General features: G+C 65.2%; 99 protein-coding genes (2 of these 99 only partly in view). 31 read left to right on the top strand and 68 right to left on the bottom strand.

Translation table 11 applies throughout. From position 1 onward, the window contains the following. The 14 genes from ACOOFO_RS06890 to ACOOFO_RS06825 all read right to left on the bottom strand — a co-directional run. A protein-coding gene (locus tag ACOOFO_RS06890; RefSeq protein WP_420429276.1) for an amidohydrolase family protein crosses the window boundary here: on the bottom strand, positions 1-190 show its 5' end (the start). The gene continues 1,229 nt to the left of window position 1, outside the view; the window shows 190 of its 1,419 coding nt (coding positions 1-190); its start codon is at positions 188-190; its stop codon lies beyond the left edge, outside the window. Beyond that, positions 184-1,569, bottom strand: coding sequence for a CoA transferase (locus ACOOFO_RS06885; RefSeq protein WP_420429274.1), 1,386 nt, complete (start codon positions 1,567-1,569; stop codon positions 184-186). Before ACOOFO_RS06885 ends, ACOOFO_RS06890 begins: the two co-directional genes overlap by 7 nt. Next, entirely contained in the window at positions 1,542-1,970 is a 429-nt protein-coding gene (locus ACOOFO_RS06880; RefSeq protein ID WP_420429272.1) for an SRPBCC family protein, read from the bottom strand. The genes ACOOFO_RS06885 and ACOOFO_RS06880 overlap by 28 nt, the downstream gene beginning before the upstream one ends. A 26-nt stretch (positions 1,971-1,996) precedes the next feature. After that, positions 1,997-3,505 carry a class I adenylate-forming enzyme family protein gene (locus ACOOFO_RS06875; RefSeq protein WP_420429270.1) on the bottom strand — a complete coding sequence of 503 codons (1,509 nt, stop codon included), beginning with the start codon at positions 3,503-3,505 and terminating at the stop codon, positions 1,997-1,999. A 5-nt stretch (positions 3,506-3,510) separates the two neighbouring features. Further along, positions 3,511-3,822, bottom strand: coding sequence for a hypothetical protein (locus tag ACOOFO_RS06870; protein WP_420429268.1), 312 nt, complete (start codon positions 3,820-3,822; stop codon positions 3,511-3,513). Then, positions 3,819-4,790 carry an alpha/beta fold hydrolase gene (locus ACOOFO_RS06865; protein WP_420429266.1) on the bottom strand — a complete coding sequence of 324 codons (972 nt, stop codon included), beginning with the start codon at positions 4,788-4,790 and terminating at the stop codon, positions 3,819-3,821. Before ACOOFO_RS06865 ends, ACOOFO_RS06870 begins: the two co-directional genes overlap by 4 nt. Before the next feature lie 50 nt (positions 4,791-4,840). Further along, on the bottom strand, positions 4,841-5,995 hold the full coding sequence (locus ACOOFO_RS06860) for a thiolase C-terminal domain-containing protein (RefSeq protein WP_420429264.1): 1,155 nt from the start codon (positions 5,993-5,995) through the stop codon (positions 4,841-4,843). A 3-nt stretch (positions 5,996-5,998) separates the two neighbouring features. Beyond that, complete coding sequence (locus tag ACOOFO_RS06855; RefSeq protein ID WP_223057437.1) at positions 5,999-6,418, bottom strand: Zn-ribbon domain-containing OB-fold protein; 420 nt, start codon at positions 6,416-6,418, stop codon at positions 5,999-6,001. A 75-nt stretch (positions 6,419-6,493) separates the two neighbouring features. Continuing rightward, entirely contained in the window at positions 6,494-8,965 is a 2,472-nt protein-coding gene (locus ACOOFO_RS06850; RefSeq protein ID WP_420429262.1) for a CaiB/BaiF CoA transferase family protein, read from the bottom strand. Between the two features lie 182 nt (positions 8,966-9,147). Then, positions 9,148-10,089, bottom strand: coding sequence for an oxidoreductase (locus tag ACOOFO_RS06845; RefSeq protein ID WP_420429260.1), 942 nt, complete (start codon positions 10,087-10,089; stop codon positions 9,148-9,150). A 91-nt stretch (positions 10,090-10,180) separates the two neighbouring features. Further along, complete coding sequence (locus ACOOFO_RS06840) at positions 10,181-11,224, bottom strand: NAD-dependent epimerase/dehydratase family protein (RefSeq protein WP_420429258.1); 1,044 nt, start codon at positions 11,222-11,224, stop codon at positions 10,181-10,183. 8 nt (positions 11,225-11,232) lie between these two features. Continuing rightward, the gene (locus tag ACOOFO_RS06835; protein WP_420429256.1) at positions 11,233-11,907 is read right to left on the bottom strand and encodes a sterol desaturase family protein; all 675 of its coding nucleotides are present in this window, start codon (positions 11,905-11,907) and stop codon (positions 11,233-11,235) included. A gap of 3 nt (positions 11,908-11,910) precedes the next feature. Further along, positions 11,911-13,521 carry an aldehyde dehydrogenase family protein gene (locus tag ACOOFO_RS06830; RefSeq protein WP_420429254.1) on the bottom strand — a complete coding sequence of 537 codons (1,611 nt, stop codon included), beginning with the start codon at positions 13,519-13,521 and terminating at the stop codon, positions 11,911-11,913. Continuing rightward, a complete protein-coding gene (locus ACOOFO_RS06825; RefSeq protein WP_420429252.1) occupies positions 13,506-15,179 on the bottom strand; it encodes a GMC family oxidoreductase in 1,674 nt (557 codons plus the stop codon). The genes ACOOFO_RS06830 and ACOOFO_RS06825 overlap by 16 nt, the downstream gene beginning before the upstream one ends. Before the next feature lie 151 nt (positions 15,180-15,330). On the opposite strand from ACOOFO_RS06825, the gene ACOOFO_RS06820 reads away from it, so the two are divergent. Then, positions 15,331-16,122 (top strand): TetR/AcrR family transcriptional regulator, encoded by a 792-nt coding sequence (locus tag ACOOFO_RS06820; RefSeq protein WP_420429250.1) that lies wholly within the window; start codon positions 15,331-15,333, stop codon positions 16,120-16,122. Here the strand turns inward: ACOOFO_RS06820 and ACOOFO_RS06815 are convergent. From ACOOFO_RS06815 to ACOOFO_RS06705, 23 genes are all read right to left on the bottom strand, one after another. Beyond that, positions 16,119-17,471 (bottom strand): DUF1329 domain-containing protein, encoded by a 1,353-nt coding sequence (locus ACOOFO_RS06815; protein ID WP_420429248.1) that lies wholly within the window; start codon positions 17,469-17,471, stop codon positions 16,119-16,121. The genes ACOOFO_RS06820 and ACOOFO_RS06815 overlap by 4 nt on opposite strands. An 11-nt stretch (positions 17,472-17,482) precedes the next feature. Then, complete coding sequence (locus ACOOFO_RS06810) at positions 17,483-19,048, bottom strand: DUF1302 domain-containing protein (RefSeq protein ID WP_420429246.1); 1,566 nt, start codon at positions 19,046-19,048, stop codon at positions 17,483-17,485. Positions 19,049-19,171: 123 nt separating this feature from the next. Continuing rightward, positions 19,172-20,023, bottom strand: coding sequence for an SDR family NAD(P)-dependent oxidoreductase (locus ACOOFO_RS06805; protein WP_420429244.1), 852 nt, complete (start codon positions 20,021-20,023; stop codon positions 19,172-19,174). A gap of 16 nt (positions 20,024-20,039) precedes the next feature. After that, positions 20,040-21,323, bottom strand: coding sequence for an MFS transporter (locus tag ACOOFO_RS06800; protein WP_420429242.1), 1,284 nt, complete (start codon positions 21,321-21,323; stop codon positions 20,040-20,042). 9 nt (positions 21,324-21,332) lie between these two features. Beyond that, the gene (locus ACOOFO_RS06795) at positions 21,333-22,424 is read right to left on the bottom strand and encodes an amidohydrolase family protein (RefSeq protein ID WP_420429240.1); all 1,092 of its coding nucleotides are present in this window, start codon (positions 22,422-22,424) and stop codon (positions 21,333-21,335) included. Positions 22,425-22,498: 74 nt separating this feature from the next. Next, a complete protein-coding gene (locus ACOOFO_RS06790; protein ID WP_420429238.1) occupies positions 22,499-24,853 on the bottom strand; it encodes an efflux RND transporter permease subunit in 2,355 nt (784 codons plus the stop codon). Continuing rightward, the gene (locus tag ACOOFO_RS06785; RefSeq protein ID WP_420429236.1) at positions 24,853-25,890 is read right to left on the bottom strand and encodes a WD40/YVTN/BNR-like repeat-containing protein; all 1,038 of its coding nucleotides are present in this window, start codon (positions 25,888-25,890) and stop codon (positions 24,853-24,855) included. The genes ACOOFO_RS06790 and ACOOFO_RS06785 overlap by 1 nt, the downstream gene beginning before the upstream one ends. 83 nt (positions 25,891-25,973) lie before the next feature. Further along, positions 25,974-27,179, bottom strand: coding sequence for an acetyl-CoA C-acyltransferase (locus tag ACOOFO_RS06780; RefSeq protein ID WP_420429234.1), 1,206 nt, complete (start codon positions 27,177-27,179; stop codon positions 25,974-25,976). A gap of 12 nt (positions 27,180-27,191) precedes the next feature. Next, positions 27,192-27,650 carry a MaoC family dehydratase gene (locus ACOOFO_RS06775; protein WP_420429232.1) on the bottom strand — a complete coding sequence of 153 codons (459 nt, stop codon included), beginning with the start codon at positions 27,648-27,650 and terminating at the stop codon, positions 27,192-27,194. Positions 27,651-27,662: 12 nt separating this feature from the next. Further along, a complete protein-coding gene (locus ACOOFO_RS06770; RefSeq protein ID WP_420429230.1) occupies positions 27,663-28,448 on the bottom strand; it encodes an SDR family oxidoreductase in 786 nt (261 codons plus the stop codon). Between the two features lie 48 nt (positions 28,449-28,496). Further along, entirely contained in the window at positions 28,497-29,690 is a 1,194-nt protein-coding gene (locus ACOOFO_RS06765; RefSeq protein ID WP_420429228.1) for an acyl-CoA dehydrogenase family protein, read from the bottom strand. Continuing rightward, on the bottom strand, positions 29,690-30,823 hold the full coding sequence (locus tag ACOOFO_RS06760) for an acyl-CoA dehydrogenase family protein (protein WP_420429226.1): 1,134 nt from the start codon (positions 30,821-30,823) through the stop codon (positions 29,690-29,692). The genes ACOOFO_RS06765 and ACOOFO_RS06760 overlap by 1 nt, the downstream gene beginning before the upstream one ends. Before the next feature lie 97 nt (positions 30,824-30,920). Beyond that, positions 30,921-31,799 (bottom strand): SDR family oxidoreductase, encoded by an 879-nt coding sequence (locus tag ACOOFO_RS06755; RefSeq protein WP_420429224.1) that lies wholly within the window; start codon positions 31,797-31,799, stop codon positions 30,921-30,923. A gap of 74 nt (positions 31,800-31,873) precedes the next feature. Then, positions 31,874-33,025 carry an acetyl-CoA C-acetyltransferase gene (locus ACOOFO_RS06750; RefSeq protein ID WP_420429222.1) on the bottom strand — a complete coding sequence of 384 codons (1,152 nt, stop codon included), beginning with the start codon at positions 33,023-33,025 and terminating at the stop codon, positions 31,874-31,876. A 14-nt stretch (positions 33,026-33,039) separates the two neighbouring features. Further along, entirely contained in the window at positions 33,040-34,143 is a 1,104-nt protein-coding gene (locus tag ACOOFO_RS06745; RefSeq protein ID WP_420429219.1) for an acyl-CoA dehydrogenase family protein, read from the bottom strand. A gap of 11 nt (positions 34,144-34,154) precedes the next feature. Next, the gene (locus ACOOFO_RS06740) at positions 34,155-35,321 is read right to left on the bottom strand and encodes an acyl-CoA dehydrogenase family protein (protein WP_420429217.1); all 1,167 of its coding nucleotides are present in this window, start codon (positions 35,319-35,321) and stop codon (positions 34,155-34,157) included. Continuing rightward, positions 35,318-36,109 (bottom strand): enoyl-CoA hydratase family protein, encoded by a 792-nt coding sequence (locus ACOOFO_RS06735; RefSeq protein ID WP_420429215.1) that lies wholly within the window; start codon positions 36,107-36,109, stop codon positions 35,318-35,320. The genes ACOOFO_RS06740 and ACOOFO_RS06735 overlap by 4 nt, the downstream gene beginning before the upstream one ends. Further along, positions 36,106-37,206, bottom strand: coding sequence for an NAD(P)H-dependent flavin oxidoreductase (locus ACOOFO_RS06730; RefSeq protein WP_420429213.1), 1,101 nt, complete (start codon positions 37,204-37,206; stop codon positions 36,106-36,108). The genes ACOOFO_RS06735 and ACOOFO_RS06730 overlap by 4 nt, the downstream gene beginning before the upstream one ends. A gap of 3 nt (positions 37,207-37,209) precedes the next feature. Next, the gene (locus tag ACOOFO_RS06725) at positions 37,210-38,391 is read right to left on the bottom strand and encodes a lipid-transfer protein (protein ID WP_420429211.1); all 1,182 of its coding nucleotides are present in this window, start codon (positions 38,389-38,391) and stop codon (positions 37,210-37,212) included. Next, the gene (locus ACOOFO_RS06720; RefSeq protein ID WP_420429209.1) at positions 38,388-38,840 is read right to left on the bottom strand and encodes a Zn-ribbon domain-containing OB-fold protein; all 453 of its coding nucleotides are present in this window, start codon (positions 38,838-38,840) and stop codon (positions 38,388-38,390) included. The genes ACOOFO_RS06725 and ACOOFO_RS06720 overlap by 4 nt, the downstream gene beginning before the upstream one ends. Beyond that, positions 38,837-39,634, bottom strand: a complete 798-nt coding sequence (locus tag ACOOFO_RS06715; RefSeq protein ID WP_420429207.1) for a CoA-transferase subunit beta — start codon at positions 39,632-39,634, stop codon at positions 38,837-38,839. Before ACOOFO_RS06715 ends, ACOOFO_RS06720 begins: the two co-directional genes overlap by 4 nt. Positions 39,635-39,662: 28 nt before the next feature. Then, positions 39,663-40,544, bottom strand: coding sequence for a CoA transferase subunit A (locus ACOOFO_RS06710; protein WP_420429205.1), 882 nt, complete (start codon positions 40,542-40,544; stop codon positions 39,663-39,665). 8 nt (positions 40,545-40,552) lie between these two features. After that, positions 40,553-41,443 (bottom strand): VOC family protein, encoded by an 891-nt coding sequence (locus ACOOFO_RS06705; RefSeq protein ID WP_420429203.1) that lies wholly within the window; start codon positions 41,441-41,443, stop codon positions 40,553-40,555. Positions 41,444-41,974: 531 nt separating this feature from the next. Between ACOOFO_RS06705 and ACOOFO_RS06700 the strand changes: the two genes are divergently transcribed. Beyond that, positions 41,975-43,276 (top strand): DUF3089 domain-containing protein, encoded by a 1,302-nt coding sequence (locus ACOOFO_RS06700; protein ID WP_420429201.1) that lies wholly within the window; start codon positions 41,975-41,977, stop codon positions 43,274-43,276. Positions 43,277-43,409: 133 nt separating this feature from the next. Here ACOOFO_RS06700 and ACOOFO_RS06695 read toward each other — a convergent pair whose 3' ends face one another. Then, positions 43,410-44,597, bottom strand: coding sequence for a lipid-transfer protein (locus ACOOFO_RS06695; RefSeq protein WP_420429199.1), 1,188 nt, complete (start codon positions 44,595-44,597; stop codon positions 43,410-43,412). Positions 44,598-44,924: 327 nt separating this feature from the next. Here ACOOFO_RS06695 and ACOOFO_RS06690 point away from each other — a divergent pair, with 327 nt between their 5' ends. From ACOOFO_RS06690 to ACOOFO_RS06650, 9 genes are all read left to right on the top strand, one after another. After that, entirely contained in the window at positions 44,925-45,950 is a 1,026-nt protein-coding gene (locus ACOOFO_RS06690) for an NADP-dependent oxidoreductase (protein ID WP_420429197.1), read from the top strand. A 91-nt stretch (positions 45,951-46,041) separates the two neighbouring features. Next, a complete protein-coding gene (locus tag ACOOFO_RS06685; RefSeq protein ID WP_420429195.1) occupies positions 46,042-48,753 on the top strand; it encodes a LuxR C-terminal-related transcriptional regulator in 2,712 nt (903 codons plus the stop codon). A 93-nt stretch (positions 48,754-48,846) separates the two neighbouring features. Continuing rightward, positions 48,847-50,757 carry a hydantoinase/oxoprolinase family protein gene (locus tag ACOOFO_RS06680; protein ID WP_420429193.1) on the top strand — a complete coding sequence of 637 codons (1,911 nt, stop codon included), beginning with the start codon at positions 48,847-48,849 and terminating at the stop codon, positions 50,755-50,757. 21 nt (positions 50,758-50,778) lie between these two features. Further along, the gene (locus ACOOFO_RS06675; protein WP_420429191.1) at positions 50,779-51,216 is read left to right on the top strand and encodes an acetone carboxylase subunit gamma; all 438 of its coding nucleotides are present in this window, start codon (positions 50,779-50,781) and stop codon (positions 51,214-51,216) included. Continuing rightward, entirely contained in the window at positions 51,213-53,375 is a 2,163-nt protein-coding gene (locus ACOOFO_RS06670) for a hydantoinase/oxoprolinase family protein (RefSeq protein WP_350215047.1), read from the top strand. Before ACOOFO_RS06675 ends, ACOOFO_RS06670 begins: the two co-directional genes overlap by 4 nt. Then, positions 53,372-55,618 carry a hydantoinase B/oxoprolinase family protein gene (locus ACOOFO_RS06665; protein ID WP_420429189.1) on the top strand — a complete coding sequence of 749 codons (2,247 nt, stop codon included), beginning with the start codon at positions 53,372-53,374 and terminating at the stop codon, positions 55,616-55,618. The genes ACOOFO_RS06670 and ACOOFO_RS06665 overlap by 4 nt, the downstream gene beginning before the upstream one ends. Then, complete coding sequence (locus ACOOFO_RS06660; protein ID WP_420429187.1) at positions 55,615-56,463, top strand: hypothetical protein; 849 nt, start codon at positions 55,615-55,617, stop codon at positions 56,461-56,463. Before ACOOFO_RS06665 ends, ACOOFO_RS06660 begins: the two co-directional genes overlap by 4 nt. Before the next feature lie 15 nt (positions 56,464-56,478). Continuing rightward, entirely contained in the window at positions 56,479-58,494 is a 2,016-nt protein-coding gene (locus ACOOFO_RS06655; RefSeq protein ID WP_420429185.1) for an acetoacetate--CoA ligase, read from the top strand. Beyond that, complete coding sequence (locus tag ACOOFO_RS06650) at positions 58,491-59,489, top strand: CobW family GTP-binding protein (protein ID WP_420429183.1); 999 nt, start codon at positions 58,491-58,493, stop codon at positions 59,487-59,489. The genes ACOOFO_RS06655 and ACOOFO_RS06650 overlap by 4 nt, the downstream gene beginning before the upstream one ends. 87 nt (positions 59,490-59,576) lie before the next feature. On the opposite strand, the gene ACOOFO_RS06645 is transcribed toward ACOOFO_RS06650, so the two are convergent. The 9 genes from ACOOFO_RS06645 to ACOOFO_RS06605 all read right to left on the bottom strand — a co-directional run bounded on the left by ACOOFO_RS06645 (position 59,577) and on the right by ACOOFO_RS06605 (position 67,969). Further along, on the bottom strand, positions 59,577-60,626 hold the full coding sequence (locus ACOOFO_RS06645) for an NAD-dependent epimerase/dehydratase family protein (RefSeq protein ID WP_420429181.1): 1,050 nt from the start codon (positions 60,624-60,626) through the stop codon (positions 59,577-59,579). A gap of 317 nt (positions 60,627-60,943) precedes the next feature. Then, positions 60,944-62,113, bottom strand: coding sequence for a tetratricopeptide repeat protein (locus tag ACOOFO_RS06640; RefSeq protein WP_420429179.1), 1,170 nt, complete (start codon positions 62,111-62,113; stop codon positions 60,944-60,946). A 115-nt stretch (positions 62,114-62,228) separates the two neighbouring features. Continuing rightward, positions 62,229-62,882 (bottom strand): energy transducer TonB, encoded by a 654-nt coding sequence (locus ACOOFO_RS06635; protein ID WP_420429177.1) that lies wholly within the window; start codon positions 62,880-62,882, stop codon positions 62,229-62,231. Positions 62,883-62,890: 8 nt separating this feature from the next. Next, positions 62,891-63,298 (bottom strand): ExbD/TolR family protein, encoded by a 408-nt coding sequence (locus ACOOFO_RS06630; protein ID WP_420429175.1) that lies wholly within the window; start codon positions 63,296-63,298, stop codon positions 62,891-62,893. Beyond that, the gene (locus ACOOFO_RS06625; protein ID WP_420429173.1) at positions 63,295-63,855 is read right to left on the bottom strand and encodes a MotA/TolQ/ExbB proton channel family protein; all 561 of its coding nucleotides are present in this window, start codon (positions 63,853-63,855) and stop codon (positions 63,295-63,297) included. Before ACOOFO_RS06625 ends, ACOOFO_RS06630 begins: the two co-directional genes overlap by 4 nt. A 3-nt stretch (positions 63,856-63,858) precedes the next feature. Next, the gene (locus ACOOFO_RS06620) at positions 63,859-65,220 is read right to left on the bottom strand and encodes a MotA/TolQ/ExbB proton channel family protein (RefSeq protein WP_420429171.1); all 1,362 of its coding nucleotides are present in this window, start codon (positions 65,218-65,220) and stop codon (positions 63,859-63,861) included. After that, on the bottom strand, positions 65,217-66,035 hold the full coding sequence (locus tag ACOOFO_RS06615) for a DUF3450 domain-containing protein (RefSeq protein WP_420429169.1): 819 nt from the start codon (positions 66,033-66,035) through the stop codon (positions 65,217-65,219). The genes ACOOFO_RS06620 and ACOOFO_RS06615 overlap by 4 nt, the downstream gene beginning before the upstream one ends. 56 nt (positions 66,036-66,091) lie before the next feature. Further along, the gene (locus tag ACOOFO_RS06610) at positions 66,092-66,505 is read right to left on the bottom strand and encodes an ExbD/TolR family protein (protein ID WP_420429167.1); all 414 of its coding nucleotides are present in this window, start codon (positions 66,503-66,505) and stop codon (positions 66,092-66,094) included. A 9-nt stretch (positions 66,506-66,514) separates the two neighbouring features. Beyond that, positions 66,515-67,969 (bottom strand): MotA/TolQ/ExbB proton channel family protein, encoded by a 1,455-nt coding sequence (locus tag ACOOFO_RS06605; protein ID WP_420429165.1) that lies wholly within the window; start codon positions 67,967-67,969, stop codon positions 66,515-66,517. A 270-nt stretch (positions 67,970-68,239) separates the two neighbouring features. Between ACOOFO_RS06605 and ACOOFO_RS06600 the strand changes: the two genes are divergently transcribed. Continuing rightward, positions 68,240-69,031, top strand: a complete 792-nt coding sequence (locus ACOOFO_RS06600; protein WP_420429163.1) for a YtfJ family protein — start codon at positions 68,240-68,242, stop codon at positions 69,029-69,031. A gap of 63 nt (positions 69,032-69,094) precedes the next feature. Here the strand turns inward: ACOOFO_RS06600 and ACOOFO_RS06595 are convergent, their stop codons facing one another. The 4 genes from ACOOFO_RS06595 to xylB all read right to left on the bottom strand — a co-directional run bounded on the left by ACOOFO_RS06595 (position 69,095) and on the right by xylB (position 77,146). Next, the gene (locus tag ACOOFO_RS06595; protein WP_420429161.1) at positions 69,095-71,647 is read right to left on the bottom strand and encodes a TIM-barrel domain-containing protein; all 2,553 of its coding nucleotides are present in this window, start codon (positions 71,645-71,647) and stop codon (positions 69,095-69,097) included. 45 nt (positions 71,648-71,692) lie between these two features. Beyond that, the gene (locus ACOOFO_RS06590; RefSeq protein ID WP_420429670.1) at positions 71,693-74,005 is read right to left on the bottom strand and encodes a TonB-dependent receptor; all 2,313 of its coding nucleotides are present in this window, start codon (positions 74,003-74,005) and stop codon (positions 71,693-71,695) included. Positions 74,006-74,276: 271 nt separating this feature from the next. After that, a complete protein-coding gene (gene xylA, locus ACOOFO_RS06585; protein WP_420429668.1) occupies positions 74,277-75,635 on the bottom strand; it encodes a xylose isomerase in 1,359 nt (452 codons plus the stop codon). Positions 75,636-75,649: 14 nt separating this feature from the next. Then, positions 75,650-77,146, bottom strand: a complete 1,497-nt coding sequence (xylB, locus tag ACOOFO_RS06580; protein WP_420429159.1) for a xylulokinase — start codon at positions 77,144-77,146, stop codon at positions 75,650-75,652. A gap of 172 nt (positions 77,147-77,318) precedes the next feature. Here xylB and ACOOFO_RS06575 point away from each other — a divergent pair, with 172 nt between their 5' ends. After that, positions 77,319-78,344, top strand: coding sequence for a LacI family DNA-binding transcriptional regulator (locus tag ACOOFO_RS06575; RefSeq protein WP_420429157.1), 1,026 nt, complete (start codon positions 77,319-77,321; stop codon positions 78,342-78,344). A gap of 66 nt (positions 78,345-78,410) precedes the next feature. On the opposite strand, the gene ACOOFO_RS06570 is transcribed toward ACOOFO_RS06575, so the two are convergent. The 3 genes from ACOOFO_RS06570 to ACOOFO_RS06560 form a co-directional block, all read right to left on the bottom strand. Next, complete coding sequence (locus tag ACOOFO_RS06570; protein WP_420429155.1) at positions 78,411-79,865, bottom strand: DUF1302 family protein; 1,455 nt, start codon at positions 79,863-79,865, stop codon at positions 78,411-78,413. Positions 79,866-80,012: 147 nt separating this feature from the next. After that, complete coding sequence (locus ACOOFO_RS06565) at positions 80,013-80,822, bottom strand: outer membrane lipoprotein-sorting protein (protein ID WP_420429153.1); 810 nt, start codon at positions 80,820-80,822, stop codon at positions 80,013-80,015. Beyond that, complete coding sequence (locus ACOOFO_RS06560) at positions 80,819-83,317, bottom strand: efflux RND transporter permease subunit (RefSeq protein WP_420429151.1); 2,499 nt, start codon at positions 83,315-83,317, stop codon at positions 80,819-80,821. The genes ACOOFO_RS06565 and ACOOFO_RS06560 overlap by 4 nt, the downstream gene beginning before the upstream one ends. Before the next feature lie 271 nt (positions 83,318-83,588). On the opposite strand from ACOOFO_RS06560, the gene ACOOFO_RS06555 reads away from it, so the two are divergent. The 8 genes from ACOOFO_RS06555 (at position 83,589) to ACOOFO_RS06520 (ending at position 91,830) form a co-directional block, all read left to right on the top strand. Further along, entirely contained in the window at positions 83,589-84,041 is a 453-nt protein-coding gene (locus ACOOFO_RS06555) for a nuclear transport factor 2 family protein (RefSeq protein ID WP_420429149.1), read from the top strand. 82 nt (positions 84,042-84,123) lie between these two features. Then, a complete protein-coding gene (locus tag ACOOFO_RS06550) occupies positions 84,124-85,839 on the top strand; it encodes an FAD-binding protein (RefSeq protein WP_420429147.1) in 1,716 nt (571 codons plus the stop codon). A gap of 38 nt (positions 85,840-85,877) precedes the next feature. Next, positions 85,878-86,642, top strand: coding sequence for an SDR family oxidoreductase (locus tag ACOOFO_RS06545; protein ID WP_420429145.1), 765 nt, complete (start codon positions 85,878-85,880; stop codon positions 86,640-86,642). Between the two features lie 147 nt (positions 86,643-86,789). Then, a complete protein-coding gene (locus ACOOFO_RS06540) occupies positions 86,790-88,382 on the top strand; it encodes a FadD3 family acyl-CoA ligase (protein ID WP_420429143.1) in 1,593 nt (530 codons plus the stop codon). After that, positions 88,379-89,248 carry an SDR family NAD(P)-dependent oxidoreductase gene (locus ACOOFO_RS06535; protein WP_420429141.1) on the top strand — a complete coding sequence of 290 codons (870 nt, stop codon included), beginning with the start codon at positions 88,379-88,381 and terminating at the stop codon, positions 89,246-89,248. The genes ACOOFO_RS06540 and ACOOFO_RS06535 overlap by 4 nt, the downstream gene beginning before the upstream one ends. Positions 89,249-89,374: 126 nt before the next feature. Further along, a complete protein-coding gene (locus tag ACOOFO_RS06530; protein ID WP_420429139.1) occupies positions 89,375-90,160 on the top strand; it encodes an SDR family NAD(P)-dependent oxidoreductase in 786 nt (261 codons plus the stop codon). A 91-nt stretch (positions 90,161-90,251) separates the two neighbouring features. Then, positions 90,252-91,043, top strand: coding sequence for a 3-oxo-5-alpha-steroid 4-dehydrogenase (locus ACOOFO_RS06525; protein WP_420429137.1), 792 nt, complete (start codon positions 90,252-90,254; stop codon positions 91,041-91,043). Continuing rightward, entirely contained in the window at positions 91,033-91,830 is a 798-nt protein-coding gene (locus ACOOFO_RS06520) for a nuclear transport factor 2 family protein (protein WP_420429135.1), read from the top strand. The genes ACOOFO_RS06525 and ACOOFO_RS06520 overlap by 11 nt, the downstream gene beginning before the upstream one ends. 49 nt (positions 91,831-91,879) lie before the next feature. Here the strand turns inward: ACOOFO_RS06520 and ACOOFO_RS06515 are convergent, their stop codons facing one another. From ACOOFO_RS06515 to ACOOFO_RS06485, 7 genes are read right to left on the bottom strand one after another with little or no spacing between them, the layout of a single operon-like run. Then, positions 91,880-92,932, bottom strand: coding sequence for a Rieske 2Fe-2S domain-containing protein (locus tag ACOOFO_RS06515; protein WP_420429133.1), 1,053 nt, complete (start codon positions 92,930-92,932; stop codon positions 91,880-91,882). Positions 92,933-92,937: 5 nt separating this feature from the next. Beyond that, complete coding sequence (locus ACOOFO_RS06510; protein ID WP_420429131.1) at positions 92,938-93,804, bottom strand: DUF1295 domain-containing protein; 867 nt, start codon at positions 93,802-93,804, stop codon at positions 92,938-92,940. Further along, a complete protein-coding gene (locus tag ACOOFO_RS06505) occupies positions 93,801-94,793 on the bottom strand; it encodes an SDR family NAD(P)-dependent oxidoreductase (protein WP_420429129.1) in 993 nt (330 codons plus the stop codon). The genes ACOOFO_RS06510 and ACOOFO_RS06505 overlap by 4 nt, the downstream gene beginning before the upstream one ends. Next, positions 94,790-96,043 carry an NADH:flavin oxidoreductase gene (locus ACOOFO_RS06500; protein ID WP_420429127.1) on the bottom strand — a complete coding sequence of 418 codons (1,254 nt, stop codon included), beginning with the start codon at positions 96,041-96,043 and terminating at the stop codon, positions 94,790-94,792. Before ACOOFO_RS06500 ends, ACOOFO_RS06505 begins: the two co-directional genes overlap by 4 nt. Next, positions 96,018-96,773 carry an SDR family NAD(P)-dependent oxidoreductase gene (locus tag ACOOFO_RS06495; protein WP_420429125.1) on the bottom strand — a complete coding sequence of 252 codons (756 nt, stop codon included), beginning with the start codon at positions 96,771-96,773 and terminating at the stop codon, positions 96,018-96,020. The genes ACOOFO_RS06500 and ACOOFO_RS06495 overlap by 26 nt, the downstream gene beginning before the upstream one ends. A 42-nt stretch (positions 96,774-96,815) precedes the next feature. Beyond that, positions 96,816-98,546, bottom strand: a complete 1,731-nt coding sequence (locus ACOOFO_RS06490; RefSeq protein WP_420429123.1) for an FAD-dependent oxidoreductase — start codon at positions 98,544-98,546, stop codon at positions 96,816-96,818. A gap of 10 nt (positions 98,547-98,556) precedes the next feature. After that, positions 98,557-99,750 (bottom strand): acyl-CoA dehydrogenase family protein, encoded by a 1,194-nt coding sequence (locus ACOOFO_RS06485; protein ID WP_420429121.1) that lies wholly within the window; start codon positions 99,748-99,750, stop codon positions 98,557-98,559. Between the two features lie 225 nt (positions 99,751-99,975). On the opposite strand from ACOOFO_RS06485, the gene ACOOFO_RS06480 reads away from it, so the two are divergent. Then, positions 99,976-101,085, top strand: coding sequence for a Rieske 2Fe-2S domain-containing protein (locus tag ACOOFO_RS06480; protein WP_420429119.1), 1,110 nt, complete (start codon positions 99,976-99,978; stop codon positions 101,083-101,085). Positions 101,086-101,133: 48 nt separating this feature from the next. Here the strand turns inward: ACOOFO_RS06480 and ACOOFO_RS06475 are convergent, their stop codons facing one another. Then, positions 101,134-101,517, bottom strand: coding sequence for a steroid Delta-isomerase (locus ACOOFO_RS06475; protein ID WP_420429117.1), 384 nt, complete (start codon positions 101,515-101,517; stop codon positions 101,134-101,136). A gap of 186 nt (positions 101,518-101,703) precedes the next feature. Here ACOOFO_RS06475 and ACOOFO_RS06470 point away from each other — a divergent pair, with 186 nt between their 5' ends. From ACOOFO_RS06470 to ACOOFO_RS06455, 4 genes are all read left to right on the top strand, one after another. Continuing rightward, a complete protein-coding gene (locus tag ACOOFO_RS06470) occupies positions 101,704-102,915 on the top strand; it encodes a helix-turn-helix transcriptional regulator (protein WP_420429115.1) in 1,212 nt (403 codons plus the stop codon). 96 nt (positions 102,916-103,011) lie between these two features. Next, positions 103,012-103,749: a hypothetical protein gene (locus ACOOFO_RS06465; protein ID WP_420429113.1), complete on the top strand. Its 738-nt coding sequence runs from the start codon at positions 103,012-103,014 to the stop codon at positions 103,747-103,749. Positions 103,750-103,855: 106 nt separating this feature from the next. Then, on the top strand, positions 103,856-104,872 hold the full coding sequence (locus tag ACOOFO_RS06460) for a carbon-nitrogen hydrolase family protein (RefSeq protein ID WP_420429111.1): 1,017 nt from the start codon (positions 103,856-103,858) through the stop codon (positions 104,870-104,872). A gap of 40 nt (positions 104,873-104,912) precedes the next feature. After that, on the top strand, positions 104,913-105,332 hold the full coding sequence (locus ACOOFO_RS06455; RefSeq protein WP_420429109.1) for a VOC family protein: 420 nt from the start codon (positions 104,913-104,915) through the stop codon (positions 105,330-105,332). Between the two features lie 20 nt (positions 105,333-105,352). Here ACOOFO_RS06455 and ACOOFO_RS06450 read toward each other — a convergent pair whose 3' ends face one another. Both ACOOFO_RS06450 and ACOOFO_RS06445 read right to left on the bottom strand, forming a co-directional pair. After that, entirely contained in the window at positions 105,353-105,763 is a 411-nt protein-coding gene (locus ACOOFO_RS06450; RefSeq protein WP_420429107.1) for a hypothetical protein, read from the bottom strand. Positions 105,764-105,795: 32 nt separating this feature from the next. Then, positions 105,796-106,323, bottom strand: coding sequence for a helix-turn-helix transcriptional regulator (locus tag ACOOFO_RS06445; RefSeq protein WP_420429105.1), 528 nt, complete (start codon positions 106,321-106,323; stop codon positions 105,796-105,798). A 535-nt stretch (positions 106,324-106,858) separates the two neighbouring features. On the opposite strand from ACOOFO_RS06445, the gene ACOOFO_RS06440 reads away from it, so the two are divergent. Then, a complete protein-coding gene (locus tag ACOOFO_RS06440) occupies positions 106,859-108,133 on the top strand; it encodes an EAL domain-containing response regulator (protein WP_420429103.1) in 1,275 nt (424 codons plus the stop codon). 51 nt (positions 108,134-108,184) lie between these two features. Here the strand turns inward: ACOOFO_RS06440 and ACOOFO_RS06435 are convergent, their stop codons facing one another. After that, entirely contained in the window at positions 108,185-109,072 is an 888-nt protein-coding gene (locus tag ACOOFO_RS06435; RefSeq protein WP_420429101.1) for a LysR family transcriptional regulator, read from the bottom strand. 98 nt (positions 109,073-109,170) lie between these two features. Here ACOOFO_RS06435 and ACOOFO_RS06430 point away from each other — a divergent pair, with 98 nt between their 5' ends. The 3 genes from ACOOFO_RS06430 (at position 109,171) to ACOOFO_RS06420 (ending at position 110,954) form a co-directional block, all read left to right on the top strand. Next, positions 109,171-110,178: a sodium-dependent bicarbonate transport family permease gene (locus ACOOFO_RS06430; protein ID WP_420429099.1), complete on the top strand. Its 1,008-nt coding sequence runs from the start codon at positions 109,171-109,173 to the stop codon at positions 110,176-110,178. Between the two features lie 21 nt (positions 110,179-110,199). After that, positions 110,200-110,523: a DUF3240 family protein gene (locus ACOOFO_RS06425; protein ID WP_420429097.1), complete on the top strand. Its 324-nt coding sequence runs from the start codon at positions 110,200-110,202 to the stop codon at positions 110,521-110,523. 83 nt (positions 110,524-110,606) lie between these two features. After that, complete coding sequence (locus ACOOFO_RS06420; RefSeq protein ID WP_420429095.1) at positions 110,607-110,954, top strand: hypothetical protein; 348 nt, start codon at positions 110,607-110,609, stop codon at positions 110,952-110,954. A gap of 15 nt (positions 110,955-110,969) precedes the next feature. On the opposite strand, the gene ACOOFO_RS06415 is transcribed toward ACOOFO_RS06420, so the two are convergent. Both ACOOFO_RS06415 and ACOOFO_RS06410 read right to left on the bottom strand, forming a co-directional pair. Further along, complete coding sequence (locus tag ACOOFO_RS06415; RefSeq protein WP_420429093.1) at positions 110,970-112,142, bottom strand: MFS transporter; 1,173 nt, start codon at positions 112,140-112,142, stop codon at positions 110,970-110,972. A gap of 12 nt (positions 112,143-112,154) precedes the next feature. Beyond that, positions 112,155-112,376, bottom strand: a complete 222-nt coding sequence (locus ACOOFO_RS06410) for a hypothetical protein (RefSeq protein WP_420429091.1) — start codon at positions 112,374-112,376, stop codon at positions 112,155-112,157. Positions 112,377-112,538: 162 nt separating this feature from the next. On the opposite strand from ACOOFO_RS06410, the gene ACOOFO_RS06405 reads away from it, so the two are divergent. Continuing rightward, positions 112,539-112,676, top strand: a complete 138-nt coding sequence (locus tag ACOOFO_RS06405) for a DUF3096 domain-containing protein (protein ID WP_420429089.1) — start codon at positions 112,539-112,541, stop codon at positions 112,674-112,676. On the opposite strand, the gene ACOOFO_RS06400 is transcribed toward ACOOFO_RS06405, so the two are convergent. Continuing rightward, positions 112,673-114,058: the 3' portion of an adenylate/guanylate cyclase domain-containing protein gene (locus ACOOFO_RS06400; protein ID WP_420429087.1), read on the bottom strand. Its footprint extends 15 nt past the window's final position; only the last 1,386 of its 1,401 coding nucleotides appear in the window; the start codon falls outside the window, past its right edge; its stop codon occupies positions 112,673-112,675. The genes ACOOFO_RS06405 and ACOOFO_RS06400 overlap by 4 nt on opposite strands.

The raw sequence follows: 114,058 nt of genomic DNA, 5'->3' as shown, positions 1-114,058 counted from the left end.
CTGCTGCCGTGCCCAGCAAGTGAATGTGGTGATCACACAGGCTCGGCAGCAGGGCGCGACCTTGCGCGGTCGTCTCCTCCTCGCCACGCGCTCGCTGCAATCGCGGTGCGATGGCCGTGATGAGCCCATCCTCGATTCGGACATCGGCCCTTCGCTGGCCGAAGTCCAGCTCGGCATCGCGGATCAGCACGGCATGGCTCGCGGCGGCAACAGTCGCGCATTGTCTGCGCCCAAGGCTGCCGCGGACCCCGGTGGGTCGTGCCAGACGGGCGGCTGCGGCATCAGACCGCGCGCTTGCAGCGCGCGCTGCCATTGCTGGGCGCGTGCACGCCAGGGCGTATCCACGCCTGCGGAGGTGATCACATGCCCGACGACATCGCGCAGTGCCAGCGCGCGCAGGCCACCGCCTCCGCGCAGCCATCCCTCCCAGGCCGCCAGCGCGGCATGCAGGCCCGTCAGCGGATCGGCCAGGGCGTCACCAACGAAGCAGGCGCGGCCGTACGCCTCCGCCATGATCCACCCCAGGCCGGCGGCCATCGCGGCATCATCACCAAAGGCCACACGCTCGGCATTGTCGCCTTCGCGGCCGTAGCCAGTGATGGCAATCCACGTGAGGCCCGGCCGCTCGGCGAGCAGGGCTTCGGCATGAATGCCAAGTTGGCGCAGACCGCGCGGCCGCGCCGCCTCGATGACGATGTCCGCCTCGCGCAGCAGTGTCAGCAGTTGGCTGCGACCCTCGGCCGTCTCCAGCGCCAGCGCCACACTGGCCTTGCCCGCGTGCAGTCGATCAAAAAAGGCCGGATGCCCCTGGCGCGCACCGTCGGGACGCTGCCGGGTCTCCACCTTGATGACCTCCGCGCCCATGCGCTGCAGCAGATGGCTGCACAGCGGTCCGGCCCACAGACTGGAAAGATCGACGACGCGCGGCCTGCGGTCAGGCACCGTCGCAGGCGCCATCGCAAGGCGGGCGTCCGGCTGCATCCAGGGAGCGTACCGACGCGGTGGACCCACTGCCGTCACGGGCAGGCCGAGCCATCGCGCACGTTCGAGCAGCGGCGCCTGCAGGCTGCCACGCAGGTGCTGCTCCAGATGCCCCCAATCCGTCACCGCCTCGCGCTCAAGCCACGCCGGTAGCAACGCCCAGTCGCTGTCACGCGCCAGATGCACGGCCAGCATTCCGTCACGGCAGGTCAGCAGACGACAGGCGCCCGCCGCGGAGCGATCGCCCTGGCGATGCAATCCAAGCAGCGCTGCACGCTCGGTGAGCAAGGCAGCGCCGTCGATGCCGTCGAGGGCGGCGCCGCCCGGCAGGCTTCGCAGCGCGGCCAGGGTGCCGTCGGCAGCCGCAGCCAGCGGCACCGGACAGACTTGCGCGGGCGTATCCGCGGCCCCGGTCAGCCAGTGCAGGCCACTGATGGCAGCGCGGACCGCCGGGTGTTCGCGTGGAGGCGCGGGAGTGGTCTGGCGCCCGAGATCGCGGAGCAGGCCATCGGCATATCGCCGCGCGAAGCAGCGATCCTCTGAGGGCGCGGGTGGCGCGATCAGCCCTGGCGCTGCGCCCACAGCCATTCGGCGCGGCGCTTCACCGCAGCATTCATGCCGGCGAAACCCGACCGAAGTCGTGCGCCGAGCAGCCCCCGGACCACAGGCATCATCCAGCCGCGCAGCTCGAAGTGGGACTGATACTGACAGCGGTCTTCACCGTCGGCGCGAATGTCATGCCAACGCGCACTGGACAGCGCCCCCATGGGCACCGGCTTCATGCGGTAGGCAAAACGCCGGCCGGCCTCGTACTCGGTGATCCACTCGCGTTGCTGCTGCGGGCGCGCCATCAGGTGCACCGTCATGTCGATCGGGTCGCCCGGTTGCAGGGTGGAATCGCAGGCACTGACAAAGGGGTTCCACTCGCCGTAGCGCGGCAGGTCGGTAATGACCTCCCAGACCACGGCAGCGGGGGCTTCGATAGGCAAATTCTGCTCAAAGACAAAGGTGGCCATCAGGCGGGTACCGGTTCGGCAAGATCGTCGCGGATCACGCGGCGCAGCACCTTGCCCATCTCATTGTAGGGAAGGCTGTCGTAGAAACGCACCACCTGCGGCACCCGCGAGGAACGCAACTGGCCGCGCACCAGATCCTGCAGCGCCTCGGCCGAGACCTGCTGCCCGGGTGCCAGCACCACGGCCGCACCCACGCCTTCTCCCCACTGATCATCGGGTACGGCCACCACCGCGGCATCGGCCACGGCCGGGTGCGCCATCAGCACATCCTCGACCTCGCCCGGCGAGATGTTTTCACCGCCGCGCACGATGACATCGTCCGCGCGACCATCAAGATAGAGATAACCCTCGGCATCGAGGAAGCCGCGATCCCGGGTCGGGAACCAGCCCTCGGCATCGAGCTGGCTGCCCAGAGAGAGATACTCGCCGGACACCTGCGGCCCGCGCACGAAGACAAGACCGGCCTCCTCGGGCCCGAGCACGCGCTGGTCCTCGTCGCGGATCTGGATCTCCACCGCGCCGGTGGGCTGCCCCGCGGAGGAAAGCCGGCGGCGGATCTTGGGATCATCGCTGGCAATGGCCAGGCGATGGTCATCCGGGCCGAGCACGGCCACCGTGGAACTGGTCTCGGTCAGGCCGTAGGCATTGGTGAAGTCGACCTGCGGCAGCAGCTGCATGGCGCGCTCGATGGTGGCCTGCGGCATGCGGCCGCCGCCGTAGGCGATGGCGCGAAGGCTGGGCAGTCCCGCCCCGCCCTCGCCGTCGAGTACGTCGATGATGCGGCTGAGCATGGTCGGCACCACGAAGGCGTTGCTCGCCGATTCCTCGCGGCAGGCCCGCACCCAGGCCTGCGGTTCGAAGGCGCCAATGGTGGCCATGCGCCGCGCGGCATAGGTGGAACTGAGAATCGCCGAAATCCCGGCGATGTGATACGGCGGCACACTGACCAGATTGGCGTCGGTCTCCTCGGCGGCGCCGAATTCGACAGTGCCGATGATGTAGGCGCTCAGATTCTCGTGGCGCAGCACGGCGGCCTTGGGCGCTCCGGTGGTGCCGCTGGTGAACAATTGCACGGCAATGGTGGCGGGATCCTCCGCCGCGGTGGAGGCGGCACCGGCCGCCGCCTGGGCTGCGGCCAGGAAATCCGCGCGCTTCATCAGCGTCAGTCCCTCGCGCGGCTGGATGCGCCCCTCGGCCTCCGGCCCCACCACCAGCAATGCAGGTGCCACCCGGCCGAGCAAGGCTTCGAGTTCGTCGTCGGTCAGGCGATAGTTCAGCGGCACATAGGGAACGGCCGCGTGCGCCGCGCCAAACAGGGCCACGGCGGTCGCCTGACTGTTGACGTCCAGAAAGGCCAGATGCGAGGCACCGGATTCGCGCACCACCTGGGCCGCGCCCAGTGCCAGCGCCTGCAACTGCGCAAAACTGATGCGGGTGCCGTCGTGCGAGATGGCGACACGGTCGCCGAAGGCCTCGGCGCTCATGTCGAGCAGCATGGTGATGTTCATGGCGATCAGTCCGAAGACGGCAGCTGCTTCGCCTGCTTCACTTCCAGCGGCTCGCCGTTCAGCACCATGCTGCCCTCGCCGCCCTTGGTGCAGAGCAGTTCGATGGACTCATCGGCATTGACATAGCGCTTGCCCATCAAGGTGCCGCCCGCGAAATTGGCATCCAGGCTGGCACCATCGGCACTGCCGTCGGGACCCAGCATGGGATGACCGCCGCACTGCAGGTCATAGTCACCTGCCGGCGCCTTGATCACCATCGCCTGGGTATCGCATACCGCGCTCTTCACGCGGGCACCTGCTTTGAGGGTAATGCTCATGGTCTGCTCTCGTTCGGTGTGGAAGTCGGCGCCGCCGAAGCGGCGATGCCGGAAGCCCAGTGCGTGAGCTGCTGGAACAATCCGGCACGCGACGGAAACAGGAAGTGACTGTGCCCGGTTTCCGGAAGAATGTGGAGCACGATGTCGCGGCTCGCGCGAAATGCTGCCGGCGCCTCGTGCGGAGGGCCGGCCATATCGGCGCTGCCCAGGCCGATGAATACCGGGACATCGATGGTGGCCGCCTCGGGCCCGACATTCTCCGGCAGCATCGAGGTAAAGGCCGGCACCGGCAGCAGCGGGGCGCGGCATTGCGCCAGGGCGCGCACGCCATCGACCTCGGCGCCGCGGCGGCCATACAGATCATTGTCGCCGCCGCCTGTCTGCATCTCGCCCATGTGCGCGAACATGGCGCGGGCCATGGCCTCGCGCTGGGCGTGCAGCGTCGGGCGGTCGGCCAGCACGGGCTTGACCGACTCGGGCAGATATTCGGGCAGGCCGCGGGTGCTGAAGCCGAGCAAGGCGATGCCGGCATGACTGTGCGCACGGTGCTGCTGCATGACCGTGAACATCGCGCCCATGGAATGCCCCAGCCCCAGGCTGTGCGCAATCGGCAACGCCGGCACGCCCTCGATCAGATCGCCCTGACGCAGTCCCGCCATCAGCTGGGCACAGGCCTCGGCCGCAGCGTCGGCCACCGATTCCGGCGTGTGGCAATAGCGGTCACCGCCATCGTCGCTGCTGCCGATACCCGGCGGATCCATCGCCGCCACCGCAAAGCCGCGCGCCGTCATGGCGTAGGCCAGGCTGTGGCTGTCGTTGCCCGGCACACGCAGGTCGAAGTACTCGCGCGACATATAGCCGCCGGGCAGGCAGAACCAGAGCTGGGTCGGCGTGGTCTCGGCCGGCAGCCAGAGCCGCACGCCCACCTGCTGTGCCCCCACCGCGAAGTGCAGATCCAAGGAGCGCACGGCCTGCGCTCCTTCGCTCCGAGCTTCGCGCGCCAGCGGCGTCTGCATTGCTAGGCCTTGCCCAGCACCGCGCCGGCCATGCCGGAGGTCACCAGAATGTTCTCGGCGCCATCGATCTGGTTGACCGCGCTGCCACGAATCTGGCGGATGCCCTCGGCCATGCTGTTCATGCCGTGGATATAGGCCTCGCCCAGCAGGCCGCCGTGGGTATTCACGGGCAGCCGACCCTTCGGTCCGGTCTGGCCCTCCTTGACGAAGGCGGCAGCCTCACCCCGGCCGCAGAAGCCGAAGGCTTCCAGCTGCATGAACACCTGCGGCGTGAAGGCGTCGTAGATCATCGCTGCCTGCATGTCGGAAGGCTGCAGGCCGGTCTGCTTCCACAGACGACGAGCGGTACCTTCGGCCTCGGGCATGACGGTGAGATCGTCGTGGTAGTAGTTGGAGATCACCTCGACGTTGTACGGAATCGACTGCGTCGCCCCGAGGATGCGCACCGGCGGCTGGCGCAGGTCGCGGGCGCGCTCCAGCGAGGTCACCAGAATGGCCACACCGCCGTCCGACTCCTGACAGCAGTCGAGCAGGCGCAGCACCGGTTCGACGATCCAGCGCGACTGCTGGTGATCCGCGTGCGTGATCGGCCGCTCGTAGAACCAGGCATTCGGATTGGTGGCGGCATAGGCGCGCTGCTGCACCGACAGATGCCCGAAATCGGCATTGGTCAGACCATAAGCCTCCATATAGGGGCGCGCCGCCAGCGCGGCCCAGGAGCCGGGCGTCATGGCGCCGAAGGGCACGCACCACATCAGCGAGCCGGTGCTGTTGCCGGCCTGTACCTGCTGCTGCTGGTTCTGGCCGAAGCGGTACTGCGAGCGCTCATTCATCGCGCGCCAGATCAGCACGTTCTCGCTGACACCGGCGTCGATCAACGACATGGCGTGATAGAGCGTCGCGGCGGCGGCCGCGCCACCGCCCGGGATGCGCCCGGAATAGGCCAGATCCTTCACCCCGAGCGAGCGCGCGAGATTGATTTCGTCGCTGTTGTCGATGGTGAAGGTGATCATGCCGTCGATATCGTGCGGCGAGACGCCGGCGTCCTGGCAGGCAGCCAGGGCGCACTCGGCGGCCAGCTGCAGTTCACTGCGGCCGGACTCCTTCGAGAATTCGGTAGCGCCGATGCCGGCGATGGCGGCGTGTCGCTGTGCCATGGATTACTTGCCTTCTGCCGGACGGAAGACCGGCACCTTGTGGTTGTTCATGGTGGGCACGAAGCACACCTCGACGGGCATGTCCTTGGTGATGTCTTCAAAGGCAATGTCGATGACATTGGTCACGAAGCGCACGCCTTCTTCCAGCTCGATGACCGCCACCGTCGGCGGCTCCTTGAAGCCGAAGGCCGGCGGATGCACCGGCTTGACCCAGCTCACCACCTTGCCGCGGCCGGACAGCGGCGCGACTTCGATGTCGAGACTGTGCGTCTCCGGGCACATCGGCCGCGGCGGAAACAGGAATTTGCCCGTCGCCCGGCTGCGTTGGCAGACCAGTTCCTCGCGGTCCGCGGCTTCCCAAAAGAACTTGGCGTCCGGTGTGACGATGGGTGCCAACCGGGTCGGTTTTTCTTCGTTGCTCATGAACGCCTATGGTGGTGGTGTGCGTACAGCGGTGGACCGGGCCGCGCGCGTGGCGCGGCCCGGTTGCGAGGCCAACTAGGCCGCAGGGCGGGTCGGCATGCGCGGCATGCCGGCATAGCCGATGGCGAACTGCTCTTCCAGCTCGTCCATCTGCGCTTCGGTGTAGCCCATCCCGGCCAGGATTTCCTTGGTGTGCTCACCGACGATCAGCGGCCGGCTCCCGATGCGTCCTGGCGTATCGGAGAGATCGACCAGCAGGCCGATCTGGTCGAGCTTGCCGACGTGCGGATGATCGAAGGAAGTCACCCACTGCCGCTTCTTGAACTCAGGGTTGTCATGCACACCGAGCGAGAAGGTCTCGGAGACGATCTCGACCGGTACGCCGGCGACATCCAGGCGCTGGAACCACTGCTCGGCGGTATCGGCTGCCAGGCGCTCGCCGATCAGACGCGCCAGTTCGGCGTCGTTGGCGGCGCGCGCCTCGGCATCGGCAAAGCGGCTATCAGCGGCCAGCTCGGCCAGACCCAGGGTGGTAAACAGCGCATCCCAGTGGCTCTCGTTGGCCAGCACCATGCAGAGCCAGCCCTGCTTGGTGGCGTAGACGCGATGACCGGCCGAATACCCGAACTGTTGGCCGTCGATCTTGGGACGATCAAAGCCGGTGCCGTCCGGCTTGGCCACGGCGTAGGAGGTATTGAGCAGACCGGCATTGACGATGGAGGTATCCACGAACTGGCCCTCGCCCGTGCGGTCGCGGTGGTACAGCGCCTGGATGACTGCCACCGCCGACAGGAAGCCGTTACCCGTATCGCCGAAGGAGGTGAAGCTCCACAGCGGCCTGCCACCGTTGTGCATGCCGCCGTCCTCGTACTGGATGCCGGTCAGGCAGGCGCCGGTCTGATCGTTGCCGGGCAGCGGCTGACGCGGGCCGGTCTCGAAGCCGCGCGTATGGCAGTAGATGAGCTTCGGATTGACCTGCTTGAGGCTCTCGTAGTCGATCTTCAGGCGCTCGGCGGCGTCGTAGCGCATGTTGTGATGCACGACGTCGGCTTCCTGCACCAGCTTGTGCAGCACCTCCATCGAGCGCGGATCCTTGACGTTGAGCGTGATGCTCTTCTTGCCGCGGTTCGACATGTAGGCGATATGCACCCGGTGCCAGAACATGTCGTAGAGACCGTTGACCTTGATGACCTCGGCCCCCAGATCCGACAGCAGCTGACAGCCGAAGGGACCGGCAATGGCCATGCCCAGGTCGAGCACCTTCACGCCTTCCAGCGGGGCGCTCAGACTGCCACCGGCCTTCTGCTCGGCCGGCGCCGGCGCACCGCCGCTCTTGGCAAGGCGCTTGATCTCGTCGGTATGTTCGCCGACCTTGGCCACCCGGTGATTGATCGTCGCCGGGTTCTTGCTCATCTTGTAGGTGGCGCCGACGCTGCGGATGGTGCCCAGTTCGGGGTCTTCGAACTCGGCCACGCAGCCGTCCTTGAGGAACAGCGGGTCGGCCAGTGATTGTTCCACCGAGCGCACGTCCTGCATCGTCATGCCGCCCTTGGCAGCGGCCTCGACCCACTCATCGGCGGTGAACTTGGAGACCGCCTCCTGCAGGATCGGATGGTAGTGCGCCATCACCAGCAGCTCTTCCGGCCCGGTGCCGAAGCGGTCCGGGTCGTTCTGCACGGACAGGTCCGGATTGGACTCCAGCGTGTCGCCCTTGGAGGCTTCGAGAATGAAGCGCGGGTTGGGCACCCAGTTGTGAATCCAGCGCTCGTCGCGGCACTGGAAGTGCCCCTTCGGCGAGCGGCTGCACAGAATCCAGGAATCGAAGCCGTCGACGTCGATATTCTCGGCGCGCTGCCAGACACCGGCACAGCCGGCGAAGACGCCCTGCAGCAGCGAGGTCTCGACATGCTGGCCGCGACCGGTGTGCTCGCGCGCGCGCAGCGCCGCGCTGATGCCCAGCGAGGCGTTGAAGAAAGCGCCCAGGCTCGGCCAGTGCGAGGCTGGGAACAGCGGCCCTTCGCGGTCGGCGCCCTGCGTCCACTCGGTGGGAATCTCGGCATCCTCAAAGGGATCCGGCCGTCCGGCGAGATGGTTGAGCGCGCCTTCGGGCCAGCCGCGCTGCTCCCACATCATGCCGGTGCGCGCCATGACAAGCGCGTCATAGGCGGGACGGTCGCTGTGCTCGGTCTCACGGCCGTAGCCGGTGATGGAGCAGTAGACGAGGCGCGGATTGCGCGCCTTGAGGGTGTCGTAGTCGATGCCCAGGCGCTGCGTCACGCCGGGGGCATAGCTCTCCACCAGGACATCGGCCTGATCGACCAGCGCCAGGAAGACGTCGCGGTCCTCCGCGTTCTTGAGGTCCAGCTCGGCGCGCTTCTTCCCGCGCTGCCAGACCTTGTAGCCCATCTGATTGCGATAGGGATCGCCACCGGGGGGCTCGATCTTGGTCACGTCGGCGCCGTGATCGGCCATGAGCATGGTCGTCATGGGTCCGGCAATACCCCATGTGAGGTCAAGCACCTTGAGGTTTTCGAGGACAGCTGCCATCTATGTCTCCACCGTGCTGTGCGGTTGTGGGTTGCCGCCGCGACACCGGCGGGGCGCCATCAAAGGTACCCCCCTTCCCGGAGTTGCGACACGGTAGGAAAACTAGCGGCCCTACCCGCTCCATCGCATGCTGCAAATGGGTGAGGGCTTCCGCGCCCGGGCCTGGGCGCTTTCCCGGGTCGCTAGGCGAAAGCCCATGTCACGCCGGTCAGCGCCTCGGATTGGGTCCACAGCGCGCGACCCAGCGCATCGTCGCAGGCGCGCGCAGAAGGCTGCACCGGCTTGGGGTAGCCACGAATCTGGAACCAGCCGTCCGGGCCGTAGAGCGCGCCACCCTCCACCGTCTCATCCGTGGCTGCGAACAGCGTTGGCAGCACCCCCATCGCAGCGGGCTGCGCCAGAGTGCGATTGTTGATCGCGATGACGTACTTCCAGAGAGGCTGCAATGCCTTGGGCAGCAGGGCGCCCATGTTGTCCGCAATCTCGGTGGCGGCGATGCCGGGATGCGCGGCCACGCTGCGAACGGGCAAGCCCGCCACCTGCAAGCGGCGATGCAGTTCGCGCATGAACAGCAGATTGGCCAGCTTGGACTGACCGTAGGCGGCGGCCTTGCGATACGGCCGCGCCACCCAGTTCAGATCGTCCATGGGCAGGCGGGCGCGGCGGTGCGTGATACTCGAGACCGTGACCACCCGCGCTGCCGCCGCCTGACGCAGTGCCGGCAGCAGGTGTGCCGTGAAAGCGAAATGACCGAGATGGTTTACGCCGAAAAGCATCTCGAAACCATCCCTGGTGTGGCGCAGCGGCAAGCCCAGGACGCCCGCGTTGTTACACAGGATATCGAGCGCGTCATGCTGCGCGCGGAAGCGTTCCGCCGCGCGCTGGACCGAGCCCAGGTCAGCCAGATCGAGGTCGAGGAGTTCGAGCCGCGCGTCGGGCTGCGCCTGAAGGACGCCGTCGCGCGCCCGCTCCGCCTTGCCGCGATCGCGGCAGGCCATCACCACCGTGGCGCGGCGCGCAGCGAAGGCCTGGACCGTCGCCAGGCCGAGGCCGGCGTTGGCGCCGGTGACAAGCACGGTCTTGCCGTGCAGATCCGGCATATCCGACGCGGTCCATCGACTCATCGTTGCTCTCCTTCAGGGCCAGGCGACGCCATCGACATCGCGCTTCGGCAAGGGGGTGGCGCGCGCAGCACCACCCCCCTCGTGTGCCGCATCAACGCATCGCCAATGCGGGCTTGGCCTGCGCTGCCTTATGGGACCAGGCCGCTGCCGTGCGCCGAATCCCCTCTTCGAGTGAGATCCGGGGTTCCCAGTCCAGCTCGCGGCGCGCGCGTCCGATATCGAAGTAGTGGTGCGTCATCATGTAGCGCACGGCAAAGCGGCTCAGGCCATTTTCGCCATTGAGGGTGCCGCCGCGCAGGGTATCCACCGTTTCGGCAATGGCGGCCACGCTGTAGGCCAACCAGTACGGCACCTTGCTGCGGATGGGCGGATAGCCGAGTTCGACGATGAGCTTCTCGATGAAGTCGAAGAAGGCCATCGGCTCACCGTTGGTCACGAAATAGGCCTTGCCGCCCAGATCGTTTTCCGGGGTCAGGCGTGCCTCGGCCGCCACAACGGCCTCCACCAGGTTGTCGATATAGGTGAAATCGGACAACTTGTCACGGTCGCCAACGGCGCGTTTGAGCTTGCCCGCCGCGGCCTTCTCCAACACCGCCGGGATGAAGCGGTTATCACCGGGCCCGAAGACCACATGTGGACGAATGGCGCAGATCAAGGGCCCCTGCCCCCCCGAGGCCGCCAGCAACTCCTTTTCCGCCTGGATTTTGCTGTCGGCATAGGGCGCCTGCGAGATGCGGGAATACGGCAGCATTTCATCCCCGTTCTCGATATCTTCGCCCTCGTAGACCGTACTGGCGGAGCTCATGTACAGCAGCCGCTGCACGCCGTGGGCGCGGCAGCCTTCCAGTACGTTGAGGCTGCCGGTGTGGTTCACGGCCCAGATATCCGCCACGCGGCTGTTGCGCGTGTGCACCATGGAGGCATTGTGGATGACGCTATCGATGCCTTCGCAGGCGGCGGACACCGCTGCTGCGTCGCGCAGATCGCACTGGATGAAGCGCGCGCCCGGCGCGAGGTTGCTGTCAACGGTGTCCAGTACGGTCACCGCATGCCCTTGGGCCAAAAAGGCTTCCGTCAGCGCGCGTCCCACGAAGCCGTTGCCGCCGGTGATGAGAATATTGCGATGCGTGCTCATGATCCTTCCTATTGGTAGGTACCGAAGGCCTGATCCCAGAACGGAAAGATCGAGGCGTAGTTGTAGCGGAACTTGTCGTGATGGATGTCGTGCTTGTGCACCCAGAAATTGAACAGCCGGAAGGCCGGGTGCGGAAAGGCGACATTGGCGTGCACGATGATGTTGGCGGTCGAATAAACGAAGAAGATCGCCAGGAAAGAGGCCGTGCTGATCGGCCCCAGCACCCACATCGAGGCCAGCAGCAGCCCCAGAGCCCCCATCTGTTCCAGCGGATGCAGGTAGATGCTTTCGCTGGCGGTGGGATAGCGCACCTTGTGATGCACGCCGTGGATGTAGCGCATCAGCTTCGGATGATGCAGGCCGCGGTGATAGAAGTAGTAGGCAAAGTCGTAGAGCAGCAGTACACCCAGGGTCTCGCCCAGGAAGTGGGCTGCTCCCGGCCATTGCGCATACAAGACGGTGTCGCCCAGGTGGTAGAGAAAGGCGATGAAGATGAGCAGCGCGAGGAGATTGTTGAGATGGGTATTGATCAGCTTCTTGGCCTTCGAGAAGCTGTTCACGCCCGGCGTGCGCACGCGGTATTGATTCAGCGGGGGGGAGGTCGCGGCCCAGTTCAGACCTGCCATCAGCAGGCCATCGAAGGCCAGAATCGCCACCCAGGCAGCAATGAAGACACTATCCATGGTTCAGGCCTCCTTCTTCCCAGTACCTAATCCCATCAGTGCGAACAGGCTGCGCACCCGGTCACGCCAGCGGCGGCGAAACAGCAGCCGCAGCGTCTCGCGGGCCTTGTCGTAATCCTTTGTCCCTACGGGGTAGAGCCGTGCCGGAATCGCCAGCGGCCAGCGGTCGGTAAGCACCGCCTTGGGGTTGGTATAGGCGCGTAGCCCATCGCGCCCATTCATGCGGCCGAAACCCGAGTACTTGACCCCACCGAAGGGCAGGTCCTGATTGAGGTAGCACAGGCCGAAATCATTGATGCAGCTGGCCCCTGCCTCAAGGGCCGCGGCGATGGTCTCCGCACGGGTGCGATCCCGGCTGAACACCGAGGACTGCAGGCCAAAGTCGGTACCGTTGGCGATGGCGATGGCCTCTGCATCGTCCTCGGCACGGAAGATCAGCATGACCGGCCCGAAGACCTCCTCCTGCGCGATACGCATGGCAGGGGTGACATCCACCAGCACGGTCGGTGGGTAGTAGTTACCGGGCGTGTCGGTCGGGCGGCAACCGCCCACCACGGCGCGCGCGCCCTGCGCGATGGCGTCCTGCACCAGTGCATCGACGATGGCGACCTGCTGCGCGGTCGTCATGGCGCCGACGTCGAGCGTGCCGGGCACCGTCGGTACACCCTGGCGTAGCGGCTCCGCGCGCGCGCGCACAGCGGCCACGAAGGCATCGTAGATGCCGCGGTGGACGATGATGCGCTCCGAGGCCACGCAGTTCTGCCCCAGGTTGATGAAGCACCCCCCCAGGGCGGCATGCACCGCCTGTTCCAGATGCGCGTCGTCACAGATGATCATCGGGTCCTTGCCGCCCAGCTCCATGACCACCGGCGTCAGATGCTCGGCACTGCCCTCGATGATGCGACGACCATTGGCCACCGAGCCGATGAACAGGATCTTCTGCACGCGGCTGCGCACCAGCGCGGCGCCGGTGTCGCCATAGCCATTGAGGATCTGCACGGTATCGGCGGAAAAGCCCTCCGCGGTGAGCGCATCCTCGATCACGCGGGCAAAGCGCTGCGTCGACCAGGCCACTGCCTCGGAGGCCTTGATGACCACCGCGTTGCCGGCCATGAGCGGCGCAACCAGCGAGCCGAAGATGTTCTGGAAGGGATAGTTCCAGGGCACGATGCAGGCCACCACGCCCAGCGGCCGGTATTCGATGCGGCCCTTCTTGTGCAGCAGCAGACCCGAGGGCACCTTCTCGCTGCGCAGGTGTTTCTCGCCGTTGCGGATGACCCAGCGGATCTTGTTGCACACCGGCATGATCTCGCCGAGCAGTGCGTTCTCCCAGGTCTTGCCGGCATCCTGCACGATGGCCTCGCACAGGCTGTCGGTCTCGTCCAGGATGGTTTGCAGCATGCGCTGAAGCACCGCGCGGCGCTGCCGGAAGCCGCTCTTCGCCCATTGCTGCTGGGCCTTGCGGGCGCGTTCCACCGCAGCCGTCACTGCCTTCGAGTCGGCCACCGGCATCTGCCCCAATGGCGCTCCGGTGGCGGGATTGATGCAGTCGATCACCGCGGGTGGGTGCAGGGTCGCCACATCGGGCGGATGAGGATTCACACTGAGTGACATGCAGGCACTCCTTCAAGGATGAATGCCGCCACCCGATAGCCGATGGCCATGCTGGGGGCGTTGATGGCGGAAACAGGGATCTGGGGCATGACCGAGGCATCGGCGATGCGCACATTGGCCAGCCCCTTGACGCGCAGCGCGGGGTCGACGGGACTGTCCGCGTCCTCGCCCATACGGCAGGTCCCGCAGTAGTGGAAGGTGGTCATCGTGGCGCGCTGCATCCAGCGGCGCCGTGTCGCGGGTCGATGCGATGCCGCCGCCTTCGATAACAGGCGCACCTTCTGGCTGCTCAAGGGCGCCTGCTGCGCGATGTGTACGGCGCGCGCGATGCCGGCTTCCATGGTGGCGGCGTCGGCAGGATCGGCGTAATAGTTCGGATCGATGATCGCTTCGGCCTCGGGGTCGGCACTGCGGATGCGCAACTGCCCGCGCGAGACCGGCTTGCCCAGAATGACAACGATGCCGAACAGTTGGGCCACAAAGCGCTGCAACAGCGGCAGAGCGAAGGCGGCCGACACCATGCCGCGCAGCAGGCGCCGCAACCAGCCCAGCCGGTAGAGCGCGCCTGGCAAGGCGAGGATCGGCAGCATGCGCTGCATGGACTCCTTCAAGGAGGCCGGCGCCGCATAGCAGACGAAGCAGGTATCCGGTGCAGCATCCGGCGCAGGGCCTTCGGCACGGCCAAAGGCATAGACCTGCGGATAGTGGAAATCGACCGGCGCCCTGCCCCGGAAGAACACACAGACGTTGGGGTGATCCTGCAGATGGGCGCCGACCGAGGGGGCATCCACGCGCACCGGGATCTTCAGGGCGTCCAGCAGCGCACGCGGCCCCACACCCGACAACTGCAACAGCTTCGGGCTTTCCAGCGCGCCGCCGCACAGGATGACCTCGCGGCGCACGGCCACGGATTCCACGACGCCGTCGCGCTTCAGCTCCACGCCCTGGGCGCGGCCGTGCGCGTCCATCAGCAGCCGCAGCGCGCGGGTATTCGTCTGGACCGTCAATGCCTGCGGCGGATTTTCGTGCAGCCAGGCGCGGTAGGCGCTGCGCCGCGTATCGCCGTCCGTATTCATCGCATTGCAGCCGACCACCTCGGACAAGGTGCCGTCGTTCATGCCGTCCTTGCGCGCAAACCCTGCCGCCTGCGCCGCTTCGAGGAAGCCCTCCAGAAAAGGGGTCGGCGGCCGCGTCCGGATACCCAGACGTGCCTCCACCGCCTCGAAGGTCGGCTGAAGGTCCTGCCATCTCCAGCCTTCGGGCCAGGCGTCGAAATCGCGCCGATCCCCGCGCGTGTACACCATGCCGTTGACCGCCCCGCTGCCCCCCAGCACCCAACCGCTGCCCATGTAAAGCGAACGCTTGCCGCAATACGACTGCGGCGCACTCATGCGATGGCGCATGAGCCGATCGTTGGCGAAACAGTCCTTGAAGCCGTCGGCGGAGAGCGTCTTCGGATGCATCTGCGCCGCGTCGCCCGCTTCGACCAACAGCACCTGCCCCGCTCCGGACTCGGCCAGACGCGCCGCCGCGATGCAACCGGCGGAGCCCCCGCCGATGACCACGTAGTCATAGGACGGCGCATCGCCCAGCGACGGCATGCCCTCCGGCTGCCAACCGCTGTGTACGGTGTCTGTCTCCTGTGTCGTTGTCCGCATGCTTGGCAATCACCGGCCGTAACAAGGCATACTTTTTAAGTAATTGTTGTTATCCAAAATAGTCGACGCCTTGGACCCTGTCAACGCAATGTCCAGTAGCCGCAGCACGGAACGACCGTGCGCGCTCGGCGGCTCTGACTACAATGGCGTCATGAGCGAACGCCGGCTGGGTCAAAAGGAATCGGAGGCGACCAAGGCCCGGGGCGCCCCGCGTGGTCGCAAACCCCAATCCAAAGCGCTGCGCGCCGCCAAGGAAGCCGCCTATCGCAGCCATATCCTGGCGGTGGCCGAACAGGTCTTTGCGGCACAGGGCTTTGCGCACACCAAGATGCAGGACATTGCCCGTGAGGCGGGCATGTCACTGGGCACGCTGTATCAGTCCTACCCGAGCAAGCAGGACCTCTACCGCGGCGTGCTCATTGCCCGCGACGGTGCAATGCTGGAGTCGGTCATGCGCCACGGGCAGGCGGTATTGCAGGCGCCACAGTCGATCGAGCATCTGCTCTGGCTGCAAGGCGTGCATCTGCAGTTCCTGCTGGAACACCCGGACTACCTGCGCATGCAGTTGCAGGAGGGCTACGCCTGGTACCACGATGCGGCGCGCCCCAGCTCCGAGGAGCAGCAGATGTGGACGCGCGGCATGGGGGTGATCGAGCACGTCTTCCGCTGGGGCATGGACCGCGGCTGGCTGGTCCCCGGACAGCCCCCCGACGAGGCGCGGATGCTGATGGCGGTGCAGCAGACGCGGCTGGCCAACTGGGTCAGCGACGGCATGCAGGCCGCGCAATCCACGGTCATCGCCCGCATCCGGGCCGATTTCGTACGTCTGTTCTGCCAGCCCGGCGTGGCCGCCGACCTGCTGGAAGCCGACGGCAGCGCCTTGAATGCGGCCACCGTCCAGCGCCTCGCAGCCATCGATCAGGGCACCGCGCCGCCGCCCTAACCCCCGGCGCGGCGGAGACCAGCTGGCGAGAATTCGCCGGACCGCGGTTCACGCCGGTTGAGCTGCGTGCCGATGGCCGCCTCGTTGTTGAGCTTCTCGATGCTGTAGGCGCGCGAGGTCAGGTCCTGATAGATCGAGACGTTGTTGTAGTAGCCCTGGGCGTCGTAGGCGTAGATCATGCCGTCGAAGGAGACGCGCCACAGCTCGCCACGCGTGTCGTACATTTCGCCCATGACCTTGTGCCAGCTGTCTTCCTCGATATAGAAGCGGCGCTTCCCGTAAACGTGGCGCACATCCTCCTTGAGGGTGCCCTCGACGATCCAGACCCGGCGCAGTTCATGCCGGATGTACTGCGGATCGAGGTGACCGGTGGTAGTAATGAAGTCGTCGTAGGAGCGCTCGCGCGACTCCAATGCGTAGTTGTGAAAGGGCACCACCATTTCGCGGCGGCCGATCAGCGTCCAGTTGAAGCGCTCGGGCGAGCCGTTGAAGCCGTTCTGCTCGTCCACCACCCGCGGCCCCTGGGGTACCGGATAGTCGAACTGCACATCCGGCGTCTTGCGCACCCGGCGCGTCCCCGGATCGTACTGCCAGGCATCACGCGCCATCTCGCTGTGGTCCAGGGTATTCGAGGACAGCGTCAGCCGGCCCGCATTGCGCGGCGGCGCGCGCTCTTCGCTCAGACTGTAGGCATAGACATCGCCATCGCTCCAGCCGGCGCGGTCGTCGGCCTTGGCGTAGGGGTTGTAGACCTTGAGGAAGACTTCCGATGGGGTGACGCTGCCGTTGGCGTGCTTGAAGCGCGATACCTGCGGTGCCTCGATGAACCAGGGCGCGGTCGAGGTCAGGATGTTGTAGATCAGCTCGATGCCCTGTTTCGGGATCGGGAAGGCGACCCCGCCATAGGCGCCCTTCAGGGTCAGCCCGTCGTTGGTGAGATGCGCCTGTTCCGCGTTCAGCCGCACATTCTCCCGAATCTTGTCAGGACGGCGAAAATCGCGACGCGTGGGATAGACATGAATCCGGTAGCTGTCCGGATAGGCGCGCAGCAGCGCCTCCTGCCCCGGCCCGATGACCTCGGCGTAGTCCGCCATGTTCTGGGCCGTGATGGTGTAGAGAACCTCGTCATCCGGATAGGGGTCCGGGTTGTAGCTGCCGTCGTAATCCACATGCGGGGGCGCCCCCAGCCACTTGCCCGACCATGCCGGGATGCTGCCATCGGCATTGCCCGCGGAAATAGCGCCGGTGGGGGTCAGCGCCTTGCCGAGATCGTCCGGGCCGTAGTTCTCGGCAGCGGCCGGCAGGGCCCATGCAAAGGCAATGGAAACGGTGATCACAGTACGCAACATGGCGTGACCTCTCAGAAGCTGTAGGTGGCACTGAAGGCGGTAAAGCTGCGATCCGCCAGCCCGCGTCGGGTGGGATCGGGGCCGCCATCGAAATGGTCATAGGCCAGTTCGGCGCGCAGATTGGCGAGATAGATGCCCGCCAACGCGATGCGGTAACGCCGATCCCCCTGCCCGGTCAGGCTGCCCAGGGAACCGGCGACAGCGGTCTGCCCCTCGAAGGCATTGGCGTGCGCGAGCGTGATCTCAACATCCCATCCAGGGATCACCTGCTGGTAGGTCACTGCCATGAGGCCCTGCGCTGCGGCCGCATTGCGGGTATTGGTCAGGCGAGCGAATTCCGCGCCGTCGATGCGCAGCGGATCCACATCGGAGACGTGCACACCCGAGATTTCCCCCACCAGCACCACGCGGTCCCAGAATGCGGAGGGAAGCAGGATCTGGAAGGCCCCCAGATTGGCCTGCCAGACATCGGCGCGGGTTGGCGTGGGCGCATTCTCCCCGGCGATCACGGGCGCATCCACATTCACACCGGCGCCCCAGCGGTGACTGACCTCCGCCGTGATGGCTGTGCTGCCGATGTTGGTGCTGATACTGGCCGAGGCCAGATCGATCGCATCGAAATAGCGCGTGCGGTAGGTGCTGTTGCCGAGCAGCACATTCAGCGTGCCCGCGTTCTGGAATTCCACGCCGGTGGGGTTCTTGTCGTGATAGCGCAGATACTGCACCGCCACTTCGGTACCGGTGCCGAAGAGATAGTTGGCCGACACGCCCCACTCCGGCCCATCCGTGGGACGGATATCCGCCAGGCGACGAATCTGCTGATTGCCGACCAGCGGCAGATCCTCGACGATCAGGAAATCCGCACCGGGCCCGACGATATCGGTGGTGCTGAAGTAGGCGCCGATCGGGTTGAGTTCGGTGTAATCCGCCTCGTACTGGTAATAGGCCGACAGGCCCAGGCGATAGCCGATGCCCCACTGCACCAGCACCTGCCCCATGGGCAGCAGGATGTCCTTGACCTCACGCCCCGGGACATTGGAACGGCTGGCATCCGCCGGGCTCTGCGCGCCGCTGGTGTTGGGGAAAAACAGGCTCTCGCCCCAGGACACCACCTGCTCTCCGGCGCGGATGTTCAGGCTGGTGCCGAACAGGTCCCAGCCGCCGTAGACATAGGCGTCCAGCATGCGGGCGCGCTCGCCGAGGCGGTCGCGCATCTCGTCGCTGAAGCGATTCGGGTCGCCGTCGCGATTGCGCCGGGCCGGGGCGTCGTGGCTCGGGTCCTCATCCATGATGGCGGCGTCGTAGAAGGCGTTGCCACGCGCAAAGAATCCGTAGCGCCCCCACTCGTAGCCGATTTCGCCGAGCGCGGACACGCGATTGTTGATCAGCTGCCCGACCTCGAAATTCCGGTTGCCGTCGTCGCCATTGATATTGGCTTCGAGCACGCCCGCAGGATCGTCCACGCGCATCGCCGCGCTGTAGGTGAGATTGAGCAGATATTCCATTCGGCTGCCACTGGCGAAATCGAGCGTCCCCGCCTGTGCGGCAGCGGGCAGCAATACAGCCAGCCCTGCCAACGTGCTCCACCATCCGGACCGGCGATGCCGCTCCGCTCCCCACCCGTCTCCTCGTCTCACCTGACCCCTCCTCCTCACACATTGCGCCCACGCCCGTGTATCCAGGCTTGCGGGCTGAACGAACTAGGCCACGCCCGGTGTCATGCAATCTCCCAGCACGGTATGCCCATCGAGTGCGCGCAGCGGCGCCTGCCACTGCTGCAACAGTGCGCGGCTGCTGATGCACAGCCCGGTGCTCGGGCCGGCAATCAGCTGATACGCGGCCTCGGCCATGGTTTCCACTGATTCCACCCATTCGGGGTGCGTCTTCGCCATCTCTGTGGCGATGCGTTCAGCGCTCTCGGTGCGGGCGATCCGGCTGGGCGCGAGGGCGTTGACCTGCACCCCGCTGCCATGCAGCTCGGCAGCCAGCCCTTGCGTGACCCGCTCGAGCGCAGCTTTGGAGGCACCGTAGACCGCCAGCGCATGCACCATATCGGCAGACGCCGGATAGGGAACCGGCGGCTGACGCACCGTGTCACTGCTGATGTTCAGGATGCGTCCCCAGCCATTACTGCGCATCGCTGGCAGCGCCTGCTGGCAGAGATCGAGCGGCGCATCCAGATTGATGGCGAACAGCTGCTGCCGCCCCGCAAGCGACATGCGGCTGGGCGGTGCGAATTCGGGCATGGCCGCCGCATTGTTGACCAGGATATCGACGGCACCAAAATACGAGGACGCGCGGGCCACCAGATCAGCACGCGCCTCGGCATCGGCCAGATCCGCGATCACCGTGGCCGCCTGCCCACCCTGGGCAGCGATTTCCGCGCAGACGCCTTCGAGCGCTTCCGCGGACCGCGCCGAACTGGTCGCCACGAGGGATGCGCCATGCGCCGCAAGACGCACGGCGATGGCGCGTCCGATGCCGCGGCTGGCGCCCGTGACCAATGCCACGCGCCCGGACAGGCTCTGCCTCGCCGTTGATGGCGCTGTCATGCGCTACGTCTCTCGCCTAGGCCATGGCGGTTGCAGGCTGTGCCGGCGCCATCGGCCGCTTGCCCACCGCGGCAATCAGCAGAGCGGAGACCACGGCGAAGCCGATGAAGGTCCAGAAGGCCAGGTCATAGCTGCCCGTGCGATCAAAGACCTCACCGATATAGCGCACCGAGAAGATCGACAGCGGCATGACCAGCAAACTCATGGTGCCCATCACCGAGCCAAACGACGCCGGCCCGAAGGCATCGGCCAGCAGCGTCATCCACAGTGGATAGGCGCCTCCCACGGCGAGGCCCACCGTGGCGCAGGCCACGATCAGCCCGGCATAGCCCGGCTCGATGAGCAGCACGGCGAGAAAGACCAGATGGCAGGCCGCCACCAGCGCGAACAGCCAGCGCTTGTCGACGCGGTCGGCCAGCGCACCGATGACGAGCTTGCCGGCGATGGCCGATATCGTCAGACAGGACACCAGCAATGCGGCCTGCTGGGTCGACAGGCCGGCGTCCTCGCCATAGGGAACGATCGAGGACAGCAAGGCCTGGTCGGCACCGAACAACAGCCCCACACCCACGCCGATCAACCAGAAATTGCGATTGCCGAGCAGTTCCTTAAGCGTCCAGCGACGCGCGGCCGCCTGCGCCGCCTGGGGGTCGCCGGCCATGGGTTCGGCGGCGCCATCCGGATGCAGACCCACGCTCTCCGGGCGGTCACGGATCAGCCAGAGCACCAGGCCGAGCATCACCACGGTGGCTCCGATGCCATGCACCGCCAGTGCCTGTCGCCAACCCAGATCCCCCATCAGCAGGGCGAGCAGTGGCGGCACGGCGAAACCGCCCGCCGACGTCGCCACCGCGAGGATGCCCATGGCGCGCCCACGCCGCCGATGGAACCAACGCGAGGTCAGCGTGTTCGCGGCCAGCGCACCACAGGCCACGGTGGCAAAGCCCACCGGCGCGAAGATGGCCAGCCCCAGCATCCACGGCGTGGTGGCCGCCGCCAACAGAAGAAAGCCAGCACCGAAACTCACCGCGCCCGTGGTCATCACCGCGCGTGCCGGCAGACGGTCCATCATGCGCCCGACGATGGGCGACCAGGCCGCCATGCCCAGCAGCAGCAGGATGAAGCCGAGATTGGTGTCCGCCCGCGACAGACCGAATTCCTCCGCCATCGGCCGCACAAAAAGGCCGAAGCAGTAGGTCGTGCTGCCAATGGCGATCATCGTGCAGCCAAAACCGGCCGCCATGACCCACCAGCCGCGGAACAGTCCCATGGCGCTACGCGCCGGCTCGCTGGTATGCATGCTTGTGCCCTAGAGTGCGAAGGTGCGCAGCGCGTTGTCGCAGACGATCTTGCGACGGTCGGCCTCGGGAATACCGGCCTCGGTGAGCTGGCTAACCACCTGCTTCTGCGAGTGTGGCCAGCAGGTCGCCGGGTGCGGGAAGTCGGTCGACCAATACAGGCAGTCCGCGCCAAAGTAATCGTAGAAGGCCTTCAAGCCCTTCGGCTCGTACATGAAGGTGGCCCCACACTGCTGGCGGAAGGTCTCCGACGGCGGCCGATTCACGCCCGGGAATTCGTAGTGCTCGTGCATGCGCGGGTCGAGCAGAAATTCGAAGAACCAGGGAATCCAGCCCAGTCCGGGCTCCACGAAGACCACGCGCAGCTTGGGGTACTTCTCCAGGGTGCCGGTCAGAATCCAGAAGCAGATCGCCTCGGCCAACGGCGCCCAGGCCATGCCGGTGAAGATCCCCTTCTGCGGCGTTGGATCGCGCCGGAAGATGCTCCACAGCTCCGTCTTGGGTTCGAGGTGATTCATGATTGTCACCCCGGTCTCCTCGATGGTGTGCCACAGCGGCGCGTAGACCGGGTCGTGCACGTCGGGCAGTCCCATGTCCGCCGGAAAGGGCGTGATCTGCACGCAGCGCGCCTTGTGATCGCGCGCCAGCCGCTGCACTTCCTTGCAGGCGAAGTCCACATCCATCAGCGGGATCTGGTAAGCGCACAAAAGGCGGTCCGGGTCGTGTCCAGCGAAGTCGCTGAGCGCCTGGTTATAGCCCTGGAAGACCTCCTTCCAGTCGTTGCCCATCAGCGCCGGATGACAGATCTTGGCGCCGCCCAATTCCGGAAACAGCACCTCGGCCTGCACGCCGTCGCGGTCCATGGCCTGCAGGCGCGCGCCGGGTTCGCTGTAGCCCTTGTCCTGCGAGGCCTCGGGGTCGACGAAATCCCGCAGGTCCAGATTGGGCTGGCCGCCGCGCAGATGCTCGGCGGCATAGGCTTCGGCCTTGCGGCTCGCCTCATCCCAGACCGCGTGCAGATCCCGACGCAAGCGCTCCTTGACCCAGTCCCCCGTGAGAAAAACGTGGGAGTCCGCCGATACCAATGTTTGCGCGCCCTGCATGCTGTCTCCTCCTATTCGCGACGATGGTCGCTTTTGAAGGAACGCTAGAACCTTTTGTGTGGCTACGGCCTCGCCTATACGGACGAGCCCGCAGCACGTGACTTATCGCGGAAGAACCAGGTCCCCAGCGCAGGAAGCAGGCAGATCGCACCCAGCATGTTGACCAAGAACATGAAGGCCAGCAGCAGCCCCATGTCGGCCTGGAACTTGAGCGCCGACATGGTCCAAGTGGCCACGCCGATCGCCATGGTCATGGCCGTAAAGACGATGGCGGCGCCGCGTTCACGCATGCCGTGCTCGAAGGCGGTACGGAAGTCGCTGCCCTCGCCCATGTGGTGCTGGATGCGCTCGTAGAGATACAGGCCGTAGTCGATACCCACGCCGACGCCGAGGGCGATCACCGGCAGGGTGGCTGTCTTCAGGCCGATGCCCAGCACCGCCATCAGCGCATTGGCAAAGACACAGACCATGGCCAGCGGCACCAGCACGCACAGCGACGCGATCCACGAGCGGAAGGAAAGCAGGCAGAACAGCAGCAGCGCGCCGAAGATGGCAAGCAGCATGCGCGCCTCGGCCTCGGCCACGGCTTCGTTGGTGGCCGCCATGACCCCGACGTTGCCGCTGGCCAGTCGGAAGGTCACGCCCTCCGTGCTGTTGCTGTCGATGAACTGCTTGGCTTCGTTGACGGCGTGGGCCACATTCTCGCCCTCGTGGTCATCCATGAAGACCAGCACCTGGATGGCGCGGCACGCTTCCGCATTCAGGCCCAGCTGCGGATCGAAGCCGCGCGAACCCACCGACATGCCTGCCTGGCTGCGCGCCAGCGCCTGCCAGCGCGGGTTGCCTTCGTTGAAGGCACCGATGACGCGCTTGGTGACACCGCCCACGCTGACCACCGAGCGCACGCCCGAGACGCCACGCATGTGCATCTCGAAGCGGTCGACGGCATCCATCACCGGATAGTGCAGGCAGGAATCGCCCTGGAATTCGGGCGCCTCCACGATCACCGAGAGAATGTCGGTGCCGACGTCGTAGGTCTCGGAGATCACCCGGCCGTCGTAGTTGTAGCGGGAGTCCTCATGCAGCTCGGGCGCGCCGGTGCCGGTATCGCCGATCACCAGATCCCTCGACAGCCAGGTGCTCGTGGCCAGCAGCACGACGCTGACCAGCAGCACCCAGCGCGCCCCGTGCGGTGTGGCACACACCGACACAGCGCGCATCATGCGCTCCACCGCGCGCGAATCCGAAGCATCGGCGCGGTCGATGCTGCGCTGCTCCAGCTGCAGATGCGACAGCAGAATCGGCAGGATCATCTTGTTGGTGATGATCATCAGCAGCACGCCGATGCTGGCCGTGATGCCGAGCTCATGCACGATGGGAATGTCGATCAGCATGATCACGCCAAAGCCCAGCGCCTCGGTGAGCAAGGCCACGGTGCCGGGGACGAACAGGCGGGTGAAGGCGTTCTGGGCGGCGGTCTTGGAATCCGCCCCCGCCAGAATCTCCAGTCGCCAGGCGCTGGTCATCTGCACCGCGTGCGACACGCCAATGGCGAAGATGAGGAAAGGCACCAGAATCGACATCGGGTCGATGCCGTAGCCGATCAATGGCAGGACGCCGATCAACCACAGCACCGGCAGCGCCGCCACGAAGGTGGCCACCAGCGTGATACGCATGGAGCGCGTGTACAGCCACAGCAGAATCATCGTCAGCACGAAGGCCAGCGCGAAGAAGGCAATGACGCCCAACAGGCCTTCGATGACATCGCCCAGCAGCCGCGCGAAGCCGATGACATTGACCTCGATATTCTCGTTCTCGAAGTTGTCGCGCAGATCCGCCAGCTGCTTCTGCACCTCCCAGTAGTCGACCCGCTCGCCGTTCTCGCCGCGTTCCAGCAGGTCGGCCTGGATCATCGCCCCTTTCTGGTTGTTGGCGACGAGCTGGCCGATCTGTCCCGAGTGCTCGACGTTGTGGCGGACCTTCTCCAGCTGCTCGGGGGTGCCCGAGAAGCGTGCCGGGATGACCGGCTCACCACGGAAGCCGTACTCCGTCACCTCGATGTAGATCGTGTCCGGCGTGAACAGCGAGGACACGGTGGTGCGGTTGATGCCCGGAATGAAGAACACCGCGTCGGTGGCTTCCTCCAGCGCCGTCAGGAACTCCTTGTTGTAGATGTCCCCCTCACCCTTCCAGCGGAGATTGACGAGAATCCGGTTGGCGCCGGAGAAGTCGTCCATGTACTCCATCATGGTGTCCATGTAGGGATGGTTCACCGGGATGAGCTTCAGGAAGCCGGGGTCGAGCTGAATGCGCGAGGCACTGAAACCCAGTGCCACCGTCACCATCAGGAACAGAATGGACAGCGAGCGGCGCCAGTTGACGATGAAGGCGCCTGTGCGGTCGACCAGGGAATTCGTATCGCGTTGCATCAGTTTCCTCCGGCCGGGGTAATGCTGCCGTCGGCGAGGTTCACCACATGGGCGCCGGGCTCTCCGCCGACCAGAACGCGGTCGCCGGACAGCGGCAGCACCGTCGAGAAGGTGCCCTGCTTGGTGGGAATGGCGCGGGTGAAGCGCCACTCACCCGGCTCGGCCACGACCACCGTCTGCATCGAGCCGACCAGCACAACACGGCCGTCGTCGAGGCGGGCGCCATCGAAGAGCGAGTCCTCGATGCCGGTGTCGAGCGCCTGCCAGGTGTCGCCGTCGTCGCGGCTGAGGAAGGCATGACCGCGCATGCCAAAGACCAGCCAGTTCGTACCGCCCAGATGCAGGCCGCCGAACATCGAACCGGGATAGTCGAAGTCGAGGGTCGACCAGGTCTCACCGCGGTCGCGCGAACGCAGCATCAAGCCGCGTTCGGCGGCGATCAGCATGGTGCCAGTCTCGGTCACCAGCAGGTCATTGAGATGGCTGCCGCTGAAGGCCTCCACCTGCCGCGACTGCCAGCTTTCGCCCCCATCGTCGGAGACCAGGTACTGGCCAAAGCCGCCAATGGCCACCAGCCGCTCGCCATCCGGGGTTGCAGCGATGTCGAGCAGCGGCTCCGGTATATCGAGATCGATATGCACGTTCTCCCAGCGCGCGCCGGCATCGTCGCTGCGCAGGATCATGAGGTTGTGGCCCACGGCAAAGACGCGCTGCCCTCCGGTCGGCACGATGCGCGTCACCGGCGAGCCCTCGGTGGTCCCCACCTCGGCGTTGCGCCACGGTCCGGGCGGCGCATCGTTGAGCAGAATGCGGCCCTTAGCGCCTCCGGCCATATAGCGCCCGTCGACGCGGGCCAGACCGTTGATCAGGAGCTGATGCGCCTGCAGCTGGGTTTCCGGGAAGTCCGGAAGACTACGGGGCGAAAAGGCGTAGATGAAGCCGCCAATCACCAGCACGGCAAAGATCAGCGACGGCCAACCGTCGCGCACGCGTCCGCGCGGCCGTCCGCCTCCGCTCGTTCCTACAGTCTGCTGCATGCTGTGTTCTCCTCCAAGATTCCGGTCTCATTCACCGCCGGATTCATGACCGCCGGCGTGCGAAATGCACGCCGGACGCGCGTCTAGCCGGGGATCTCGAACAGGCCAGCGGCTCCCATTCCCCCACCGATACACATCGTGACGACGACATAGCGCACGCCACGACGCCGCCCCTCGATCAAGGCGTGCGCCACCATGCGCGCGCCGGACATACCAAAGGGATGGCCGATGGAAATGGCACCCCCGTTCACATTGAGCTTGTCGTTGTCGATGCCGAGCGTATCCCGGCAGTACAGCACCTGACTGGCGAAGGCCTCGTTCAGCTCCCAGAGGCCGATGTCCTCGACCTTGAGACCATGGCGCTGCAGCAGCTTGGGCACGGCAAAGACCGGGCCGATGCCCATTTCCTCGGGCGCACAGCCCGCCACCGCCACCCCGCGGTACAGGCCCAGCACCTCCAGGCCATGGCTTTCTGCCATGTCGCGCCGCATGAGCAGCGCGGCGGCGGCGCCATCCGAGAGCTGGGAGGCATTGCCCGCCGTGATGAACTGGCCCTGCTCCACCCACTTGCCGTTCTTCCATACCGGCTTGAGCGCCGACAGGCTTTCCAGCGTGGTGTCGGCGCGGTTGCCTTCGTCCTTGGCAAGCGTCACCGTCTCGAAACCGGCGGGCTGCTTGTCCTTGTCGAAGAGCTGCTTGCGTGTGGTCAGCGGCACGATCTCGTCGTCGAAGCGACCGGCTTCCTGCGCCGCGGCCGTGCGCTGCTGGCTCTGCAGGGCATAGGCGTCCTGCGCCTCGCGCGAGATGCCGTAGCGGCTGGCCACCAGCTCGGCGGTCTCGATCATCGGAATGTAGGCGCCCGGCTCCTGCGCGATGACAGCCTCCGACACCAGACGATGGCTGTTCTTGTGGGCGTTCTGGGTCAGCGAGATCGACTCCAGTCCGCCCCCCAGCACGATGTCCTGCTCGCCGGTCATGATGTTCTTGGCGGCAATGGCGATACTCATCAGACCTGAAGAGCACTGCCGGTCCAGCGTCATGCCGGACACGCGCTGCGGAAAACCGGCCGTGTAGACGCACAGCCGGCCCAGGTTGTAGCCCTGCGTGCCCTGCTGCGCGGCGGCACCCATGATGACGTCATCCACCTTCTCGGCATCGACGCCGGCACGCTCCACGCAGGCGCGCAGCACATGGCCGCCCAGGACCGGCGCTTCGGTGTCGTTGAAGGCACCGCGGTAGGCCTTGGCGATGGGCGTGCGCGCGACGGAAACGATGGCAGCTTCTTGCATGGACATAGAGCCTTAGAAGTAATAGCGACTGATGGTGTCGGCGACGCAGGCGGGACGATCCTCACCTTCGATTTCCACCGTGACGCGGATCACGGCCTGCACGCCGCCGTCCTTGGTGAGTTCGGCTTCCAGCATCTCGCCGTGGCCGCGAATGCGTGCCCCCGCTTTCACCACGTTCGGAAAGCGCACCTTGTTGCAACCGTAGTTCACACCCATGCGCATGCCGCGCACTTCGATGATCTCGGGCAGGAAGCGGCTGACCAGCGACAGCGTCAGATAGCCGTGCGCGATGGGGGCACCAAAGGGGCCCTCCTTGGCGCGCTCGGGGTCGACATGAATCCACTGATGGTCATCGGTGGCGTCGGCGAAGGTGTTGATGCGCTCCTGCGCAATCTGCACCCAGGCGCTGGTGCCCAGCGTCTGCCCGGTAGCGGCTTGGATGGCGTCGGCGGAATCAAGAACGGTGGCCATGAATCTCTGCGATCAGGGGTGTTGACTGGAGGCGGACAGCACTTCGCCCACCAGATAGGAACTGTAGTCCGAGGCCAGCATCACGATGCAGTTGGCGATCTCCCAGCACTCGGCCGCGCGCCCGAAGGCCTCGCGGCTGGCGAGCTGTTCGAGCAGCGCCTGCGGCGCGCTCTTGCGCAGGTGATCGTGAAAGGCAATCGACGGCGCCACGGCGTTGATGCGGATACCGTATTCGGCGGCTTCCAGCGCGCTGCAGCGGGTAAAGGCCATGACGCCCGCCTTGGCGGCGGCGTAGTGCGCCTGTTCCTTCTGCGCGCGCCAGCCCAGCACCGAGGCGTTGTTGACGATGGCGCCGCGTCCGCGCGGCTGCATGAAACGCAGCATGGCGCGCGTCATGCGGAAGGTGCCGGTCAGGGTGACATCCAGCACCCGCTGCCAGTCCTCGTCCTTCATGTCGACCACGCGGCAGCTGCCACCCAGGCCGGCATTGTTGACCAGCACGTCGACGCCATCGCAATGCGCTTCGGCCGCCTCGACCAGCGCCTGCACCTGGGCTTCGTCGGTGACGTTGGCCAGCTGGCCCGCCACCTTGGCGTCCGGAAATGCGGCTTGCAGCCGCTCCACGGCTTCGTTCAACCGACGCTCGTGGATGTCGGCAATCATGAGCGCGCGCACCCCTTCCTCCAGCACACGCTGGGCGGTGGCGAAACCGATACCGCCACCGGCCGCCGCCGTGATCAGCGCGGAATGACCCTGCAGCAGACCGTGCGCGGGCACATAGTCGGGGGGCGCATTCATCGTGCGCGAACTCCTTGTATCGCGTGACACCGAGTCATGGCGAAGGGCCTAGCCGCGCGGCTCGCGCGGCAGACCCAAACCGCGCTCGGCGATCAGGTTGAGTTGAATCTCGTTGCTGCCGGCATAGATGGTGTCGGCGCGTGAGAAGAAGAAGATCTGCTGCAGGCGGCGCACAGCCGGGTCGTCCGACGGCGTATCCGCCTCCGGACCCAGCGCATCCATGGCCAGCTTGCCGAGGTCGCGATGCCAGTTCGACCAGTGGTACTTGTAGATCAGCGCCTCGCGTCCCAGCTTCAGGTCATCGCCACCGGCGAGCATGCGCAGGGCGTTGTAGCGCATCACGCGCAGACCGCCCCAGGCGCGAGCCAGACGCGCGCGGAAGGCCGGATCGCGGTCGGCGCCATTGCGTCGCGCAACCTCGACCACCAGGCCCAGTTCGTGGGCAAAGTGCATCTGCTGACCGAGGGTGGAGACGCCGCGCTCGATCTCGAGCAGGCCCATGGCCACTTCCCAGCCCTTGCCGACTTCGCCGACCAGACCGTCGGCCTCGGCCACCGCCTCGTCAAAGAAGACTTCGTTGAATTCGGCTTCGCCGCTGATCTGGCGAATCGGCCGGATGGTGACGCCGGGCTGATCCAGCGGCAGCAGCAGGAAGCTGAGGCCATGCCGGCCCTTTGAGCCTGGCTCGCTGCGCGCGACCACAAAGATCCAGTCCGACTCATGCGCCAGAGAGGTCCAGATCTTCTGGCCGCTGACGCGCCAGCTGCCGTCATCGCACTGCCAGCAGCGCGTCTGCACATTGGCCAGATCGGAACCGGCATTGGGCTCGGAATAGCCCTGCGCCCAGAACACGCGCCCCTCGACAATGCCGGGAAGGAAGCGCGCCTTCTGCGCCTCTGTGCCATAGCGGATCAGGGTCGGGCCAATCAGGCCTTCGCCGATATGCCCCATGCGACCGGGACCGCCCGCACGCGCGTATTCCTCGTGAAAGGCCACCTGCGCGTCAATGCTCAGCCCGCGCCCGCCGTATTGTTCCGGCCAGCCGACACAGGTCCAGCCGCCGGCCGCCATTTCCCGTTCCCAGCGCTTGCGCAGCTCGGGATCTGCGCCCTCATCACCGGGTCCGCCCCGATGACGCAGCGCGGCGAATTCCCCGCTGAGATGCTCCGCCATCCACTGCGCGATGGCGTGTCGAAGGTCGTCGACTGGATTGCCCGCCAGCGCGGTTTCCGGTGCACCCATCAGGCCGCCACCTCATTCAGTACGTAGTCCGCCGCTTCCTCGGCCAGCGCTTCGGGGGCACCCAGCCAGTGGCGCGATGCCTGCGCCCGCTTGAAGTACAGATGCGGATCGTATTCCCAGGTAAAGCCCACACCGCCGTGCAACTGGATGGCTTCCTGCGCGCAGAAGAAGAAGGCCTCATCGGCCTGCAGGCGGATCGCGGCGCACTCCGCCGCCAACTGATCGACCGCAGCACCCTGCTCGGACAGGCGCGCTACACCGTAGACGCCAGAGCGCAGGGCCTCCACGGCCACCATCATCTGCGCACAGCGGTGCTTGACCGCCTGGAAGGAGCCCACCGCGCGCCCGAACTGCTTGCGTTCCATGACATAGGCGGTGGTCAGGTCCAGGCAACGCTGGGCGCCCCCCAGGGCCTCTGCCGCCATGAACAGGCGCGCCATCGCGGTGGCACGGTGCAGGGACTGCGGTGCCAGGGTCTCGTCCAGACGCTGCGCAACCGTGCCGTTCACATGCAGTCCGCCAAAACGCCGCGTGGCGTCCCAGCCGCTGTGCATGGTCACGGCGACGCCCGGCGCACCGACGTCGACGCGAAACAACCCGACCTCACCCTCCGCGCCGCAACGCGCAAAGACCAGACAGGCGTCGACGTAGGCCGCATCCGGAATGCGCTGCACCTGCCCCTCCAGCCGCCAGCCGTCATCGCTTGGGCTCGCATGCAGCAGATCGGCGGCCGTCGTCCATTCGGGGTTGCTCGGCAGCGGCGCACTCAGGCTCAGGCTGCCTTCGGCAACCGCGGGCAACAGTGCCAGGCGGGCGGCTTCGGACGCGCAGTGCGTCAGCAGATTGCTGCCCAGGGCCATGGTGGAGAAGAAGGGCGCACACAGAAGATGGGCGCCGGTCTGCTCGAACAGCAGCGCCTGCGTCAGTGCGCCCATGCCCATGCCACCGGAATCTTCATCGATGCCCACCGCGCACCAGCCGAGCTCGGCGGCGATCTGTTGCCAGAGCGCGCCATCGCTGCCGCCCTCACCTTCGATGCAGGCGCGCACCGAGGCACTGTCGCTGCGCTGACCGAGAAGGTCGGCCGCCGCGTCGGCGATCATGCGCTCGTCTTCGCTCAGTCCCAGATTCATGTCGGTTCGGTCAGAAATACTGAAGACATTATTCCGGGGGCACCCGGCGCCATCTTCATCCTTAGGGATTAGTGTCGAGTGACCACCCGGTAGGGTTTCAGCTGCCGTAAACCTTCTGCGGCGGCGTAGCCTCGGACAGAATCTGCTCCACGGCGGCACCAACCTCGTCCGGCGCCCAGCGCGCGCCCTTGTCGCGCACCGGACCGGTGCGCCAGCCATCGGCCACGCTGATGCGGCCGCCGTCGGCTTCGAACACCCGCCCGCTGACACCAGCCGACTGGGCACTGCACAGCCAGACCACCAGCGGCGAGACATTTTCGGGGGCGAAGTAATCGAAGCCGTCCTCCGGCTTCTTCATGACATCGGCGAAGACGGTTTCGGTCATCGCGGTCCGCGCCGCCGGTGCCAGCGCGTTGGCGGTAATGCCATAGCGTCCGAGTTCGGCCGCCTGCACCAGCGTCAGCGTGGCAATGCCGCCCTTGGCCGCGGCGTAGTTGCTCTGGCCGATGGAGCCCTGCAGACCGGCACCGGAGGTGGTGTTGATGATGCGCGCGTCCACCTTCTGACCGCTGTCCTTGACCTGCGCGCGCCAGCGCTGCACCAGGGTGCTGGTGATGCAGAAATGCCCCTTGAGGTGCACCTTGATGACCAGATCCCAGTCCTCTTCGGACAGGCTGGCGAACATGCGGTCGCGCAGCACGCCGGCATTGTTGACCACGGCGTGGACATCGCCAAAGGCCGTGGCAGCCGCCTCGACGATGGCCTGTGCGCCCGCCATCGAGGTGATGTCATCGCTGTTGGCAAGCGCACGCCCGCCTGCGGCCTCGATCTCCGCGACCACGGCTTCGGCGGCTTCGCGGTTGATGTCGTTGACCAGAACCGAGGCCCCTTCGGCCGCCAGCGCCAGGGCGTGGGCTCGGCCGAGTCCGCCGCCGGCACCGGTGATGATGACACTACGATCCGTACAGATTCCCATGGAATCCTCCTCCTCAATGCGTGGTGATGCGGGGCGCGCCCGTCCGGCGCGCCCGGGTATTGCGGTGGGGTCTGCTAGCCGAGACGCTCCAGCACGGTGACGTTGGCGACGCCGCCGCCTTCGCACATGGTCTGCAAGCCATAGCGGCCCTTGCGGCGCTCCAGCTCGTGCAGCAGCGTCGTCATCAGCTTGGTGCCAGTGGCGCCCAGCGGATGGCCGAGGGCGATGGCGCCGCCGTTGACATTGACCTGCTCGTGATCGAAACCGGTGTCCTTCATCCAGGCCATCGGCACCGAGGCGAAGGCCTCGTTGCATTCGGCGATGGTGATGTCGCTCGGCTTGAGGCCGGTCTTCTTCAGGGCACGCAGGGTCGCGGGAATCGGCGCCGTCAGCATCGCGATGGGATCGTCGCCCATGACTTCCATGTGGTGGATGCGCGCGCGCGGCGTCAGGTTGTAGCGCTTCAGTGCCGCCTCGGAGACCACCAGCATGGCCGAGGAGCCATCGCAGGTCTGGCTGGCCACGGCGGCGGTCAGGCTGCCGCCTTCGGCCAGCACGTCGAGTTCCGCCATCTTTTCGAGCGAGGTCTCGCGCGTGGTCTCGTCGTGATCCAGGCCGTTCAGCGGCACGATCTCGCGCTCGAAATAGCCGGCCGCCATGGCGGCACGGGCGCGCTCATGGCTGGTCAGCGCGAAGCGCTCCATCGCCTGGCGGTCAAAGCCCCAGCGATCCGCGATCAACTGCGCGCCATGAAACTGCGAGACGGGTTCGGTACCGAAGCGTGCCGTCCAGCCTTCGCTGCCGGAGAAGGGATCGGGGAAGCCCAGTGGCTGCGCCGCGGTCATTGCCGAGCCGATGGGAATGCGCGTCATGGTCTGGACGCCGCCGGCGATGACCACGTCCTGGACGCCGCTCATCACCGCCTGCGCGGCAAAGTGCACGGCCTGCTGCGACGAGCCGCACTGGCGGTCGACCGTGACGCCGGGCACGCTCAGCGGCAGCCCGGCGGCCAGCCAGCAGCTGCGCGCGATATTGCCCGCCATCGGCCCCACGGCATCGACACAACCGAAGATGACGTCGTCGATCTCCTCCGCCGGAACGCCATTGCGCTCGACGATGGCCTTCAGTACGTGCGCGCCGAGATCGGCGGCATGGACGTCGGCCAGACTGCCTCGACGCTTTCCGGTGGGACTTCTGACTGCATCAACGAGATAAGCTTCCGGCACGTGCGGGTCTCCTGTCAGCGACCGACCGCGCTGACACGCGGCATCGGCGCTTCGCCGTAGTGAGTGAAAAAGGTGTTGGAAGGACCGAGGGCGGCGGCGTCGTCGAAGATGTCCTCCGCGATCCGCGCCTTGTGGTGGGCCAGGTCGCCCCAGCCGGCATCGAGCACCCAGGCGCGCTTCATGAACATCTGCAGATCGGCCTCCCAGGTGTAGCCCATGGCGCCGTGCGCCTGGATGCTGGCGCGCGCGGCCTTGTGCGCGGCCTCGCTGGACTGCATGCGCGCCTGCGCCACCACATGGGCAGCGCGGTCATGACCGTGGCCCACGCAGTAGGCGGCGCGGTGCACCACCGGTTCGGCAAATTCAATGGCGACGGCCACATCCGCCAGCGGATGCTTCACGCCCTGGAAGGTGCCGATGATCTTGCCGAACTGCTTGCGCTGTGCGGCATAGTCCACGCCCAGGTCCAGCATGCGCTGCGCCAGGCCCACCTGCTGGGCCGCCGTGGCCAGGCCGCCGCGCAGCAGCAAGCGCTGCCACAACGGCGCGCCGATACGGGCATCGGCAATGCGCGTGCCGGCGTCCGGCTTCCACTCCACCTGGCACAGCCGGCGCGACATATCGATGCTCGGCTGCGGCGTCAGCGTGACGTCCTGCGGTCGCACGGCGTGCACCGCGTCGTTGTGCCACATCAGCAGCAGATCGGCGGTGCTGGCATCGGCCACGAAGGGATTGATCGGATGCCCGACCGCCACGCGCGCCTCACCCGCGGCGATGCGCGGCAGCCACTCACGCTTGATCTCGACATCGCCAGAGAGCTCGGTGAGCAGCCCGGCCGCCAGATAGGCCGTGTCGACCAGCGACTCGGGAATGGCGTAGTAGCCCAGTTCCTGCAGCACCAGCACCCAGTCCAGGTCGCCAAGGCCAATGCCGCCGAAATCCTCGGGGATCGACAGCGCGGTCAGCCCCTGATCGGCCAGCTTGGCACGCAGCTCGGCGGAGCGTCCGCTCTTGGTTTCCCAGATTTCGCGCAGCATTTCCGGCGCGGCCTCGACCATCAAAAACTTGCGGATGGCGTCGCGAAAAGCGGTCTGATGACTTTCGAACGTAAAGTCCATAGGGCGCTCCTTCAGGCGCGTGGCATGCCGAGCACGCGCTCGGCAATGATGTTGCGCTGGATCTCGTTGGTGCCGGCGTAGATAGGGCCCGCCTGCGCGAACAGGAAGCCGTCCAGCCAGTGGCTGATGCCGGCCGCCTCGGGTGCATGCGGCAACAGCTCGGCGTGCGCGCCGAGGATCTTCATGGCCGTTTCGTGCAGCAACAGATCAAGCTCCGACCAGAAGATCTTGTTGGTGCTTGCCTCCGCACCGATCTTGCCGCCCTTGGCGAGCCGTGACGCGGTGCGATAGGTCGCCAGCGCATAGGCTTCCGCCGCCACATAGCCGCGCGTGATGGCGTCGCGGATGCCCGGATCGCGATCCGCCTGGCTCTGGTGATCCTTGTACAGGTCCACCAGTGCCTTGGCGGTCTGCTGGAAGCGGCCAGGGGAACGCAGCATCAGACCGCGCTCGAAGCCGGCCGTGGCCATGGCGATGCGCCAGCCCGCGCCTTCCTCGCCGAGGAGATTCTCGGCTGGCACGCGCACGTCATCGAAGAAGATTTCGGCAAAGCCGGGCTGGCCGTTCAACTGCTTGATCGGGCGGATGTTGATGCCCGGCAGATTCAGCGGCAGCAGGATGAAGCTCAGTCCGTGATGGCGCTGCGAACCAGGTTCGCTGCGGAACAGGCCGAACAGCCAGTCGGCGTACACCGCCCGTGTCGACCAGGTCTTCTGGCCATTGATCACGTAGTGGTCGCCGTCGCGGACCGCGCTGCAGCGCAGGGAGGCCATATCAGAGCCGGCACCCGGCTCGGACCAGCCCTGCGCCCAGATCTCCTCGCCCGAGGCCATCGGCGGCAGGAAGCGCTTCTTCTGTGCCTCAGTGCCGTATTCCATCAACGTGGGGGCGAGCAGAAAGATGCCGTTCTGGTTGACGCGTAGCGGTGCGCCGGCGCCCCAGTACTCCTCCTCGAAGATCAGCCAGTCGATCAGGCCACAACCGCGCCCGCCGTATTCGGTGGGCCAGGTGACCGCGGACCAGCCGCCGTCGAACAGGGTGCGTTCCCAGGCACGGTGGGCTTCGAAGCCCTCGGCAGTGTCGAGGCTTTCCAGCGGTTTTTCGGGAAGGTGTTCGGACAGCCACTGGCGCACTTCCTTGCGGAAGGCGCGCTGCCGTTCGGTGTATTCGAGTCTCATGATGCGTTGCCGTTCTGGGAGTTGGCGGGTACCGCGTCAAAGCGCGCATCCCGTTTCTGTACGAAGGCCTGTCTTGTTTCGGCGGAATCCGGGCTCATGTAGGCCTGCAGCGTGAATCCCTGCTCCCAGCGGTACTTGCTCTCGAGATTGCCGTCCTCGACGCCGTTGAGGGATTCCTTGGCCAGCCTGAGCATGGTCCCGCTCTTTTTGGCAATGGTTGCGGCCAGCTCCAGCGCCTCGGTGCGCAGCGCGTCGGCACTGACCACACGTTCCAGGGCACCGAGCCGGTAGGCTTCCTGCGCGTCGATGGGCGCGCCGGTGAAATACATGGCGCGTACCTTCTGCACTGGGAACAGCCGCTGCAGATGCGCGCCGCCGCCCATGGCGCCACGATCCACCTCGGGCACGCCGAAGGTGGCGGTATCCGCGGCGATCACGATATCGGCCGCGCCGGCGATGCCGATGCCGCCGCCGAGCACGAAGCCATGCACAGCCACGATGACGGGCAGCGGATGGCGATGGATGGCCTCGAAGGTGCGGTAGTTGCCGGCGTTGACGTCGACAATCCGCACCGGGTGCGCATCCAGCTCCTTGATATCCACGCCGGCGCAGAACCCACGCCCTTCGGCGCGCACCACCAGCACGCGCAGATCGTCGTGCGCGCCGAGCTGGGTAATGCAGTCGGCCAGCGCGTGCCACTCACTGCTGTCGAGGGCATTCACCGGCGGCTTGTTGATCACCACCTCGGCGATGCCGGGGTGTTCATGCACCACAATGGCCTGTGTCATGACACGCGTACCTCCCTGATATCGGCAGACGCCCGCTGCCTGGGCGCGATGGTGGGCATGGCGGTGATGCGGCCCTCGGCCTCTTCCACAATGCGGTGGATCAGCACCTGGACCGGCGGCAGGTCGTCGATGATCGCGGCCACCTGACCGCTGGGCAGCACGCCTTCATCCGGATGGCCTTCAACCATGGCGCGCTGGATCAGCATGGGCGCGTTGGCCGCCGACACCGTCTGCGTGAAGGAATCCCCGGAACGGATGGCGCTAATGAAGGTGCGCAGCATGTGCATCACGCTCATGCCGGTGCGCTGCTTCATGCGCCAGGCGGAGGCCAGCGCCACGAACATGCGGCGCAGCCCGCTTCCGCGCTCGAGGCGCAGCAAGGTGGGGTTGTCGATCATGCGCTGCGGCATGCCGTCGACCGCGGTAGACGCACGAATGCGCCCGGCGTCCTGCACCTGCTGGTATTGCGCCAGCGTGGTCGCCGGCACCGGTGATTCCGCGGTCATCAGAAAGCGGGTGCCCATGGCGATGCCGGCGGCGCCGTAGGCCAGCGCCGCGGCCAGACCACGGCCGTCTGAAAAGCCGCCCGCCGCCACCACCGGCACGTCCACGGCATTGAGTACCTGCGGCAGCAGCAGGGTCGTGGGGACGGCGCCGGTATGGCCGCCGCCCTCGCTGCCCTGGATGGTGATGATGTCGGCGCCGAGCTGTACCGCCTTCTGCGCGTGCTTGAGCGCGCCCACGGTCGGCATGCACAGCACGCCGGCCTGCTTGAAGCGGGCAATGGTCTCGGCATTGGGGCCGCGGCCATAGCTCACCGCGCGAACGCGGTCGCTGTGCTGCAGCACGCGCTCGATGACGTCCTGCGCATTCGGCTGGAACATGTGGAAGTTCACACCGAAGGGCCCGTCACACAGACGGCGGACATCCGCCAGCGCGGCATCCAGTTCTTCGGTGGACATGGTGGCCGCGGCCAGAAAGCCAAAGCCACCGGCATTGGTGGTTGCCGCCACCAGGCGCGCATCCGCCACCCAACCCATCGCGGTTTGAACGATCGGATAACGGCAGCCAAGCATCTGGGTAAGACGCGTATCCATAGCCTATCGCTCCACGATCACGCAGGAACCGTGACCGAATAACCCCTGATTGGCGGTGATCCCGACGCGCGCGCCTTCCACCTGACGCTCCCCTGCCCGGCCGCTGAGCTGCCAGTGCAACTCGCACACCTGGGCGATGGCCTGCGCCGGCACGGCCTCGCCAAAGCAGGCCAGACCACCGGAAGGATTGACCGGCAGCTTGCCGCCGATGCGGGTATCGCCACGGCGCAGCCATTGCGCCGCTTCGCCGCGCGCGCACAGGCCGAGGTCTTCCATCCAGTCCAGTTCCAGCGCGGTGGAGAGGTCATAGACCTCGGCCACATCGACATCCTCCGGGCCGATGCCGGCCTGCTCGAAGGCGGGCAGCGGCAGCGTGGCGCGGAAGCTGTGCGGTGCGGCCGCCGCCGTGGAATCGGTGGCCAGATCGGGCATTTCCACCGTCGCCGACGCGAAGGTCGGCGTCGCGGTCGAGATGCCGGCAATGCGCGGCGTGTCCTGCTTGCCCTTGGCGCGGGCGTAGTCGGCGCTGCACACCACCAGCGCGGCGCCGCCATCGGAGGTGGCACAGACATCCATCAAGCGGAGCGGGTCCGCCACCACCGGCGACTGCGCCACATCCTCGGCGGTGAAGGTCTTGCGGTAGCGCGCATTGGTGTTCTTGGAACCGTGGGCGGCATTCTTCACCTTGACTGCCGCGAAGTCCTCGCTGGTATCGCCGTAGAGCGCCATGCGGCGGCGCGCGTAGAGGGCGAAGTAGGTCGGATTGGTGATGCCGATGCGGAAACGCACCCAGTCCGGGTCGTCCGGGCGCTCGCCAGCCTGCGGCTTGAGAAAGCCCTTGGGCGTGGTGTCCGCGCCGACCACGAGGGCGACCTCGCACTCTCCGGCGGCAATCTTGGCGCGCGCCGCGGCCAGCGCCTGCGCGCCGGAGGCGCAGGCGGCATAGGAGGTATTGACCTGCGCGCCCTGCCAGCCCAGCGCCTGGGCGAAGGTGGCACCAGCCACATAGCCGGGGTAGCCGCAGCGCATGGTGGCGGCACCGGAAATGAAACCGACATCGCGCCAGTCGACCTCGGCTTCCGCCAGGGCCGCGCGCGCGGCGTGCACGCCGTAGCGCGTGAAGTGTTCGCCCCACTTGCCCCAGGGGTGCATGCCAGCGCCGAGAATATGGATGGCCTGGCTCATGCGCTCGCCCCTTCCGCGACCGGCTTCCACTTCCAGACGAGGGCGTCGCCGTCTTCGTCCGAGAACAGCGTCTCGACAATCAGCTCCATGGGCATGCCCACGCGCAGATCCTCGACGGCGATCCCCTCGGCACACTGACCGAGCACGATCATGCCCTCGCGCTCGAGTTCCACCGCGGCGATGGCGAAGGGCTCGTAGGGGTCCTTGACCGGGATGTAGGGCGCAGGCGGCTGGTAGGCCGCGTTGGTGAAGGACCAAAGCGTCCCGCTGCGCGACAGCGCTACATCTTCGAAGTCCGTGCTGTCGCAGGCCGGGTTGCGGCAGAAGCTGTCCAGCCGCGGGAAATAATAGGTACCGCAGGCGATGCAGCGGCTGCCGAGCAGATGCGGCAGGCCGTCGCGCTCGGTCAGGTAACCCTCAAGCGCTGGCCGTGTGGTGGCCCCGCTCATGCGGCCTCCCGACGGGCCGGCGGGTTGTCCTTGACCTGCCTGGCGCGCAGGTTGTGCGGGTCCATGCGCTGGATGACGGCCAATTGCTCGGCAGTGGGCAGCGGCGTCTCGTGCAGGTCATCGGCCTTGAGCAGCGGGAAGCCGGTGGCGGCCTGCACATCGTCAAAGGACACGCCCGGGTGCAGCGAGCGCACGCGGATGGCGTGGTCCGGGCCTTCGAAATCCATGACGCAGAGATTGGTCACGATCAGGCCGAAGGTGGCGTAGTCGCGCTTCATGCCCTCGCCCCAGCGCTCCGGCTTGTGGCCGACACCGGAGACCATGTCGACCTCGCCTTCCACGAAGACGCGCGGGCCGTGGTTGGGCACAAAGAAGGAATTGCGGTGATTGATGCTGTTGCCGGGCAGACCGCGCACGCCGAGGATGGCGGCCTTGGGCTGCTCATAGGTACCGCCGACGACGGACAGATTGGTCTGCCCCCAGCGGTCGATCTGCGTCGGGCCGATCATGGCGTGACGCGCGCCGAACCAGACGCATTCGAAGACGCGCTCGAAGGGCATGTAGCCCTCGTAGGCCGGCTGGTAGTCCCCGCGCGGGCCAATCGGCACCGGCTCCGACACCAGATAGGCCTCGCTGTCGGTCATCAGCAATTCCGGCGAGTGCGTCAGCTTGGCCAGACTGGCACCAAGACGCGGGATCGCACCGATACCGGAGGCGAAAATCTCGCCGTTGTCGCGCCAGGCTTCGCTGGCGGCGACGATCATCAGCTCTGCGAGCGTGGGCTGTTCCGTCATAAATCCTTGTTCCTTGCGCTCGGCCGGCTCAGAAAGTGGGCACGGGCAGATCGCGCACGCGCGCTTCCCCGCCGACGGCGTCGAGATAGGCCTGCTCGCCCGGCGCAATAAAGCGCGCGACGTAGTCGTCCCAACCGCCGTCTTCGGCGGCGGAGGCGTTGTAGGCCTTGAGGTGGTCCATGTCCCAGCCGTAGTCCGGGCCCATGTAGGTGGGATGCGCGCCGCAGGGCGCTTCCACCACGCCCTTCACCAGATAGCGTTCGAAGCGGTTGTAAGGCGCCTGCTCGGCGTCGAGACGCAAGTGATCGCTCACCGTCTCGGCGCTGACGAAGGTGCTGTCCGCGGCGCGCGCGAAGAGATGGTCGAAGAACACGTCGTTGCCGAAGGACAGCGTGTTGCCCAGGCGGTCTGCGGTGTTGACGTGTAGCAGCGCCGCATCCAGCTTCAGCGCCGGCATGGCGACATAGACCTCGCCATCGTCATAGGGCGAGGTCACGGTGCGCAGCTCGGGGTTGCGCGCCATGACATCGGTTGCCAGTCCGACCCGCGTCGGCAGGAAGGACATGCGCATGCCGGCGGCGCGCAGACCCCACTCGAACATGCCTTCGTCCAGTTCCATCACCTCCATCTCGCCGTTCTGCCGCGCCTTGCGGAAGTACGGCTCCAGCGGGATGGCATCCATCGTCACAAAGGGATAGATAAGGCGCTTCACCTTGCCGGCGGCGCACAGCATGCCCACGTCCGGGCCGCCATAGGCGACCACGGTGAGGTCCCGAATATCCGAGCGCAGCAGCGCGCGCACCAGCGCCATCGGCTTGCGGCGAGGTCCCCAGCCGCCGATGCCCAGCGTCATGCCGCTGCGCAGTTGCGCGATGGCGGCGTCGGCGCCCAGTGTCTTGTCTAAAGCCATGCCCGTCCTTACTGCTGGAAGCCGACCGAGAAGTCGTGGCCCCAGATGCTCACGCTTTCGGTGTGGGTGGTTTCGTGATGGGCGGGGTCGACAATCTCGCCGCCCCAGCCGAATTCGATGGCGAAATTCGACGGCGTCATCATGTAGAAGGACGTCATCTTGTCGTTGGTGTGCTGCCCCAGCGTCGCCATCAGCTTCACGTCGTACTGCTGCATTCGGTCGTGCGCACGGCCGACTTCGGTCATCGACTCGACTTCCACCATGATGTGCACGCAGCCGGCCGGGTTCGGCATCTCGGCCAGGGCGAGGCTGTGGTGCCGTCCGTTGATGCAGTGCAGGAAGTGGATGCGCATGCCGGGCGAGCCATCCGGCGGCTCGAACTTGAATTCGTCCGAGGCGCCGAAACCCAGGGTGTCGACAAAGAGCGCACGTGTTTCATCAAAGGGCAGCGCCGGCAGTACCGTATGGCCCATGCCGTAGATGCCCGTCTTGAAGCCCGGCACGCCGCAGGGCGACACAAACGGCGCCGCGCCTCCGGTATAGCCGTAGCTCAGCTCGTGCTGGTTACCGGCCGGGTCCGTGAACAGCGCAATGTCCGCCACACGACGCGCCTGCTTCAGCGCGTCGTCGCCCGGCGTCACCGTCACACCAGCGCCGGTCAGCGCCTCTTTGGCACCTTCAAAGGCGGCGGCATCTTCCACCTGCCAACCCGACGCGAGGTAGCGATCCGCTTCCCCGCTACGGACGGACATGCGAAAGTCCCGCTCGTCCATCTTGATGGCCAACCCATCGCCATCGTCCAACGCCTGCATGCCCAGCACCTGCTCGGCATAGCTGCGCCACCGCTCGAGATCCGTGGTTTCGGCCACGATGTACGCAAGTTGTGAGATCTGCGCCATAGGACGTCACACCCCTTTTTGGAGACCGGGTCATTATCAAAATCCCCTGTCCCAACAGCGTCGTCCGTTGGGGTGAGTCCAGACCGAAGTGCCAGTGGCACTTCGCAGCTGGACTCACCGCCAAGGCCATGGATGGCCTTGGCCGGGTCACTTGGTGAGACATGGATGTCGAACCTAGTGACTGCCGACAAGCTCGCAAGGTGCAGCTAATAGCAACGCGGTGAGACGAGCAAAATTGCTCCAAGTCGGAACCGGCTCGCCGAGCGCAAGTCGCAATCCGACTCACCGCCGGAGCCAAGGATGGCCCCGGCTGGGTCACTTAGTATGGCCCGGACGGCCGAGCTTAGTGACTGCCGATAAGCTCGCAGAAAGTCCCTATTGGCTAGCTGCCACAAAAAGCGAGAAGGGCGCAGTCGGGACCGAAGTGCCAGTGGCACTTCGCAGCTGGGTCATTCCTCATGCATTTTCGCGATGGCGCTACACCCTCGCTTCGGGCACCTTTCGCGTTCAGAAAGAAAGGAGACTGCATAGATGCCGAAGGCCCCGTTCGCGCTGCACGCGCTGCCCGCCCTCACCGCCCTCATCCTGGTTGCTTGTAGTGACAGTGGGAGCGGTCCGTCGGAGGACAGCTCCGCTGCGGCCAACCCCTACCCCGGCTACAGCAGCGAGATTTATTCCGGCACAGAGAACTGGCTGTGCCATCCGGAGCAAGCCGAGGAGGACGATGTCTGCGCGGCGGACCTGCGCACCACGGCCGTGGCGAAGGACGGGCAGGCCTCCGAATTGGGCTTTGCCGCCGCACAGGAAGCGCCCTTCGACTGCTTCTATGTCTACCCCACCACGAGCACGGACCCAGGCACGAACTCGGACCTGAATCCGGGGCCGCAGGAGCGCGAGACGACGGCTGCCCAGTTCGCACGCTACGGGGAGGTCTGCCGCACCTTTGCGCCGGTCTATCGTCAGCTCACGTTGACGCGGCTGGCGGGTGCGGTGGTGACCAGCTTCCTGCCGGGTGAGCTGGATGCATTGGGGATTCCGCAGGAGGCGTTGGAGACCGCCTATGGTGATGTGCTCGATGCCTTCCGCGAGTACGTTGCCAACAACAGCGAGGGCCGCGGCTTTCTGCTGGTGGGGCACTCGCAGGGCTCCGGGCTGTTACGCCGGCTGGTGGCCGAGGAAATCGAGCCCAACGACGCGTTGCACGAACGCCTCATCGGCGCCCATCTGCTGGGTACGTCGGTGGCGGTGCCACGCGGCAAGGACGTCGGCGGCGCCTTCCAGCGCACACCGGCCTGCCGCGACGCGGAGCAGTTCGGCTGCGTGGTGAGCTACGCGAGCTACCGCGAGGGCGACCCGCAGCTCGACGACCCGCGCTTTGGCACGACTCCGGACCCGGACACCGTGGCCCTGTGCAACCACCCAGCGGCCCTGGCTGGGGGCGAGGCGGATCTGGCCATGCGCATTCCTTTCCGTCTGCCGCCCGTCTATCAGGCGCTACTGATTCCGCGCGGCAGTGGCGGGCCTTATCAGAGCCGCCTAGAGAACGCGGCCATCGATACGCCCTATTACGCAGTGCCGGGACAGATCCGCGGCGAATGCGTGCTGGACGCCAACGACACCAGTTATCTCGAGGTGCGCATCGACCCCGAGCCCGAAGGCCCGCGTGCCGACAACTATCCCGGCGAATTCCTCGGCGGTACCGGCTGGGGTCTGCATCTGGCGGATGTGTCGCTTGCGCAGCAGGATCTGGTCGACCTCGCCGGCCGTCAGGGCAATGCCTGGCGCAACCGGCAGTTAGGGACGGCCCCGCAACTGCGGGGTGAACACATGTGAAGGCACTGCACAGCCGGGGTCCAGCCGCCCGGCAAGGTCGTCGGCTGCTGGCCTGGGTGTTGATCGCATCCCGACCGGACGCTGGAACGGGCCCCGACTTTGGCGGCCCATAGCGCCCAAGGCTCAGACCGCGTCACGCATCCTGAAGGCCATACAGCGTCACCACGCAGGCACTACCCGTGCCGATATTGTGCTGCAGTGCGAAACGCGCGCCTTCCACCTGCCGGGCTCCGCTTTGGCCACGCAACTGCTCGACCAGCTCCGTGCACTGCGCCAATCCTGTGGCACCGAGAGGATGGCCCTTGGAGAGCAGCCCGCCGGAGGGGTTGGTGACGACCTTGCCGCCGTAGGTATTGTCGCCATCCCGAACAAAGGCCTCGGCCTCGCCTTCGGGCGCAAAGCCCAGCGCTTCATAGGTGATCAGCTCATTCGCGGTGAAGCAGTCATGCAGTTCACAGACGTCGACGTCGTCCGCCCCCACACCGGCCTGCTCATAGACGCGCTGTGCCGCTTCGCGCGAAAGCTCGAAACCGACCGCGCGGATCATGGACTGCGATGCAAAGGTGGAGGCGGTGTCCGTGGTGAGTGCCTGGCCGAGAATGCGTACACGGCTATCGATACCGTGCCGCTTGGCGAAGGACGGGCTCACGACGATCGCGGCAGCGCCGCCGCAAGTGGGCGGACAGCACTGCAACCGTGTCAGGTACTTGTAGACGACCGGCGAGGCGAGAATTTCCTCCACGCTCAGCGGCACGCGGAAGATCGCCTTGTCATTGTGCTCTGCATGCTTGCGCGCCTTGGCGGCAATCATCGCAAAGGTTTCCGGCCGGGTCCCGTACTTCTGCGCGTGTTCGTAGCCTGCCCCGCCGAAGAGGTGCGGCGCCATGAAGGCGTCCGGATCGGGTTGCAATTCCTGCGCCATGTCGATGAATGGGCCCAAGGGGTTCGGGCGGTCGACGAAGACGCTGCCCAGCGCGCCCGGCATCATCTGCTCGAAGCCCAGCGCCAACGCGCAGTCGACGACACCGCTTTCCACCGCCTGGCGCGCCAGGAACAGGGCGCTGGAACCGGATGAGCAGTTGTTGTTGACGTTGATGACTGGAATACCAGTCTGACCCACGCGGTAGAGCGCGCGCTGCCCGCAGGTGCTGTCGCCATAGACGTAACCCGCATACGCCTGCTGGATCAAGTCGTAATCGATACCGGCGTCCTTGAGCGCCAGGCTCACGGCTTCGGCGCCCATGACGTCATAGGTCGCGCTTTGACCGGGCTTGCGGAAAGGGATCATGCCGACACCGGCCACCACTACGGAACGACTCATCGATAGGCCTCCTGAAGGTTATAGGCACCGCGTAGGCGGGGCAGTCGCAAACCCTAATCGGCATCGGCGCCCCACGCCCCGCTCTTTCGAATAGGGTGCTTGCTGCTGGTGCAGCTCGGCGGCCTGTATGTGCGATTGCGCTTTGCCATTGGCCCGTCTCGGTCTACATTGCAGACAGCGCAGTGGCCCTTGACGGCGCGAAAGCCGCCCATCACGGAAGGCGACCGCACCCCACCCCATTCTTTCGGGTGGGGTCTATGGCGGGGCACGCAGTGACACTGCGGTTCTTGCGCTTGCAGGCATCAAACAACTATAGAGGAGACCACCATGCCGAAGACGGCACGCCACTGGTATTTCAACCAACGGCCCAAGGGGGAGATGGACGATCAAACCCTGGCCCTGCGCGAAGAGGCACTGCCTGCCCTGCAGGACAACGAATTCCTGGTACGCAGCATCTATCTCTCGATGGATGCGACGCACCGCCTGTGGATCGGCGATCTCGATCTGTACATGGAACCCATCCCCGTCGGCGAGCGGATGAAGGGATTCCTCATTGGCGAGGTCATGGAGTCCAGGCACGACGGGTACCAGGCGGGGGATCTGGTGACCGGGCTCGGGAGCTGGTCCGACTACATCATTGACGACGGCAGCGCCTTCCAGAAGATGCCGCCGATTCCGGGGCTGTCGATTGCCGATGCCTTCGGGATTCTTACCGTGGCCGGCCCCACCGCCCTCGTGGGATTGATGGAAATCGGAGACCCGAAGCCGGGAGATACCGTGGTGGTCAGCGCCGCGGCCGGTGCCGTGGGTATGCTGGTCGGGCAGATCGCCAAGATTCACGGATGCCGCACCATTGGCATCGCCGGCGGTGCCGAGAAGTGCGAGCGCCTCAAGTCGCTCTTCGGCTACGACGAGGTGGTGGACTACAAAAAAGGGGATGTGGTCGGCCAGCTCCGCACACTCGCGCCGGACGGCATCGATGTGCTGTTCGAAAACGTCGGCGGCGACATCCTGGACGCCGGCCTCACCGTCATGAAGGATTTCGGCCGCGTCGTCATCTGCGGACTGATCTCCAGCTACAACGCCGACGGCCCTGTTCCGGGGCCTTATATGTTCCGCAACGTCATCATGCGCCGGCTCACCATCCGGGGCTTCGTGATTCTCGACTACCTTGATCGCTATCCCGAATTCCAGGCCAAGCTGGCGGACTGGATGCGCGAAGGCCGACTCAACTACCGCCTGCATGTGGTCGAGGGACTGGAGAACGCGGTCGATGCGCTTCAACTCCTCTACCACGGTGGCAACCACGGCAAGGTCATGGTGAAGATCGGTGCAGAGCCGGCCGCGCACTGAGCGGGCGGCAGGGCCGATGCCTTCCTCCTCACGCATGCGCGGCGCTATGCTGAAGCAGGCCCCTGGCAAGGACGACGATCCAGCAAAGCGTATGTCCGAAGCGGTTGACTCGCCGACCGGTGCCGCAGGCGAAAGCAGCCCGCAGGCACCCACCACCGTTACGCGCACGGCCGCACTGGAGCGGCTGAAGACCAGCCCACGCACGCCGCTGGTGTTGGTCCAGGGCCCGGCCGGCTTCGGCAAGACCACGCTACTGCGGCAATACAGTCGCTATCGCGCTTCCCGGGGCGACCGCATCGCGTGGATGCGCATGGACGCCCGCTCTGCCGACCCCGCCCAGTTCCTGCGGCTGCTCTGTGACGCGGCGGACGGCTTTGACGAACGTCACCGGAAGCACCAGGCCGAATCCGAGGCCCGCCCCCGCACGCTTCAGGACTTCTATCGCGCACTCGACCGCCTGCGGGGCGGCGGACTGATCGTGATCGATAACTTCGAGCAGGCCTTCACGGCGGACCTCGAAGGGGTCTTCCTGCAGGTGGTGCGCAATCTGCCGCCGGGGGTGCAGTTGTGCATCGGATCGCGCGTCCTGCCCTCGGATCATCTCGCCAGTCTGCGCATGCGCGGCGAAATGATTGTGGTGGACGAACACGACTTGCGTTTCGATCGTGAGGAATGCGGTGAATTCCTGCGCGAGTTTCCGGGGCTTTCCGCCGCAGACATCACTGACCTGCATCAGCGCACGGATGGCTGGCCGGCCGCCTTGCAGTGCATCCGCCTGTGTTTGCAGCGCGGGCGCGAGCACCGCGGATTGGCCTATGCCGGAAAGGGCATCACGCAGGACCTCATCAGCTTCCTAGCCGCCGAGGTGTTCAGTCACCTGACGGAAGACCTGCAGTCCACGCTCTTTCTGCTGTGTGTGCCGGAGAAGCTGAATAGCGAACTGGTGTCCTTCATCACGGGCGATGGCGACAGCCAGGCATTGATTGACGAAATCGAGCGCGCCGGGCTGTTTCTGAGCCAGGTCGACCTGGAAGGCCACTGGTACCGCTTTCACAACCTGTTCCGCCGCTTTCTGCTGACACGCATGCGCCAGCAAACCGAACCGGAAGCGCTGCGTCTGCAGCAGCAAAGGATCGGGGACTGGTACGCGGCGCACGGCTATCGCGAAGAAGCGGTTCAGCACTGGATCGAGGCCGGCAACGTCACCCTCGCCGCCGCGATGATGGATGAGGTCTGCGAGCAGTTGGTTGCCGAGGAACGCCTGGGCTTGATCGAGCAGTATGTCGATCATCTGCCGGTCGAATTGGTGCTGGAATACGAGCGCCTGGCCAATGCGGCGATCATCGCCTACGGCTTCCGCCGCGCCTTTGACAAGGCACACCGTCTGATTGCGGCGCGCACAGAGAAGCTGGCCGGCAGCGACGACCAGCACGCGATGGGGGTTCTCAACTGCATGCGCCTCTTTGTGCTGGTGGCACAGGACCGCATCGAGGAGCTGGGTCCGGCCGCCCAGGAGGCGAGCCAGCAGCTGAGCTCGGAGGACGGCTTCCACTTTGGCGTCACACTCAATGCACGCGCGATGTGGCTAGTCGGACGCGGCGATTTCGAGGCCGCGCGCGGGCTCCTGCTGCGGGCCCGCCCGCTCCATGATCGGGACGGCTCGCTCTTCGGCCAGGCCTATCAGGAGGCCGTGTTCAGCATGTCGCTGAGCGCCGAGGGGCGCATCCACGAGGCAGCTCAGGGCCTGGCGGCGGCGCTGCGACGCACCGAGGAGGAATCCTGCGGCAGCTTGAGCGCGGGCTCGGTGCTGGCGGTGTATCTGGCCGATGCCCAATATGAGCAGAACCGCATCGAGGACGCGCGCACCCTGCTCACCGACTACGGCGCACTGGCCGAGCAACAGGCCATCGTCGACCCGCTGGCCACGCTCTTTCTGACACGGGCCCGCATTGCCTTCTTCCGCGGCGACACGGCCGAAACCGAGGCAATACTCGACCGCGCCTTGTACATCGGCTACCGGCACGACTTTGCCCGCCTGGTTGCCTGTGCCACCGCCGAGCGCGTACGGCAGGCCACCTTGTCGGGCGATCTCGAACTCGCGGCGCGTCTGCTGCGCGACCTGGACGTTGACCACTTCGATGGCAGCGCCGACCTGCTCTTCCATGCCGGTGAGAACGAGCTGCACACCATTTGCTGGGCGCGCTACCTCATCCACATCGGGCGCACCACGGAGGCCCGCCGCGTACTGCAGGCCGAAATCCGCCGTGCCCACGGTCAGCGGCGACGACGGCGCGAACTCAAGCTGACGCTGCTGCTGGCCATGGCCAACCACGCAGAGGGCCGCGGCAACTGCGCAAGGCGCAACCTGCTCGAAGCCCTGGAACTGTGCCCACCGGGAAACTTTGTCCGCAGCTTCCTCGACGAGGGCAGCATGGTCCGGCAGGTGCTGAAAGAGGTGCGGCGGTCATTGGAGCAGGTGCCGGTACTGGGCCACCAGGATGGGCTGACCGGCTACCTGGATCACCTGCTGTCCGAGGCCGGCGAGCGCGCCGGCCCCGCGCTGGAATCCCCGGTGGAGGAAAGCGGCGGCATGTCCGCGCAACTCGCTGCGGGGCTGACCGAAAAGGAACGCAATTTGCTGCGCTATGTCGCCCTCGGTCTATCCAACAAGGATCTTGCAGAGCGGCTGTCGGTCTCCACCAACACAGTGAAATGGCATCTGCGCAATATCTTCGAAAAGCTGCAGATCAGCAATCGCGTGCAAGCCGTCGTCGTGGCACGCAATCTGGGCATGATCGACTGACTTCGCCGCACCCCGTCATATCAATTCTTTAGGGTGGGGACGCCCCCCCTTCGCTGCCCTACCGTCCTCAGACCGCATTCTGAGGAGACGACGATGGGGAAACTCATCAATATTGATAACGGCGGCACCTTGACCGACATCTGCGTGATGGACGGCGCACAGGTGTACAGAACCAAAACCCTGACCACCCCTTTCGATCTGTCCAAGTGTTTCTTTGAGGGACTGGTCAAGGTGTCCGCGCAGATCTATGGGGCGTCGGACGTGGTCTCGCTGCTCGCCAGCACAGATCACATCCGCTATTCGACCACGCAGGGCACCAACGCCCTGGTCGAGCGCAAAGGCCCGCGCCTGGGTCTGGTTGTATCCGGCACGCTGGGTGCGGCGGATTTTCAGTCGACCCCCGAATACGCCAAGCTGTTCCGCGACATGGTGGATGCGCGCGTCGCGCTACTGGATGCCAGCGTCGACGCCAAGGACCTGGAGCCACGGCTTGTCGACGCCGTCAACCAACTGGCATCGGCGGGGGCCAATCGCATCGTCGTCGCGCACGGCGGTCCGGACCACCTGAACGCCGAGAGCACGATCAAGAGCATCTTGCTGCGCAAGTTCCCGCAGCACTTGCTGGGTGCCCTGCCCATCCTCTACTCCCACGAAATGGTGCGCGACAACGACGACGTGCGGCGCGCCTGGACGGCGCTGTTCAACGCCTTCCTGCATCCGGCCATGGAGCGCTTCCTCTACAACGCCGAGCACAAGCTGCGGGCCAACAAGGCGCAGAACCCCTTGCTGATCTTCCGCAACGATGGCCATTCGGGACGTGTTGCCAAGACCATCGCCCTGCGCACCTACAGCTCCGGCCCCCGCGGTGGCATGGAAGGAACCCGGGCGCTTGCCGAACATTTGGGACTGAAGCATCTGGTGTCCATCGATATCGGTGGCACAACCACGGATATCGGTGAGGTTCGCGACAACTGCGTCACCGAGGACGTGCATGGACGGGTCGAAGGCGTGGAGGTCTCCTTCCCGCTGTGCAACATGGTCAGCGTCGGTGTGGGCGGTTCTTCGATCATCCGTTCGCAGGCGGACGCCATCCAGGTCGGCCCCGAGAGCGTGGGCAGTGCCCCCGGCCCGGCCTGCTTCGGTCTGGGCGGGACACAGGCGACGATCACGGACGCCTTCCTGCTGGCTGGCCTGCTCGACCCCGCTTCCTATTTCGGCGGGGAGCTCAAGATCGACAGCGACCGTGCACGCAAGGCCGTCGAGACCCATGTCGCCACGCCCCTGGGCATCGACACGGATAAGGCGGTGGCGAGAATGGAAGCGGCCTGGGTGGAGAAGGTCGCGGAGGGGATTCGTGCCTTCACGACCGTCTCGCCGGACACCACCCTGGCGGCCTTTGGCGGTGCCGGCCCCTTCGTTGTGTGCAAGGTGGCCGAGGCGGTGGGCGTCTCCAAGGTGCTGATTCCCGGATTGGCCGCCGTGTTCTCCGCTTTCGGTCTCGGCTTCTCCGATATTTCCCATGTCTACGAGACGCCCGCCGATGGCGATACCGATCTCGAATCGGCACGCGCGGACCTCATGAAGCGCGCCGAGCGCGGGATGTATGCCGAGGGCTTCGCCCTCTCCGAATGCGACCTGGATTGGCGCGTACGTGTCACCGGACCCACGCGCGATGAATCCACACCCGACATCGGCACGCTGCCCGAGGCAGGCCCCGGTGAAAGCGTGAGCTTGCAGCTTCGGGCCACGCGCGCCATCGCCAAGCCGGACCTCCGCGGACAGTTCACCGGTGCACGGGTGTCGCCGGTACAGCACGGCGAACGCCGTGTGGCGACGGATGGCGCGATGGCGGACCTTCCGCTCTATCGCGTCGAGGACCAGCCCGCGGGCGCGTCGGCAAGCGGCCCGGCGGTGCTGGAAGAAGCCTTCTTTACCTGCCGAATCGATGCGGGCTGGTCCTTCGAGATCAGCGATGCGGGCGATGTCCTGCTGTCGCGTCAATAAACCGTGCAAGGGAGCCCGAACATGAAAGTACTGATTACCGAAAACCTGCGCATCGACCTGGATTCGGAGCGCTGGGAGTGCCGCGCCTGTGGCGGCGAACTGTTTGACGCGCGTGACAACTACAAGCGCGGTCTGCTGGTGTACGACCGCGACCCGCGGGAGATCCACAAGCCGCTGCTCGACCCCGAGCGTTACGAATACACCTATGCGCCCAACCCCGCCTGGTGCCGCATCCTGGAGTACTACTGCCCGCACTGCGGCAGCATGATCGAGACCGAGTATCTGCCGCCGGGCCACCCTCCGGTGCGGGATATCGAGCTGGATCTCGACGTGCTCAAGGAACAGTGGCGCGACCGCGAGGAAGTCAAGGTCGCACCTGTCGGCAGCGAACCGCCGCGCCCCGCCGCCCACGGCGGGCAGCCCGTGGCCCAGTATCCCGCCGCGGAGGGCCGCTCATGAAGCGCGTATCCGTGGATATCGGTGGCACCTTCACCGACTGCTTCGTGGCCTGGGATTCGCACTGCATCGAGTCGAAGGCGCTGACCACACATCAGAACCTGGCGCTGGGCTTCAACGAGGCCCTGACCAACGCCTGCGGCGACCTCGGCATCAGCGAACGCGAACTGCTGTCGCAGGTCGATTCGGTGCGCTACGCCACCACCCTGGGCACCAACGCCCTGATCGAACGCAAGGGGCCACGCCTGGGCCTGCTGACCACGGCGGGCTTCAAGTCCTCGGTGCCCCTGACGCGCGCCAAGGGTTACGCCACCGGCCTGCCCCACAAGCAGCAGATGGATGTGCCCAACGCGCAGCGACCGGACCCGATTGTTCCGATCCCGATGATTCAGGAGGTACGCGAGCGCGTCGATTACGCCGGTTCCGTGGTCATGCCACTGGACGAGGACAGTCTGCGCGAGAGCCTGCGCATCCTGGTCGACAAGGGTGCGGAAGCCGTCGTGGTGGTGCTGGCCAACTCGGTGGTCAACCCCGTGCACGAGCTGCGCATCCGCGAAATCTTCCTGGAGGAGTACCCCGGGCACCTGCTCGGCGCCATCCCGATGCTGCTGTCGCACCAGGTGGCGGGCCGCAAGGGGGAATACGTGCGCGCCATGTCGACCATCATCGACGGCTTCCTGCATCAGGTGATGTACCACGGGCTGGGAACGCTGGAGCTGAACCTGCGCAACGCGGGCTATGAGAAGCCGATGCTGTGCAATCACAACTCGGGCGGCATGGCCCAGTTGAACTCCACGGACGCGCTGCAGACCGTGCACTCCGGGCCGGTGTCCGGCATTGCCGCCAGCGAGCATCTCGCCACCCAGACCGGGCTCGGCAACATTGTTGCCACCGACATGGGCGGTACCAGCTTCGACATCGGCATCGTGGTGGAAGGCGGGGTCAAGCACTACGACTTCAATCCGGTGATCGAACGCTGGATGGTCAGTGTGCCGATGGTGCATCTCGTCACACTGGGTGCCGGCGGCGGCTCCATCTGCAGCTACGACCGGATGTTCAAGACCGTGCAGGTAGGCCCCGAGTCGGCAGGCTCGGACCCGGGACCGGCCTGTTACGACCGTGGCGGCCTCAAGCCGACGGTGACCGACGCCGACCTGATGCTGGGCTACCTCGATCCGGGGCACTACGCCGGCGGATTCATCAAGCTCAATCCGCGGCGTTCGAAGCAGGCGATCGAGGAGCATCTGGCCGATGACCTGGATTTGCCGGTGGTGGAAGTGGCGAAGCTGATCAAGTCCACCGTCGACGCCAACATGGCCAACGGCATCGCGCGCGAGCTGCGCACCCGCGGCTACGAGCCCGAGAACTTCACCACACTGGCCTACGGCGGCAACGGCCCGCTGCATGCCTGCGGCATCGCCAAGGCACTGGGGGTGAAAACCATCCTGGCGCCGCCCTTCGCCTCGGTCTTCTCCGCCTGCGGCGCGGGCAATATGAGCCAGCTGCACATCCACGAGATGAGCACCTGGACCGTGCTCTTTGACGCCAACCGCCAGGTCTTCTTCAGCGACTACGACTTCTTCAACGGGATCGTCGAGCAATTGGAGGCCCGCGGGCGCGAAGACCTCGTGCGACAGGGCTTCACGCCGGATCAGATCGGCTTCCGCCTGGAGCTCGACATGCGCTATGGCAACCAGCGCGTGGAAACCGCGGTGGTGACCGATCTCAACCGCATCACCGGTCCGGAAGACGTCATCAGACTGATCGAGCAGTTCTTCGCCCGCTATGGCGAACGCTTCGGCGAAGGCAGCCAGACACCAGAGGCCGGCGTGCGTATCAACACCATTCGCGTCTGCGCCTATGTCGAACACCCCGGCATCCAGTTCACCGGCATCCGGCCGGTGGGCCCGGGGCTGCCGCCGCCCGCGCCCGTGACCACGCGCGACTGCCACTTTGTCGGCGTCGACGGCGCCCTCGCCACACCGATCTATGACGACGCGGCGCTGACCGCGGGCACCGAAATCGACGGGCCGGCCATCGTCGTCACCCGCGCCACCACCTATCTGGTGGAGCCAGGCTGGCGCTTCCGTGCGGCGGAGCAGAAAGCGGTCTGGTTCACCGCCATCGACAGCATCCCAGCAACCACCCGGAGCCTCTCATGAACTATCCGCAGATGACGCCTGAACAGCAGGAACTGCTCGACCGCTTTCTGCAGAACAACAAGATGTTCTATGCGCCCGACCCGGCGATCATGGAAAACCACAAGATCGAAGCACGCACCGACATCGAGGAGCAGCTTCTGTCCGGTGCGGTGGACCCGCACAAGATCAACGAGGTGCGCGGGCTGGTGGTGGCGGCATTGGACGAATCGCACACCATGATCGAGCAGATGGGGGCAGCACCCGGCGCCAAGTGGGGGGACATGACCACCGCCATCTTCACCGCCTCCGGCGACCTGTCGCTGATTGCACCGCACGGGGTCGGCGGCTTTGCCGCCGCCGTGTTCTACCCGATCAAGTTCATCAACAAGTACTGGGCGGACGAACCCACGGTCGGCGTGCGCGAGGGGGATGCCTTCATCCACAACGACGCCCGCTATGGCGGCATTCACAACACCGACCAGTCGATGATGATGCCGGTGTTCTGGGAAGGGCGTCTGGTCTGCTGGATTTCCGCCACCATCCACGAGGGCGAAAACGGTTCCTGCGAACCCGGCGGCATGCCAGCGGCGGCCGAAAGCAAGTACGACGAAGGGCTGAAGATGCCGCCCTTCCGCTGCGCCGAGAACTTCGAGCTCAAGCGCGACATCGTCACCTTCCTGCAGAACTCGGTGCGCGATCCGAAGCTGCAGCTGGAAGACATGAAGGTGCGGCTGCACTCGGTGATCCGCCTGCGCGAGCGCATCATGCGCGTACTGGAAGACCACGGCCCCGAGGCGCTGATCGTCATGCTGCGCAAGCAGCTGGAGGACGTGGCGGATGAAGTCCGCCGGCGCATTCAGGAGCTGCCGGACGGCGTCACCCGCACGGTCTCCTTCGCGGACTCGACCCTGCGCGAAAGCGCCCTGCTCAAGCTCAACATGGCGGTCACAGTGAAGGGCGACCGCATCACGGTGGACATGCGCGGGTCGTCACCGGAGCTGATCAACCGCTCGATCAACGCCTGTCAGGCCTCCTTCAAGACCATGCTGTTCTGCGGCTTCATGATGAATGTCTGGCCGGACCTGCCCTTCACGATGGCGGTGTTCACGCCGTTTGATTTCATCTTCGACGACAACTCCATCATCAACGGCTCCTTCGAGACGCCGCAGGCCATGAGCCTGATCCCGCTGTTCAAGACCATGACCATCGCCTCCATCCCGATGGCCAAGTTCAACTACAGCCTGCCGCACCGCTACACGGCGATGGTCGCCCCCCAATACGACCAGCCCGCCACGCTGATCTATGGCGGCATGACGCAGCACGCCGAGTTCGTCGGCAACTTCTGCGCCGACATCAACGGTATGGGCCAGGGCGGACGCAGCCACCGGGATGGTGAGCATTCCGTGTCGCCGCCCTTCTCTGCCTGCTGCGACCTCGGCGAGATCGAGCTGATGGAGGAGGATCTGCCACTGGTCCGCCTCGGTGCCTTCACGCTGGCCAAGGATCGGGTCGGCTTCGGCAAGCAGCGCTCCGGCCTCGGCTACGAGCAGATCCACAGCTTCCGGGGATCCGATCTGTGGGGCTACATGACGGGGTGTTCGGGGTCGCTGTTCCCTTCCGCACAACCCCTGTTCGGCGGCTACGCCTCGCCCACCTACCCGCTGTGCAAGGTCAAGGGAATCGACATTTTCGAGGAGCTCGCCGAGCGTCCCGAGAACATCCGCTTCGACATTCTCGACATCATGAACAACCAGCCGGTGGAGGCGGCGCAGTACTCGACGCATCCCATGGCCATGACCTTCGAGCTGGCCGCACCGGGCGAGCTCTACATGATGTGCCAGGGGGCCGGCGGCGGCTACGGCGACGTCCTGCAACGCGACCCGGCCGCGGTGATGCGGGACCTCGAAGAATCCTTGATCAGCGACGACACCGCGCGCGACATCTTCAAGGTGGTCTACGACCCCGCCTCCCGTCTGGTGGACGTCGAGGCCACCCAAAAGCTGCGCAACGAGGAACGGCGTGCGCGCATCGCCCGCGGCAAGCCCTACGACGCCTTCGTCGCCGACTGGTGCACCGACGAGCCGCCCGCGGACTTGCCCTACATGGGCTGCTGGGGGCCGGATGTCAGCACCGTCTACGGCGTGATGCTGGGAGAGCGCGTCAAGATGGACGGCAAGGCGCTCCAGAGCCAGTTCATGCTCAATCCCAAGGATGTCCGCATCGCCGAACTGGAAGCGGAAGTGGCTCGGCTGCAATCCGCATGAGCGGCCTCGTGACGACCTTGCAGGCAAGCGATACGCCGCTGCTCTGGCTGGACGATGCGGCCTATACCGAACGGCTGCTGGCCAACGGACACACTCCCTGGCTGGACAGTGGCGAGTACGTGGCCTACCGGCGCAAGGTGCAGGGCCTGCTTGCGGCGGATGTCCGGGCGGTGCCTCTGACGGACTTCCTGCGGGCATGGGCGAAGTCCCACGAAGCGCTGGTAAGCAGCATGGCGGCCAAGAGCCGCCCGGTGTTTCCGGCACGGACCCTGCTGGCGGACGAGGCCTTGCGCGCGCATCTGGTGGAGACGCTGGCGGGGCTGCGCAGCGCCTTCGCCGATGCGCCGCTGGTACTGGCGCTGCCCTCGCCATACGCGATGGTGCGCTTAGCCTGGCAGCTCGCATTTGGCGAGGACGCCGAGGTCGAGGTGGGTGGCGATGAAGCCGACAGCTGCGCCGTCTATATGGCCGAATTCCTGCGCTCTTTCGAATCCGTCGGGCTTGACGCGCTGTTGCTTGAGGAAGCCACAGGCGCTGGACCGGTGACGGCGGAGCGACTGGATTGGTACCAGCCGGTGCTGAATGTGGCCAGACACTATCGCTGGGATATCGGCATTCAGCTACCCGCGGGCGTCGATGCCGAGGACGGGCTATCCGCCCTGTCCTTTGTCGTTGGCGCGCAGGCGCGGGAGGGCGCCCTGCACGTGGTGCGCGTATCGGAGCGCTTTTGGGAAACCGGCACGCTGGAGAACGCCCGCGACGGACAGCACCGCTTTGCGACGGTACCGCCGGATGGCGTACCCGAAACCGTGCTGGAGCGCCTGTCTGCGCTTCGCGGCAACTAGGCGGAGGAGAACACGATGGCAGTGACAGAAGGGCAATGGCTCTGGTCCCCCCGGCCCGAGTACGCCGCGCGCGCGCAATTGACGCAGTTCATGGACTGGCTTCGCGAGACACGCGGGATGGCGTTCGACGACTATGAGGCGCTACGGCAGTGGTCGGTCGACGATGCCGATGGATTCTGGGCGGCGCTGTGGGATTACTTCGACGTGCAGGCCGATGGCAGCCCCACGCCAGTGCGCGAGGGCGACACCATGCTCGGTACGCGCTGGTTCACCGGCGCGCGCGTGAACTACGCCGAGCACCTGCTTCGCTATGAGGCAAGCGCGGCCGAGGGCGAAACCGCGATCTACCACCAGACCGAGAACCGCGCGCTGGACCGGATGAGCTGGCAGGAACTGGGGCAGCAGGTCCGCATGCTTGCCACGCGTCTGCGCGCGATGGGCATACGCCCGGGCGACCGGGTGGTGTCCTACATGCCCAATGTGCCGGAAACCACCGTGGCCATGATCGCCTCCATCGCGGTGGGGGCCGTCTGGTCCTCCACGGCGCCGGAATTCGGCATCCGTACGGTGATCGACCGACTGTCGCAGATCGAGCCCACCCTGATCTTCGTGGCCGACGGCTACCGCTTTGGCGGGAAGGACTACGACCGCAGCGAGGAAGTGCGGCAGATTGTCGCGGGTCTGCCCACGCTGAAGCAGATGATCTGGCTGCCCTACCTGCATCCCGAGCGCACGACGCCACCCGTACCGGAGGCCGTCGCCTGGGCCGACGCGCTCTCCGGCCCTGCCGTGTCTCGCGAAGCCTTTGCCTTCGAACGCGTCGGCGATCAGCACCCGCTTTGGGTGATGTTTTCGTCCGGCACCACCGGCCTGCCCAAGGCGATCACGCACAACCATGTAGGGCAGCTCATCGAGCACCTCAAGCTCAGCGCCTTCCACTTCAACCTCGCGCCCGGGCAGGTGATGTTCTTCCACAGCACCACGGGCTGGGCGATGTATCAGTTGCTGGTGTCGTCGCTGCTGCGCGGTGCCGCCATCGTCCAGTACGACGGCAGCCCGGTGCATCCGGGGTTGGATTTTCTGTGGTCGCTGGCAGCACGCACCAAGGCGACCAATTTCGGTGCCAGCCCCACCTTCGTTCAGATGATGGAGAAGGCCAGTCTGCGCCCGCGCGAACAGTTCGACCTGTCCGCGCTGGAGGCGGTGCTGGTTGCAGGCGCGCCGAGCACGCCGGAAACCTTCCAGTGGTTCTACGACAACGTGAAGGAGGATTTGTGGGTGACCTCCCAATCGGGCGGCACCGAAGTAGGCAGCGCCTTCGTGGGCGCCTCGCCGACGCTGCCGGTGTACGCCGGGGAGATCCAGTGCCGCTGCCTGGGCATGGACATCCAGTCCTGGAGTGACGACGGCAAGCCGCTGATCGACGAAGTCGGCGAGCTGGTCTGCACGCAGCCCTTCCCGTCCATGCCCATCTTCTTCTGGGGCGATACCGATGGCCAGCGCTACCGCGAGGCCTACTTCGAGCAGTTTCCTGGGGTATGGCGACACGGCGACTTCATCAAGATCAACGCGCGTGGCGGCTGCTACATCTACGGGCGAAGCGATTCCACGCTCAACCGCTTCGGTGTGCGCATCGGGGCAGCGGAGGTTTACCGCACGGTGGAGCAGATCGACGCCGTGGCCGACAGCATCGCCGTGTGCTGCGAACTCGAGGGCGGCAACTTCTTCATGCCGCTGTTCGTGCAGCTGCGACCGGAGCTGGAGTTGGACGCGGCGCTGATCGACACCATCAACGCCAAGCTCCGCTCGGATTGCAGCCCGCGCCATGTGCCCGACCAGATCTACGCCGTGCCCAAGATCCCCTACACCCTCACCGGCAAGAAGATGGAGGTACCCGTACGCAAACTGCTGATGGGCTGGCCGGCGGACAAAGTGGCCAGCCGCGACGCCATGATGAATCCGGACAGCCTTGACTGGTTCATCGATTTTGCCGCGACGTCGGGCGCCCGTAAGGCGGCCTCTTCGTCATGACCCCTTCCACGTTGCAGCGGAATCCGCTGGCGCGTTTGACCGAAGTCGGCCGCCAGCAGCGGCTGCCTCCTGTGCCGACCACGCTCGTCTGCGGCTTCCTTGGGGCCGGCAAGACGACCTTGCTCAATAGCCTGTTGGCGCAAAGCAAGGGCCAGCGCATTGCGGTTCTGGTCAACGACTTTGGGGCGCTCAATATCGATGCGCGGCTGATCGTGAAGGTCGAAGGCCAGACGGTGGAGCTGGCCGATGGCTGCATCTGCTGCTCGATCCGCGACGATCTCATCGCCGGGGTGGAGACCGTACTGAACACGAGCCCGCGCCCGGAGCAGCTTCTGATCGAAACCAGCGGCATCTCCGACCCCGGCAATATCCTGTGCTCGCTCGGCCAGGCAGAGCTACGTCGCGATCTCTATGTGGAGAACGTGGTCACGGTCGTGGACGCATTGCATGCGCTCGATAGTCGCGACGCGGAGTATCGCGAGCTGTTCGAGCGTCAGCTCTGCAACGCCTACATGGCCGTGATCAACCGGGTGGAGATGGCCGCCCCCGAGCAAAGGACGGCGGTACGCGAATGGATCGACCGACTCGCACCCGGCATCGCCATAGTGGAAGCCGAGGAAGGGGCGGTCGCGACGGAAGTCATACTGGGTGAATCGCGCTTGGGGCAGTCCCAGTTCCGACCGGTCCCGACGGCCTCCTCACGGGCGCACCCCTTTGCCAGCATGGTATGGAGCACTGAACGGCCGATCCGACGCACGGCCTTCGTGGAGACCCTCGCCGCGTTGAGCCATACGATCTTTCGCGCCAAGGGCTTTGTCCATTTTCAGCACTACCCACTCGCCACCCTCTTTCAGAAGGTCGGCGGACAGTCGTCCTATATCGACGCCGGCGCCTGGGGCGGTGTCACCCCGCGTACCGAGCTGGTACTGATCGGCTCAGCCTCCACCTTCGACAAGCAGGAAGTGGAGCGCATGCTGGACGCCTGCTGCGTGTAGCGCCCTGAGGCCTCCGCGGCCGTACGGTCTTGATGGCCGTACACGCGAAGGGCCGACGCGGGGCCGGCCGTTTCAACAAGGGCGTCGTCAGGCCTTCGGCTGATCCGGCTCCGGCACCGGAATGGGGCCCTGCTTTGCGCCCTTCTTCTCGGGCATGAAGCGGCCGTGATTGATGCTGAACGTGAGCAGGTCGCGGATGGTGTCCTCGATGGGGCGTGGCTGATAGCCCAGCTCGCGTACCGCTTTGGAATGATCCACCCGCGGCGAGGTCTCGATGGTGTCGAGCGCGACTTCGGACAGGAACTCCGACTCCTTGCCCGTGCGGCGTGCCAGCGGCGCGGTGATGGCGGCGATGCCCTTGAGCAGCTTCATCGGCAGCATGAATTTCGGGCCCGGACGGCCGACCATGCTCGCCGACAGCCGGCAGGCGTCGATCATCGAGATGTAGGTGCCACCCAGCAGGTAGGTTTCGCCGTTACGGCCCTTCTCGGCAGCCAGCAGCAGCCCGCGCGACAGGTCGCGCACGTCGACCAGATCAAAGCCGCCTTCCACCATTACTGGCAACTTGCCGCGTGCGGCATCAATCATGTTGCCGTTGAGGTGCGGCATCGGCCAGCCGTAGTCCTCCGGCCCGAAGATGCCGGTGGGATAGCACACCACGACTTCCAGCCCGTCCTTGGCACGCTCCATCAACTCGCGCTCGCCGGCGTACTTGGAGCGGGCGTAGACCGGCAGTGCGTCGTCGATGGACCGCGGCGCGGTCTCGTCGATCATCTTGCCGTTGATCTGGTACATATCGAAGGAGGCAATGGAGCTGACATGCACCACGCGGCGCACGCCCGCGGCCAGCGCGCCGTCCGCCACGGCCTTCACGCCCTCGACATTGATGTGCCAGGTCGGCTCGTCTTCCTTGAGCAGCGTGATCTTGGCTACGAGATGGAAGACGACTTCGATGCCGTCGAGCGCGCGGCGGAGACCTTCGGCATCAAAAATGTCCAGCTCCTGCCAACGGGCGCGCTTGTCCAGATGCGGCGAATGCACGCGATCCAGCGCCAGCACCTCGTGCCCGGCATCCAACAAGGTCCGAACCAGATTGAGTCCGACGTATCCGCACGCTCCGGTAATGGCCGCTTTCATGTGAATCCTGTCTCCAAATCAGAACTTCAACCGTAGCGGCTTTGGCGACGGCTGAATTCACCCTGATGCATCAGATGGAAGCGCCGGTAGCCAAGAAGCGGTTTCCTAGAGCCCTACCATCGACCTGCGGGCAAACCGATGCTGAATCTCCTCAGCCGGGATTCTCACCTCAGCGCGCTATACGGACAATGTGGGGCATGCGCCCCAGGAATACGACCTGCAAGCCGTGGATACATCCTTGGTAAGTGCTGCCCCTGTTTGCCCGTCCGGGCACACATGAACATCTGATGCTGGGCGTGGGCGGCGCAGAAAGTGCTTCAAGATCCGATCAACTGTGCTCTTTCAACCTCGCGCTGTACGAACTCCACCCATTGCAGCGCCTGCGTCCGATACGTGTCGTACTCCGCCGCCTGCTCAAAGGCCTGTAGCGACCGGCCATAGGCCTTCATCTGAAAGTACGCGGAACCCATCTGCATGAGTACGCTGCCTGGATTGTCCAGGCCGCCGATGGCAAGCGCCTTGTTGAAGGCGTCTGCCGCTGCTTTCCAGTGATAAAGCGCGATGTGTGCCTGGCCGAGGTACATGTAGTGCTTCGCCTCGCCGGACAGCTGCGCCGCCTGTTCGAGCACGGCAATCTGGGCCTCCGACTCTCTGGCCAATGACATCGCTTGCGCCAGCAGCTGCAGATTCGCCGCCGATTCTTCAATGGCACCGCTTTCCATGCCCGCTTGCAGGACGCCCATGGCGGGATACGGGATGTCCATCGACATATACAACCGTGCAAGGTTGAGCAGGTCGGACTCGCTCTCCAGCATGCCCTTGACGTACGCGGCACGCAGCACGTGCAGCCGAGATGTCTGCTGTCCCATCAGACCCAACATACCGGCCCATTGCCGGTAGTAGCTGGCGCTGGGCCAGTGCTCGACGAGCACCCCCAATACCCGCGCGGCTTCGGGATACCTTTCCTGCTCGTAGTACACCGCCCGCAGCAAGGCGAGCCATGATTCCCGCAACGGCTGCTTCCTGACTTTCGCCTCTTGCAAGGCCGAAAGGATGGGGGCTTCGGCCGCTTCGAAGCGTCCCTGTTGGTAGTAGGCCTGCGCCTTCAGCATATGGGCTTCCGGCCGGATGCTCCCGCTTTGCAGGCCCATCCAGGTATCGAGCGTCTGTACTGACTGCTCGTAGTCTTCTTCCATGAAATAGAGCTGCGCGAGCCGGAAGAAGCTGTTGTGGAGAATCTGTTGCGGTGGATTTTCCAGCTCCGTGATCGCGATGTAATCAGCGATGGCTCGCGCGATATCGCCCCGCTCGTAGTACACCGCCGCACGGAAGTTGTGGGTTTGCGCACGCTCATAATCGTTGAGCCCCTTCTCGCCATCGAGCAGGTCGCTCAGCAAGCGCTCAGCTTTCTTGAGTTCATCGGCTTCGACGGCCGCCTGCGCCTCTGAGATGACTGAAAAGACGCGGGCCGACAGCTTTTCGGTCACGCGTGTGGGCGGCTTCCGCGCCTCCTTATCGTTGTCGGCAATGGCAGGCGGCACACCGACCGTCAGACAAACGAAGGCAATGGCTGTGGCGATGACGTGTCGGATCGGGCGCATGTCAGTCATCCACCTTGAAGGTGATCAAGTGCTCCACGCCTTGCACGCTTCGTGCTTGACCATTGATCACGCGCGGCTTGTACTTGAACCGCACCACCGCATTCTTCGCCGCATCATCGAAGACGCCGGGCGGTTCTGCATCGATGACTTCAGGGTCGACAACACTGCCGGTTGCTGTGACGGTGAACCGGAGCAATACCCAGCCCTCGATGCCGCGCGATTGCGCCCGGTTTGGATAGATCGGCGCGACTTTGACGATCGGCAAGTACTCCCCGTCGGATGCTGAAAGCCCCGCGCTGGTATCCACCGCCAGCTCCGTATCCACATCCATGACGCCGAGATTGACGCTATCGGCCCGTGGCCTGGAGACCGCCACCTGAAGTTTCGGGGTCTCCGGCGCGACCTCGGGCTTGTCGGGCTTTTCCGGCTTCGGCTGATGGGTTCGGAGCTGTGGCGGGTCCGGTACGCGCACAAAGTCAACGATGCGCCCCTGCGGTGCCTCGGTAAGAGCATTCTGCCCCGCAGCTACCAGCACCGACATGAACCAATACAGCAGGAAGGTCGCAACGATACCGAGGCCCAAGCCGATCAGGATGCTGATCGCCTGATCCTTGATGTTGCCGCGCACCGCCGTCCGAATCGTCGTCACAGACATGCCGGGCCCTAATTCGAGGCAATCGATACGTTGTAGACACCCGCCCTGCGCGCCGCGTCCATCACCGTAATCAAGTGTTCGTTGGCCGAATCATCTTCCGCCTGGATGACAACGGCGCGCTTCGGGTTCTCCGCATGCAGCCGTTTGATGTTGGCCGTCAATGCGGCGACGTCGACCGGACGACGATTGATGAACAGCCGCCCCTCGTCCGAGATATTGACCAGGATGTTCTGTATGTCCTCGTTGGGCGGCTCATGACTGGGCGGCGGCCGATTCACATCGAAACCGGACTCCTTGATAAAGCTCGCGGTCACGATGAAGAAGATCAGCATGATGAAGACCACGTCCAGCATCGGCGTCAGGTCGACCTGAGAATCCCCCTGCCCGCCTTCGTCATCGCTCAGGAAGTCCTTCATGCGCCGGCCCCCTGCGGATCACGCGCAATCGGGAGGTGATCCGCAAGATCTTCGAGGCGACGCTTGGCCTGCCATTCCAGCCAATAGATGGCAAACACACCCGAGAGGGCGCCGACCATGCCCGCCATGGTGGGGACAGTGGCTTTGGCAACGCCGTCTGCCATCAGTCGCGGATTGCCCATGCCAGCGGTCGCCATGACGTCGAATACCGCGATCATTCCGGTAACAGTGCCGAGCAGCCCGAGCAATGGACAGATGGCGACAACCGTCTTGACCGTGGTGATGTTGGCGCGCGTCTGCTCTCGCACCGCATTCAACAATGCCGAACGGATCTTGTGCGCCCGCCAGCTATGGTGATCACTTCTGGCGGACCACATGGCGCGGACCACTGAGGACGTGCGCGGAAAGCGCAGATAAAAGAACACGGCGCGCTCGAAGATGCAGGCCCACATGACGAAGATGGCCACGGCAATCAGAAGCAGGACATCACCGCCGAGCAGCATGAAGTTGCTGACCTGAAAGCCGATATCCGAGAGCAGAAACTGCAGGGATTCCATTGCCTAGCTCCTGGCAGCTTGTGATTCCATGCGCTCGGCGATCAGGCCTGCGGTCTGATGCTTGAGCGTGTTCACCAGCGAAGCCGCTCGGGCGCTGACCAGCGCATGCAACAACACGGTCGGGATCGCGACCGTGAGTCCGAGCACGGTTGTGACCAGTGCCTGACTGATGCCGCCTGCCATCGTCTTGGGGTCCCCGGTACCAAACAGGGTGATCGCCTGAAAGGTGGCGATCATGCCGATGACGGTACCCATCAGGCCCATCAAGGGGGCAACCGCAGCGATGACCTTGATGAAGCCGATATACCGATCCACCTTCGGGCGCTCTTCCAGAATGGCCTCGCCCAAGCGCATTTCCAGGGTCTCGGTGTCGACCGCCTGGTTGCGCTCGTAGACCTGCATCATCCGACCCAAGGGATTGTCGTCACGTGGCTGGTGAAGGTTGCGCTGTTGGGCAGCGACCTTCGCGCTCACGAGCGCAATCGACACAAGCTTCGCGATCGCAACGGCGACGCCCACAAGACCCAGAACGATGATCAACTTACCGATCAATCCACCCTGTTCGATCCGATCCCGGATGGAAGGGGCATCAACGAGCCGGCTGAGGAGCGATCCACCGGTTGGGTCGATGGCGACGCCACGCGTGCCGCCATCGTCTGACAAATATTGCTCTACCGACCGAAGCGCGCCGCCTTCGGGTTGACGCTGAAGCCGCGTCGCGCGCTGGATCGCTGGGTCCCAGCTCAGATAGGCCGGTTCCGGATCGGCACTGATCAGGCCAAATTTGCCAATGCGCACCACCTCCCGGTTTTCCCTGGTCCCGGACTCCCCAAGCACTTCGGTGGATAGCGAGACGATCTGACCCGCAGCGGTGATCTCCTGCTGCATCAGAAACCAGAGGTGCTCCAGCTCTTCCACGCTGAAGATCTCCGACGCCTTTTCCATACGCGCCTTGAAGGCCGTCAGCCATGCTTCCCTTTCCGGATACTGCAGCGTTGTGGAGGCGTTGCGAAATACCCCGATCAACTCATCGCTCAGGTTCAAAAGCGTGCCGAACATGGCTGCGTTTGGCCCCATGGCCGCCCGCAAGGCATTGATTTTCTCTTCGTAGATCTTGTCGTTGGCACGCGAGCGTTCTTCCAGCTGCCGGCTGTCGGCCTGTAGTTGATCGCGCCGGGCACGGGCCACTTCGAGCAGTTGCGCACGCTCGCTGTCCGGTGCGTTGCGGAATGCCTGCAGCTGACGGCTTTGGTCGACGCCTGGCCCCAGCTGCCCCGTACGCACCTTTTCCAGCAGCGCCGCTTCCGACTGCGCGAAAAGCGGAAAGCTCAAGAGCGCGGCCAGCAGCGTCATCAGCCACCTCATGATGCGTCTCCCGCCACATTCAGCAGATCGCTGCCATATCCTGCCTTTGCACTCGACGCATCAGCGGGCTTCGGTGCGGGCAGTGGCACGATCAGCAGACTGGGTGCCGTGAGCTTGTTGGCCACGCGAATGGCCTGGTAGATCCCGTTACGGAATTCCGAGCCCAACGGCTCCCAGCGGCCAGCTTCCTGATTCCAGCGGCCCGTGTGCGCTCGATCTGCTGTCTGGTAAAAGAGGCCGATACGCCCAAGGCGGAGCACGTTCACTTCCCGCTCTCCATCTTCGGTGCGGATCGTATCGGTGTAGGCCTCGATGGTGTTGCCGTAGGACAGCTCTGCCAGATAGGCATCCAGGACTTGCCGGAATTTCTCCGCGGCGCTGACATCGGCGCGATCCACCGTGTCCCGCAAGAAGGCGATTCGTTCTCTACGCTCGTCGGGCAGATACGGAATGCTGACTGCGACAAGATCTGCATACGCATCGACCATGCTGATCAACAGCGGCAGGAGCTGACGGTCCACCTCCGTGGCTTTGGCGATGGAATCTTCGGTCCGCGCAATCTCGACTTCCTGCGCCTTCACCTGCTTGCGGACCTGTGCGTTGTAGGCCTCCAAGCCTTCGATCTGCCGCAGCAGACGGCGGTATTCCGCCTCGGCGTCCTCGGTCTGCGCAGCGAGTGCATCCACCCGCTCCTGCGACGCCTGCTGGGCGCTCAGCCAGGACTCGCCTTCGCGAACTACGTCCTGAAGGCTGTCTGCACCAGCGCTAGCGGGCACCGCACACAGCACGGAAATGGCAATCAGCTTGTGCTTCATAAGATCTGTCTCCCCACCCTCTTTGTGATGGTCAATCGCGTGTTGTAAGAACGGGCTTAGCTATCGTCCGCGGCGGCCACGGCCACTTGCGGCACGCCAGCTTTTTGCACCGCGTCCAGAACGGTTTTCAGTGCCTTGTGCGTAGCGCGCCGGTCCGACTGAATGACGACCGACCCTTGGGGGTTTTCCGCGTGTAGACGGCTGATCCGGGTCGTCAGGTCGCGCGCATCCACCGGCTTGCCATCGATCCAGATGTCATCGTCTGGCGTGATGGCGATCAGGATGTTGGCGAGGTCCTGGCGCTCTGCTGTTGTTGCTAACGGGCGCTCGACCTCGATGCCTGCTTCCTTCACGAAGGTCGCTGTGACAATGAAAAAGATCAGCATGATGAACACGACGTCCAGCATGGGCGTCAGGTCGATGGCGTTGTCTTCTTCCGCCTTTGGGTTCTCGCGCAGTGCGTCACTCATCGCCTTCTCCTAACGGTACGCCGGTGCGTGATCACTGACGTCAACATCGTGCGATGACGTGTCTCGACTTTCCGCTTCCAAGCGATCCCCCAGCAAGAGCGCCATCTGCTGACGCAACAGCGTGATCACACGATCGGACCGCGCATTCACGAGTGCATTGAGAAGTACAGCGGGTACCGCCACCACAAGGCCGAGGACCGTGGTGATCAATGCTTGCGAGATGCCGCCCGCCATGGTTTGCGGGTCGCCTGTTCCATAAAGCGTGATGGCCTGGAAGGTATTGATCATGCCCACGACCGTACCGAGCAGCCCCATGAGCGGGGCGACCGACGCGATCATCACCAGGAAGACCGTAAAGCGCTGGATGCGGTCGGATTCCTTGGCAACGCAGTCGTGCAGACGCAACTGCAGACTTTCAGCATCCACGTGCGCACTCTCCCGATAGGTCTGTAGCAACCGGCCAAGACTGTTGTCCGCGCATGGCTCATCCATCCGGCGCTTCTGCTCGGCCACCCGGGCGCTGATGCGCGCGATGTCGATGTATTTTCCGACGGCCAGCACGAAGGCCACCAGACCCATTGCGATGATCATGTAGCCCACCACACCACCCTGGTCGACACGCTCTCCCGTCGTGGGCTTCTGCGCCAGCAGCCCAAGCAGCACCCCGCCGGTCGGGTCCACGCTGAGGGCATGAAGTCCGCCGGTGGAGGCCAGGTAATTGCCCACCGCGTCCAAGTGACCGGCATCGGGTGTCCTTGGCATGGTGACCAACTGCTGCTCCCCGAGGTCCCATTGCAGATACTGCGGCGACGGCTCCGCGGTCATGACGTTGAAGCCGCCGACGCGCACCACCTCGCTTTCGAGCACGCGCCCGTCGCTGGCGTGCACAGGGGCGTTCCATCGGACGATCTCCCCGCGCGCATGGATCTCGCGCAGCAACTCGAACCACAGCGTCTGGATATCGGTGGTGGACGTGACCTCCGAGGCATTCTTCATGCGGTTGGCAAAGGCCTCCAACCAGACATCGCGATCCGGGTAGTGCACGCTGGTCGGCGAGGCGACAAAGGCACCGATCAAATCCGAGGCGGTCTGCTGAAACACACCGAAAAGTTCTTTCAGCGCGCCGATCTTGTTTTCCAGCAATGCGGTTTTCTCATCGAGTGCCCTTTCATTACTGTCGAACCGCGCTTCCAGTCGCGCACCCTCGGCTTCGGTGTCCGTCAAGCGTTGCTTCACCGCCGCCAGGCGCGCATTGGCCTGCTGCAGCTTCTCGCGATAGCGCGCCTCACGCGCAGCCAGGGCCTCCTTGCTGCGCGCATTCGCCTGCCGCACGGCTTCCAACACGGATGCGAGGCCGTAGTCCGTCGTCGCAGTCGGTTCTGTTTCCGGTGGAGACGCGCTCTGGTTATCGCGTGCTTGCGCCCAGGAAGGCGGCATCGCCATGGCAAGCGCAAGGGCGAGCATGGACAAGACGCCCGAGCGGCCGCCCAAAGCGGCCAGCGCCTTTCGATTTCGGACCAGGGCCGCGCAGCGGCCAGCGCCGTCTCCTTTCTTCAACCGTCCGCGCCCCTCCTGGCGGAAAGCGAAAACGCACCAAATAAAAACGTTTTCATTACCCACGCAACATACTGCGCATGCAGACGTTACGCAACTGCCGGGCACGCCCATTGCCCCTGCATAGGCCAGCGTGGCGCCGGATGATGCCGGTCGCGTGCGTGACCGCAATCATGATGCATGGGCGCGGCGCTTGGGATATCACTACTGCGCGACCCATCCCATGACCTGCCCACGTTGTACGCGCCGCATGGGGTCTTCTGTGCCGATACGATGCGCCATAGCGAGCGGAAGGCCGCTTTCGACGCCTCGGAAGGTATGCGGGAAGCGGGATCTGCGCACAATGCCCCTGGATTGCGGGGCGCCGGCGAGGCTTGCGGATCCGACGCAAGAGGACTATGTTCACGGCTAATGAAAACGTTTTTATTCACTGCCCTTCTGTTTGCGTGCAGCGCGGCATCGGCGCAGCAACGGCCTGAAGTTGGCCAGCCTCTGCCCGCGATCACGATTGACGATGAAGGCGAGGCCACCATCGTCGACGACACGTTGCGCTTCACCACCTGGTGCAGTGATGCACTGAAAGGCGGTTGGACACTGCTGCAGTATCTCGCCGCCCGCCCCAGTGCCGACCGTCTTAACCGTTGGGCGCTTGATGACATCACGGCGCCGGACAAAGCCGAGGCGCTGCGCGCATTCCAGCTCTACAACATCATCAATATCAACGACGTGACCTTTGGGGCCACGCGCTTCGCGTTGCGTGCAATCAAGTCGAACAAGAAAAAGCATCCCGATGCCCCGATGATTGCAGACCGGGGCAAAGGCCAGTCGTTCTGGGGCCTACAGGAAGGCAGCAGTGCCATCTTTCTGCTCGATGAGGACAACCGCGTGGTGTTCTTCCGCGAGGGCGCGCTGGATCGTGCCGATGTTGACCGGATTCTGGACCTGCTAGCAGCGCCCACCAGCGCGCGCTGAGGCATCTGGCCCGCCCACCACGCGTTGAAGGCGGACCACGGTGCCGCGCGGGCCGACTGGGCGTTAGCCGTGCTGGATCACCACCTTGTCGGCGGGCACCTCACCGCCCGCCCCGAATACGCGCACGCGCTGGATGCGGCATTGCGCATCCAGACGGACCACCACAGTGTCGCCGGTACGGACCGCAGAAACGGTGCACGAGGCCTTCCTGCTCGGGTGGAACGTCGCCCGCGCCTGATCGTCATGGTCAAGGAAGACGAGCCAGTCCAGCGGGGTGTCATCCGGCAGTTCGCGGGTGCTTTGCACCACCGGACCAAGGGGAATGACCGATCCCCCCCTGAGCCAGACCGGAATACGCGCCAAGGGGCAATCCGTGGTGATCCACTGTCCGCCCTGCGTGGCCGCCTTGCTGAACCAGTCATACCAGAGCCCGGCGGGCAGATAGTGGTGCCGCTTGCGCTCCTCGCGCATGACGGGCGCAACCAGAATGCTCCGACCACACATGAACTGGTCGTCGATGGCATGCACGGTGCGATCCGCCTGAAATGCGACCACGAGCGGCCGAAGCAGCGGAAGTCCAGCCGCCGCGCTGTCGATGGCCTCGCTAAAGAGATACGGGATCAGCTGGTAGCGAAGGTTCAGATATTCGCGAAGGATGCCTTGGGCGTCGTCGGAAAACTGCCAGGGCTCACGAAAGGGGAAACACCCGTGATACCGGATGTGCGACTGGAATATCGACAGCTGCGTCCAACGAATCATGAGTTCGTCGGTGGGTTCTCCCACGAAGCCGCCCGTGTCCTGGCTCCAGAAGGTGAAGCCGGAAAGCCCGTAACTCAATCCACCCCGCAACGATGCTTGCATGGCGCCGAAGGTGGATGCGTTGTCGCCGCTCCACTGGACGGGGTAGCGCTGCGAACCAGCGTAGGCACTGCGCCCCCAGACCATCGCATGGTCCTCGCCGTGTACCTCCTGCGTGACTTCAAAAGCGGCCTGGTTGTACAGCAAGGGGTAGACGTTATGGAGTGCATGGCCATCGCCTTCCGCAAAGCGCATGGGTGGCTGAATACCCTCTCCGAAATCCGTCTTGATCACGTCGACCCCCGCTTCCAGCAGCGGCCTGATGAGCCTGTCCTTGTACCAGGCGGTCGCTTCGGGCTTGGTGAAATCGATGGGCGCTGCTTCGAACTGGCCGCAGAAGGTAAAGGGGACGCTACAGGTTGCAAGCAGTTTCTGCTCCTTGGCTTCCTTCCATAGCGTTGTGCCTTTCAACACGTAGGGCTGTTGCCACAAAGACAGCCGAAAGCCATCGGCGTGGAGCGATTGGCACATCTCCACCGGGGCAGGAAAGCGCGTGGTATCGAACTGCCAGTCACACTCCCAGTCGTTCTTGAACCAGCTCACATCCAGGTTGATGACATCCGCCGGGAACTGCTTTTCCCGCAGGGTCCGGGCGACGCCGAGCACCTCCTCCTGCGAGGTATAGGACATGCGCGATATCCAGGTACCGAAGGAGAACTTGGGGGGCACCGGGGCGCGACCGGTCAGGCTGGTGTAGCGCGCGAGGACTTCTTCGATATTGCCACTGAACAGGTAGTAATCGAGCTTCTGCTCCTCGACCGCGACCTGAACCTTGGACTTCTCCTTGGAGCCCACCCAGAAGGTCATGGGATGCGTGTGGTTGAAGAACACGCCATAGCCACGGGTACTCACGTAGAAGGGCACGGTCTTGTACACGCGGCCCGTGGCATTGCCCACGCCCTCGGTGATCCAGAGCCGCACGGTTTCGCCCACCTTGTTGATCGGACCGAAATGCTCGCCCAGTCCATAGATGGCCTCATCGTGGGAGAGGTCAAAGGCATTGACGCCGTACCAGTGCGCGTGACGCCTGTCGCGAACGAAGCCCATCGGGTAGGTATCGAAGGCGATCCCGAAGTGGTTGTCGGTCTTGCCCCCACTGCTGGTCAGCTTATTGCCCGCTGCGTCAAACAGCTCGATCCGAAAATCATCCTTGTAGACATCCAGCTTCAGCGTGTCCGTCTGGAGTTGGTAGCGGTCGGCGTGTTCCTCATACGCAACCTGGCACTCCGGGTCGCGGATGTCGTGCGCCACCATGGGTGTGCGTGCCGCATCGAATTCAGCGCCGTGCTGCAATCGCACACGGCAGACATCCGATCGCTCGATATCAATGCGCAGATGGAGAACGGCGCACGGGGCCTTGCCGTCCTTCTCATAGACGTGCTTGTAGAAGTGCTCCGGGCTGATGAGTTTGAAAATATTGAAGGCATCGGCCCGAAACAGAAATGTATTGCCCTCCCGACGCACGAACTCGACACGCAATACCGACTGCGCCGAACGCATGAGCAGCTTTGGGAGTGCCGTGAAGGCACCCTGCATCGGACCGATGTCATCCAGCGGGTGATCGGTCCGTCCGAAGGAGACCTTGGGGGCACCCTCATCAAAGTGGTTTTCCAGATTGGGATGCTTCCTGAACGTGCGCAGATACAGGATGGGATGCCTCAGCGCATGCTTGACCAACAACCAGCCCGAACGCTTCACGTCCGGGCAAAAGGCCTTGGCGTATTCCGCCTCGGCAATCTCCCCTCTACCGTTCCTCATGCCTCTCCCATCTTTGTCGTGCGTGCACTGCCTTACCTCGCGTTCTCAGAATTGCGCCTGGAAGCGAAGGCCAATCGTTCGCCCGGGGGCAACCGACAGGAGCGAATAGGCACCGGGGTCGGGCAAGGAGAAATGATCCGCGAAGATCTCATCGTGATCCTCCAGATTCTCCAGAAAACCCTCGAGCCGGTAGGTGCCATTCAAGCTCTCCCAGGCGAGCCGGATGTCTGTCTTCGTGTGTGCGTCGACCTGATCAATGGGGTTACCGTAAGGGCGGCGCTGGTAGTCGCCGACATAGCTCACTGACAGCACGGGGACCAACTTCCCCCAGTCCCCCATCCCCCAGCTGTAGCGGAACATGCCGCTCACCGACAGATCCGGTGCGTCACTGAGCGGCGCTCCCTTGAAGTTGTGCGGTTCCTCTTCCGTACAACCGGGTTGTACGGCTTGGTCTTCCAGCTCTTCATCCTTGCCGCAGAATTCCTCGAACCGCGCATTCAGCAATGAGACCGACAGCTGGGTGTAAATGTCATGGCTGGGGGTGAACTGCATTTCCAGTTCCAGGCCGTTGATGGTCGCAGCGCCCGCGTTCTCCAGTTTGCGCCCACTGATAATGATCTTGCCGACCTGCAGGTCTTTGTAGTCGTAGGCGAAAGCCGTCAGGTTCAGAGTGAGTGCCCGCCGCAGAAAACTGGCTTTCCAGCCCATTTCGACCATGTTCAGGATTTCAGGGTCGACGGTATTGAGATCCTCTCCCGCGAGCAGCTGCACCGTGCCGGGCTTATAGCCGCGCGCATACTTGGCATAGAGCATGCCTTCCTCCAGGAAGCCGCCACCGCCATGAAACCACTTGCCGCCAAACTCGCCGGTTGTGGATTCGAAATCGCCGCGGATATCAGTGCTCGAATCCTCGACCGGGAACGGAACCGGGATGCCCGTCTGGAAATCCGTGATGAAGATGGTTTCGCGATCGGTCTTGAGATGCAGAGCATCCAGGTTCTGCCGCGCTCCGCCAAATACTTCGATATGCGGCCAGTCGAAAAGCTGACCGAGATCGGTTGAGAAGTTGAAGAAAAGGGCCCTGGAACGATCCTCGCGGAGTTCGTTGATGAAACTGACATCCGTATCGAAGATGCGGCTCGTCGGACCAAACGATAGGGCGTCCCCGAGCGGCGCCAGTTGCGGCGAAAGAAAGCCGAGCACCGTGCCGACATCCTGACGGGTCCGTGCGTCGACGTTGATATCGCCAAAGGATGTGAAGTGATACCAGAACGCGCCCACCAGCCACTCGAAGGGGCCGCTGTTCTGCGAGGTCAGACGCATTTCGATGTTGCGCCCGGTCCGTTCCTTGTCCGTAACCGTCTCGACAATGGGTTCCTCGGTCCCGTCCAGATCGAGTAGCAGGAGTTCATCTTCCTCCTGGCGTCCCGCCATGATGTCGAGATCGACATTGCCGAGGAACGGCAGATCGTTCATCTGGAAGGTTGTCTCCCCCACCATCCGCCGCACATCCCGGAATGGTGAGCGGAAGTTGCGATGCATGACCGAGCGCACCTGCAGCAGATCATCCGGCAGCGGCATGGCGCCGAAATCCTGGAGGATGCCGCTATCCCGGGTCTGCTCCGATGCGCTCGCCACCGTCACCTGCGGACGACTGCGGCTGTCGATCAAGCGCAACCCCATGCGCAGGTTGTCCGTCGGCTCGCTGGTGAGGAAGATGCGCGCAAAAGCGTTGTCCTGCGAATTGGGCTCATCCGCGCCGCGCGACAACAGATTGTCGAAGTAGCCCTGGCGCTCCGACTTGATCGCGGCGACGCGCGCGTTCAACCCGCGATTACCCTCGCCCAATAAAGGCACATTGGCAAAGCCGCGGAACTCGCGTTCCTGAAAGGAACCGACGCGGATATCGCCCCCGTACGCCCGTTCCGGAGTTGGTGGCTGCCACTTCACATTGACGGCGCCAGCTGTAGCGTTTCGGCCATACACCGTACCGGAGGGGCCGCGCAGCACTTCCACTGCCGCCAAATCGTAGAAGGGCTCCGTGCGTCCTTCGATGATGAAGCCATTGACATGGAACGCCACGGGTGAGGCACCGTCACGCGTTTTACCGACGCCGCGAATGGTGAGCGATTCTTCGTTACGGGTGACGAGGCCCGGCGTGAAATCCGCAAGCGCAGCGAAGTCTTGAATATTGTTCTCCGTCATCATGCGACCGCTGAATGCCGAGACCGCATTGCTGACGTCCTGCAGTGATTCAGCGCGCTTGGAAACCGTGACGATGATTTCCTCGATCTGCGCACCCTGCGGACGCGCCCTCGGAACCGCCTCGTCTTCCGCCTCCGAATGCACCGGGATCATGTCGACGTCTGCGACGTCGCCCTTACCTGCGCGATCACCCTCCCCCTGATCGTCTTGCTGTTCGCTCTCGTTGTCTCCGCTGGAAGTCGCGCTGGAAGACTGCCCTTCGAACAATGCGTCATCGAAGAGGTCGTCGAGCCATTGCGCATCGCCCTGTGCCCAAGCGCCCATGCCGCAGATGCCAAGCGCCATCAGCAAGAGCCATTGGAAGATCATTTTCATGTTGTCTCCTCACCGCACAGCTACCGGGATCAGTGCTCTCGCACCGCCCTTATTGCCACCGACGACCGCCCCCGACGATGTAGTCGTTCATCAGATTCTCAAAGCCTTCCTGTTTGCCACTGATGCGTTGTGGTTCGCTGCTCTGGGCAGCGAGATCCCGAAGCGCAGAAAGGTTCAATTCCCCCTGCTCGAAACGCTGGCCATCGCCATCGTCAAAGCTTGCGTAGCGTTCTGACTTCAGAGCGATGTAGCGCGCGTCGCGCATGAGCTGGTCGGCAATCAGCAATCCCCGCGCGAAGCAATCCATACCGCCGATATGCGCGATGAAAAGGTCTTCAAGATCGGTCGATTCGCGGCGCAGCTTCGCGTCGAAATTCAGGCCACCGGTGCCGAGGCCACCCGCTTCCTGGACCACCAGCATGGCCTGGACCGCGTCGTACAGATCGGTGGGAAACTGATCGGTATCCCAGCCGTTCTGCGGATTACCGCGGTTGGCATCGATGGACCCCAACAGCTTCGCATTTGCCGCCATCTGCAAATCATGTGCAAAGGCGTGGCCCGCCAATGTTGCGTGGTTGGCCTCCAGGTTCAGCTTGAAATCCGAATCAAGGCCGTGTTCGCGCAGGAAGCCGATGACGGTCTGGGCATCGAAGTCATACTGGTGGTACATCGGTTCCATGGGCTTGGGCTCGATGAGGAAGGTGCCTTCAAAACCCACTGAGCGGCCGTAATCCCGTGCCTTGCGAAGGAACATGGCGAGATGCTCCAACTCGCGCTTGGTATCCGTGTTCTGCAGATAGGCATAGCCTTCCCGCCCGCCCCAGAAGACATAGTTCTCGCCACCGAGCGCGACTGTGGCATCGATCGCCGCCTTGACCTGTGAGGCGGCAAAGGTCAACACGCGGAAATCCGGGTTGGTGGCGGCGCCATTCATATAGCGCGGGTGGGAGAACAAGTTCGCCGTTCCCCACAACAACCGCATCCCGGTCTCTTTCTGTCGGACGCCCGCGGCATCGACCATGCTTTGAAGGTTTTTCTCGCAGTCGATGACGCTCTGCCCTTCCCAGGCAATATCAACATCGTGAAAACACCAGAAAGGCACATTGAGCTTGGTGAAGAATTCAAATGCTGCATCCATGCGGTCCGCCGCGGCCGCCGCGGGGTCGGTCTGACGCATCCAGGGGTATTGCCGAGTACCTGGGCCGAAGGTATCCGCACCGTTGCCACAGAAGTTGTGCCAATAGCAGACGGCAAAGCGCAGGTGTTCTTCCATCGACTTGCCCGCGACCTGGCGCTCAGGCTCATACGCCTTGAAGGCAAGCGGGTTGTCGGACTCGGGCCCTTCGTACTGAATCTGCCCCACGCCCGGAAAGTACTCGGTGTCCCCGATGAATACCGTTCTCCGCATATTGATGCTCTCGCTCATGATGGATTCGTGCCGTACAGGCCGATGACCTGCTCGACCGCTTGCTGATAGGCCTGAAAGGAAGATTCGTATCGCTCGACGGCAGAAGGTGTGGGCACACAGCAGCGGCCCTCGTCACGCGTGAGATGCGCGCGTGTCAGCCGCTGGAGGTCCGCCCCCTCCCCTTCGAGCATGGCCACAGCCTGCAGCGCCGCGCCGAAGGCGGCGCCCTCGTTCTGGCAGTACACGGTGACCGGCGTATCGAAGACGTCTGCGAGGATCTGCCGCCAAGTACCGCTGTTCGCGCCGCCCCCCGTCAACACCAGTTCATCTGCCGACAGGCCAAGCTTGCGGAGTTCCTGGAAGCCGGAACGCAGCGCGAAGGTCGCCCCCTCGACCGCGGATCGCAGCAGGTGCGCCGGTGTTGCGTTCCGACTATCGAGCCCGACGATCATCGCTTTGCCGTTCGGCAGATTAGGTGTGCGTTCTCCGTTGAAGAAGGGCACCGTGATCACGCCGCCTGCCCCTTCGGGCGCCGTGCTGATGTGCTGTTCGAAGGCATCGATATCCGCATTGACGAGGGTACGCATCAGCTCCGTGCTGGTCGTGCAGTTCATCGTGCAAAGCAGTGGCAACCACCCGCCTGTTGAAGCGCAGAACGCCGCGATCGCGCCCTTCGGGTCCACCACCGGAACGTCCGAGTAGGCGTAGATAGTTCCCGAGCTGCCAAGACTCACCGTCACGACACCGGGAACTACATTGCCGGTGCCTAGGGCACTCATCATGTTGTCGCCGCCGCCGATGGAGACGGGAATGCCCGCTGGCAGCGACAACGCTTGCGCGACGACCGGTCGCAAGACCCCGATCGGCTGGTTCTGGCTTCGTACCTCAGGCAGGCACGGAGCCAGGTCCCTGTCCGGATCAATAGCCGCCAGGATCGCTTCCGACCAACGTCGGGTGCGGATGTCGAGGCACCCCGTCCCAGACGCATCACCGGCCTCCATGCAGACTTCACCGGTGAGGTAGAAGTTGAGGTAGTCGTGCGGCAACAGGATCCAGCGCATCCGCGCATAGCGCTCCGGGTGCGCTTCCCGGAACCACCGGATCTTCGAGGCCGTGTATCCCGGCAGGACGGGGTTTCCGGTTGCGGCGATACACGCATCGAGGCCCCCGACCGCGTCCATGATCCTCTCGCATTGCGCGCTGGTGGAGGTGTCGCACCACAGCTTGACGCCCGCGAGCACCTGACCCGAGCGGTCCAGCGGCACAAAGCCGTGTTGCTGCCCGGAAACGCCCACGGCCTGTACACGCCCTCGCAGTGGCTTGTCGATCTGCTGCAGTGCCTGCCCGAGCGCGCGCACCCACCACTGCGCCTGCTGTTCGGCGACGCCGCCTGCGCCCTGTTCAAGATCAAGCGGGGCGTTGGCGGCAGCCAGAACGGCGCCAGCATCAAAGTCATAGATGATGACTTTGATGCTCTGTGTGCCCAGATCGATTCCAAGAACCGTTGCCATCCTCTTCCGAAGGACCGAGACTGAATGTGTAAACGTTTACAGCAAAACCACCTTGGAGGCAAATGGCGCGCATCCGTCGTGTGGTCAAATAGCAGGCTTCGCATATCGATCACCCCTCGCGTTCGAACGGGCATGACCGCGCACAGGCCCCCTGGGCATAGACCTTAGAGACATGACAGATCACTCCATCAAAGATGTGGCGCGTATCGCGGGGGTATCCATTGCCACGGTGTCGCGCAGCATCAACCAGCCTGAAAAGGTCTCGGAGAGCACGCTGCACAAGGTGCAGGAAGCCATCCGGCAGACCGCATACTCCCCCAACAGGCTGGCCCAGAACTTTCGCCGGGGGCGAACCAATCTGGTCATGGTGGTATTGCCTTCGGTGGGCGATCCCTTTTTTACGGGGGTGATTCGCGGCATCCGGACAGCGGCCAAGACCTGGAGCTATTCGCTGGTGATTGAAGAGACGCAGCACAACACCATGAACGCGGATGAGGTGGGCGCGATGCTCGTGTCCAACCAGACCGATGGTGTGATCCTTCTTGCCAGCATGTCGCCCTTCGGCACCGAGATTCTCTCGGCCCGGAACAGACGACTGCTCCCCATCGTCATTGGTTGTGAAACCATCGCCCCGGAGCTGGATGCCTTGCCGAGCGTGCAGATCGACAACGTCGCGGCCGCGGCGGATGCGACGAACTATTTGATCTCGCAGGGGCATACACGCATCGCGATGATCAGTGGCCAGGAATCGAGCCTGCTGACGAAGGATCGCGAACTCGGATATGGCACGGCCATGCGCAATGCAGGCTTGCGCGTCGAGAGCGAGTGGGTGCTCAACGGCGATCTGACCATTGCAGGCGCGCGCTCTGCCACGCGAAGCCTGCTGAATCATCGGGTGCGGCCAACCGCCATCTTCTGTGCCAATGACGAAATGGCCATTGGTTGTCTGCACGAAATCAAGGCCTTCGGCCTGACCGTACCGGGCGATGTATCGATCGTCGGCTTTGACGACATCCGATACGCCGAAGTGGCGGACCCACCGCTTACTACCGTCAGTCAGCCCACCGAGGAGATCGGCGAACGCGTCATGAATCGGCTCTGTCGTCTCATCGAAGCTGGGGAAGATGCGGGCGCCCCGCGCGAGTGTGTGCGACATCGTCTGGTGATTCGCCAGTCCGTCGCGCCGCCGCTCGCGTAGCGCTCCGGGTTCTGAACAAAAAGCGCAAGGCTGGAGCGTGCGCGCGCCGGCTGGTGCCCTCGCCGTCTAGAACTGCCAGCGCACCTCGCCAAAAAGCCGGTCGTTGTCTTCGGCCACGTTGAAGGGCTGCTGCCGTCCGCCGTCATAAAGCAGCACGCCGCCGGCAACCTGCACGCCGCGCGCGAGCTCATAGGTGGCATCGAGGCGGTAAATGCCACCACCCGAGCGCCGCCAGAACTGGCCGTCCGCATTGAACACCACGCCGATAAGGTTCAGCCGCAGACGCTGGTTCATGAATTCGCGGGTGACGCGCGCAGCACTTTCGCTCGCCCACTCCAGATAGCCGGAGCGGGCCAGATCCGGGCCGAAGTCGTCGATGTGGCGCGCGGCCAGCTCCAGGCTGAAAGTGGTGTCGGCCAGGCCGAAGTACTCCACGCCGAGCAGGGCGTCATAACGGCGTACGGGGCGCGCATCCTCGGGCAGCGCCTGGCCGTCGGTGTCAGGGATCAGCGCGCCCACGATGGGCAGGGCATTGAGCAGCGGCAGCGGCTGCTCCAGCGGGGTCGTCCGCGTGAGTTGCAGGTCGTCGATAACGGCGGCCTCCTGCTTGAGCAGCCAGCCACCCTGGGTGAGCTGCACGCCAAAGCCGAAGAGATTGCTGCGGCTGTGGCGCAGCACTGCGGCCTGTTGGAAGTCCTCTTCGGTGGCGCCGGTGTCGCTGCGGTCGAAGGCGCTGGCATCCAGATAGGGTTCGTCCACCCAGAAGCGCGCCGCGTGCAGGCTCAGATCCCAGCCCGAAAAGCGCCCGATGGCGGAGGCGGCTAGATCAATGTCTTCGAAGTTGTCAGGCCGCACATTGCGGAAGCGGGCGGCGTTGCCTTCCGAATCCACCAGGCTGTAGAAATCGCTACCGAAGGGCGGATTGCGTGAGAAGCGATGCTCCGGGGTGGCGTAGGCGCTCAGCCGCCACGGCCCGGCGTACTGGTCAACCCGCAGCATGCCGACGGGACGGCGCAGGTCCTCGATATCCGCCAGCCCGGGTTCGAGGTTGTCCAAGGGATTGAGGATGTCCAGTACGCGCAGGTTGTCGGCAAAGCCCCAGACCGCCACCTGGCGGCCGATCTTCACGTCGGTGGAAGCGCTCACCGGGCCGCCCACCCAACCGTCGAGGATTTCCAGCTCCTTCTCGTAGGCGTCGATGACGTCCTGCGTGTAGTCGGCTTCGCGGTAGGCATAGGCCAGGTCCTGCCAGGCGCTGATGTCCACATGACTGCGCCAGTCCGCGCCGAGGCGGCCGTCGATGGTGAGCAGCCCGCGCAGCTGCAGCTTGGACAGGCCGCCGTAGTCGGTGCCGGTGGTGGAGCGATGGTCCTGGATGTTGTAGCTGGCCGAGGCAGACAGCATGCCGCCCACCTCCCACATGCCGGGCTCTGCGGGCGAGGTATCAGCGCGTGTGGGGTCCACCGGCACGGTGTCGACCACGGCGTCGATATCGTCGAAGCCGCCCATGAGGTCGTCCATGCTGTCGTCGGCCCCGGCCAGCGGGCCCCACGACAGGCACAACGCCAGCGTCAGCCACGCGCTGCGGTGACCGCTAACCCGCCGTCCGCGCGCGCGACCGCGCTTGCTGTGCGCCCCCACCCTCATCCGTGCTTGGCGGCGGTGTGCCTACAACCCACGCTGCAGACGGCGCTGGGTGAACAGCTCGTCGTCCAGGTCCTGGTTGTACTGCACGTTCTGCCAACGCAGCACGCTGGCGTGCTCGGTCTTCTTGCCCTTCTTGGTGGTCATGACCATTTCCATGGGCGTCCAGATGCCGTCGATCTGCTTCAGCTCGCGCACCTCCATGAATTTCATGCGCGGGCTGTCGGCCAGCCAGTTCACGGCGCGGATGATGACAAAGTTGTCCTGGCGGACGAAGAAGACCGACTTGCTGTAGCCCGTGCGCTCGATTTCGTCGTCATTGGTGGGCGTGGCCAGAATCTGCCAGACCGCGTGCTCGCCGACCTGCGTCTCCTTCATGATTTCGTAGCGGTAGTCGTCGATATTCGGGCTGCTCATGTCGGCATAGGTGAAATCCGAGCCCATGAAGCTGCCGCTCTTGTCCGCCGCCGCGATGCGCTTCACGTTCTTCAGGGCCGGCAGGTACAACCACTGGTCGTCGTCCTTGTCACCGTCATCGTAGTCGTAGGTCAGGAAACCGGTGTTCTCGACGTTGGCCGGGCCAAGGAAGAACATAATGCTCTGCGTATCCTCGGGGTTGTCCGGCGCATCCCGGCGGAACGAGCGAATCTGGCGCTCGCGGGTGTCGCCATCGGCATCCACCAGGATCATGGTCATGTCCATGGTGGCATTGTCGCCGTCGTCGAGGTCGCGCACCTTTTCCATGATGTCGCGGGCGGACAGCTCCGCATTCGCCGTCAGCGGCAGGCCAAGCAGGGTGAGAGACAGCATCAGTCGCTTGATCAGGGTCGTCATGCGCGTTGCTCCTTCCATTTGCGTTCTTTCCATTGCGTGAGCAGCGTCATCAGCGCGGGGGCCAGCAGCACGTCCGCCAGGAAGGCGACGATGATGCAGACGCCGGTGAGCAGCCCAAAGTGCTTGAGGTTGTCCATCGTGCCCATCAGATTCACGAAGAAAGCCAGCGACAGCACCATGGAGGTGATCATCAAGGCCTTGCCGGTGGTGCGCAGCGTTTCGCGTACCGCCGTGCGCGCATCCCGCGTCTGGGCGTAATAACGATGGAAGTTGTGCATGAAGTGGATGGTGTCGTCCACCGCCAGTCCCAGCGCGATCGAGCCCACCAGCAGCGTGAAGGCGTCCAGCGGAATGCCCAGCAGCGGCATCAGCGCCATGGTGAGAATCACCGGTGCCAGATTGGGAATCATGCTGATCAGGCCCGTGCGCACCGACCCGACCAGCAGCATCATCAAGGGCGCGACAATGAGAAAGGCCAGACTGTAGGCCTTGATGGTGTCGCTGATCAGCACCTTGACGCTGCCGGCAAGCAACATGATGACGCCGGTAAAGGTGAGTTCCGCGCGGTCGCCGATGATGTCGCGAAAACCGCTTTGCACCGCATCCAGATAATCGGGATAGAGCACGCCATCGACGAAGGGCATCTTGGCGGTGATGCGCATCTTGCTGAAGCTGGTGTCGACCAGATCATCGAGATCGTCGCTGCTGGAATTCTCGAACAGCAGCAGCTCCTGGGCGATGAGCTCCCGGCTGTCCGGAATGGCGTAGTAGGCCGGGTCGTTCTCGTTGAGCGCCTGGTGCAGCTCCTTGTTGATGTCGATCAGCGATACCGCCTTGCCGGACTGCACGCCGTGCACATTGAGTTCGTCCATGAAGCGAAGCGCCCGGTCCACGGCATGCAGCAGCTCGGGGTCGTGCAGACCGTTGCGCTCGCCGGTATCGACGATGATCTCGGAGAAGGTGGCGCCGCCGAAGTGGGCGTCGATGGTCTCGGTGGCCTCGCGCACCTCGAAGCCCTCGGGGAACCAGTTCAGCGGATAGTGGCTGGGCCGGATCTGCGACACCAGCACGAGCGAGACGGCGATGAGCACGAACCAGATGCCCGCGACGCGTTTGGGGTATCCGGTGGAGACATCCGCACACCAGCTCAGGAAGCGCTGAAATGGACCGGAGCTGTCATCGCGTAGCCCCTGCTTGCGGAAGGGCGTCACGGCGATGAGGGCCGGCAGCAGCGCCAGCGAGAACAGGAGCGCGCTGAGAATGCCGACTGGGGCCATGATGCCGATGTCCCCCACCGGCTTGAGGTCGGCCGTGATGAAGGAGACGAGTCCGCCGGCGGTGGTCAGGCCGGTCATCAATACCGCAAAGCCGGAATGCCCGAGCGCGTACTGCAGGGCCTGGCGCTTGTCGTCGCCGCGGTCGATGGCCTGGAAGTAGACCGTGAAGATGTGCACGGAATTGCCGACGCCGATGGCCAGCAACAGCGACGGCAGAATCTGCACCGCGGTGGTGATGACCATGCCGAAGAAGCACATCAGCACAAAGGTGAAGTACAGCGACAGCGCCGAGACTGTGATCGGCAGCACCACCATCACCCAGCGCCGGAAGACCGCGAACAGCAGCACCGAGATCAGAACAATGCCCACGCCCGAGAACAGGAACATGTCCCGCCCGAGAATGAAGGTGAGCTGGTGCATGATGAAGGGCGAGCCGGAAATGCTGATCTGGAAATCCGGCCGCGCGAAATCCGCCTTGGCTCCGCGGATCTCGTCGATCATCGCGTAGATTTCCTGGTCAGTGATGAAGCGGTCTTCTTCGGCGACCGCCTCCTCTTCCGACGCTGTGCTGTCCGCACCGACCGGGTCATCGCCGAAGCCGGAGGCGAAATCAAAATCGGCGGCATCGATGGACGCCATCTCGCGCGAGTAGCTGGCGGTATAGGTGTCTGGCGTGACGATGAGCGCGGCCTTGCGCAGGTCCGGACTGACGAAATGGTTCTGGTAGAGCGGATTGGCGGCGATGCGGCTGCGCAGGGCATCGAATTCCGCCGCGCTCTGCGGCCAGTCCTCAAGCAGCTCCTCAACCAGCAGCTCGTCGCCGCGGCCTTCCATCCAGCGGGCGTTGATCAGGCTGTCGACCTTGTCGACCTGCGGCACGGCTTCGAGCCGCTCATGCCAGGCCCGGAGCTGGCGCAGAAAGGCGTCGTTGACGATGTCGGCGTTGCTCTCCACCAGGATGACCAGCCGCTCGTCCTTGCCGAACTCGTCCTGGAAGGCCTTGTAGGTGACGCGCGCCGGGTCGGTCTCGCGCAGATAGCTCTCGTTGGAGGTGTCGACCTCCATGGTCGGCAGCCAGGTCGAGAAGTACACCACCGCGACCAGCAGCGTGGTGATGATCCACCACGGGTGGTCATGACAGAAGGCGCCCCAGCGCGCAAAGCCGCGCTCGATACGATCCCGCCCGCGGTCGAACCGGCTCGTAGGCTGCTCGCTCATCGTGGGGCCTCGCTCAGCCCCTGTGCTTGCGGTGCGTGCCTCGTTGCTGTGTCGCAGGCACGACCAAACGCGCCGATGTCGCGGGTATCGCCATCCATAGTTTTGTTATCAGGGGTTTGACGGGACATTGTCCCGAGCCGCTGTGCGCACTACGTCGTCTGTTGGGGTGAAGCGTCACAGCGGGACGGCCGCAAGCATCTACGCCGTTTTGAGGACGTGGCCCGGCGCCACAGCGCGCAGCCTAGGCCTCTGCATTCTGGAGGAGAGACCGATGCTGAGCCTGCAAGCCCTGTCCGACCGGGCGGAGATCGAGGCGGTGATGGTGCAGTACGTCAACGCCATCGACACGCGCGACTTTGAGGCATTGACCGCGGTGTTCACCGCCGATGCCTGGATCGACTACACCGCGATGGGCGGCATCAAGGGCGCCTTCCCCGAGGTGAAGGCCTGGCTGGCGCAGGTTCTGCCCCACTTCCCGGCCTACTACCACCTGATCGGCAATGTGGCGATCACGGTGGAGGGTGACGCGGCCCGCTCGCGCAGCGCCTGCTTCAATCCGATGACGGTCCGGCTGGAGGACGGCACGGAGCAGACCTTCTTCCTGGGTCTCTGGTACCACGACCGCTGGCAGCGCACCGAGGCGGGCTGGCGCATCACCGAGCGTGTCGAGGAAAAATGCTTTGATCACAACGTCCCCGCAGCGCTCGCGGTGGGCACCTCGTGACCGGAAGGTAGTCATTCCGGACGAAGCCCGTCACGCCGGCATGCGAATAATCATGATCCTGCCTCACCATCTCTGAGCAACCATGGCTAGCCCTTCCGCCGTCCACCCGACACCGGGTGACGGCACACTGCCCATCGACGCACCGCACTATGTGGACGCGGCCACCATGCACTGGCACGACCACTGTGAAGTCCTGGTCGTGGGTTTCGGTGCCGCCGGCGCCGCCAGCGCCATCGAGGCCTGCGACAAGGGTGCCGACGTTTTGATCTGCGAGCGCTTCGATGGCGGCGGCGCCACCGCACTCAGCGGCGGCGTGGTCTACGCCGGCGGAGGTACGGCCTATCAGAAGGCGGCCGGCTACGACGACACGCCAGCGGCCATGGCGCGCTATCTCGCCACCGAAGTGGGCGATGCCGTCAGCCCGGAAACCCTGGATCGCTTCTGCCAGGAGAGCGTGGATCTGCTGCAGTGGCTGGAGTCGCTGGGCGTGCCCTTCGCCAGCGAGCCGAAGCCCCCCAAGACCTCCTATCCCCGCGACGGCGTGTACCTCTATTTCTCGGGCAACGAAGCCGTGCCTGAGAATGCCGCCATCGCTGCCCCTGCGCCTCGTGGCCACCGCTGTCGCGCCAAGGGCATGTCCGGCGCGGCGCTCTACCGCTATCTGCGCGCCGCGGTCGCCGACCGGCCCATCCGCGTGCGCACACAGACCGCCACGCGGCGGCTGGTGGTCGATCAGGTCACCGGCCGCGTGCTCGGCGTCGAGGTAGCCGTGCTGCCCGAGGGGTCCAAAGCGGCGCGGCGTCATCGCCGGCTCAGCCGTCTGGCGCAGCGCGTGCACAACGTGGCCGGCGGCTTCGCCGACCGGCTGCGCGCCAAGGCCCGCCTCATCGAGGACCGCTTTGCCGAGATTCAGCACATCGAAGCGCGCAACGGCGTCGTGCTCAGCACCGGTGGCTTCATCTTCAACCGCGACATGGTGGCAACACATGCGCCGGCCTACGGCAGGAATCTGCGCCTTGGCGCCACTGGCTGCGACGGTAGCGGCATCCGCCTCGGGCAGAGCGTCGGCGGGCAATGCGCGCGGCTCAACAAGGTATCGGCCTGGCGCTTCATCAACCCCCCGTCGCCGTGGCCCGAAGGGCTGATCGTGGACGAGGAAGGCCAGCGCTTCTGCAACGAAGAGGTCTACGGCGCCCGCCTTGGCGTGCGCATGTGCGAGGCGCATGGCGGCCGCGCCTGGCTCATCATCGACCGCGACACCCGACGGCGCGCCATTCGCGAAGCCCTGTTCGGCAAGCTCTGGGCCTTCCAGAGCATTCCCGCGCTACTGATGATGTGGTTTGCGCCGCGGGCACGCACGCTGGCTGGTCTGGCCCTTCGACTGAAGATGACGACGGCAGCGCTGGAAGGGGCAGCGCACGCCATGAACGACGCCATCGACCAGCAGCGCGAAGACCCGCTGGGCAAGTCCGACGGCATGCGCCACGCGCTGCGCGAAGCGCCCTTCTACGCACTTAATATCTCGGCCGACAACCCCACCTTCCCCTGTCCCGCCATCACGCTGGGCGGGCTGCGCATCGACGAAGACAACGGCCAGGTGCTGGATGCGGACGGCTATGGCATCCCCGGCCTTTTCGCCGCCGGCCGTGCAGCGGTGGGACTGGCCTCCAACGGCTATGTCAGCGGCCTGTCGCTGGCGGACTGCTTCTGGTCGGGCCGCCGCGCCGGACGCAGTGTCGCCACGCTGGCGCCCGCGCTGCAGGACACCACCATCACCGCCGACCGCAAGGCGGGCTGAGCCCGACCGCCGCCCACACGCCACAGGAATCGCCGCCCATGGATCGAGTCAAGGACAAGGTCGCCATCGTCACCGGAGCCGCGGGAGGACTGGGCGCCGAGGACGCCCGCCTGCTGGTGGCCGAAGGTGCCCGCGTGGTGCTGACCGATATCGACGAGGCGCGCGGCCGCGAGACCGCCGCAGCGCTCGGCGATGCCGCACGCTTCATGGCGCACGATATCGCCTCCGAGACCGACTGGCAGCGCGTGATCGCGGAGACCGAGGCCGCTTTCGGAGGCGTGGACATCCTGGTCAACAATGCCGGCATCCTGCGTGCGGGCAGCATCGAGGAGACCTCCCTCGACCTGTGGCGCCAGATCCAGACCACCAACGCCGACGGCTACTTCCTGGGCTGCAAGTACGGCCTGGAAGCGATGAAGAAGCGCCCGAGTGGCTCGATCATCAATATGTCCTCGATCTCGGCCATTCTCGGCATGTCCGCCTTCGCGGCCTACAGCGCCTCCAAGGGCACCGTCAGCGCGCTGACCCGCAGCGTGGCCGCGCATTGCAAGCGCCATGGCCTGGCCATTCGCTGCAATGCCGTCGTGCCCGACGGCATCAAGACGCCGATGGTGGCGCACCTGCACGAGACCGTGCAGCCCGGACAACTGCCGGAGATGAAGGACATGGAGGAAGCCATGGCGCGCATCGCCGAGCCGCGCGACATCGCCACCATGGTGCTCTTCCTGGCCTCCGACGAATCGCGTTTCGTCAACGGCGCCGAAATGCGCGTCGACAACGGCTGGTCCATGTGGGGCGATTGAGCTCCGCCGGCGCAACGCATCCATGACGCCCCTGCCCCAGCGCGATCCCCCGATGGCCGGTAAAGGCCTTGCCGATGCCTGCCACAGTCGGAAACCGCGCGGCCCCGGTCGGCCGACATCCTCTTAATTGCGCATGCGACATCTGGAATGAAGGCAAATCAACCACAAAGCACACCGGCGGTCTTCGCCAACGTGGTACGGGGCTTCGGCTATCGTCCCGCGCTGGTCGATGAGAACGGCCAGGTCACCACCTACAAGGAACTCGACGCCATTCGCTATCGCGCGGCCGGCGCCCTGCTCGCACTGGGCGTGACGCCCGGTGATCGCGTCGCCATCTGGGCGCCCAACAGCGTGCAGTGGGTGATGGCGGCCCTGGCCATCCACAGCCTGGGAGCGGCACTGGTGCCGATCAACACGCGCATGCGCGGCCAGGAAGCCGGCTACATCCTCGAAAGAAGCGGCGCCCGGGTGCTGTTCTGCGCCGGCCGCTTCCTGGGCGAGTACTACCCCAGCCTGATCGAAGGCCACCGGCCGGACAGCCTGGAGCATATCGTCGCCCTGCACGACGCCGAAGGCGACACCCTCGACTGGGACGCCTTCCTGGCGCAGGCGCCGGAGGATGCCACGGCACAGGTGGATCGCTGCATTGCCACCATCGACGGCGACACGGTGATGGACATCATGTTCACCTCGGGCACCACCGGCCTGCCCAAGGGCGTGGTGACCGCGCATGGGCAGAATCTGCGCGTCATCCGCGAGTGGTCGCGCACCATGGCGCTGTCCAGCAATGACCGCTATCTGGTGGTCAATCCCTTCTTCCACGCCTTTGGCTACAAGGTGGGCTGGCTGGCCGGACTGATGCACGGCATGGCGGTGTATCCGCAGGCCGTATTCGACGCCGATGCCGTCATCGACCGCATCGAGAAGGACGCGATCACCGTGCTGCCCGGGCCGCCAACGCTCTTCGTCAGCCTGCTCGACGCGCTGCAGCAGGGCCAACGCGACCTGTCCAGCCTGCGCGCCACCATTACGGGTGCCGCAGCGGTCGCACCCAGCCTGATCGAGCGCATCCGCAAGGAGATCGGCTTCGAGATCGTGCTCACTGGCTACGGGCTGACCGAGACCTGCGGCATCGTCACGCTGTGCGCGCCCGATGACGACGCCGAGACCATCGTCAGCACCTGCGGCCGCCCGATCCGCGACATCGACGTGCGCTGCATGGATGACGAGGGCCATCTCCTGGGCCCCAACGAGACCGGCGAGATCGTCGTGCGCGGCTACAACGTGATGCAGGGCTACCTCGATGACCGCATCGCGACCCTGCGCGCCATCGACGCGGCCGGCTGGTTCCATACCGGCGATGTGGGCAGCCTCGACGAACACGGTTACCTGCGCATCACCGACCGCCTGAAGGACATGTACATCTGCGGTGGCTTCAACTGCTACCCCGCCGAGATCGAGCGCCTGATCGCCGCGCATCCGGCGGTGGGCCAGGTCGCGGTGGTTGGTGTGCCGGATGCGCGCATGGGCGAGGTCGGCATGGCCTTCATCGTGCCGCGCGGCGACGCCAGCCTCGACGAAGCCGAGTTCAAGGGATGGTGCCGCGAGCAGATGGCCAACTACAAGGTGCCGCGCTTCGTTGCCGTCCGCGATCACCTTCCTACCAATGCCTCCGGCAAGGTGCTGAAGTACACCCTGCGTGACGAGGCAGCCAAAACAATGCAGCAGGAGACAGCATGAGCAACCAGGATTTGAGCGGCAAGGTGGCCGTTGTCACCGGTGCCTCGCGTGGCGCCGGCAAGGGCATCGCAGTGGCGCTGGGCAGCCACGGCGCCACCGTCTACGTCACCGGGCGCACCGTCAACGAAGGCGACGCGGACCTGCCGGGCACCGTGGCCCATACCGCGGAGCTGGTGACGGCCGCAGGTGGCCAGGGCATCGCCGCCGTCTGCGACCACGGCGACGACGGCCAGGTCGCCGACCTCTTCGATCGGGTGCGCAGCGAGCAGGGCGGCCTCGACATCCTGGTCAACAACGCCACCTTCCTGCACGACCAGCTCATCGAGCCCGGCCCCTTCTGGGAAAAGCCGCTCGACATGACGCGGGTCTTCGATGTGGGCATCCGCTCCGGCTATGTGGCGAGCTGGTACGCCGCACCGCTGCTGGTGGCACGCGGCGGCGGCCTGGTGGTGTTCACCTCGTCCTTTGGTGCGCGCTGCTACATGCACGGCCCGGCCTACGGCGCCCAGAAGGTGGCGGTCGACAAGTTCGCGGCCGATATGGCGGTGGATTTCAAGCCGCACAACGTGGCCACGGCCTCTATCTGGATGGGCATGCTGCAGACCGACCGCACCCGCCGCGTCATGGCGCGCGAGCCGGAGAAGTACGCCGGCTTCTGGGAGATCGCGGAAACGCCTGAGTTCACCGGGCACATCATCAGCGCGCTCTACAACGATCCCAAGCGCGCCGAGCGTTCCGGTCAGACCGTGGTCGGCGCCGAACTGGCCCAGGAATACGGCATCGCCGAGCGCGATGGGCGTGTGCCGCCCTCGCACCGTGAGATGCTGGGCGCACCGGTGCAGGCCCACCCCGCCATCGTCCAGTAGCGGTACCGCTCAGCCGGTCCGCCAGACTGGCTCCGGCCGCTGCGGGCCGCGCTGCTCCGTTTGCATGAGGCCGGCCCGTCGTGGCCTGCGCAAGCATGTCGTCCACGACAACAAGAGGGAGACGACATGGCACAGCTGGCGGACAAGGTGGCCATCATCACGGGCGGTGCACGCGGAATGGGCGCGGCCACCGTGCGCCGTTTCGTGGCCGAAGGGGCGCGCGTGATGATCGCCGACGTGCTCGACACGGAAGGCAAGGCACTGGAGGAGGAGTTGGGCAGCGCGGTCGCGCGTTTTCAGCATCACGATGTCCGCGAAGCATCCAGCTGGGAAGCGGTGCGCGACGCCACGCTGGATGCCTTTGGCCGCATCGATGTGCTGGTCAACAATGCCGGCGTGCTGCTCTTCCGCACCCTTCAGGACACCAGCCTGGAGGACTACCGCAATGTGCTGGATATCAACCTCTGCGGCACCTTCCTGGGAACCCGCATCATCGGCGCGACGCTGCTGGCGCAGGGCGCGGGTTCCATCGTCAATATCTCCTCCGCCGACGGCATGAAGGGCGCCAACGGCCTGGGCGCCTACTGCTCCAGCAAGTGGGGGATCCGCGGGCTGACGCGCGTCGCCGCCATGGAGTACGGCCACCGCGGCGTGCGGGTGAATTCGGTCCATCCGGGCGGCGTGGACACCTCGATGGGCAATCCTTTCGCCGAGGAACGCAAGGAAGTCGACAAGCGCTACAGCATGGTGCCCCTACAGCGTGTCGGTGACCCTGACGAGGTCGCCCGTGTCAGCGCCTTCCTCGCCAGCGACGCGGCTGCCTATCTGTGTGGCTCCGAGATCGCCGTCGACGGCGGCATGCTCACCGGCCAGTACTACGTCGGCTTTCCCGGCGCGCCGGGTGTGGAGTGAATCCAAGCGCGCACGCCGCGCGCCTTTCCGTCTTCGCGGCGTGACTCGCACGGCCTTCGGAGACGGCTCGCCATGAACAAGGAGTGATGGCATGACCTGGTATACCGGCGATCCGGTGTTCGACACGGTACTGGCCGTTGGCTTGGCCTTTGCCGCCGTGACACTGCTCGGCAGCATCTTCGTACCGGCGCCCTACGGCCGCTTCGCGCAGGGCAGCGGTGTCAATCTGCATCCCAAGCTCGGCTGGTGGCTGATGGAGATTCCGGCCACGGTCGTCTTTCTGTTCTTCTTCCTGCAGAGCAGTCCCGAGGCCTGGACGACGACGACGCTGGTGCTCGCCGGCCTCTGGTTGCTGCACTACGGCAACCGGGGCTGGTTCTTCCCGCTCGCCATCCGCGCCGCACCGGGTGCGCGTAGCAGCTTCAGCCTGATGGTCATGGCCATGGGCATGTTCGTGACCGCCATCCACGGCTATCTGCATGCGATGTGGTTCACCGAGTACGGCAGCCATCTGACCCCACAATGGCTGACGGACCCGCGCTTTCTCATCGGGCTGGCGATCTACGCGCTCGGGCTGTTCCTGATCCTGACCTCGGAGTCGGTGATGCGGCACCTGCGCCCCCCGAATCCGCCCGCCGACGCGCCGCGCTATCGCATCCCCTATGGCTACGGCTTCCGCTGGGTGTCCAATCCGCAGTATCTCGGCGAGATCATCGCCTGGACCGGCTTCGCCATCCTGACCTGGGGCTTGCCCGGGGTGATGATCCTGCTCATCTCGGCGTCGAATCTGGTGCCGCGCGCACTGGCGACCCACCGCTGGTACCGCGAGCAGTTCCCCGACTATCCGCGCGAGCGCCGCGCGCTGATCCCCTATGTCCTCTAGCAGCCGAATCGCGGCCATGCTGGCCTGCGTGCAGGCCTCGCCTGAGGCGGTGGCGCGGCATGACCGCGACACCTGGCTGGGCCTGTTCAGCGAAGATGCCGAGGTGCACGATCCGGTGGGGGCACGTCCCCACCTCGGCCCGGAAGCGATCGCGCGCTTCTACGACACCTTCATCGCACCCAACGACGTCGCCTTCGAAGTCGACCACGAAGGCGTCTGCAAGGACCTCGTCTGGCGCGATGTGACCATTCATACCCGCATGGCCACGGGCCTGGCGCTGAGCGTGCCGGCGCACCTGCGCTATCAGCTCACCACAACGGCTGACGGCGCGCTGCGCATTCACCGACTGTATGCGCACTGGGAACTTGCCAGCATGGTGCGGCAAAGCCTCAGCCAGGGCTGGCTGGGCGTGCGCACCTATGCCGGGCTGACGCGCCACATGCTGGCGCAGCAGGGCATGGCCGGTGCCGTCGGCTTTGCGCGCGGCTTCGGCGGCATCGGCGCACACGGCCGCCGACGCGCGGAGATGCTGCTGCGCGCGCTGCGCAACCACGAGCGAGCCGTGGCCACGGCGCAGCTTGCGCCGGAGCCCCGTTTCGAAGTGGACGGCGTGCCACTTGCCGATCTCGATGCTCTGTTCGCGCAGGCGAGCGGACTGCAATGGCACAAGGTGATGGCAGCCGGCACCCAGGTCACGGCCAGCATCCGCAGCGATGCGGGCCACGGCCTGGCACTCTTCGATTTTGATCGCCAGGGGCGCATCGCGGCCTTGCAGTGGTGCTTCTGAGGCGCGCTTCCGCCCTCGCTTTGGCGGCGCCGCCCCTGGCCGCCCGCCCCTAGTCCGCGACGGGCGCGGCGTAGAACTGGGCTGCCCAGCGGCGGTGCTTGGCGATCGGCCCGTCGCCGGCGGCAAGCGCGGGTTCGACCGGCGGTGCCAATGTCTGCCAGAGACGGATGTCGTCGTGGATATCGCGCAGATAGCCCCGGCGCAGCACGCGCTGCATCAGCGCTTCCACCGCTCCTGTGGGCAGAAGTCGCATCAGCGGATGAATGCGCTCGCGCTGCGTGATCCGGCGCAGCGCCATCGAATGCCACAGCAGACTGCGACCCGGGCCAAGCGGCGTGGGATTGACGAAGGTGCGCATACCCAGGCCGAGCCGTGGGATCTCAACATCGGTGACGGAATAGCCGAGGCCCCAGGCGCGATAGTCGAAGCGCACCTGCTCACTGCTGGCCAGGCGCCGGCGCAGGGCCGACGGCAACCACGCGGGGCCGTCGCTGCCATTGCTGAAGCGATAGGCCGTGGTGAGACAGGGGCCTTCGGTGTCGAAGGCGGCTTCGCGGGCCACGGCATCGTAGCCGTGCACCGTTGCCAGATGACCCTGGTCGGCGATGCCCTCCATGATGGTCTGCACCGAGGCGTCGACCGCATCACACCACACCGTGGCCGGGCCATAGTCGGCCGGCGACACCGGCTCGGGCTGCCAGGCCGGTGGCGCGCCCTCGGGATGGAACCAGACGAGGATCCAGCCATTGCATTCCATGCAGGGCCATTGCCGGGTCCGCGCCTTGGGTGCCGCCGCCCCGCCGTAGCCGGTGCGTTGGCAGACGCCGTCGCGATCAAAGGCGAAGCCGTGCACCGGACAGACCAGCAAATCGCCGTCGACGGAACCGCCGCAGGAGAAGCGCCCGCCCAGATGCGGGCAGCGGTCGTGCGCGCAATGCACGCTGCCATCGTCGGCGCGATAGACCACCAGATCGATGCCGCCCACCTGCACGGGCTGCAGGCCACCGGCCGGAAGCGCTGGACCGTGCGCGACGGTGTACCACCCCGCCGGCACGGCGGTGGCCGCGTGGGTGGGAACGGTCAACGGATGCGGTGCGGCCATGGTGCTCAGCGACGCGGTGGGCGCGGGATCAGCATCGGGACATCACGCATCACCTCGGCATAGGCCGGGCGACGCTCGAGACTGCGCTTTTCCATCATCGGGATGCTGACCGTGGCAAACATGACCGTCATGGCAATGGCGCCGATGATGAGCCACCACCAGCCCTCCGGATAGGCTGCCAGACCGAAGAGCATCAGTCCCACCCAGAAACTGATCTCGCCGAAGTAATTCGGGTGCCGCGACCAGCCCCACAGCCCGCTACGAATGACCTCGCCCGGCTGCGCGGTCTTGAGAAAGCCGCGCAACTGGATGTCGGCGATCATCTCGATGAACACGGCACCCAGCGTGACCACGATGGCCAGCGCGTCCAGCCAGTTCAACGGGCCGCCCCCCAGGCTCACCGCGGCGTAGAGCGGCAGGCAGCCCAGAAAGACCTGGATGGTCGGGAAGAAATGGATGCCGAAGAAATCCGTGAACAGCGCCATGCGGGGATGCCGATCACGCACCATGGGGTAACGCCAATCCTCATGCTGCAATCCGGTCCAGTGGTGTGCCCAGTTGTAGGTGAGGCGCACGGCCCAGAAGCAGACCAGTGCCAGCACGATGCCCGCGCGCGGGTCGGCCGCCGAGCCGGCCGCCCACCACCAGTAGAAGCCCAGCAGGGGCGGAATCACGCTCCAGTAGGCGTCGTAGAAGCTGGAATTGCGGTAGGCCCGGCTGAACAGCCAGATCACCACCGTGGCCACGATGTCCGCCACCAATGCCCGCCACAGCGGGTCGCCGGGCACAATCCAGAGCGTCAGAGCGCCCGCGGCAATGGCCACGGCGTAGGCAAACCAGATGATGGCCAGCGCACGATCACGTTCGGTCATGCGGTACTCCTCCCTTGTAGTGGTTCTTGGGCCTCTGGCATGGCGAAGGGCCTGCCAATGGCGTCTTCGCACAGGCGCCACAGGCGCTGGCGGGCTTGGGCGTCGCGCGCCGCCGCGGCGGGTTGCAGCAGGCGCAAGCGCCCCGCCATTTCACCCGGTCCGCCCGGGCCAAAGAGACTCCCGCCCGGAATTGCGCTATCCACCGCAGCCTGCACGATGGGGCGCGCCGCGAGCTCGGGCGGCCGTCCGAGCAGGCGCATGACGGTGTGGAAAGCAATGTCGGTAAGGTGGTCGTGCAGCCCGCGACGCGGCTGCCCGTCGCGACTATGGCCAATGCCGGTCTTGGCCACCCCCGGATGCGCTGCCAGCGAGGTCACGCGACTGCCGCTCGCGCGCGCCCGCGCCTCGCACTCCAGCGCCAGCATCAGGCTGGCGAGCTTGGCCTGGTTGTAGGTTCGCTGTGCCTCATAGGCACGCACGCCATGCACATCCTCCAGGTCGATGCGTGCTTGGCGGTGCACCAGGCTGCTGACCCAAACCACCCGCGCCGCCGGCTGCGTCTCGAGTTGCTCCCACAATCCGGCGGTCAGGGCGAAATGGCCGAAGACACTGATGGCAAAGGCCAGCTCGTATCCCTGCGCGGTGGTGCGCCGCCGCAGTGGCGGCAGAATGCCGGCGTTGTTGATGAGCAGGTCCACGCCCGGCCACGCCGATGCGGCGCACAGCCGCTGCACGGCCGCCAGGTCGCTGAGATCCAGCGCTTCAAAACGGACCTCGGCGCCGGTCTCGGCGGCGATGTGGTGCGCAGCGTGCGCCCCCGTCTCGGCGTTGACATCCAGCAGGGTCAGCCGCATGCCCAGCGCAGCCAGTGCCTGCGCCGTGGCGTAGCCAATGCCACTGGCCGCGCCGGTGATCACCGCATGCCGGCCCGCAAAGGGCGCGAACCGCGCCTGCGCCCATGCAGTGATTGCCAGCGGCTCGGTGGTCATGCCGCCGCCGGCTGCCGATTGGCTTCGGGATCACCCGTGCCGGTGAGCACGCAATGGGTGCCGCCCGGCTCGTACATGGTGACGATGCAGGCATTGCAGGCCGTACAACCGGATTCCGTCTTGTCACCGCCGGCAAAGCCGTTTACCAGGCCGGGATCGTGCAGCAGGGCGCGCCCCATCACCACAGCGTCAAAGCCATCCGCCTGCAGCTGGGCAATGCCGTCCATGCTCTTGGCACCCCCAAGATAGGCCAGCGGCATGTTCACCTGCTGCCGGATACGGTGCGAGTAGCTGCGCAGGTACAGCTCGCGGAAGGGAACCTTCGGCTCCCACAGCCGCATCACGCGGCTGGCCGTGCGCACCACCGGGTTCTGCAATTGGGTAACGGCCTCGGCCGGCATGTTGCTGCCGAAGATCTGCCAGGGAGCCTCGACATTCATGCCGCCGGAGAGCACCACCATATGCGCACCGGTGCGCTCCAATGCCTTCACCGTGGTGACGACATCCTGCAGCACAGCGCCGCGCCGATGCCCTTCCACCACGCTGATCTTGCACAGCACGGCCAGGTCGTCGCCCACCGCATCGAGCACCTGGCGCAGCACCTGGGCCGGAAAGCGCGCCCGCTTTTCCGCATTGCCACCCCAGAAATCCGTGCGCCGGTTATAGAGCGGCGACAGGAACTGGCTGAGCAGATAGCCATGCCCCATATGCAGCTCGACGGCATCAAAGCCCGCCTCGCGGGCGCGCTGCGCCGCGGCGACGAAATCGTCGGTGATGCGCGCCATATCCGACAGCGCCATGGCGGACTTGAAAGGCCGGCCGGCGATCATGCCCGGCGGGTTAATTCCGCCGGATGCCGACAGTGGATAGCGCGTGGCCAGCTTGGGGAGAAAGGTGAAGCAGCCGCCATGGGTGAGCTGCGCACAGGCGGCACCGCCTTCGGCGTGCACGGCGTCGGTCAGCACGCGCAGGTGCTTGATGGTGTCGGCGTCGAGCGTGATCTGATCTTCGAAGGTACGGCCGTCCGGCTCCACTGCGCAGTAGGCCACGGTGGTCATGGCGGCGCCTCCGGCGGCCATGCTGCGGTGGTGCTGCACCAGAGCACGCGTGGGGACGCCCGCCGGCGCCATGCCTTCGTTGGTGGCGGACTTGATGAAACGATTGCGCAGCCGCAAGGGCCCCAGCGTCAGCGGGGTGAAGGCCCAGTCGCGTGCCGCCTCGGCCTCAGGCAATGCGCGCCTGTCCGCCATCGAGCGCGATGCTCTGACCGTTGACATAGGCACAGTCCTGCGAACACAGGCTGGCAACGAAGCGGCCGATATCGGCCTCGCAGTCGCCAATCCGCTGCATCGGCACCGTCTGCACAAAGGCCTGGGATTCATCCGGGTATTCCCGCATCCACCAGGCCATGGCCGGAGAACTCGCCAGCGGCAGGATGGCGTTAGTGCGGATGCCTTCACTGCCCCATTCACAGGCCGCGGCGCGGGTGAGCTGGCGGATGGCTTCCTTGACCGCGCCGTAGCAGCCGTAGCCGCCGGCATCCCAGCGCATGGCCGCCGGTGAGGCCAGGTTGATGATGTTGCCATCGCCGCGCAGATGCGGGTAGGCCAGCTTCATCAACCGGAAGGTGGCCAGCGGGCCCGACGACCAGCCGGCCTGGAAGGCCTCTTCCTCGACATCGTTGAGTCGACCCAGCGGGACCTGCTGGGCGTTATTGACCAGGATATTGAGGCCGCCGAGCTCGCGCACGACCGTATCCACGGCCGCCGCCAGCGCCTGGGCGTCGTTGACGTCCCCGCTTACGGCGATGGCCTGGACGCCGCGGCTGCGAGCACCGTCCACCGTCTCTTGCAGGCGCTCGGCGGTCCGTCCCATGACGGCCACGTGTGCACCTTCCGCGGCCAACGCCAACGCGATGCCCTGCCCGACACCCTGTCCCCCACCGGTGACCAGGGCGACCTTGCCCTCCAGTCGCTGCATGCTTTCTCCTCGCTGTGCCGCACTGCGGTGCGGCGTCTTCTTCTAGGCGGCTTGTCGTTGTGCCTCGGCCTGGCGCGCGATGTCCTGCGCGGCGATGTAGGCAAAGGTCATGGCCGGACCCAGGGTGGCGCCCGGTCCAGCGTAGGTGCGTCCCATCACCGCGGCGGAGCAGTTGCCGACCGCGTAGAGCCCCGGTATCGCCTGACCGTCGGCCTGACGCAGAACCCGTGCGTGATCGTCGGTGAGCAAGCCGCCCTTGGTACCGATTTCGCCCGGATCCACACGCAGTGCGTAGAAGGGCGGCTTTTCCACCGGACCCAGGCAGGGGTTCGGCCCGACGCTTGGGTCGCTGTAGTAGCGGTCAAAGACATTGCCGCCCTTGTCGAACTCGGTATCGACGCCGCGTGCGGCGTGCTGCGCCATGCGCTCGACCGAGGCCTGCAGGCCCTGGGCGTCCACCCCGATCTTGGCGGCCAGGGCCTCCAGTGAATCGGCGCGATAGATCACCTTGTCCCACCAATCCTTGGGAAGCTTGCTGTCCGGCTGGATACTGCCCGGCAGGGTCGGACCGGCGGGGTAATTCTTGCGGAAGCGGCCGTCGAAAATGAACCAGCACGGCACGCAGGCGCCGGTGGCCTCGTGGTTGCGATAGATCGCGTAGACCACTTCCGTGTACGGACCGGCCTCGTTGCAGAAGCGCTCGCCCCGCTGGTTAACCATGAGGCTGCCCGGCAGCGCGCGCTCCACAAACAGCCCGGGCTGCGGCGTCACGCCCGGCATGTGCACGGTGGGCGTGCCCCAGGTGAGATTCATGAAGGCGCAGTCCGCTCCCAGTGCCTGGCCGGCGCGGATGCCCTCACCGTGGTTGACTCCGGGTGCCGCCGTCCACTCGGCGCGGGTCGGTGCCGGCAGGTACTGCTCACGCATCTCCTGATTCGACTCGAAGCCGCCGGTCGCGAGCACCACGGCGCGCCGCGCCTGGACCCGTTGCCGGCCGTTGGGGCCATCGACCTCGACGCCGACCACGCGACCGCCTTCTTCCACCAGCGACACCAGCGAGGTATTCAGGCGCAGCGGCACCTGCTGGCGCTGCAGTGCGGCGCGCAGGGAACCCACCAATGCCTGCCCCAGCGTGAGGCGGCGGTCCCGCTTGGTGCGACGGCGCCAGCGGAAATCGGTCCAGTAGCGCCACATCATGCCCAGTGTCAGGCGAATCCACCCCTTGCCCTTGGTGAACAGGGTGTGGGCTTCGACCTGGTCCATGGAGATGCGTCCCATCAACTGGGTGCCCGCATAGGGTTCGCGCTGCTCGTCAAACAGCGTGCCCAGGCGCGCGGCATCAAAGGCAGCCGGCTCCATGGTGCGGTAGCCCGGCTTGCCACCCGGCGTATCCGGAAAGTAGTCGGGATACTTGCGCACCGAGCGGAAGTGCACGTCGGCCTCTTCGGCCAGCGTGCGCACCATCTCCGGTGCACTCTTGAGATAGGCCGCGATGCGCGATTCCGGGACCTCGCCGCGCGTCAGGTGGCGCATGTAGTCGAGCGCCTCCTCGTAGCTGTCGCTGCCGCCGACACCGGGGATCTGATCGTTGCACGGGATCCAGATGCCACCCCCCGAGACCGCAGTGGTGCCACCGTAACGATCAGTCTTCTCGAGCACGATGCTCGAAAGCCCCAATGCCTGTGAACGCAGGGCGGCTGTCATGCCGCCTGCGCCCGAGCCAACGACGACGACGTCGAAGCCCTCGTCCCAGTTGCGCGCTGCCTCGCTCATGATCGCGCTCTTAGATGAAGACGTCGGTGTTGTCGCGACCCAGCATCACGCCACCGAAGTTGCTGCCGAACATGTGCGCGTTGTTGGCGTAGTGCGCACGGGCGGTGTGCACATCCAGGAAATACCGGTGCAGCGAGAAGTCGGTGAAGATGCCGCGGCCACCGGCCGCACCCATGAGGCGCGAAACACGCTCGGCACAGCGATCCACCACCTGCGCTGCCTGGTAGCGGAAGTGCAGGCGGCGCTCGATGGACAGCGGCTTGTTCTGACGCACGCTGTCGAGAATCTCATCGAAGTTGCGGTGCAGCACCAGCTTCATCTCATCCGCAGCCACCAACGCATCGGCCACCGCCATCTGCGCGGGCGCCTGCTCGGCGGTCTTCGAACCCATGTTGCCGGTCCAGTCGGTGGCCCAGTCCTGGAAGACCTTGGTCGCGCCGACCAGGGCACCGATGGCGGCCGAGGACACGGCGCGCACGAAGATCTGACCGAAGGGAATCTTGTACAGCGGCGCGGTGAAGGTGTCCTTGCCCGGGTTGGTGCCGTTGAAGCCGTCGGTAGCCTTGTGCGTGCGGTATTCCGGCACGAAGGCGTCTTCGACGATGATGTCGTTGCTGCCGGTGCCCTTCAGGCCCATCGTGTGCCAGGTGTCCTCCACGCGGAAATCCGAGCGCGGCACGAGGAAGGTGCGGTATTCCGGCGGCTGGCCCTCGTTGAAGATCAGACCACCGAGCAGCACCCACTCACAGTGATCGATGCCACTGGAGAAACCCCAGCGACCGCTGAACTTGAAACCGCCCTCGACCGGCGTGACCTGGCCCTTCGGCATGTAGGTCGAGGCGACCAGCGTGGACGTGTCGTCCTTCCAGACGTCCTCGGCGGCGCGCGGGTCGAACAGCGCGAGCTGCCAGTTGTGCACACCGACGATGCCGTACACCCAGGCGGTGGACATGCAGCCTTCGGCAAGGATCATGGCGATGTCGTAAAAGACATTCGGGTCCATCTCGTAGCCGCCGTAGGCCTTGGGCTGCAACACGCGGAACAGGCCGGCGTCCTGGAGTTCCTGGATGGTTTCATCCGGGATGCGACGATTCTGGGCCGTTTCCGGGGCGCGTTCTGCGATCTTCGGAACCAGGTCACGGGCGCGCTGTAACAGCACTTCGGGACTGACCACGGACACGGCGCTCTGGGCGTTGCTTTGCATGACGATCTCCTGCTGACGTGCGGCTGGAAGGCCATGGCATTGGCACGACTCTTCCACGATGCATCGCATTACATCGGGCTCCTCGCGCGTGGGCATCGTCCGAAATGACTACGTTGCACTTTGTCTAACTTGCCGCAATGCACTCACACAAATGGGTGATGCACCACTTTGGCCACCGCTCAACACTGCGCCGCGTTATCGCTATAAATGGACTGGAGTTAGCGCATGGCCACTGCAATTCGCCCCGCCGCCGGCAAGGCGCCGATGCATACGATCGAAGCAGCCGAACCGCCGGAGCGCTATGCCCGGGGCTGGCACTGCCTCGGCCTTGCCGCCGACTACAAGGACGGCAAGCCCCACAGCCTCAACATTTTCGGCACCCGTCTCGTTGCCTACCAGGGCGAGAGCGGCAAGGTGCACATCCTGGATGCCTGGTGTCCGCACATGGGCGCCGACCTCGGCCTCGGTGAGGTCAAGGGCGACGCTGTGGTCTGCCGCTTCCACGGCTGGCACTGGGGTGGCGACGGCAAGTGCACCGAGATCCCCTACTGCAAGCGCATCCCCCCGAAGGCACGCGTGCGCTCCTGGCCCACCTGCGAGGAGAACAACCTGCTCTTCGTCTGGAATGATCCGGAAGGCGGCGAGCCGCCGGCCGAGCAGGCCATCCCGCGCATCGACCACGCCTTCTCCGACGAGTGGTCGGAGTGGCATATCGTGAAGTGGGACATCGGCACCAACTGCCGCGAACTGATCGACAACCAGGCCGACATGTCGCACTTCACGCCGGTGCATGGTTCGGAAAGCGTCGAGTACTTCGCCAACATCTTCGAAGGCCACAAGGCCACGCAGATCATGGTGGGCAAGAACGAGCGCCTCGCCGGCCCCAACGCCTACCTGACCACGATCGCAACCTACTTCGGTCCGGCCTACCACATCACCCACATGTTCGGTGAGGCCCACGGCATTCCGATCGAGTCGATCCTGCTGAACACGCACGTGCCGGTGGACCAGAACCGCTTCGAGCTGCGCTTTGGCGTCATGGTCAAGAAGATTCCGGGCATGGACGAAGCGGCCTGCAACGACATGATCAAGCAATACGTCGACCTGACCTGCAAGGCCTTCTCGGAGGACGTGGAGATCTGGCACAACAAGGTGCGCGTCGACAATCCACTGCTGTGCGATGGCGATGGCCCGATCTATCAGCTGCGCGAGTGGTACGAGCAGTTCTACGTCGACCGCGACGAGGTGCCGGCCAAGCGCAGCGAACGGCGGGTGGTGGAGTTGAAGCAGGAAGTCAACGAGAAGCCGCCGCTCGAGCACGTCTTCGAAAGCTGATTCATACGACCGGATCCGCCGGCGGCAAAGGCCGCCGGCATCCTCGCCTCAGTCGGCGAGCGATTCCATGTCGGAGGGCCCCCAGTAGGCCTGCATGGACTGGAACTTTCCGGCGTCATTGAAGGTCATCACATCGATCACCCGGATCACACTCGGCCCTTCGGGCATGGTCAGTTGAACATCAAACGCCATTGCCGCGGCGTTGCTGTGCGAAGCACGAATGGGTGCCGCAAGCGTCAGCCGCGCCCCCGTTTGCACCGCCATCCGATAGAACTCGGTGATGGCCTCGCGGCCCTGTCGTACCGGGCTTCCCACGGGATCTTCCACCGTCGCGTCCTCGGCATACAGGCGCACGATGGCCTCAGGATCCGCCGCGTTGAAATGATCGATGTAGGCCTGCATGGCCGCCTTCATCCCTTGTTCGTCGTTCATTGCGTCCTGCACTCCCGCTGCGCATATTTTTGGAGGCTGCATGGTGGCGGCCGAAACGGTAGGGCGTCTTACCTCGGACGGATGAGCCAAAGCAGCCAGACTCGACATTCGTCACGCAATGCACGACGATGACGGAAATACTAATTACTAGAGCCCCCGTAGGCATGTTCCTAGGAGACCAACAGCATGGCCCGAAGTCAGACCACACTGATGGAGGCGCGCGAAGCTGCGCACCCTGAAATGACCGTCAGCGAGATCGCACAGCTGACCGGTTCGGAAGCCTTTCAAAGCCTGGATGCCCTCGTCGGAGCGATCTACGACGGCGCCCTTTCCACGCCGCCGTGGAAGGAGGCCATGGGCATGGTGCAGGAGCGCCTGAGCGCCGAACACGTCACCCTGATGCTGCGCCCGCCGTCACCGGAGAGCAGTGGCGTCATGATCAACACCGGTGAAACCACGCAGCAGGCCACCGAGTCCTATGCCACCCGTTTCTCGTCCATCGACCCCTTTGTCCGTCTGGACGAGGGTCAGGTTGTCACCGCCGAGGAAATGGTGGGCAAGGAATGGCTGAACAGTACGGTCTATACCGAGTACCTCAAGCCGCTCGGCATCCGCCATCTGCTCGGTGCCGATCTCTACACCAAGGACGGCGTCGAGTGCCGTCTGCGCATTACGCGCACGGAGGATGACAAGGTCTTCACCGAGGAAGACAAGGACTTCGTTCGCTTCCTGTTGCCGCATCTCAAGCGCGCCATTCAGCTGCATACCAAGCTCGATCTGCTTGAGACGGAGCGCCAGCTCTTCGCCGGCACCATCAATCGCATGCTGCTCGGCATCATCAGCTACGACGAGCAGGGCAACATCATCGAGACCAACGAGGAAGCCCGACGCATCCTCGGGGAGAAGGACGGCATCTGGCTGGCACGCGACGCGCTGCGGCTCGACCGCGTCAAGGAAGAGCGCGAGCTGCATCGCATCATCCGGCGTGCCTGCAGCGGTGAAGGCCAGGAGACGTCCCCCGCCATGGTCGATGCCATCGCCATCACCCGCCCGTCGGGCCGGGCCACTCTGGGCGTGCTGGTCAAGACCGTGCCCGCCGGCAAGTATTCCGAAGGCAAGTACCGCCCCGCCGCGGTGGTCTACCTGCGCGACCCGGAGGCCAATGCAGCCCAGCCCTCGCACGAACTCGTGCGCCGCCTGTTCGGCCTGACGCGCATGGAAGCCACGCTGGCGCTGCTGCTGACCGAGGGCCTGACCCTCGACGAGGCCGCCGAGGAAATGAATGTGCGGCGCAATACCGCGCGTACCCACCTGCGCTCCATCTTCTGCAAGACCGGCGTGACGCGCCAGACCATGCTGGTACGCCTGCTGCTGAATTCGGTCATCCGACTCGGCTGATCCTGACCGGCCGACGCCCGTCGCGTGCGGGCGTCGGCCTTTTCTTGCGGCCGGCGATCCGCTACAAGGGAATCCCCACCCGTACCGGACGCCTCCATGCGCCCCGCACCCGCCTCCTTCTTGCGCTTTTTGCAGCGCCGCCGCCCCAGCCTGCGCCTGCCGCTGTACGCCCTTACTGTGTTGTTGCTGATGGTTGCCAGCCCCTCCGCGCCTGCACAAACGGACGGCGCCGCGCTGAGCCAGGGCGACGTGCGCCAATGGCTTGAACTGCGCATTGAAACGGCCAGGCTGCAGCGCCGCATGGCGCGACAGGCCGACGCCTATGACGACTTGCCGCTGGCCTTTGCCGAGAAGCGGCGGGCGCTACTCGATGCGTCGGGCTATGGTGCCGCGCGCTTCGACGCCCACGCGGATCGGATCTGGGGCGCCGTCAGTGCGATCAACGAGACAGAGAATCGTGCCCGCGAGCGTGCGGATGCCGATGCCGAGATCCAGCGCTATTGCGCACCCGATGCCAGTGCCTCCATGGACATGCCCGCGGATTCCGCCGAGGAACAGCGGGCCTTGATTGCGGAAATGCGCGCCATGGGCGTCCCCGAAGAACAGCTCGCAAAGATGCAGACGGCGCTGGCGCAGATGCCCTCCGCCGAGGAAACCGCCAGCGCACTGTGCCGCGGCGCCCGCGAACAACGCGATGTGTTGCGCCAGGCCCATGAGGCGCAGGTGACGATGACGCAACGGGACTGGCCAGCGGTGCGCCCCTGGCTGGACGCCCTGCAGCACTTCGAAGACTGGTATGCAAGCAACCGCAGCGACCCGCCGGTGCTGCGCTGACAGAAACCTGCGCCCGCCACAGCCACCCACTTCCGCGCACGACGCCGCGTGTGCCCGCTAAGGTGGGCATCCATTGACTTGATTGATGCCGACAAGGAGTTCCCGCGTGTCCAGCAGCCCTTCCGCCATATCACCACCTGCCACCCTCCGAGCCGCCGCCGTACAACTGGAGGCCGAAGTCGGCGATATCGCCACCAATCTGGCACGCATCGAGGCCCTGGTGGACGAGGCCGCCCAGGCAGGGGCCCGGCTGATTGCGGTTCCGGAATTCTGCACCTCGCGGCTGCCTTTCGACCCGCGCGCCCACGAGGCCGTACTGCCGCCCAACAATGCGGCCGTGGACCTGTTTCGCCGACTGGCGGCGCGTCACCAGTGCTGGATTGGCGGCTCCATGCTGATCGCCGACGGGGACGCCATCGCCAATCGCTATCACCTGGTCGAACCCGACGGCAGCGTGCACTGCCACGACAAGGATCTGCCCACCATGTGGGAAAACGCCTTCTACGGGCCTGGCAACGACGACGGCGTCTTCGACACCCAGTTGGGCGGCGTCGGTGCGGCGGTGTGCTGGGAGTTGATCCGCACCCAGACCGTGCGCCGCATGCTGGGCCGGGTCCAGGTCGCAATGACCGGCACGCACTGGTGGACGATGCCCTCCAACTGGGGGCGCGCCGTCGACCGGGGTCTCGCCGCCATCGGCCAGTACAACCGCTACCTTTCCGAGAATGCGCCGGCGGAGTTCGCGCGGCGGCTCGGCGCACCCGTGCTGCAGGCATCGCATTGCGGTCACTTCCGCACCGGCTTCCTGGTGGCACCCGGTCTGCGTTGGGCGCCACCCTACGACACGGCCTTCGTCGGCAGCACGCAGATCGTCGATGCCGAGGGCCGCGTGCTTGCTCAACGCCAGGCGCAGGAAGGCCCCGGCATTGTCGTCGCCGACGTCACGCTGGGGGCCATCGCACCCGTGCAACCGCTTGAAGAGCGCTTCTGGATTCCCGAGCTACCGCTTTTTCTGAAGGCCTACTGGCACCATCAGAACCTCTGCGCCAAGCGCTACTACCGCGATCACGGCCGCGCGCTCGGTCTGGCCAGTGCGGCGCGTTATCGCGGCATGGCGCGCTGAGACCACGCGTCGCTCAGCCGGCACCAGTTACCCGACCGCCATGCCCTGCCCCTTTCATCTCGCCATTCCCGTCGACGACCTCGCCGCGGCGCGGACCTTCTACGGCGACACGCTGGGCTGCATCGAAGGCCGGAGCGCGGCGCATTGGGTGGATTTCAACTTCTTCGGGCATCAACTCGTGGTGCATCAGATCCCCGACGCGCATCGGTCCGCCACGCACAACCCGGTGGACGGGGACGCCGTCCCGGTACCGCATTTCGGCGTGGTCCTGACCAAGGCGCAGTGGCGCGCCCTGGCGGACCGGCTGCAAGAAGCCGGCGTCCACTTCGTCATCGCCCCGCGCATCCGATTCGAAGGTGCGCCCGGCGAGCAGGGCACCTTCTTCCTGTACGACCCGGCGGGCAATGCGCTCGAGTTCAAGGGCTTCGCTGAACCCGAGGCCATGCTGTTCGCACGCTGAGCTCCCGCCGATGACGCGTCTCAGCGTGAATGGCTTGGGGCGCGCACGAGGGTCCAGCCAATCGCCACCGCGATCCCCGCGATGAAGCCGCCAAGCGACCACATCATGACTTGGGCAAGCAACCCCCAGCTCGCATACACACCCAGCGCGCCCGCAAGCAGAAGCGCTGCCCCCTGGGTCGCATTGCTGACCAGGCCCATGCGGAGCGCCGCACGGGGGAACTGACCTGCTCGACATGCTTCGATGCCGCCGTAGTAGCCAACCAATAGCGCGAGCGTCGACAGACCGTACAGACGAAGGAACAGCATGGTCGGCATGGCTGGAAAGCCGAGCCAGAGATACAAGTTCTCCGGTGCGAGCAGCATGGGGAGGGCAGCAAAGCAGGCGGTGCCCAGAATCTTGATCCAGAGAAGACGAATGATGTTCGACATGCACCAGCCTCACGAGAGTGGGAAGGCGCAAGCTACCTGTCTTGCTGCACCGCGTCTTGTTGAAAACGGACACGCCAATGCCCCGGGGGCATCCGGGTAAGCACTCGAAAGTCATGCGTCATCTGCGCCTGATCGACATAGCCACTGCCGTGCGCGACGTCGACAATGGGAATCGACCCCCGCCGCAGCATGGCAAGTGCCGTCTGCATGCGCCGAATGCGTCGGAATGCCACCGGTGTGACGCCCACCTCGCTCAGAAACAGGCGCCTCAACTGCCGATCAGACACGCCGATGCCGCGCGCCAGCGCCTCGATAGGAAGACGCGAGTGTTGCGGCGCATGTAGCTGCTCCATCGCGGCGGCAACCAGTGGATGGTGCGGGCAGCAACTGACCCGCTCGACGATGCGCATTTCCAGCATACGCGCGAATTGAATGGGGTCCGAAGCGCGAACCCACTCCTTCGCATGGAAAGCACTGCCGCTAGGGGCCAGCAAACGCACAATGCCGTCAGAACACGCCCCCTCAAAGCCCTCCCAGCGTCGTAATGCGCCCGCCACCATCCGTACGCCAAGACATCGGGTACCCGGCGGGACCCATAGCGAAAATGGCTGTCGCATCGACCGGATGACGGCGACTCGCCCCGGATGATCGAGGTCGAAGAGGAGGTCGCCCGTGGCATCGGCAACCACCGGGAACGGCAGCGCGTGCTGCCCATCGTTCTCCACCAGGTACCAACGGTCAATGATCCGGGCCGCAGCCGGTCCGGGTGGGAACTCTGTGCAGCGCAGCCCCTCACCGGTCCCGTTGGCTCCTGGTTGCAACGCATGCATGTTCTTCGCACCTCTGCTTCACGCGACATGCATGCTAGCTGCAACTGGCTGGCTACTTCCCCCGCAGAGCACTATTTGCGGCGGTAAACATCTGGACGTCATGCGAGATGCCCCTTCCTTCAACAGCCATCAAGTTTTTTGCGACCGCCTCGACAGGCCGTGAACTTCCAGGCGCCACCATCACCCTGACAAGCGGTAGAGGCCCACGCTTAACCCTGCAGGGAGCGCGGTCGATAATAGCGGCACGATTCCTCGACTCTATGCCATGGGCAGTGAAACCAGCCACGAAGCACGTCCATCGGCACGCAAGCCGCTCCCCGACAAAGCCGACCGGGAGCTGCGCATCCTGGTCGTGGATGATGCGCTGGCAATCCGGCGTTTCCTGACGGCGATCCTGCAGGACATCGGCGTTCGCGAGGTACTCACCGCCGAGGATGGCAATGCGGCGCTGCGCGCAATCGACGAGTCTTCCGAGCCCATCGACCTCGTCTTCTGCGACCTGATGATGCCGGGCATGGATGGCGTGGAGCTCCTGCGCGAAGTCGGCCAACGCTGCCCCGGTGTCGCGGTGCTGACCATTTCCTCGCTGGATTCCCGGCTGCGTCTGTCGGTCTCGGAAATGGCACAGCGACTGGGCATGACCGTGCTCGGTGTGCTTGGCAAGCCATTCACCGAGGCCGATATCCGCCGCGCGTTGTCCCGTTTCCATGATCTTCGGCGCAAGGGCATGCAGGTCAGCGATCTGCCGATGACCGATGCCGAGATCAATACGGCGCTGAGCAACAAGCAGGTTGTGGTGCACTACCAACCCAAGGTCCGCGTCGATAGCGCCCACGTGGTCGGCGCCGAGGCGCTGGTCCGCCTGCGCGACCCCCAGGGCGGTCTGATTGCACCCGATGCCTTTATCGAATCGAGCGAGGCCGGCGGCCACATCGAAAACCTGACCTATCAGGTCATCGAGATCGCACTGCGCGATGCGGGGGCCTGGGCGCGCGAGGGGCTTCGTCTCAACATCGGCATCAACTTGTCCAGTTCCGCCATTCGCCGACTGGACCTTCCCGAGCACGTCCAGGCCGTGGCACACAGCCACGGCCTCAGCCCATCCCAGGTGACACTGGAAATCACCGAATCCGAGCTGGCCAATGCCACGGAATTGCTGGACGTATGCGCCCGCTTTCGCATGCGGGGCTTCGGCTTGTCGATCGACGATTTCGGCACCGGCGAATCGGGACTGTCGCGGCTGCGCTCGCTACCCTTCACGGAACTGAAGATCGACCGTCAGTACGTGGACGGCGCCGCCGAAAACGAGGAATTGCGCGCAATTCTTTCGACCTCCATCGACCTCGGCAAGCGCCTGGGAATGACCGTCGTCGCCGAGGGGGTACAAAACGATGCCGACTGGGCGCTGCTCGACACGCTCGGCTGCGACGTGGCTCAGGGCTATCTGATCAGCCGTCCGCTCCCCGGTGACAAGATGATGAGCTGGGCCCTGCGCTGGCAGCGACTGGCTGACAGGGTCGCCGAAAAATCCAGACAATAGCCGGACGCCTGGCCCTTTCGACGGCGCGTAACGGCAGCGTGCCCGCTTGGATCATGTCACGCCGTGCGCAGCCAGCAGACGGGTGATCAGGGGATTCGGGAAGCGGCGTTCCAGCGTAATCGCGGAGAAGGTCTCGGAGATGCCGGGCAACACAGCCAGCTCACGGAGGCTGCCGTCGCGCAGCTCGTCACGCACGACGATGGGCGGCAGTACGGCAACGCCGATATTCTCGCGCGCCAGCAGGCGCATCATGGCCATGTCGTCGACTTCCGCCGCGATCTCGACCTGCACGCCGAGCTTGACGGTCAGCGCGTCGAAGCCGGTGCGCACGCCGCTGTCCCGCGACGGCAGCAGCAACGGGTGCTGAGTCAGCAGCGCTTTCAGCGTGCCGCCTTCCCCCTCGCGCGATGCGGCGCCGATCAGGCTAACCGGCTGCTGCTCGATCTCGAACACCGTCCATGCGCTGGTATCGCTGCGCAGCGGTACCTGGTTGGCGAGGACGATGTCGACATTGTGGGTTTCCAGCGCGTGCATCAACTCGTTCAAGGAGCCTGAGCGCAGCACCAGGCTGATGTCCGCGTCTCCGATGACGGGCGCGAGGAACTGGCGCTGCAGGTTACGCGACAGCGTGGCCAGCGCCCCGATCGTCAGGCTGCGACGGCTGACCCGCCCCGCCTCGCGCAGCGTACCGAGCAATTCGCTGCCGGCCGCAAAGATGGCGTCGGCATAGTCCAGAGTGAGCTGGCCAGCCTCGGTCAGCTCGAGGCGCCGCCCCCGGCGCTCGAACAGTGCATGGCCGAGCTGATCTTCAAGCTTGCGGATCTGCACCGAGAGGGCCGACTGCGACACGCACAGCTTTTCGGCGGCACGCGTCAGGTGTTCCTCGTGGGCCACAACCCAGAAGTAGTACAGGTGGTTGTAATTGAGCTTGCCGGCCATTCTGTTCTTATTTATAGAACAGTTGATTCGTCATAATCAATTTTACTTATCGTTTGCAGTGCGTAAGGTAGCCGGCATCGCCGCATCAGGATGCCCGCATGGAAGCCCTCGCCGATTTCGCCCATACCTTCCTCAGTCAGCTGCAGAAGCCTACCCTGGCCTTCCTGCTCGGGGGCATGTTCATCGCAGCGCTGGGCAGCCGCCTGGTCATCCCGGACGCGGTGTACCGCTTCATCGTCTTCATGCTGCTGATGCGCATCGGCCTCGAAGGCGGCATGGAGATTCGTGACGGCAACTTCGCCGACATGCTGCTGCCGGCCTTCTGGGCGATGCTGCTCGGTTGCGGCATCGTCCTGATAGGACGCTGGACGCTGGCACGACTGCCAGGCATCAAGATGGAGGATGGCATTGCCACCGCCGGCCTGTTCGGCGCGGTATCGGCCTCCACGCTGGCCGCCGCCATGGTGGTGCTGGACGAGGAAAGCATCTTCTTCGAGGCATGGATTCCGGCGCTCTATCCCTTCATGGACATCCCGGCCCTGGTGCTCGCCATCGTGCTCGCCGGCGTGCACCAGCAGCGCCAGTCGGGCACGCATCACAGGGTGATGATCTGGCCCATCGTCAAGGACAGCCTGCGCGGCTCGGCCCTCTCAGCGCTGCTGCTGGGCCTGCTGCTCGGCCTCTTCACCCGCCCCGAGCCGGTGTTCGAGGGCTTCTACGATCCGCTGTTCAAGGGGCTGCTGTCGGTGCTGATGCTGATCATGGGGATCGAGGCCTGGGCGCGGCTTGCCGAGCTCAAGCGCGTCGCACACTGGTTTGCCGTCTACGCGCTCTTCGCTCCGTTGATCCACGGTCTGCTGGCCTTCGGCCTGGGCGTCGTGGCGCACTACGCGACGGGCCTCAGCCCCGGCGGGGTCATCCTGCTGGCAGTAATGGCCTCCTCCAATTCCGACATTTCCGGTCCCCCGACCTTGCGCGCGGGGATTCCCGGCGCGAATCCATCGGCATACATTGGTGCCTCCACCAGCATCGGAACTCCGATGGCGATCGCGGTCGGCATTCCGCTGTATGTTGCCCTTGGCGAGCTGGTCTTCGACCTCGTCTAGCACGCACGGAGACACACACACATGACCTACAAGGCAACCGAAGTCACCATCGTCACCGAGAAGGTGATCCAGGACCAGATCGTGGCCATCATCGAGGCCGAGGGCGCGACCGGCTATACCGTGATCGAAGGCAGCGGCAAGGGCCGCCACGGCGTGCGCACACACGCACGCCCGTCGGTGGCGGGTGACGCCTTCGATATCGTCAAGATCGAGGTCATCCTGGCCAACCGCGCTGCCGCCGAGCGCATTGCCGAACAGGTGGCGGACAAGCTGTTCACCTACTACTCGGGCATCGTCTACCTCGAAGAGGTCGAGATCCTGCGCCGCTCGCGCTTCGGCGACTAGGACGCCTAGAGCGGCGCCCACTACGACTGCCCCGCAACGGTGGCAGACTCGGGGCCGCGATCACGACCACAGGAGCCTCGCCCATGCCGCACTGGACACGCATCGGCCTCGTCACCGCCATCGCCCTCGCCGCCAGCGCCTGTACCCAGGAATCGCAGAACAAGATCGGCCGGTCAATTCAGAACTGGACCGGCACCAACGGCGTGCTTGAGATCTATGCCGGCGACAAGGTGGTACGCCGCTTCCTGGACATCGACAAGCTCACCTCCAGCCAGGGCACCGGCAGCGGAGGCCTGCGCGCCTACCGCTACGGTTACGGTGTGCTCGACGCCAATCTCAATGGCCAGATCGACGACAACGAGAAGAAGGTCTACTTCGAGATCAGCGACTACTCAACGCCCTACGTCTTCTACGAGAACCCGAACCGCTGAGGGCGCGGCCCGCCCTCAGGCCACGGGCACCTCGCGGCGGAGCAAGTGGCGCCCAAAGACGAGCCCGATGCAGGGCCCGAGCGCCAACGGCAACAGCAGCCATGCCGGCGGCAGCAGGTGCTGCAGCGCCTCCAGCAGGCTGAGGCTGACCACCGTGATACCAAATCCGATGGAGTTGAGCAGCGTCAGCGCCGAACCAACGACGGCAGGAGGCGCGTGTCGCGCACTCAGTGTTGAGAACTGCGGCGAGTCGCCGGCTACCGTCAAACCCCACAGCATCAGAAATCCCAGCAGCAGCGGCAGTGGCGCGAAGAACAACAGCGGGGATAGCAGACAGCAGCTGCCGGATACCGCGAGCTGCCCAAGGGCGACACGCCCACTGCCCACCCGCGCGGCCAGGTAACCGCCGCCTGCGCAGCCGACCGCACCCAGGGCGATGATGGCGAAACTCGCCAGCGACAGGTCCGCGCCCTGCACGCCCCAGGCCATCAGCCAGACGGGCACAAAGGCCCAGAAAGCATAGAGCTCCCACATGTGCCCGAAGTAGCCGAGGGCCGCCGCGCGGAAGTCCGGTACGCGAAAGGCCCGCAGCACGCCGCTGAAACGCACCGCGCCGCCGCGCGCAAGATGCGGTCCTTCCGGGACTCGCGCGACGAGCAGCCCACCCAGCACCGCCGCCACGGAGGTGGCCAGCAGCACACCCTGCCAGGGCCAGTCCGCACCCAGGGCCTGCACCAGATGCGGCGAGGCGGTTCCCAACACCAGCGCCCCCACCAGAAAGCCGAGCGCGCGCCCCAGCCCGCCGTGATACCAGGCCGCGGCGATCTTCATCCCGACGGGATAGACGCCGGCAAGGAAGAAGCCCACCAGAAAGCGCAGCCCCAGCACCACGCCGAGCATATCGATCAGGGCGATGACCAGCGCATTGCACACCGCGGCCAGCAAGGCACAGCCCAGGAACAGGCGGCTCGGGTGAAAGCGGTCGGCCAGGCCAAGCACTGCGAACAGCAAGGTGCCGCTGATGAAGCCCAGTTGCACTGCCGTGGTCAGCAGCCCCTCGCCACCGCTCAAGCCCCAGTAGCGTTGCAGATCGATGATGACGGCATTGACGGCAAACCAGACGGAGGTGGCCAGCAGTTGGCCGACCACAATGGCCGGCAATATCCAGCGCGGCGGTGACTGCGCCATGCTGGTGGCCGCCTAGGCGGGCGCCAGCCCGCCGCGCCCACTGCGCGGCAGCGCTTGCACACCAGCGTTAGTGGCGGCCTCGCGCGCCTTCGTCAGATGCCGTGCATCGCCACCCTTCATGGCGCCGCTACCGTTGACCGTTGTGGCATCGAGCGCACGGTCGTCGCCGATCACCAACCACCCCCGATTGAGGCGCAACGGCATGCCTTCGGCGCAGTGGCGTTTCATCTTCATGGTCATCCCGTGGTCTGGCGGCGCTTGAGGGACAGCGCCCGGAATGGCACATGCTGCCAGCAACGGCGCGCAACCGGGTGGCGATGATGGGCGTCCATGCCCACGATTTGCATGCAGCCATGCGCTGTGCGACAACCGGGGACCATCCCACGGAGCCGGACCATGACCCTTCACCTCGAACTGGCGCCCCTGCTCGCACTCGTCGCCGGCATTGCCATTCTGGTATGGCCGCGTCTGCTCAGCCGGATCGTTGCCATCTATCTGATTGCCGTCGGCGCGGTCGGGCTCTTCGGACTCTAGGAGGGGGCGCCTTCGATGCGCCGGGAACGGCGTTTACGGCCGCGCAGCCTGCGCCACTTCTTCCGCCGCCGGTGCTCCGGCACGTAGGGCGGGAGCACATCGGCCGACACCGCACACACCGGAATCGGATCGGTGAAGCCTTTCAAGGGCTGTGGTGGTCGCTCCTGGGTGTGGATGCCGTCGTCGGGATGCAGGGCCTCCACGGTGCGGGTGTCGGACAGCACCTCTCCGTCGTCGGCGCGATCGCAGAGGCGCGCAGCCAGATTCACCGGATTGCCGATGGCCACGTATTCCAGCCGGCTGGCCCCCTGGATGGCACCCACCGTGGCGTGACCTGTTGTGACGCCGGCACCGATCCCGAGCTCGGGCGCACTGGTCCGCAGCAGTGCCTGCCCTTCCCGCACCAGCTGCAGCGCGAGCAGAATGGCGCGGCGCGCGTGATCGTCCACGCGGGCCGGCGCTCCCACCAGAATGAGGACACCATCACCAGCGTGATCCTTGACGGTACCGCCATGCTCGGCGGCCACCCGGCCGATGACCTGGTAGTAGTCTTCCAACAGCGTCACCACGCGCTCCGATTCGGCCGTCCGGGCAAAGCTGGTGAAGCCGCGCAGATCGCACACCACCACACTGAGCAAGCGGCGCTCGCGATGCAGGGCGCGCTCCATGCCTTCCAGCCGCACCATGCGCGCGACCTCGGGCGAAAGGAACTGGCTCATGAACTGACCGCGCCGGCTCTGCAGGATCAGATAGCGCACCGAGCCCGCGATGAAGATCAGCAAGGCCATGGCCACGCTGAAGGGCACCCAGTCCTCGCGAATCATCAAGCCCGCCAGCAGGAAGGGTGCTGCCAATGACAGCGATATCAATCGGGCGCTCTCGGCCGGATCGATGCGCATCATCAGGAGCAGGCCCACCGCCACCGTGGCAAGCAGGACACTGGTGCCGAGAATGGGCGCGAATATGGCCCATTCCAGGGGACGCACGGTGACCATGCCGGGGGCATTGCTGGCCGCCTGCTCGGGCGCGATTGCCAGGTAGCCGATACTCAGCCCCCAATACACCACGATCAGCACCTGGCTGGCGATGAACAGGCTCGTAATTGTGATCCGGAACCGCTGTTGTGCCGTCTGGCCGATGCGCCGCGCCCACTCGACGCCAGCGCCCATGGCAATGGCTTCCAACGTGGCGATGATGGCCGCCGTCACCCAGCTCCAGAAGGTGAGGCCGTCGTGCGGGACCTGATCCAGCAGCAGCCGCGACCCGATGGCGAGCAGGCACAGCGCCAGCGCGCGGCTGGCCGGCATGTGCCGATCGAACCAGGCGAAGATCGCCCCCGCCCCAAAGGTCATCATCCCCAGCAGGATGATGGCGTCGGCCGA

Source organism: Algiphilus sp., from assembly GCF_965216485.1.
In the GTDB taxonomy this organism is placed as follows: Bacteria; Pseudomonadota; Gammaproteobacteria; order Nevskiales; family Nevskiaceae; genus Algiphilus.
This window is presented reverse-complemented; position numbering and strand designations above follow the sequence as displayed.

Excerpts from the sequence above, each read along its gene's own strand:
- ACOOFO_RS06885 (WP_420429274.1), bottom strand. The coding sequence starts at position 1,569 with ATGGCTGTGGGCGCAGCGCCAGGGCTGATCGCGCCACCCGCGCCCTCA.
- ACOOFO_RS06875 (WP_420429270.1), bottom strand. The coding sequence starts at position 3,505 with ATGAACATCACCATGCTGCTCGACATGAGCGCCGAGGCCTTCGGCGAC.
- ACOOFO_RS06870 (WP_420429268.1), bottom strand. The coding sequence starts at position 3,822 with ATGAGCATTACCCTCAAAGCAGGTGCCCGCGTGAAGAGCGCGGTATGC.
- ACOOFO_RS06860 (WP_420429264.1), bottom strand. The coding sequence starts at position 5,995 with ATGGCACAGCGACACGCCGCCATCGCCGGCATCGGCGCTACCGAATTC.
- ACOOFO_RS06855 (WP_223057437.1), bottom strand. The coding sequence starts at position 6,418 with ATGAGCAACGAAGAAAAACCGACCCGGTTGGCACCCATCGTCACACCG.
- ACOOFO_RS06850 (WP_420429262.1), bottom strand. The coding sequence starts at position 8,965 with ATGGCAGCTGTCCTCGAAAACCTCAAGGTGCTTGACCTCACATGGGGT.
- ACOOFO_RS06845 (WP_420429260.1), bottom strand. The coding sequence starts at position 10,089 with ATGAGTCGATGGACCGCGTCGGATATGCCGGATCTGCACGGCAAGACC.
- ACOOFO_RS06840 (WP_420429258.1), bottom strand. The coding sequence starts at position 11,224 with ATGAGCACGCATCGCAATATTCTCATCACCGGCGGCAACGGCTTCGTG.
- ACOOFO_RS06835 (WP_420429256.1), bottom strand. The coding sequence starts at position 11,907 with ATGGATAGTGTCTTCATTGCTGCCTGGGTGGCGATTCTGGCCTTCGAT.
- ACOOFO_RS06830 (WP_420429254.1), bottom strand. The coding sequence starts at position 13,521 with ATGTCACTCAGTGTGAATCCTCATCCGCCCGATGTGGCGACCCTGCAC.
- ACOOFO_RS06825 (WP_420429252.1), bottom strand. The coding sequence starts at position 15,179 with ATGCGGACAACGACACAGGAGACAGACACCGTACACAGCGGTTGGCAG.
- ACOOFO_RS06820 (WP_420429250.1), top strand. The coding sequence starts at position 15,331 with ATGAGCGAACGCCGGCTGGGTCAAAAGGAATCGGAGGCGACCAAGGCC.
- ACOOFO_RS06815 (WP_420429248.1), bottom strand. The coding sequence starts at position 17,471 with ATGTTGCGTACTGTGATCACCGTTTCCATTGCCTTTGCATGGGCCCTG.
- ACOOFO_RS06805 (WP_420429244.1), bottom strand. The coding sequence starts at position 20,023 with ATGACAGCGCCATCAACGGCGAGGCAGAGCCTGTCCGGGCGCGTGGCA.
- ACOOFO_RS06800 (WP_420429242.1), bottom strand. The coding sequence starts at position 21,323 with ATGCATACCAGCGAGCCGGCGCGTAGCGCCATGGGACTGTTCCGCGGC.
- ACOOFO_RS06795 (WP_420429240.1), bottom strand. The coding sequence starts at position 22,424 with ATGCAGGGCGCGCAAACATTGGTATCGGCGGACTCCCACGTTTTTCTC.
- ACOOFO_RS06790 (WP_420429238.1), bottom strand. The coding sequence starts at position 24,853 with ATGCAACGCGATACGAATTCCCTGGTCGACCGCACAGGCGCCTTCATC.
- ACOOFO_RS06785 (WP_420429236.1), bottom strand. The coding sequence starts at position 25,890 with ATGCAGCAGACTGTAGGAACGAGCGGAGGCGGACGGCCGCGCGGACGC.
- ACOOFO_RS06780 (WP_420429234.1), bottom strand. The coding sequence starts at position 27,179 with ATGCAAGAAGCTGCCATCGTTTCCGTCGCGCGCACGCCCATCGCCAAG.
- ACOOFO_RS06775 (WP_420429232.1), bottom strand. The coding sequence starts at position 27,650 with ATGGCCACCGTTCTTGATTCCGCCGACGCCATCCAAGCCGCTACCGGG.
- ACOOFO_RS06770 (WP_420429230.1), bottom strand. The coding sequence starts at position 28,448 with ATGAATGCGCCCCCCGACTATGTGCCCGCGCACGGTCTGCTGCAGGGT.
- ACOOFO_RS06765 (WP_420429228.1), bottom strand. The coding sequence starts at position 29,690 with ATGGGTGCACCGGAAACCGCGCTGGCGGGCAATCCAGTCGACGACCTT.
- ACOOFO_RS06760 (WP_420429226.1), bottom strand. The coding sequence starts at position 30,823 with ATGAATCTGGGACTGAGCGAAGACGAGCGCATGATCGCCGACGCGGCG.
- ACOOFO_RS06755 (WP_420429224.1), bottom strand. The coding sequence starts at position 31,799 with ATGGGAATCTGTACGGATCGTAGTGTCATCATCACCGGTGCCGGCGGC.
- ACOOFO_RS06745 (WP_420429219.1), bottom strand. The coding sequence starts at position 34,143 with ATGGACTTTACGTTCGAAAGTCATCAGACCGCTTTTCGCGACGCCATC.
- ACOOFO_RS06740 (WP_420429217.1), bottom strand. The coding sequence starts at position 35,321 with ATGAGACTCGAATACACCGAACGGCAGCGCGCCTTCCGCAAGGAAGTG.
- ACOOFO_RS06735 (WP_420429215.1), bottom strand. The coding sequence starts at position 36,109 with ATGACACAGGCCATTGTGGTGCATGAACACCCCGGCATCGCCGAGGTG.
- ACOOFO_RS06730 (WP_420429213.1), bottom strand. The coding sequence starts at position 37,206 with ATGGATACGCGTCTTACCCAGATGCTTGGCTGCCGTTATCCGATCGTT.
- ACOOFO_RS06725 (WP_420429211.1), bottom strand. The coding sequence starts at position 38,391 with ATGAGCCAGGCCATCCATATTCTCGGCGCTGGCATGCACCCCTGGGGC.
- ACOOFO_RS06720 (WP_420429209.1), bottom strand. The coding sequence starts at position 38,840 with ATGAGCGGGGCCACCACACGGCCAGCGCTTGAGGGTTACCTGACCGAG.
- ACOOFO_RS06715 (WP_420429207.1), bottom strand. The coding sequence starts at position 39,634 with ATGACGGAACAGCCCACGCTCGCAGAGCTGATGATCGTCGCCGCCAGC.
- ACOOFO_RS06710 (WP_420429205.1), bottom strand. The coding sequence starts at position 40,544 with ATGGCTTTAGACAAGACACTGGGCGCCGACGCCGCCATCGCGCAACTG.
- ACOOFO_RS06705 (WP_420429203.1), bottom strand. The coding sequence starts at position 41,443 with ATGGCGCAGATCTCACAACTTGCGTACATCGTGGCCGAAACCACGGAT.
- ACOOFO_RS06700 (WP_420429201.1), top strand. The coding sequence starts at position 41,975 with ATGCCGAAGGCCCCGTTCGCGCTGCACGCGCTGCCCGCCCTCACCGCC.
- ACOOFO_RS06695 (WP_420429199.1), bottom strand. The coding sequence starts at position 44,597 with ATGAGTCGTTCCGTAGTGGTGGCCGGTGTCGGCATGATCCCTTTCCGC.
- ACOOFO_RS06690 (WP_420429197.1), top strand. The coding sequence starts at position 44,925 with ATGCCGAAGACGGCACGCCACTGGTATTTCAACCAACGGCCCAAGGGG.
- ACOOFO_RS06685 (WP_420429195.1), top strand. The coding sequence starts at position 46,042 with ATGTCCGAAGCGGTTGACTCGCCGACCGGTGCCGCAGGCGAAAGCAGC.
- ACOOFO_RS06680 (WP_420429193.1), top strand. The coding sequence starts at position 48,847 with ATGGGGAAACTCATCAATATTGATAACGGCGGCACCTTGACCGACATC.
- ACOOFO_RS06675 (WP_420429191.1), top strand. The coding sequence starts at position 50,779 with ATGAAAGTACTGATTACCGAAAACCTGCGCATCGACCTGGATTCGGAG.
- ACOOFO_RS06670 (WP_350215047.1), top strand. The coding sequence starts at position 51,213 with ATGAAGCGCGTATCCGTGGATATCGGTGGCACCTTCACCGACTGCTTC.
- ACOOFO_RS06665 (WP_420429189.1), top strand. The coding sequence starts at position 53,372 with ATGAACTATCCGCAGATGACGCCTGAACAGCAGGAACTGCTCGACCGC.
- ACOOFO_RS06660 (WP_420429187.1), top strand. The coding sequence starts at position 55,615 with ATGAGCGGCCTCGTGACGACCTTGCAGGCAAGCGATACGCCGCTGCTC.
- ACOOFO_RS06655 (WP_420429185.1), top strand. The coding sequence starts at position 56,479 with ATGGCAGTGACAGAAGGGCAATGGCTCTGGTCCCCCCGGCCCGAGTAC.
- ACOOFO_RS06650 (WP_420429183.1), top strand. The coding sequence starts at position 58,491 with ATGACCCCTTCCACGTTGCAGCGGAATCCGCTGGCGCGTTTGACCGAA.
- ACOOFO_RS06645 (WP_420429181.1), bottom strand. The coding sequence starts at position 60,626 with ATGAAAGCGGCCATTACCGGAGCGTGCGGATACGTCGGACTCAATCTG.
- ACOOFO_RS06635 (WP_420429177.1), bottom strand. The coding sequence starts at position 62,882 with ATGTCTGTGACGACGATTCGGACGGCGGTGCGCGGCAACATCAAGGAT.
- ACOOFO_RS06630 (WP_420429175.1), bottom strand. The coding sequence starts at position 63,298 with ATGAAGGACTTCCTGAGCGATGACGAAGGCGGGCAGGGGGATTCTCAG.
- ACOOFO_RS06625 (WP_420429173.1), bottom strand. The coding sequence starts at position 63,855 with ATGGAATCCCTGCAGTTTCTGCTCTCGGATATCGGCTTTCAGGTCAGC.
- ACOOFO_RS06620 (WP_420429171.1), bottom strand. The coding sequence starts at position 65,220 with ATGAGGTGGCTGATGACGCTGCTGGCCGCGCTCTTGAGCTTTCCGCTT.
- ACOOFO_RS06615 (WP_420429169.1), bottom strand. The coding sequence starts at position 66,035 with ATGAAGCACAAGCTGATTGCCATTTCCGTGCTGTGTGCGGTGCCCGCT.
- ACOOFO_RS06610 (WP_420429167.1), bottom strand. The coding sequence starts at position 66,505 with ATGAGTGACGCACTGCGCGAGAACCCAAAGGCGGAAGAAGACAACGCC.
- ACOOFO_RS06605 (WP_420429165.1), bottom strand. The coding sequence starts at position 67,969 with ATGCTCGCCCTTGCGCTTGCCATGGCGATGCCGCCTTCCTGGGCGCAA.
- ACOOFO_RS06600 (WP_420429163.1), top strand. The coding sequence starts at position 68,240 with ATGGGCGCGGCGCTTGGGATATCACTACTGCGCGACCCATCCCATGAC.
- ACOOFO_RS06595 (WP_420429161.1), bottom strand. The coding sequence starts at position 71,647 with ATGAGGAACGGTAGAGGGGAGATTGCCGAGGCGGAATACGCCAAGGCC.
- ACOOFO_RS06590 (WP_420429670.1), bottom strand. The coding sequence starts at position 74,005 with ATGATCCCGGTGCATTCGGAGGCGGAAGACGAGGCGGTTCCGAGGGCG.
- xylA (WP_420429668.1), bottom strand. The coding sequence starts at position 75,635 with ATGCGGAGAACGGTATTCATCGGGGACACCGAGTACTTTCCGGGCGTG.
- xylB (WP_420429159.1), bottom strand. The coding sequence starts at position 77,146 with ATGGCAACGGTTCTTGGAATCGATCTGGGCACACAGAGCATCAAAGTC.
- ACOOFO_RS06575 (WP_420429157.1), top strand. The coding sequence starts at position 77,319 with ATGACAGATCACTCCATCAAAGATGTGGCGCGTATCGCGGGGGTATCC.
- ACOOFO_RS06570 (WP_420429155.1), bottom strand. The coding sequence starts at position 79,865 with ATGGACGACCTCATGGGCGGCTTCGACGATATCGACGCCGTGGTCGAC.
- ACOOFO_RS06565 (WP_420429153.1), bottom strand. The coding sequence starts at position 80,822 with ATGACGACCCTGATCAAGCGACTGATGCTGTCTCTCACCCTGCTTGGC.
- ACOOFO_RS06560 (WP_420429151.1), bottom strand. The coding sequence starts at position 83,317 with ATGAGCGAGCAGCCTACGAGCCGGTTCGACCGCGGGCGGGATCGTATC.
- ACOOFO_RS06555 (WP_420429149.1), top strand. The coding sequence starts at position 83,589 with ATGCTGAGCCTGCAAGCCCTGTCCGACCGGGCGGAGATCGAGGCGGTG.
- ACOOFO_RS06550 (WP_420429147.1), top strand. The coding sequence starts at position 84,124 with ATGGCTAGCCCTTCCGCCGTCCACCCGACACCGGGTGACGGCACACTG.
- ACOOFO_RS06545 (WP_420429145.1), top strand. The coding sequence starts at position 85,878 with ATGGATCGAGTCAAGGACAAGGTCGCCATCGTCACCGGAGCCGCGGGA.
- ACOOFO_RS06540 (WP_420429143.1), top strand. The coding sequence starts at position 86,790 with ATGAAGGCAAATCAACCACAAAGCACACCGGCGGTCTTCGCCAACGTG.
- ACOOFO_RS06535 (WP_420429141.1), top strand. The coding sequence starts at position 88,379 with ATGAGCAACCAGGATTTGAGCGGCAAGGTGGCCGTTGTCACCGGTGCC.
- ACOOFO_RS06530 (WP_420429139.1), top strand. The coding sequence starts at position 89,375 with ATGGCACAGCTGGCGGACAAGGTGGCCATCATCACGGGCGGTGCACGC.
- ACOOFO_RS06525 (WP_420429137.1), top strand. The coding sequence starts at position 90,252 with ATGACCTGGTATACCGGCGATCCGGTGTTCGACACGGTACTGGCCGTT.
- ACOOFO_RS06520 (WP_420429135.1), top strand. The coding sequence starts at position 91,033 with ATGTCCTCTAGCAGCCGAATCGCGGCCATGCTGGCCTGCGTGCAGGCC.
- ACOOFO_RS06515 (WP_420429133.1), bottom strand. The coding sequence starts at position 92,932 with ATGGCCGCACCGCATCCGTTGACCGTTCCCACCCACGCGGCCACCGCC.
- ACOOFO_RS06510 (WP_420429131.1), bottom strand. The coding sequence starts at position 93,804 with ATGACCGAACGTGATCGTGCGCTGGCCATCATCTGGTTTGCCTACGCC.
- ACOOFO_RS06505 (WP_420429129.1), bottom strand. The coding sequence starts at position 94,793 with ATGACCACCGAGCCGCTGGCAATCACTGCATGGGCGCAGGCGCGGTTC.
- ACOOFO_RS06500 (WP_420429127.1), bottom strand. The coding sequence starts at position 96,043 with ATGGCGGACAGGCGCGCATTGCCTGAGGCCGAGGCGGCACGCGACTGG.
- ACOOFO_RS06495 (WP_420429125.1), bottom strand. The coding sequence starts at position 96,773 with ATGCAGCGACTGGAGGGCAAGGTCGCCCTGGTCACCGGTGGGGGACAG.
- ACOOFO_RS06490 (WP_420429123.1), bottom strand. The coding sequence starts at position 98,546 with ATGAGCGAGGCAGCGCGCAACTGGGACGAGGGCTTCGACGTCGTCGTC.
- ACOOFO_RS06485 (WP_420429121.1), bottom strand. The coding sequence starts at position 99,750 with ATGCAAAGCAACGCCCAGAGCGCCGTGTCCGTGGTCAGTCCCGAAGTG.
- ACOOFO_RS06480 (WP_420429119.1), top strand. The coding sequence starts at position 99,976 with ATGGCCACTGCAATTCGCCCCGCCGCCGGCAAGGCGCCGATGCATACG.
- ACOOFO_RS06475 (WP_420429117.1), bottom strand. The coding sequence starts at position 101,517 with ATGAACGACGAACAAGGGATGAAGGCGGCCATGCAGGCCTACATCGAT.
- ACOOFO_RS06470 (WP_420429115.1), top strand. The coding sequence starts at position 101,704 with ATGGCCCGAAGTCAGACCACACTGATGGAGGCGCGCGAAGCTGCGCAC.
- ACOOFO_RS06465 (WP_420429113.1), top strand. The coding sequence starts at position 103,012 with ATGCGCCCCGCACCCGCCTCCTTCTTGCGCTTTTTGCAGCGCCGCCGC.
- ACOOFO_RS06455 (WP_420429109.1), top strand. The coding sequence starts at position 104,913 with ATGCCCTGCCCCTTTCATCTCGCCATTCCCGTCGACGACCTCGCCGCG.
- ACOOFO_RS06450 (WP_420429107.1), bottom strand. The coding sequence starts at position 105,763 with ATGTCGAACATCATTCGTCTTCTCTGGATCAAGATTCTGGGCACCGCC.
- ACOOFO_RS06445 (WP_420429105.1), bottom strand. The coding sequence starts at position 106,323 with ATGGTGGCGGGCGCATTACGACGCTGGGAGGGCTTTGAGGGGGCGTGT.
- ACOOFO_RS06440 (WP_420429103.1), top strand. The coding sequence starts at position 106,859 with ATGGGCAGTGAAACCAGCCACGAAGCACGTCCATCGGCACGCAAGCCG.
- ACOOFO_RS06435 (WP_420429101.1), bottom strand. The coding sequence starts at position 109,072 with ATGGCCGGCAAGCTCAATTACAACCACCTGTACTACTTCTGGGTTGTG.
- ACOOFO_RS06430 (WP_420429099.1), top strand. The coding sequence starts at position 109,171 with ATGGAAGCCCTCGCCGATTTCGCCCATACCTTCCTCAGTCAGCTGCAG.
- ACOOFO_RS06425 (WP_420429097.1), top strand. The coding sequence starts at position 110,200 with ATGACCTACAAGGCAACCGAAGTCACCATCGTCACCGAGAAGGTGATC.
- ACOOFO_RS06420 (WP_420429095.1), top strand. The coding sequence starts at position 110,607 with ATGCCGCACTGGACACGCATCGGCCTCGTCACCGCCATCGCCCTCGCC.
- ACOOFO_RS06415 (WP_420429093.1), bottom strand. The coding sequence starts at position 112,142 with ATGGCGCAGTCACCGCCGCGCTGGATATTGCCGGCCATTGTGGTCGGC.
- ACOOFO_RS06410 (WP_420429091.1), bottom strand. The coding sequence starts at position 112,376 with ATGAAGATGAAACGCCACTGCGCCGAAGGCATGCCGTTGCGCCTCAAT.
- ACOOFO_RS06405 (WP_420429089.1), top strand. The coding sequence starts at position 112,539 with ATGACCCTTCACCTCGAACTGGCGCCCCTGCTCGCACTCGTCGCCGGC.